Source organism: Bradyrhizobium sp. AUGA SZCCT0105, assembly GCF_018129565.1.
GTDB lineage: Bacteria > Pseudomonadota > Alphaproteobacteria > Rhizobiales > Xanthobacteraceae > Bradyrhizobium.
Map to the genome: position 1 here is coordinate 1,249,509 of NZ_JAFCMK010000001.1, position 115,343 is coordinate 1,364,851.

General features: G+C 65.0%; 96 protein-coding genes (2 of these 96 cut by a window edge). 58 read left to right on the forward strand and 38 right to left on the reverse strand.

The genetic code is table 11. The annotated features are described in order from the left end of the window. Positions 1-221 carry the beginning of an IclR family transcriptional regulator gene (locus JQ573_RS05775; protein WP_212311318.1) on the reverse strand. Its footprint begins 568 nt before the window's first position, so only the first 221 of its 789 coding nucleotides appear in the window; it begins with the start codon at positions 219-221; the stop codon falls past the left edge of the window. Positions 222-324: 103 nt separating this feature from the next. Here JQ573_RS05775 and JQ573_RS05780 point away from each other — a divergent pair, with 103 nt between their 5' ends. From JQ573_RS05780 to JQ573_RS05790, 3 genes are read left to right on the forward strand one after another with little or no spacing between them, the layout of a single operon-like run. Beyond that, on the forward strand, positions 325-1,569 hold the full coding sequence (locus JQ573_RS05780) for an acyl-CoA dehydrogenase family protein (protein WP_212311317.1): 1,245 nt from the start codon (positions 325-327) through the stop codon (positions 1,567-1,569). A gap of 49 nt (positions 1,570-1,618) precedes the next feature. Further along, on the forward strand, positions 1,619-3,439 hold the full coding sequence (locus tag JQ573_RS05785) for an NAD(P)/FAD-dependent oxidoreductase (RefSeq protein ID WP_212311316.1): 1,821 nt from the start codon (positions 1,619-1,621) through the stop codon (positions 3,437-3,439). Between the two features lie 50 nt (positions 3,440-3,489). Next, positions 3,490-5,433, forward strand: coding sequence for an alkyl/aryl-sulfatase (locus tag JQ573_RS05790; protein WP_212311315.1), 1,944 nt, complete (start codon positions 3,490-3,492; stop codon positions 5,431-5,433). A gap of 353 nt (positions 5,434-5,786) precedes the next feature. Here the strand turns inward: JQ573_RS05790 and JQ573_RS05795 are convergent, their stop codons facing one another. From JQ573_RS05795 to JQ573_RS05820, 6 genes are all read right to left on the reverse strand, one after another. Then, positions 5,787-6,491: an ABC transporter ATP-binding protein gene (locus JQ573_RS05795; RefSeq protein ID WP_212311314.1), complete on the reverse strand. Its 705-nt coding sequence runs from the start codon at positions 6,489-6,491 to the stop codon at positions 5,787-5,789. Then, entirely contained in the window at positions 6,484-7,233 is a 750-nt protein-coding gene (locus JQ573_RS05800) for an ABC transporter ATP-binding protein (protein ID WP_212311313.1), read from the reverse strand. The genes JQ573_RS05795 and JQ573_RS05800 overlap by 8 nt, the downstream gene beginning before the upstream one ends. Positions 7,234-7,244: 11 nt before the next feature. Beyond that, complete coding sequence (locus tag JQ573_RS05805) at positions 7,245-8,231, reverse strand: branched-chain amino acid ABC transporter permease (protein ID WP_212311312.1); 987 nt, start codon at positions 8,229-8,231, stop codon at positions 7,245-7,247. Next, entirely contained in the window at positions 8,231-9,088 is an 858-nt protein-coding gene (locus tag JQ573_RS05810) for a branched-chain amino acid ABC transporter permease (RefSeq protein WP_249131229.1), read from the reverse strand. The genes JQ573_RS05805 and JQ573_RS05810 overlap by 1 nt, the downstream gene beginning before the upstream one ends. 28 nt (positions 9,089-9,116) lie before the next feature. Next, positions 9,117-10,370, reverse strand: a complete 1,254-nt coding sequence (locus JQ573_RS05815) for an ABC transporter substrate-binding protein (protein ID WP_212311311.1) — start codon at positions 10,368-10,370, stop codon at positions 9,117-9,119. Between the two features lie 304 nt (positions 10,371-10,674). Beyond that, positions 10,675-11,742, reverse strand: a complete 1,068-nt coding sequence (locus JQ573_RS05820) for a glycosyltransferase family 4 protein (RefSeq protein WP_212311310.1) — start codon at positions 11,740-11,742, stop codon at positions 10,675-10,677. 310 nt (positions 11,743-12,052) lie between these two features. Here JQ573_RS05820 and JQ573_RS05825 point away from each other — a divergent pair, with 310 nt between their 5' ends. The 5 genes from JQ573_RS05825 to JQ573_RS05845 all read left to right on the forward strand — a co-directional run bounded on the left by JQ573_RS05825 (position 12,053) and on the right by JQ573_RS05845 (position 19,804). Further along, entirely contained in the window at positions 12,053-13,816 is a 1,764-nt protein-coding gene (locus tag JQ573_RS05825) for an ABC transporter ATP-binding protein (protein WP_212311309.1), read from the forward strand. Positions 13,817-13,924: 108 nt separating this feature from the next. Next, the gene (locus JQ573_RS05830) at positions 13,925-16,126 is read left to right on the forward strand and encodes an amylo-alpha-1,6-glucosidase (RefSeq protein WP_212311308.1); all 2,202 of its coding nucleotides are present in this window, start codon (positions 13,925-13,927) and stop codon (positions 16,124-16,126) included. Between the two features lie 45 nt (positions 16,127-16,171). After that, positions 16,172-16,687 (forward strand): PRC-barrel domain-containing protein, encoded by a 516-nt coding sequence (locus tag JQ573_RS05835; RefSeq protein WP_249131230.1) that lies wholly within the window; start codon positions 16,172-16,174, stop codon positions 16,685-16,687. Between the two features lie 130 nt (positions 16,688-16,817). Further along, entirely contained in the window at positions 16,818-18,014 is a 1,197-nt protein-coding gene (locus tag JQ573_RS05840) for an MFS transporter (RefSeq protein WP_249131231.1), read from the forward strand. A 245-nt stretch (positions 18,015-18,259) separates the two neighbouring features. Then, positions 18,260-19,804, forward strand: a complete 1,545-nt coding sequence (locus JQ573_RS05845; RefSeq protein ID WP_312011397.1) for a L,D-transpeptidase — start codon at positions 18,260-18,262, stop codon at positions 19,802-19,804. A 77-nt stretch (positions 19,805-19,881) separates the two neighbouring features. Here JQ573_RS05845 and JQ573_RS05850 read toward each other — a convergent pair whose 3' ends face one another. Then, positions 19,882-20,940, reverse strand: coding sequence for a class I SAM-dependent methyltransferase (locus JQ573_RS05850; RefSeq protein ID WP_212311305.1), 1,059 nt, complete (start codon positions 20,938-20,940; stop codon positions 19,882-19,884). Positions 20,941-21,132: 192 nt separating this feature from the next. Beyond that, on the reverse strand, positions 21,133-22,560 hold the full coding sequence (gene glgA, locus JQ573_RS05855; RefSeq protein ID WP_212311304.1) for a glycogen synthase GlgA: 1,428 nt from the start codon (positions 22,558-22,560) through the stop codon (positions 21,133-21,135). 213 nt (positions 22,561-22,773) lie between these two features. On the opposite strand from glgA, the gene JQ573_RS05860 reads away from it, so the two are divergent. From JQ573_RS05860 to JQ573_RS05895, 8 genes are all read left to right on the forward strand, one after another. After that, positions 22,774-23,949 (forward strand): CaiB/BaiF CoA-transferase family protein, encoded by a 1,176-nt coding sequence (locus JQ573_RS05860; RefSeq protein WP_212311303.1) that lies wholly within the window; start codon positions 22,774-22,776, stop codon positions 23,947-23,949. Positions 23,950-24,185: 236 nt separating this feature from the next. After that, positions 24,186-25,727, forward strand: coding sequence for an ABC transporter substrate-binding protein (locus tag JQ573_RS05865; RefSeq protein ID WP_212311302.1), 1,542 nt, complete (start codon positions 24,186-24,188; stop codon positions 25,725-25,727). A gap of 6 nt (positions 25,728-25,733) precedes the next feature. Continuing rightward, on the forward strand, positions 25,734-26,684 hold the full coding sequence (locus JQ573_RS05870; protein WP_212311301.1) for an ABC transporter permease: 951 nt from the start codon (positions 25,734-25,736) through the stop codon (positions 26,682-26,684). After that, positions 26,671-27,540 carry an ABC transporter permease gene (locus tag JQ573_RS05875; RefSeq protein WP_212311300.1) on the forward strand — a complete coding sequence of 290 codons (870 nt, stop codon included), beginning with the start codon at positions 26,671-26,673 and terminating at the stop codon, positions 27,538-27,540. The genes JQ573_RS05870 and JQ573_RS05875 overlap by 14 nt, the downstream gene beginning before the upstream one ends. Further along, entirely contained in the window at positions 27,537-28,523 is a 987-nt protein-coding gene (locus JQ573_RS05880) for an ABC transporter ATP-binding protein (RefSeq protein WP_212311299.1), read from the forward strand. Before JQ573_RS05875 ends, JQ573_RS05880 begins: the two co-directional genes overlap by 4 nt. Next, positions 28,520-29,488 carry an ABC transporter ATP-binding protein gene (locus JQ573_RS05885; protein ID WP_212311298.1) on the forward strand — a complete coding sequence of 323 codons (969 nt, stop codon included), beginning with the start codon at positions 28,520-28,522 and terminating at the stop codon, positions 29,486-29,488. The genes JQ573_RS05880 and JQ573_RS05885 overlap by 4 nt, the downstream gene beginning before the upstream one ends. Positions 29,489-29,630: 142 nt before the next feature. Continuing rightward, positions 29,631-30,701 (forward strand): alcohol dehydrogenase, encoded by a 1,071-nt coding sequence (locus JQ573_RS05890; protein ID WP_212311297.1) that lies wholly within the window; start codon positions 29,631-29,633, stop codon positions 30,699-30,701. 111 nt (positions 30,702-30,812) lie between these two features. Continuing rightward, on the forward strand, positions 30,813-31,895 hold the full coding sequence (locus JQ573_RS05895) for an isocitrate/isopropylmalate dehydrogenase family protein (RefSeq protein ID WP_212311296.1): 1,083 nt from the start codon (positions 30,813-30,815) through the stop codon (positions 31,893-31,895). 52 nt (positions 31,896-31,947) lie between these two features. On the opposite strand, the gene JQ573_RS05900 is transcribed toward JQ573_RS05895, so the two are convergent. The 4 genes from JQ573_RS05900 to JQ573_RS05915 are packed head-to-tail and all read right to left on the reverse strand — an operon-like array spanning position 31,948 to position 36,214. Continuing rightward, the gene (locus JQ573_RS05900) at positions 31,948-33,195 is read right to left on the reverse strand and encodes a hypothetical protein (RefSeq protein WP_212311295.1); all 1,248 of its coding nucleotides are present in this window, start codon (positions 33,193-33,195) and stop codon (positions 31,948-31,950) included. Positions 33,196-33,205: 10 nt separating this feature from the next. Then, the gene (locus JQ573_RS05905; protein WP_212311294.1) at positions 33,206-33,523 is read right to left on the reverse strand and encodes an acyl carrier protein; all 318 of its coding nucleotides are present in this window, start codon (positions 33,521-33,523) and stop codon (positions 33,206-33,208) included. After that, positions 33,520-35,130: an amino acid adenylation domain-containing protein gene (locus tag JQ573_RS05910; RefSeq protein WP_212311293.1), complete on the reverse strand. Its 1,611-nt coding sequence runs from the start codon at positions 35,128-35,130 to the stop codon at positions 33,520-33,522. Before JQ573_RS05910 ends, JQ573_RS05905 begins: the two co-directional genes overlap by 4 nt. 16 nt (positions 35,131-35,146) lie before the next feature. Further along, positions 35,147-36,214: an LLM class flavin-dependent oxidoreductase gene (locus tag JQ573_RS05915; RefSeq protein WP_212311292.1), complete on the reverse strand. Its 1,068-nt coding sequence runs from the start codon at positions 36,212-36,214 to the stop codon at positions 35,147-35,149. Between the two features lie 253 nt (positions 36,215-36,467). Here JQ573_RS05915 and JQ573_RS05920 point away from each other — a divergent pair, with 253 nt between their 5' ends. Further along, positions 36,468-38,234: a carbamoyltransferase C-terminal domain-containing protein gene (locus JQ573_RS05920; RefSeq protein ID WP_212311291.1), complete on the forward strand. Its 1,767-nt coding sequence runs from the start codon at positions 36,468-36,470 to the stop codon at positions 38,232-38,234. A 49-nt stretch (positions 38,235-38,283) separates the two neighbouring features. Here JQ573_RS05920 and JQ573_RS05925 read toward each other — a convergent pair whose 3' ends face one another. The 3 genes from JQ573_RS05925 to JQ573_RS05935 form a co-directional block, all read right to left on the reverse strand. After that, a complete protein-coding gene (locus JQ573_RS05925; protein ID WP_212311290.1) occupies positions 38,284-38,625 on the reverse strand; it encodes a hypothetical protein in 342 nt (113 codons plus the stop codon). 223 nt (positions 38,626-38,848) lie between these two features. Beyond that, positions 38,849-40,177 carry a murein L,D-transpeptidase gene (locus JQ573_RS05930; protein ID WP_212311289.1) on the reverse strand — a complete coding sequence of 443 codons (1,329 nt, stop codon included), beginning with the start codon at positions 40,175-40,177 and terminating at the stop codon, positions 38,849-38,851. A 441-nt stretch (positions 40,178-40,618) separates the two neighbouring features. Then, positions 40,619-41,014: a helix-turn-helix domain-containing protein gene (locus tag JQ573_RS05935; RefSeq protein WP_016844123.1), complete on the reverse strand. Its 396-nt coding sequence runs from the start codon at positions 41,012-41,014 to the stop codon at positions 40,619-40,621. A 569-nt stretch (positions 41,015-41,583) separates the two neighbouring features. Here JQ573_RS05935 and JQ573_RS05940 point away from each other — a divergent pair. Next, a complete protein-coding gene (locus JQ573_RS05940; RefSeq protein ID WP_212311288.1) occupies positions 41,584-41,895 on the forward strand; it encodes a hypothetical protein in 312 nt (103 codons plus the stop codon). Positions 41,896-41,946: 51 nt separating this feature from the next. On the opposite strand, the gene JQ573_RS05945 is transcribed toward JQ573_RS05940, so the two are convergent. The 3 genes from JQ573_RS05945 to JQ573_RS05955 all read right to left on the reverse strand — a co-directional run bounded on the left by JQ573_RS05945 (position 41,947) and on the right by JQ573_RS05955 (position 46,337). Further along, on the reverse strand, positions 41,947-43,266 hold the full coding sequence (locus JQ573_RS05945; RefSeq protein ID WP_212311287.1) for a dicarboxylate/amino acid:cation symporter: 1,320 nt from the start codon (positions 43,264-43,266) through the stop codon (positions 41,947-41,949). Positions 43,267-43,367: 101 nt separating this feature from the next. After that, complete coding sequence (locus JQ573_RS05950) at positions 43,368-44,879, reverse strand: sensor histidine kinase (protein WP_212311286.1); 1,512 nt, start codon at positions 44,877-44,879, stop codon at positions 43,368-43,370. 183 nt (positions 44,880-45,062) lie between these two features. After that, positions 45,063-46,337: a serine hydrolase gene (locus tag JQ573_RS05955; protein WP_212311285.1), complete on the reverse strand. Its 1,275-nt coding sequence runs from the start codon at positions 46,335-46,337 to the stop codon at positions 45,063-45,065. 148 nt (positions 46,338-46,485) lie between these two features. Here JQ573_RS05955 and JQ573_RS05960 point away from each other — a divergent pair, with 148 nt between their 5' ends. The 6 genes from JQ573_RS05960 to JQ573_RS05985 all read left to right on the forward strand — a co-directional run bounded on the left by JQ573_RS05960 (position 46,486) and on the right by JQ573_RS05985 (position 52,438). Further along, positions 46,486-47,400 carry an intradiol ring-cleavage dioxygenase gene (locus JQ573_RS05960; protein ID WP_212311284.1) on the forward strand — a complete coding sequence of 305 codons (915 nt, stop codon included), beginning with the start codon at positions 46,486-46,488 and terminating at the stop codon, positions 47,398-47,400. A gap of 346 nt (positions 47,401-47,746) precedes the next feature. Further along, positions 47,747-49,063, forward strand: a complete 1,317-nt coding sequence (locus tag JQ573_RS05965) for a CmpA/NrtA family ABC transporter substrate-binding protein (RefSeq protein WP_212311283.1) — start codon at positions 47,747-47,749, stop codon at positions 49,061-49,063. Between the two features lie 59 nt (positions 49,064-49,122). Continuing rightward, positions 49,123-50,025 carry a nitrate ABC transporter permease gene (ntrB, locus tag JQ573_RS05970; RefSeq protein ID WP_212311282.1) on the forward strand — a complete coding sequence of 301 codons (903 nt, stop codon included), beginning with the start codon at positions 49,123-49,125 and terminating at the stop codon, positions 50,023-50,025. A 12-nt stretch (positions 50,026-50,037) separates the two neighbouring features. Beyond that, complete coding sequence (locus JQ573_RS05975) at positions 50,038-50,832, forward strand: ABC transporter ATP-binding protein (protein ID WP_212311281.1); 795 nt, start codon at positions 50,038-50,040, stop codon at positions 50,830-50,832. A gap of 80 nt (positions 50,833-50,912) precedes the next feature. Then, complete coding sequence (locus tag JQ573_RS05980) at positions 50,913-51,338, forward strand: globin family protein (RefSeq protein WP_212311280.1); 426 nt, start codon at positions 50,913-50,915, stop codon at positions 51,336-51,338. 197 nt (positions 51,339-51,535) lie between these two features. Then, complete coding sequence (locus tag JQ573_RS05985) at positions 51,536-52,438, forward strand: SMP-30/gluconolactonase/LRE family protein (RefSeq protein ID WP_212311279.1); 903 nt, start codon at positions 51,536-51,538, stop codon at positions 52,436-52,438. Here the strand turns inward: JQ573_RS05985 and JQ573_RS05990 are convergent, their stop codons facing one another. Continuing rightward, a complete protein-coding gene (locus tag JQ573_RS05990) occupies positions 52,439-53,176 on the reverse strand; it encodes a glutamine amidotransferase (RefSeq protein ID WP_212311278.1) in 738 nt (245 codons plus the stop codon). It abuts the gene before it with no gap. An 84-nt stretch (positions 53,177-53,260) separates the two neighbouring features. Beyond that, entirely contained in the window at positions 53,261-54,346 is a 1,086-nt protein-coding gene (locus tag JQ573_RS05995) for a substrate-binding domain-containing protein (RefSeq protein WP_212311277.1), read from the reverse strand. Between the two features lie 117 nt (positions 54,347-54,463). On the opposite strand from JQ573_RS05995, the gene JQ573_RS06000 reads away from it, so the two are divergent. The 8 genes from JQ573_RS06000 to JQ573_RS06035 all read left to right on the forward strand — a co-directional run bounded on the left by JQ573_RS06000 (position 54,464) and on the right by JQ573_RS06035 (position 66,821). Further along, positions 54,464-55,948 carry an aldehyde dehydrogenase family protein gene (locus JQ573_RS06000; RefSeq protein ID WP_212311276.1) on the forward strand — a complete coding sequence of 495 codons (1,485 nt, stop codon included), beginning with the start codon at positions 54,464-54,466 and terminating at the stop codon, positions 55,946-55,948. 259 nt (positions 55,949-56,207) lie between these two features. Beyond that, the gene (locus JQ573_RS06005; RefSeq protein WP_212311275.1) at positions 56,208-57,047 is read left to right on the forward strand and encodes an aldo/keto reductase; all 840 of its coding nucleotides are present in this window, start codon (positions 56,208-56,210) and stop codon (positions 57,045-57,047) included. A gap of 194 nt (positions 57,048-57,241) precedes the next feature. Next, a complete protein-coding gene (locus JQ573_RS06010) occupies positions 57,242-58,231 on the forward strand; it encodes a DMT family transporter (RefSeq protein WP_312011372.1) in 990 nt (329 codons plus the stop codon). A 196-nt stretch (positions 58,232-58,427) separates the two neighbouring features. Continuing rightward, positions 58,428-62,693, forward strand: a complete 4,266-nt coding sequence (locus JQ573_RS06015; RefSeq protein WP_283815044.1) for an autotransporter domain-containing protein — start codon at positions 58,428-58,430, stop codon at positions 62,691-62,693. A 118-nt stretch (positions 62,694-62,811) separates the two neighbouring features. Beyond that, positions 62,812-63,894, forward strand: coding sequence for a zinc-binding dehydrogenase (locus JQ573_RS06020; protein WP_212311274.1), 1,083 nt, complete (start codon positions 62,812-62,814; stop codon positions 63,892-63,894). Positions 63,895-64,059: 165 nt separating this feature from the next. Continuing rightward, complete coding sequence (locus JQ573_RS06025) at positions 64,060-64,818, forward strand: SDR family NAD(P)-dependent oxidoreductase (RefSeq protein WP_212311273.1); 759 nt, start codon at positions 64,060-64,062, stop codon at positions 64,816-64,818. A 4-nt stretch (positions 64,819-64,822) separates the two neighbouring features. Beyond that, positions 64,823-66,082: an FAD-binding oxidoreductase gene (locus JQ573_RS06030; protein ID WP_212311272.1), complete on the forward strand. Its 1,260-nt coding sequence runs from the start codon at positions 64,823-64,825 to the stop codon at positions 66,080-66,082. A 70-nt stretch (positions 66,083-66,152) separates the two neighbouring features. After that, positions 66,153-66,821: an amino acid ABC transporter permease gene (locus JQ573_RS06035; RefSeq protein ID WP_097670409.1), complete on the forward strand. Its 669-nt coding sequence runs from the start codon at positions 66,153-66,155 to the stop codon at positions 66,819-66,821. Positions 66,822-67,037: 216 nt separating this feature from the next. Here JQ573_RS06035 and JQ573_RS06040 read toward each other — a convergent pair whose 3' ends face one another. Together JQ573_RS06040 and ppk2 are read right to left on the reverse strand one after the other, a co-directional pair. Then, a complete protein-coding gene (locus JQ573_RS06040; RefSeq protein ID WP_212311271.1) occupies positions 67,038-67,916 on the reverse strand; it encodes a transporter substrate-binding domain-containing protein in 879 nt (292 codons plus the stop codon). A 320-nt stretch (positions 67,917-68,236) separates the two neighbouring features. Beyond that, positions 68,237-69,184, reverse strand: coding sequence for a polyphosphate kinase 2 (ppk2, locus tag JQ573_RS06045; protein ID WP_212311270.1), 948 nt, complete (start codon positions 69,182-69,184; stop codon positions 68,237-68,239). 147 nt (positions 69,185-69,331) lie between these two features. Between ppk2 and JQ573_RS06050 the strand changes: the two genes are divergently transcribed. Then, positions 69,332-70,504 carry a fumarylacetoacetate hydrolase family protein gene (locus JQ573_RS06050; protein WP_212311269.1) on the forward strand — a complete coding sequence of 391 codons (1,173 nt, stop codon included), beginning with the start codon at positions 69,332-69,334 and terminating at the stop codon, positions 70,502-70,504. A gap of 121 nt (positions 70,505-70,625) precedes the next feature. Here the strand turns inward: JQ573_RS06050 and JQ573_RS40070 are convergent, their stop codons facing one another. The 4 genes from JQ573_RS40070 to JQ573_RS06065 all read right to left on the reverse strand — a co-directional run bounded on the left by JQ573_RS40070 (position 70,626) and on the right by JQ573_RS06065 (position 73,636). Continuing rightward, positions 70,626-70,820, reverse strand: coding sequence for a hypothetical protein (locus JQ573_RS40070; protein ID WP_249131232.1), 195 nt, complete (start codon positions 70,818-70,820; stop codon positions 70,626-70,628). Positions 70,821-71,040: 220 nt separating this feature from the next. Next, positions 71,041-72,153 (reverse strand): Spy/CpxP family protein refolding chaperone, encoded by a 1,113-nt coding sequence (locus JQ573_RS06060; protein WP_249131233.1) that lies wholly within the window; start codon positions 72,151-72,153, stop codon positions 71,041-71,043. A gap of 122 nt (positions 72,154-72,275) precedes the next feature. Then, on the reverse strand, positions 72,276-72,581 hold the full coding sequence (locus JQ573_RS40075; protein ID WP_249131525.1) for a hypothetical protein: 306 nt from the start codon (positions 72,579-72,581) through the stop codon (positions 72,276-72,278). Positions 72,582-73,174: 593 nt separating this feature from the next. Then, positions 73,175-73,636, reverse strand: coding sequence for an Lrp/AsnC family transcriptional regulator (locus tag JQ573_RS06065; protein ID WP_024579268.1), 462 nt, complete (start codon positions 73,634-73,636; stop codon positions 73,175-73,177). Positions 73,637-73,766: 130 nt separating this feature from the next. Between JQ573_RS06065 and JQ573_RS06070 the strand changes: the two genes are divergently transcribed. Together JQ573_RS06070 and JQ573_RS06075 are read left to right on the forward strand one after the other, a co-directional pair. Then, positions 73,767-76,133, forward strand: a complete 2,367-nt coding sequence (locus tag JQ573_RS06070) for a transketolase (protein ID WP_212311267.1) — start codon at positions 73,767-73,769, stop codon at positions 76,131-76,133. Between the two features lie 182 nt (positions 76,134-76,315). Beyond that, positions 76,316-77,749 (forward strand): aldehyde dehydrogenase family protein, encoded by a 1,434-nt coding sequence (locus JQ573_RS06075; RefSeq protein WP_092124960.1) that lies wholly within the window; start codon positions 76,316-76,318, stop codon positions 77,747-77,749. 212 nt (positions 77,750-77,961) lie between these two features. Here JQ573_RS06075 and JQ573_RS06080 read toward each other — a convergent pair whose 3' ends face one another. Beyond that, a complete protein-coding gene (locus JQ573_RS06080; protein ID WP_212311266.1) occupies positions 77,962-78,924 on the reverse strand; it encodes an SMP-30/gluconolactonase/LRE family protein in 963 nt (320 codons plus the stop codon). A 113-nt stretch (positions 78,925-79,037) separates the two neighbouring features. Here JQ573_RS06080 and JQ573_RS06085 point away from each other — a divergent pair, with 113 nt between their 5' ends. Next, complete coding sequence (locus tag JQ573_RS06085) at positions 79,038-79,859, forward strand: NAD(P)-dependent oxidoreductase (RefSeq protein ID WP_212311265.1); 822 nt, start codon at positions 79,038-79,040, stop codon at positions 79,857-79,859. On the opposite strand, the gene JQ573_RS06090 is transcribed toward JQ573_RS06085, so the two are convergent. Both JQ573_RS06090 and JQ573_RS06095 read right to left on the reverse strand, forming a co-directional pair. After that, positions 79,860-80,429 carry an invasion associated locus B family protein gene (locus JQ573_RS06090; protein ID WP_212311264.1) on the reverse strand — a complete coding sequence of 190 codons (570 nt, stop codon included), beginning with the start codon at positions 80,427-80,429 and terminating at the stop codon, positions 79,860-79,862. Between the two features lie 34 nt (positions 80,430-80,463). Next, positions 80,464-81,156, reverse strand: coding sequence for a GntR family transcriptional regulator (locus JQ573_RS06095; RefSeq protein ID WP_212311263.1), 693 nt, complete (start codon positions 81,154-81,156; stop codon positions 80,464-80,466). Positions 81,157-81,328: 172 nt separating this feature from the next. Between JQ573_RS06095 and JQ573_RS06100 the strand changes: the two genes are divergently transcribed. From JQ573_RS06100 to JQ573_RS06115, 4 genes are all read left to right on the forward strand, one after another. Continuing rightward, the gene (locus JQ573_RS06100) at positions 81,329-83,032 is read left to right on the forward strand and encodes an IlvD/Edd family dehydratase (RefSeq protein ID WP_212311262.1); all 1,704 of its coding nucleotides are present in this window, start codon (positions 81,329-81,331) and stop codon (positions 83,030-83,032) included. 153 nt (positions 83,033-83,185) lie between these two features. Continuing rightward, complete coding sequence (locus JQ573_RS06105; protein ID WP_212311261.1) at positions 83,186-84,187, forward strand: TRAP transporter substrate-binding protein; 1,002 nt, start codon at positions 83,186-83,188, stop codon at positions 84,185-84,187. Between the two features lie 27 nt (positions 84,188-84,214). Further along, complete coding sequence (locus tag JQ573_RS06110) at positions 84,215-84,799, forward strand: TRAP transporter small permease (RefSeq protein WP_212311260.1); 585 nt, start codon at positions 84,215-84,217, stop codon at positions 84,797-84,799. Then, positions 84,796-86,136, forward strand: coding sequence for a TRAP transporter large permease (locus tag JQ573_RS06115; RefSeq protein WP_212311259.1), 1,341 nt, complete (start codon positions 84,796-84,798; stop codon positions 86,134-86,136). The genes JQ573_RS06110 and JQ573_RS06115 overlap by 4 nt, the downstream gene beginning before the upstream one ends. Before the next feature lie 12 nt (positions 86,137-86,148). On the opposite strand, the gene JQ573_RS06120 is transcribed toward JQ573_RS06115, so the two are convergent. Continuing rightward, positions 86,149-86,940, reverse strand: coding sequence for an enoyl-CoA hydratase/isomerase family protein (locus tag JQ573_RS06120; protein WP_212311258.1), 792 nt, complete (start codon positions 86,938-86,940; stop codon positions 86,149-86,151). A gap of 259 nt (positions 86,941-87,199) precedes the next feature. Between JQ573_RS06120 and JQ573_RS06125 the strand changes: the two genes are divergently transcribed. After that, on the forward strand, positions 87,200-88,423 hold the full coding sequence (locus JQ573_RS06125; RefSeq protein WP_212311257.1) for an NAD(P)/FAD-dependent oxidoreductase: 1,224 nt from the start codon (positions 87,200-87,202) through the stop codon (positions 88,421-88,423). Positions 88,424-88,520: 97 nt separating this feature from the next. Here JQ573_RS06125 and JQ573_RS06130 read toward each other — a convergent pair whose 3' ends face one another. Together JQ573_RS06130 and JQ573_RS06135 are read right to left on the reverse strand one after the other, a co-directional pair. After that, positions 88,521-89,456 (reverse strand): ribokinase, encoded by a 936-nt coding sequence (locus tag JQ573_RS06130; protein ID WP_212311256.1) that lies wholly within the window; start codon positions 89,454-89,456, stop codon positions 88,521-88,523. A 21-nt stretch (positions 89,457-89,477) separates the two neighbouring features. Further along, positions 89,478-90,371 (reverse strand): sugar kinase, encoded by an 894-nt coding sequence (locus tag JQ573_RS06135; RefSeq protein ID WP_212311255.1) that lies wholly within the window; start codon positions 90,369-90,371, stop codon positions 89,478-89,480. Between the two features lie 222 nt (positions 90,372-90,593). Between JQ573_RS06135 and JQ573_RS06140 the strand changes: the two genes are divergently transcribed. The 10 genes from JQ573_RS06140 (at position 90,594) to JQ573_RS06185 (ending at position 101,580) form a co-directional block, all read left to right on the forward strand. Further along, entirely contained in the window at positions 90,594-91,454 is an 861-nt protein-coding gene (locus JQ573_RS06140; RefSeq protein WP_212311254.1) for a VOC family protein, read from the forward strand. Positions 91,455-91,784: 330 nt separating this feature from the next. Continuing rightward, a complete protein-coding gene (locus JQ573_RS06145; protein ID WP_249131234.1) occupies positions 91,785-92,435 on the forward strand; it encodes a TetR/AcrR family transcriptional regulator in 651 nt (216 codons plus the stop codon). Between the two features lie 271 nt (positions 92,436-92,706). After that, positions 92,707-93,516, forward strand: a complete 810-nt coding sequence (locus JQ573_RS06150; protein ID WP_212311252.1) for an ABC transporter permease — start codon at positions 92,707-92,709, stop codon at positions 93,514-93,516. A gap of 173 nt (positions 93,517-93,689) precedes the next feature. Continuing rightward, complete coding sequence (locus JQ573_RS06155) at positions 93,690-94,685, forward strand: ABC transporter substrate-binding protein (protein ID WP_212311251.1); 996 nt, start codon at positions 93,690-93,692, stop codon at positions 94,683-94,685. A gap of 151 nt (positions 94,686-94,836) precedes the next feature. Further along, complete coding sequence (locus JQ573_RS06160) at positions 94,837-95,685, forward strand: ABC transporter ATP-binding protein (RefSeq protein WP_212311250.1); 849 nt, start codon at positions 94,837-94,839, stop codon at positions 95,683-95,685. 14 nt (positions 95,686-95,699) lie between these two features. Next, a complete protein-coding gene (locus tag JQ573_RS06165) occupies positions 95,700-97,088 on the forward strand; it encodes a hypothetical protein (protein ID WP_212311249.1) in 1,389 nt (462 codons plus the stop codon). Between the two features lie 11 nt (positions 97,089-97,099). Beyond that, positions 97,100-98,251, forward strand: a complete 1,152-nt coding sequence (locus JQ573_RS06170; RefSeq protein WP_212311248.1) for a Gfo/Idh/MocA family protein — start codon at positions 97,100-97,102, stop codon at positions 98,249-98,251. 14 nt (positions 98,252-98,265) lie between these two features. Beyond that, positions 98,266-99,459, forward strand: coding sequence for a dihydrodipicolinate synthase family protein (locus JQ573_RS06175; protein ID WP_212311247.1), 1,194 nt, complete (start codon positions 98,266-98,268; stop codon positions 99,457-99,459). Further along, positions 99,459-100,322, forward strand: a complete 864-nt coding sequence (locus JQ573_RS06180) for a sugar phosphate isomerase/epimerase (protein WP_212311246.1) — start codon at positions 99,459-99,461, stop codon at positions 100,320-100,322. The genes JQ573_RS06175 and JQ573_RS06180 overlap by 1 nt, the downstream gene beginning before the upstream one ends. Positions 100,323-100,434: 112 nt before the next feature. Beyond that, positions 100,435-101,580, forward strand: a complete 1,146-nt coding sequence (locus JQ573_RS06185; protein WP_212311245.1) for an alpha-hydroxy acid oxidase — start codon at positions 100,435-100,437, stop codon at positions 101,578-101,580. 147 nt (positions 101,581-101,727) lie between these two features. Here the strand turns inward: JQ573_RS06185 and JQ573_RS06190 are convergent, their stop codons facing one another. Further along, entirely contained in the window at positions 101,728-102,405 is a 678-nt protein-coding gene (locus tag JQ573_RS06190; RefSeq protein WP_249131235.1) for a potassium channel family protein, read from the reverse strand. A gap of 141 nt (positions 102,406-102,546) precedes the next feature. Beyond that, on the reverse strand, positions 102,547-103,812 hold the full coding sequence (locus JQ573_RS06195) for a Spy/CpxP family protein refolding chaperone (RefSeq protein WP_312011373.1): 1,266 nt from the start codon (positions 103,810-103,812) through the stop codon (positions 102,547-102,549). Between JQ573_RS06195 and JQ573_RS40080 the strand changes: the two genes are divergently transcribed. Further along, a complete protein-coding gene (locus tag JQ573_RS40080) occupies positions 103,804-103,959 on the forward strand; it encodes a hypothetical protein (RefSeq protein ID WP_249131236.1) in 156 nt (51 codons plus the stop codon). The genes JQ573_RS06195 and JQ573_RS40080 overlap by 9 nt on opposite strands. Before the next feature lie 545 nt (positions 103,960-104,504). On the opposite strand, the gene rocD is transcribed toward JQ573_RS40080, so the two are convergent. Next, complete coding sequence (rocD, locus tag JQ573_RS06200) at positions 104,505-105,719, reverse strand: ornithine--oxo-acid transaminase (RefSeq protein WP_212311688.1); 1,215 nt, start codon at positions 105,717-105,719, stop codon at positions 104,505-104,507. A gap of 118 nt (positions 105,720-105,837) precedes the next feature. After that, positions 105,838-107,061: a cytochrome P450 gene (locus JQ573_RS06205; RefSeq protein WP_212311243.1), complete on the reverse strand. Its 1,224-nt coding sequence runs from the start codon at positions 107,059-107,061 to the stop codon at positions 105,838-105,840. Positions 107,062-107,262: 201 nt separating this feature from the next. Between JQ573_RS06205 and JQ573_RS06210 the strand changes: the two genes are divergently transcribed. From JQ573_RS06210 to JQ573_RS06235, 6 genes are all read left to right on the forward strand, one after another. Further along, positions 107,263-107,796 (forward strand): thiamine pyrophosphate-binding protein, encoded by a 534-nt coding sequence (locus JQ573_RS06210; RefSeq protein ID WP_212311242.1) that lies wholly within the window; start codon positions 107,263-107,265, stop codon positions 107,794-107,796. After that, positions 107,793-108,383 (forward strand): thiamine pyrophosphate-dependent enzyme, encoded by a 591-nt coding sequence (locus tag JQ573_RS06215; RefSeq protein WP_212311241.1) that lies wholly within the window; start codon positions 107,793-107,795, stop codon positions 108,381-108,383. Before JQ573_RS06210 ends, JQ573_RS06215 begins: the two co-directional genes overlap by 4 nt. 64 nt (positions 108,384-108,447) lie before the next feature. Then, positions 108,448-109,149 (forward strand): TetR/AcrR family transcriptional regulator, encoded by a 702-nt coding sequence (locus JQ573_RS06220; protein WP_212311240.1) that lies wholly within the window; start codon positions 108,448-108,450, stop codon positions 109,147-109,149. Position 109,150: 1 nt separating this feature from the next. Beyond that, on the forward strand, positions 109,151-110,344 hold the full coding sequence (locus tag JQ573_RS06225) for an efflux RND transporter periplasmic adaptor subunit (protein ID WP_212311239.1): 1,194 nt from the start codon (positions 109,151-109,153) through the stop codon (positions 110,342-110,344). Positions 110,345-110,427: 83 nt separating this feature from the next. Then, positions 110,428-113,529 (forward strand): multidrug efflux RND transporter permease subunit, encoded by a 3,102-nt coding sequence (locus JQ573_RS06230; RefSeq protein ID WP_212311238.1) that lies wholly within the window; start codon positions 110,428-110,430, stop codon positions 113,527-113,529. Between the two features lie 192 nt (positions 113,530-113,721). Continuing rightward, the gene (locus JQ573_RS06235; RefSeq protein WP_212311237.1) at positions 113,722-114,465 is read left to right on the forward strand and encodes a hypothetical protein; all 744 of its coding nucleotides are present in this window, start codon (positions 113,722-113,724) and stop codon (positions 114,463-114,465) included. A gap of 172 nt (positions 114,466-114,637) precedes the next feature. Here the strand turns inward: JQ573_RS06235 and JQ573_RS06240 are convergent, their stop codons facing one another. After that, positions 114,638-115,343, reverse strand: the 3' portion of a protein-coding gene (locus JQ573_RS06240; RefSeq protein WP_212311236.1) for an ABC transporter permease. The gene runs 185 nt beyond the window's last position; only the last 706 of its 891 coding nucleotides appear in the window; its start codon lies beyond the right edge, outside the window; it ends in the stop codon at positions 114,638-114,640.

Here is a 115,343-nt window from a genome sequence, read left to right on the forward strand (position 1 = left end):
ACGAAGCGGCCCTTGGCGTCGCGCCTGAGATAGCCGAGTTGCTCCAGCGTGTAGGTCAGGCGCGAAACGGTCGGCCGCGACAGGCCGGTGTGCTCGGCAAGCTCCGCATTCGAGAGCGGGCCGGTGTGGTTGCGGAAGGCGGCCAGCAGATCGAGCCCGTGCGCCAGGGTGGTCGCAAAGGAGGGATCCGCCTGGGATTCGAGAGAGGACAATGCCGTCATACGAAATAATGGTCCAAAGCAGATAGAGATGTCAATATATCGAAATGAATTTGCAAATCGTTTCGATATGGGTTTATCTCCCGGCCAAAAGACGGGAGGCGGCATGGATTTCGATCTGTCCAAACGGTCGGAACGCTGGCGGCAAGATCTGTTGGCCTTCTTCGAGAAGGCGGTGCTGCCGCGCCATCGCGCCTGGCTCGACCATGTCCGCGAGCACAGCGACACGCCGCCGTTCATGACCGAGCTGCAGCAACAGGCCCGTGCGGCGGGCCTGTGGAATCTCGGTCTGCCCGAATTGGCGGACGATGAACCGGGCACGCGCCTCTCCAATCTCGACTACGCGCCGCTGGCGGAGATCATGGGCCGGCTGTTCTGGGCGCCGGAGGTGTTCAACTGCCAGGCGCCCGACGTGCCGAACATGATCGCGTTGCAGGCCTGCGCGACGCCGGCGCAGAAGAAGCGTTGGCTGGCGCCGCTGCTCAGCGCCGAGACGCGCTCCGCCTTCGGCATGACCGAGCCCGATGTCGCCTCATCCGACGCCACCAACATCGCAACGCGGATGGTGCGCGACGGCGACCACTACACCATCAACGGCCGCAAATGGTTCATCACCGGTGCTGCGCATCCGCGCTGCAGCTTCCTGATCGTGATGGGCGTGACCGATGCCGGCGCCGAGCGCACCAGCCGGCATTCTTGCATCATCGTGCCGATGGATGCGCCCGGCGTGCGGCTGGTGCGGCGGCTGCGCTGGATGGGTTGCGAAGATCATACGGCGCCGATTGGCGAGCTGGTGTTCGACAATGTACGCGTGCCGGTCGAAAATCTGCTCGGCGCCGAGGGCGAGGGTTTCAAGGTCGCGCAGATCCGGCTCGGCCCGGCGCGCATCCACCATTGCATGCGCTCGATCGGGCTCTGCGAGCTGCTGATCGAGCTGATGATGGCGCGTGCCGCGGAGCGCAGTGCATTCGGGCGTACCGTGATCCAGTACGACACCGTCCAGCGCTGGATCGCTGAAGCCCGCGTCGAGCTGGAGCAGGCGCGGCTGCTCGCCTGGCGCTGCGCCTGGCGGCTCGATCAGGCCGGCCATCACGGCGCCTGGCGCGACGTCTCGCTGATCAAGGTTGCGGTGCCCGCGATGCTGCAAAAGATCGCCGACCGCGCGATGCAGGTGTTCGGGGCGATGGGCGGCTCAGACGATACGCCGATCCATCAGGCGCTGGCGTGGGGACGCCTGCTCCGGATCGGCGACGGGCCCGACGAGGTGCATTTGCGGCAGATCTTCCGGATGGAGCCGATGCCGGAATGGTCGATCGCCAATTCGCCCTATCTTGCTGCCCATCCCGCCTGAGCGGCGCTACAGTGTCCACCGAATGATCTTGAAACGAGGCGCCCTTCCGATGACGATGACCGAGCAAGCCCGAGACGCAAAGCCAGCCGCGATCGACAAGGAGCGGCTGCGCCTGAAATATCAGGAGGAGCGCAACAAGCGGCTGCGTCCCGACGGCAATGACCAGTATCTCCAGATCAAGGGCCAGCTCGCGCATTATCTCGAGGATCCCTACACGCCGGTGGTGGAGCGCGCGCCGAAGACCGATCACGTCACCTTCGCCTTCATCGGCGGTGGCTTTGCCGGGCTCGCCACTGCATCACGGCTGACCGAGGCCGGGGTCAAGGATGTCCGCATTGTCGAGAAGGGCGGCGATTTCGGCGGCACTTGGTACTGGAACCGGTATCCCGGCGCGCAATGCGACACGGCGTCGATGGTCTACATGCCGCTGCTCGAAGAGACCGGCCACATGCCGTCGGAGAAATACGCGCATGCGCCCGAAATCCTGGCGCATTGCCAGCGCATCGGCCGGCAGTTCAATCTCTACGACAATGCATTGTTTCACACCGAGGTGACGAGCCTCGACTGGGACGCGGCGCAATCGCGCTGGATCGTCCGCACCACCAGGGGCGACGCCTTCACCGCGCAATATGTCGGTATCGGCACCGGCCCGCTGCATGTGCCGAAGCTGCCCGGCATTCCCGGCATCGAGCGCTTCAAGGGCCACTCGTTCCACACCAGCCGCTGGGATTACGACTACACCGGCGGCGATCCCCGGGGCGCGCTGATGGACAAGCTTGCCGACAAGTGCGTCGGCATCATCGGCACCGGCGCAACCTCGGTGCAATGCATTCCGTACCTCGCGCGCGCCTGCAAGGAGCTCTACGTGTTCCAGCGCACGCCATCGTCGGTCGACGTGCGCGGCAATGGCCCGATCGATCCTGACTGGTTCGCCGATATCGCAACCCCAGGCTGGCAACAGCGCTGGCTGGAGAATTTCACCGCCAACCAGGCCGGCGGATCGGCTGAGGAAGACCTGGTGCAGGACGGCTGGACCGACCTGTCGAAGCGGATCCGCGCCAAGGTGATGCTGCTGCCGCGCGAGCAGCGGACTGTGGAAAACATGCGAGCGGTTTTCGAGGATTCTGACTTCGAAAAAATGGAGGAAATCCGCAACCGGGTCGACAGCATCGTCGGCGACCCCGAGACGGCCAGAAACCTCAAGGCCTGGTATGGCCAGCTCTGCAAGCGGCCATGCTTCCACGACGCCTATCTTCAGGCCTTCAACACGCCCGGCACGCATCTGGTGGATACCGACGGCAAGGGTGTCGAAGAGATTACCGAGAATGGGATTGTCGTCGCGGGCAAGGAATACAAGCTCGACTGCATCATCTATGCGTCGGGCTTCGAGGTGGGGACCGAATATCGACGCCGCGCGGGCTTCGATCTGACCGGCCGCGACGGCCTCAAGCTGTCGGAGCATTGGGCCAAGGGCATGCGCACCAAGCACGGCATTCACGTGCATGGCTTCCCCAACGTGTTCTTCGTGCAGCCGACGCAGGGCGCCAACCTCATTTCCAACGTGCCGCACAACCTGACGGAAGCGGCGCGGACCATCGCCCTGATGGTCGCTCATGCGCAGGACAATGGCTTCAAGGAAATCGAAGTCAGCAAGGAAGCCGAGGATCGCTGGGTCGAGCTGCTGCTGACGGCGGTCGGCCGAATGATCGGCGGGCCCGACTGCACGCCCGGCTATTACAACAACGAGGGACGCGAGCCCGGGCCTGCCGCCAAGCTCAATGTCGGCTATCCGGCGGGCGCGTTGGCCTACTTCAAATACATCGACGGCTGGCGCCGCAGCGGCCAGTTCGAAGGCGTGCAATTCCGCTGAGGGATGCGCGATCGGGACTGATTTTCTGCCAGATGAGGGAGTGCCTGAGTATGACCCAGACAACCGCAGGTGAGACGTCGCACGAAGTTCCGAAGGCGGCATCCGCGCCGGTCATCGCGCAGCATGAAGCAACGCTGAAAGCGCTGCCGTTCGCCGATACCAGGGATTTCGACGATGCCGCGCGCGGCTTCCTCGGCACCATCGAGAACGCGCGCGTCACCTCGGCCCAGGGCAGGGTGGTCTGGAGCCTCGAGCCTTACGGCTTCCTCTCCGACGAGAAGGCGCCTGCGACCGTCGATCCGAGCCTGTGGCGGCAATCGCGGCTCAACATGCATCACGGCCTGTTCGAGGTGGTGCCGGGCGTCTACCAGGTGCGCGGGCTCGACATCGCCAACATGACGCTGATCGAGGGCGAGAAGGGCGTCATCGTGGTCGACACCCTGACCTCGATCGAGGGCGCACGCGCCGCGATGGAGCTGTATTTCCAGCATCGCGGCAAGCGGCCGGTCGCCGCCTTGATCTTCACCCATACCCACACCGACCATTGGGGCGGCGCGCGCGGCGTGCTCGACGACGCCATGCTGGCGGCCGGCGTGCCGATCATCGCGCCGAACTTCTTCATGGAGCACGCGGTCTCCGAGAACATCATCGCAGGGCCGGCGATGCTGCGCCGCGCGCAATACCAGTTCGGACCGTTCCTTGCCAAGGGCGTGCGCGGCCAGGTCGATTGCGGCTTGGGCAAGACAATGGCGGCGGGCGGTGTGGCGCTGCTGCGGCCGACCGATCTGATCATCGCGACCGGCGACAAGCGCGTGATCGACGGCGTCGAGTTCGAATTCCAGATGGCGCCGAACAGCGAAGCGCCGGCCGAGATGCACTTCTTCATTCCGCGCTACAAACTCTTGAACCTCGCGGAGAACTGCACGCACAACTTCCACAACCTGCTGCCGTTCCGCGGCGCCGATGTACGCGATGCGCTGGCTTGGTCGAAATATCTCGGCGAGGCGTTGCAGATGTGGGGCGGCAAGGCCGAGGCGATGTGCGGCCAGCATCATTGGCCGGTGTGGGGGCGGGAGCGGATCGACACCATGATCCGCCAGCAGCGCGATCTCTATAAATACGCGCATGACCAGACCATCCGGCTGATGAACCACGGCCTCAATGCGGCCGAGATTGCCGAGACGATCCGGCTGCCCTCGAGCCTCGAAGGCGCCTGGCACGGCCGCGGCTATTACGGCCACATCAGGCACAATGTGAAGGCGATCTACCAGAAGTATCTCGGCTGGTACGACGCCAATCCGGTCAACCTCGATTCCTTGCCGCCGGTCGATGCCGGCAAGAAGTATGTCGAGTATATGGGCGGCGCCGACGCGATCCTGAAACGCGCCACCGCCGATTTCGCCAAGGGTGAATTCCGTTTTGTGGCGCAGGCGGTCAGCCACCTCGTGTTCGCCGAGCCTGATAATCAGGCGGCGCGCGCGTTGCTGGCCGACACGTTCGAGCAGCTCGGCTATGCCGCCGAGAGCTCGACCTGGCGCAACGCCTATCTGTTCGGCGCCCAGGAGCTGCGGCAGGGCATGCCGAAGACGCCGCCGCGCTCGCCGATGCCGCGCGAGACGCTGGCTGCACTCCGCACCGAGCAGCTCTGGGACGTGCTCGGCGTCCGCCTCAACGGCCCCAAGGCCGAAGGCAAGCGCATCGTGCTGAACTGGAATTTTACCGATACGGGCGAGAGCTTCGTGCTCAACCTCGAGAACTCGGCCCTGACCTACGTCAAGGGCGCGCAGGCCGCCGATGCGCACGCCAGCTTCACGCTGGCGCGCAGCGTGCTGGACGAGGTGATCGCCAAGCTGACCACGTTCCCGGACGCCGTCGGCGCCGGCAAGGTCAAGGTATCAGGCGAGCCGCTGCGGCTCGGCGAATTGATGATGCTGATGGACGAATTCCCGCGGATGTTCGAGATCGTCGAGCCGAAGCGGACAGTGGTGACGTAGTGCCGCGCGCAGAATTGCAACCGTCACCCTGAGGAGCGCGGAACGCGCGTCTCGAAGGGTCGACGGCCCGGCTGGTGGCCGTGCATCCTTCGAGGCTCGCTCCGCTCACACCTCAGGATGACGGGACATTCAGATGTGGCCACGTCATTGCGAGGTGCAAAGCGACGAAGCAATCCATCCGTCGCGGGATCGAGCAACTCCGCCACCGTCACCCTGAGGAGCGCGTAGCGCGTCTCGAAGGGTCGACGGCCCGGCTGGTGGCCGATTCATCCTTCGAGGCTCGCTCCGCTCGCACCTCCAGCGACAAAAGGCGAAGCCTTTGCGCGGGGATGACGGTTCGATAGTTGGGCCTGTCAAATCCCGAGATACGCCGCCTGCACCTGCTTGTTGTTGGCGAGTTCAGCGCTTGTTCCCTGCATGATCACGTTGCCGCTTTCCAGCACATAGGCGCGCTGCACCAGCGACAGCGCGCGGCTGACATTCTGCTCGACCAAGAGGATCGCGGTGCCCATCTTGTGGATCTCGGCGATCTTCTCGAAGGTGACGTCGGTCATGACAGGCGCAAGGCCCAGCGAAGGCTCGTCCAGCATCAACAGGCGGGGCTTCAGCATCAGCCCGCGGCCGACCGCGACCATCTGCTGCTCGCCGCCGCTCATGGTGCCGGCGAGCTGTTTCCTGCGGTCGGCGAGCCGCGGGAAGATGCTGTAGACGAGCTCCATCGTGCGCCCGCGATCCGCCTTGGCCTTCGGCGTGTAGGCGCCGATCTCAAGATTTTCCTGTACCGTCATTTCCGGGAACACCTGGCGGCCTTCCGGGACATGCGCGATGCCGAGCTCGGGGATGCGGTAGGGCGGCAGCGTCGCGAGGTCGACGCCGTCGAAGGTGACCTTGCCGGCGAACAGTTTCACGAGGCCGGAGACGGCGCGCAGCGTCGTGCTCTTGCCAGCGCCGTTGGCCCCCAGCAGGCCGACGGCTTCGCCCTCGCCGATGGAGATGCTGACGTCGGTGATGGCGGGGACCGAGCCGTAGCTGGCGCTGACGCGGGAGAGCTCAAGCATGGGCGTCTCCCTGCGCCGGCGGATGCACGTAGGAGCCGAGATAGGCGCGGATCACTTCCGGATTCTCCACTATCTCCTTTGGCGTACCCTCGGCGATCTTCTGGCCGTGGTCGAGCACCACGATGTGACGGGCCACCGCCATGATCGCGCGCATCACGTGCTCGACGATCACGATTGTCAGGCCGCGCGCCGAGAGTTTCTTCACCAGCGCCACCGCCTGGTCGATCTCGGCCGGGTTGAGCCCGGCCATCACCTCGTCGAGCAGCAGGATCCGTGGCTGGGTCGCCAGCGCGCGGGCCATCTCCAGCCGGCGCTGGTCGATGGTGGTGAGATCCTTGGCCGGCGTCTGCTCCTTGGCGCCGAGGCCGACGAACTCGATCGCCTCAAGCGCCTTGTTGCGTGCGGCGGCGACATGGCGGTCACGCAGGAAGGCGCCGGTCATCACATTGGCGAGCACCGTCATCGCGCCGAACGGCTTCGCCACCTGGAAGGTGCGGGCGAGGCCGAGCGCGCAGACGTCGTGTGGCCGTAAGCCCACGACTTCGTGGCCGAAGGCGAGCACCGATCCGAAGTCCGGCCGATGAAATCCCGTGATCAAATGAAAGCTCGTGGTCTTGCCGGCGCCGTTCGGCCCGATCAGCGCGACCGTCTCGTTCTCCTGCACTGTGAAGCTGACGTCCTGCACCGCGCGCAGGCCGCCGAAGCGCTTGCTGAGACCCTTGATGACCAGTGCTTCCGCCATCGCAACGGCCCTCAGGCGCGCGCCGGCTTGCGCCGGACATAGCGGTGATAGATATCGGTCGCAAATCCGATCAGCCCGGTCGGCCGCCACAGGATCACCGCCATCAGGATCAGGCTGTAGACGGTGAGCTGGATGCCGCCGACCGAGCTGCCGAGCCAGCTTTGCAGCAGCGCGGAAGTTGTCTCCAGCAGCACGGTGCCGATCACCGGGCCCCACAACGTGCCGATGCCGCCGACGATCGAGACCAGCGCGGCCTCGATCGAGACGCTGAAGCTGAACGCGGTCGCGGGATCGATGAAGTAGATGTACTGGGTGTAGAAGGTGCCAGCGAGCGCGGTCAGGAACGCGCTGATCATGTAGATGTCGCGCTTGACCTTCGGTGCGTTGACGCCGATCGCCTCGGCCGCATCCTCATCCTCGCCGATCGCAACGAGGTAGTAGCCGATCCAGGATTTCTCGATTTGGTGTGTGATCCACAGGCCGACCACGAGCAGGCCAAGCACGACGTAGTAGTACGACGACTTCTCCTCGAACTGCATCATCAGCGGCGCGCTGCCGAGGTTCGGGATCGTGGTGCCTTCGGCGCCCCAGGCGAAGTCGCGGAACTTGAGGAAGATCAGCATCAGCACCTGGGCGGTCGCGATGGTGGCGATGGTGAAATAGGGGCCGCGCAGACGGAAGCAGAGCCAGCCGATCGGCAGGCTCGCCAGCATCGCGACCACGCCGCCCGCGATCATCCCGATCCAGGGCGAGATGCCGTAGTTCACCTGCATGATGGTCGAGGTGTAGGCGCCGAGCCCGAAATAGGCTGCGTGACCGAGCGACAGCTGCTTGGCATAGCCGCCCATCAGGTTCCAGGCGACGCCGATGAAGGAGAACAGCAGGATGCGGATGAAGATGTCGATCGCAAAAGACGAGGTGACGAGCTGGGGCAGGACGAGCATGACGGCGGCCCCGATAGCGAGCCACAGCCATTTCATGTTGCCGGAGGTCAGCATCAGCGGCCCCTCCTGGCGCCGAGCCCGCTCGGCCTGAAGGCAAGTGTCAACAGCAGCAGCGCGAACACCACGATCAGGCCTGAATCGGCGCCGACGAACTGGATACCGAGCGATTCCGCCACGCCCATCATCAGGCTCGCGACCAGCGCGCCCATCACATTGCCGAGCGTGCCCATCACGACGGCGACGAACGCCATCAGCACGAACACCTGGCCGACGAATGGATAGGCCGAATAGAACGGCATCAAGAGCGAGCCGGCGGCACCAGCGAGCGCCAGTGCAGTGCCGAACGCGACCGCGAACACACGGTTGGGATTGATCCCCATCAGCATCGCGACGTCGCGGTTCTGCGACGCCGCGCGCATGGCGCGGCCGAGATCGGTGGTGTGCAGGAACACCCAGAGCAGCCCGCTGAGCGCCATCGCGACCGCGAAGGCGATCAGTTTCGCCACCGGAATGTACAGCCCGCCGATGTGCCACGCTTCATCCGAATAGGAGGTATGGACGGTGCGGTAATTGGCGCTGAACAGCATCAGCGAGAGATTGAGTAGCAATAGCGACAGCGCAAAGGTCAGGAAGATCTGCGGCATGTCGTTCGGCCCGAGCACCCTGCGGATCAGGAAGTGCTGGATCAGGACGCCGGCGAGGAACAGCACCGGCATCGAGACCACCAGCGAGACCAGCGGATCGATGCCGAACTGAGTGGCGAGGAAGAACGAGATATACATCCCGATCATCACGAATTCGCCTTGGGCGAAGTTGACGATCTTGACCACGCCGAAGATCAGCGTGACGCCGATGCTGACCAGCGCGTAGATGCCGCCGATGAGCAGGCCGTTGATGACAGCCTGGGCCAATGTCTCCCACATGCGATGCGACCGCGGTTCAGGTCTTCATCAGCGGGGCGCGGGCGTCTTCCTTGGGGAAGATGCTGGCGAGATCGGCGTTCTGCCACTGCACGCCGACCGGACGGCCATAGACGTTCTTGCCGTCGGGGCCGAACTTCACCTTGCCGCCCGGGGCCATCGCCGCGTAACCCGAGGAGACGTCGAGTGTCGAGAGTGCCTCGCGCACCTTCTTCGGATCGGCGGAGGCGGCGCGCTCCAGCGCGTCGGCCAGCATGAAGGTCTGCGCGACCAGGCCGCCGGCATATTCGAACGCGAACTCGCCGGTGCGCTTCTTGAACTCGGCGTTGACCTTCTGCGCATCGTCGTTGACGTCGTGGTTCCAGTGCGCGACGCCCTGCAGGCCTTCGGCGGCCTTGCCGACATTCTTGTAGAAGTCCGGCATCACGAAGCCGCCCGAGCCGCCATTGATCGCGATGTTGAGCCCGACCTGCTTCACCGTGCGCACGATCAGGATGAGGTCGTTGAGATAGGACAGCGAGAACAGCGTGTTGGCGCCGGAGGCCTTGACCTTGTTGATCAGCGGGCTCGCATCGGTGAAGCCGGCCGAGTAGGGCTCGAACATCACGATCTCGACGCCTTCGCCGGGCGCCAGCTCCTTCAGCCCGTTCGAGGTCGAGGTGCCGAATGCGGTGTTCTCGAAGATGACGGCGACTTTGGCCTGGTCGCTGACGAGCTTGGCCATCTGCAACTGCGCCTTGGCGAATTGCGAGGCGCGCGCGAACGGCGTGAAGGTGTAGGTGCGTCCCTTGTTGAGCTGGTCGGAGCTCGATCCGGTGATGATCGGAACCCTGGCGCGCTCGCAGACTTCGCTTGCGATCAGGGTCAGCGCGCTGGCGTAGCAGCCATGGATCGCCGACAGCTTGTTGCCGGTGATGAGCCGGTCGGTCTCGGTGCGTGTCACCGTGGTGTCGCTCTGCACGTCGGAGACGATGAGGTTGAGCTTGGCGCCGCCGAGCGACTTGATGCCGCCGTCTTCGTTGACCATGTCGACCGCGAGCTTGGCTGCTGCGACGCAGCCGACGCCGATCTGCGCCATGCTGCCGGTGCTCGGATAGAGCGCGCCGATATTGATCGGGTCGGCGGCCCAGCCGCGCAGCGGGACGGCGCCGAATGCGCCGGCCGCGAGCACGCCGCCGGTTTTGACCAGGAACTTGCGGCGGTTCAGCTTTGTCCGTGAGGCCTTGGTCGGCGCGGCATTATTAATGGCCGACGGCTTGCGGTCCCCTGTCATGGCGTTCCCCCTGTGCGACGGCGGCACAGTTGCTCCGTCCCGCGCGCTTATTATTTTTTGCTCAAGCGGGGCGCATAAGAGCACGTAATTCGGCAATCGCAAAGGCGATATCGGCCGGGTTCACGGGGGAAAGGCGTTGCGGCTGGTGCGTCGCAGCAATCGCGCGACGCGCGCATGTGAGCCGCTTCGCTGCATGAGAGTTCCCGCCGGATGCGATGGTATTATTGACAATCGAATGACCGACCGACCGGCACAGAGGGGTGCCGGCCGGTCCGCCGGATCATTCGATCGGCCGCTGCAACGGCTATTCCGCGCTCGACACCAGCTTGAAGCGCGGCTTGGCTTCCATCAGGCTGCGATAAGCGGCGAGATAGTCGAGCGCCATCCGGCGCGCGGTGAAGCGGGTCTCGAACTGCTTGCGGATGGCGTCGCGGTTGAGCGTCGAAAGCCGGCCGACCGAGGAGATCGCGCTGATCTCGTCCTCGACGATGAAGCCGGTCAGGCCATCCTCGATGATCTCGGGCACCGAGCCGCGGTTATAGGCGATGACGGGCGTGCCGCAGGCCATCGCTTCGATCATCACGAGGCCGAACGGCTCGGGCCAGTCGATTGGAACCAGCAGCCCGATCGCGCCGCTGAGAAAATGCGGCTTCTCGCGGTCGCTGATCTCGCCGATGAACTCGATCAGCGGATTGTTGGTGATCAGCGGCTTGATCAACTCGTCGTAATATTCCTGGTCGGCGCGATCGACCTTGGCTGCGATCTTCAGCGGAATGCCGCAGCGGGTCGCGATCTTGATCGCGCGATCGACGCCTTTCTCCGGCGCGATGCGCCCGAGCACGGCGAGATAGGATTGCTTGGTCGGTTGCGGCGTCAGCAAATTCTCCGGCAGGCCGTGATGGATGGTGCGCACCCAGTGCGCCTGCGGTACCGGCCGCCGCTGGGCATTGGAGATCGAGATCACCGGGATCTTGGAGAAGGTGTTGAAGACGGGCTGGTGCTCCGGCAGGTCGAGCCGTCCGTGCAGCGTGGTCACGAACGGCGTCGGCTGCCGCGAGAACGCCGACCACGGATAGTAGTCGAGATGGAAATGCAGGAAGTCGAACTCGTCGTCGTCGGCTTTCTGCCGGACGCGCTCCAGCATCACCATGTGCAGCGCATTGGGGTCGCGGACGGAACCGTCGAGCCGCAGTGCCTTCGGCCAGGTCGCATCGAGCTTCGCGGAGGTCTGTGAGTCGCCGCTGGCGAACAACGTCACGTCATGTCCAAGTGTTACAAGTTCTTCGGTCAGCCAGTGCACGACCCGTTCGGTGCCGCCGTAGAGCTTGGGGGGAACAGCCTCCGTCAGCGGGGCAACCTGCGCGATGCGCATTTCTCCGTCTCCTGTTTTGTGGTGTGGATGGCCCTCAGCCCTCTGATGGCAGCGACATGCCAATGACGGGAACGTTCTCGCACGTGCGAGGTTCCTTAGGTGGGGGAGATCTGCCGCTTCTTTCTTCCATCACACTGTGGTCTTGCTGATGCCATCTCGCTCCAACACGTTTTTGCCGACGCCAGCGTTGCAAAAATGCCGTGCAGTGATGGCTGCATCAAGGAATCCCAACGCCGCCCTTCACGTCATCGTGCACGAGAGCTTCGACTAAAATTTTCTCGTTCACCTTCAACAGCTTTTGCAGGACGTCATGGACCATCTGTCAGGATACGCGCATCGCCCGTTCCCCTTTGTGCTGCGCTATCTGCGCCGGCGGCTTCCGTCGCATGTTGTGATTTTGTCGGCCGTCGTCGCGGCGGTTGCCTGCTCGGTAGGCACGCAATACGGCGTGAAGAATCTGGTCGATGCGTTGTCGGCAGGGCCGTCGGCCGCGAATGGCGTATGGCTGGCATTCGCTCTGCTCATGTCGCTGATCGCAGCCGACAATTTTTTGTGGCGGATCGCGAGCTGGACCGCGAGCTATACCTTCGTCAGCGTCAGCGGCGACCTTCGCCGCGACATGTTCCGACATCTCACCGGCCACGCGCCGAGCTACTTCACGGACCGGCTGCCGGGCATGCTGACCAGCCGGATCACGGCGACGTCGAACGCGGTCTACACCGTCCAGAACATGTTCGTATGGAACGTGTTGCCGCCTTGCATCGCGACCGTGGCGGCGATCACCCTGGTTGGAACCGTCAGCGTGACAATGTCAGCAGTGCTGATCCTGATTGCGGGAACCATGGTGGTAGCCATGTTCCGCATGGCGGCCGCCGGCAGACCGCTGCATGACGATTTCGCCAACAGGGCGGCGGCGGTGGACGGCGAAATGGTCGACGTCATCAACAACCTGCCGCTGGTGCGCGCGTTCTGTGGCCTCGGCTATGAGCACGACCGCTTCGATGCGACCGTCAATCGGGAACTTGTGGCGCGCGGCCGTTCCCTGCGCTATCTCGAAAAGCTTCGCCTCGTTCACGCTGCCGTGACCGTCATTCTGACGATCGCGATGCTGGCCTGGGCTCTCAATCTCTGGCAGCAGGGCGCAGCGACCACCGGCGACGTCGTGCTGGTCTGCACGCTCGGCATCTCGATCCTCAGCGCCACCCGCGATCTCGCCGTTGCGCTGGTCGACGTCACCCAGCATGTCGCCCGGCTTACCGAGGCGCTGGCGACGCTGTTGCAGCCGCATGAGCTGAAGGACCATCCCGAAGCCGAGGTACTGGTGAAGAGCGGCGCGGCGATCGCCTTCAACAATGTCTCGTTCCGCTATCCCGGCGGTTTGCAGGTGTTCGAGCGTTTCAGCCTGCGCATCCAACCCGGACAGCGGGTCGGCCTGGTTGGCCAATCCGGCGGCGGCAAGTCAACACTGTTTACCCTTCTGCAGCGCTTCTACGACGTCGAGCAGGGCAACATCACGGTCGACGGCCAGGACATCTCGCGCGTCACCCAGCTGAGCCTGCGCGCGGCGATCTCGGTCGTGCCGCAGGACATCTCGCTGTTCCACCGGTCGATCCTGGAGAACATCCGTTACGGCCGGCCGGATGCCACCGACGACGAGGTGCGGCGGGCGGCGATCGCCGCGCGCTGCGACTTCATCGAGAGCTTGCCGGAGGGCATGAACACCATCGTCGGCGACCGCGGCGTCAAGGTCTCCGGCGGCCAGCGCCAGCGGATCGCGATCGCGCGCGCCTTCCTGAAGGACGCGCCGATCCTGCTGCTCGACGAGGCCACCGCGGCGCTCGACGCCGACTCCGAGGAGGCGATCCGCGAGGCGTTGTCGCGGCTGATGCGCGGGCGTACGGTGGTGGCGATCGCGCACCGCCTCGCGACGCTGCGTAGCTTCGACCGCGTGCTCGTGCTGCAGGGCGGCCGGATCGTCGAGGACGGTCCGCCCGACATCCTCGTGAAGGGACGGGGTCCGTACCGCGACCTGGTCGCGCGCGAGATGGGCCGCCTCTCCACCAGCGCGGCCTGACCCCGCGTCATCAAGCGCGGTCTTGCGTTCCGGTGGGTTCGTTCGAGCCAGGATACGAGCCAAGAGTCAGGTCAAGAGTCGGGCCAAGCAAAGTCGCCAGAGGTTCAGATGGCAGCTGACGTCGTTACGCAGATCATCACTGCTCGCATCACTGAGCACGTCGCCGAATCGCCGTTCTACATTCCGATGACCGGGCCCGCGGCGCGGCCGCGGCGCTCGCTCAAGCATGACGACACCTTCATCGTGCTCGACAGCCATGGCGATATCGGCGCCTCGGCCGGCGGGCCGGACGGCTTGTTCAACGCCGATACGCGCTACCTCGCGCGGCTGGAAATGGTGCTTGAGGACGTGCAGCCGCTCCTGCTCGGCTCCAACATGCGCGACGACAATTCGGCGCTGACGGTCGATCTCACCAATTCCGACGTCTATCGCGACGGCCGTCTGACCCTGCAGAAGGATACGCTGCACATCGTGCGCTCGATCTTCCTGTGGCGCGGCACCGCCTATCAGCGGATCGGCCTGCAGAACCACGGCGAACACATCGCGAGCTTCGATCTGACGCTGCTGTTCGACAATGATTTTGCCGACCTGTTCGAGGTGCGCGGCGAGCGGCGGCCGCGGCGTGGCATCGGCTCGAGCAAGCTGCTCGGCCCGACCGACGTTGTGCTGGAATATTGCGGCCTCGACGAGCAGACGCGGATCACCGCGCTGCATTTCGATCCGCGGCCGACCCGGCTGTCGGTCAACACTGCGACCTATCATTTCGACCTCGAGCCGGGGCATGTGACGTCGCTGTTCGTCGCGGTGTCCTGCAACAAGCCGATCATGCACAAGCCGGTGCCGTTCTTCCGCGGGCTCCTGGCGCATCGTCGGGAGATGCGGAGCTCGACGGCCGGTGCGGCCAGCATCGAGACCTCGAACAACATCTTCAATGAGGTGCTGTGCCAGGCGATGGCCGACCTCAACATGCTGATGACGGAGACGCCGCAGGGACGCTATCCGTATGCCGGCATTCCCTGGTATTCGACGACGTTCGGCCGGGACGGGCTGATCACCGCGCTGCAGATGCTGTGGGTCGATCCGCGGATCGCCAAGGGCGTGTTGAAGCGGCTCGCGCTGTTCCAGGCCAAAGTGGTCGATCCCTTGTCCGATGCCGCGCCGGGCAAGATCCTGCACGAGATGCGCGGTGGCGAGATGGCCGCGCTGCGCGAGGTGCCGTTCGCGCATTACTACGGCAGCGTCGATTCGACCCCGCTGTTCGTGCTGCTCGCCGGGCTCTATCTGGAGCGCACCGGCGATTTGGAGACGTTGCGCGAGCTGTGGCCGGCGGTCGAGGCCGGCTTGCAATGGATCGACGGTCCGGGCGATCCCGACCGCGATGGATTCGTCGAGTATCAGCGCGCCACCGAGGAGGGGCTGCGGAACCAGGGCTGGAAGGATTCCTTCGACGCCATCTTCCACGCCGACGGCTCGCTTGCCGAGGGCAATATCGCGCTGGCGGAAGTGCAGGGCTACGTGTTCGCGGGCAAGCAGCTTGCCGCGCGGGCGGCGCGTAAGCTCGGCTTCGCGGACCAAGCCGCTAGGCTTGATGCCGAGGCCGAGCGGCTGCGCGAGCGGTTCGAGGCGGCGTTCTGGTGCGAGGAGCTCGGCACCTATGCGCTCGCGCTCGACGGCGCCAAGCGGCCGTGCAAGGTGCGCACGTCGAATGCCGGACAGACCTTGTTTTCCGGCATGGTGCGCGAAGACCGCGCGCGGCGGGTTGCCGCCGACCTGATGAGCCAGAGATTCTTCTCGGGCTGGGGCATCCGCACCGTCGCCGTGGGCGAGGCGCGCTACAACCCGATGTCCTATCATGACGGCTCGATCTGGCCGCATGACAATGCGCTGATCGCACTCGGATTTGCCCGCTACGGCCTGAAGCATTCGGTCGCCCATCTGTTCAAGGGCCTGTTCGACGCCGCGAGCTATATGGAGCTGCGGCGGCTGCCCGAGCTGTTCTGCGGCTTCCGCCGCGAGCGCCGCCGCGGCCCGGTGCTTTATCCGGTGGCCTGCGTACCGCAGGCCTGGGCGAGCGCGACGCCGTTCACGCTGCTGGAGGCCGCACTCGGGCTGGAGTTCGACACCACGCGCGGCGAGATACGCTTGCGCGATCCGCGGCTGCCGGAATTCCTCAACGACGTGGTGCTGCGCGACCTCCGGCTCGGCGCGTCCAGCGTCGATTTGCGGCTGCGGCGACACGACGGCGAGGTGTCACTCGAAGTGTTGCGCACGCGCGGCCAGATCCAGGTGTCGATCGTGCTGACGCATTGATCGTCGTCGCACGGCACGCGCGCGCGAAATCGTGGGGAGAGGTATATGCGTCCGAGGATCATGGTGATGCTGGTTGGAGCGGTCCTGCTGACATGCGCGGGTGTCCGCGCCGCCGACGACGAAGGCAAGACGCCGCCGGCAACACCGGCGCCGCCAGCAGCCGCTGCACCGAAGGAGCAGGCCAAGGAACCCTCCAAGGAGCCGTCGCCGCCGCCTTCGGTGACCGTGATCGGTGCGCGCGATGCGCACGGCATTCTCGGGCGCGACGTGCGCAGTTCCGCCAATGAGGATATGGGCCGCATTGTCGACGTCATCGTCGACCGCGACGGCAAAGTCCGCGCCGCCGTGATCGATTTCGGCGGCTTTCTCGGCGTCGGCAGCCGCAAGATCGTGGTCGATTGGAACGCACTGCGCTTCGCCGGCGTTTCCAGCAAGAGCGACAGCATCACGCTGGACCTCAACAAGCAGCAGGTGAGCGCTGCGCCCGAATACAAGGAAGATACGCCGCTGATCGTGCTTGGCGCGGCCGGCAGTCTTCATCCATGGGATTACGAACATTAGGGGGCTAAAGCTGGTCGCGCGCCCGGACTCTGCTTTCGAGACGGTTGGCGACGATCGTGGCGGGCGATCAGCCGGCGACACCAATATTGTGCCGCTTGTTCCCGGTCAGCCCAGTCCCGATGAACCGCGCATGCCGTCGCGCGAAAGCCAGCGCGGGCTCGACTGGTTCATCTTCTTCCTGGCCGACGTGCAAACCGGCTTCGGCCCGTTCATCGCGGTCTACCTGACGACGCAGAAATGGACCCAGGTCGAGATCGGCTTCGTGCTCTCGATCGGCGGCATTATCGGCCTGCTGGGCCAGGTGCCCGGCGGCGCGATCGTCGATGCGGCACGCTCGGAGCGGGTCGTCGCGGGCTGGGCGGTGGCCGCCATCGGCGCCGCCGCGCTGGCCTACGCGCTCTGGCCGATCTTTCCGGTGGTGACGCTCGCCGCGACACTGCACGCGCTCGCAAGCTGTGTGCTGGGTCCGGCGATCGCCGCGATCAGCCTCGGCCTGGTCGGGCCGTTGGCGATCGGCGAGCGGCTCGGCCGCAATGCGCGCTTCGCGTCGCTCGGCAGCGGCTCGGCCGCGGCGCTGATGGGCGCCTGCGGCTATTTCTTGTCGAGCCGCTCGGTGTTCCTCGTGACCTTCATCCTTGCGATCCCGACGTTGCTGTCGCTGGCGCGGATCCGCGAGCGCGAGATCGATATCGCGCAGGCCCATGGCGAGGTGAAGCGTGAGGTTCCCGACAAACGAGCGACCAGTATCGTCGGTCTGGTGCGACGGCGGTCGCTCTTGATCTTTGCCGGCGCGATGATGCTGTTCCAGCTCGCCAATGCCGCGATGCTGCCGCTGATGGCGGGCGTCGTCACGACACGGTCGAGCCAGTGGGCGCCGGTCCTGATCGCCGCCTGCATCATCGTGCCGCAGGCGATCGTCGCGCTGTGCTCGCCGTCGGTCGGCCGCAAGGCCCAGGCTTGGGGGCGGCGGCCGCTGCTGTTGCTTGCATTCGCCTCGCTGGCGATCCGCGGCCTGTTGTTCGCAACGGTGCGGGATCCCTATCTGCTGGTCATGGTGCAGGTCTTCGACGGCATCACCGCGGCAATCTTCAGCGTAATGGTGCCGCTGATCGTGGCCGACGTGGCGTTCGGCAGCGGCCATTTCAACCTGGCGCAGGGCATTGTCGGAACCGCGGTCGGCATCGGCGCGTCGCTCAGCACGGTGCTCGCCGGCTATGTCAGCGACAAGCTCGGCAGCAGCACCGCCTTCATGGGCCTGGCCGGCGTCGCCTCGCTGGGGCTGTTCGTGATCTGGCTGGTGATGCCGGAGACGCGGCGGACGGCATGATGCAGGCAGGTTTGGCGCCCCGGCACCCTTCCTCATGCATGCGCCGTCATATATGAGTGATTTGCTGGCGGAACGAGCCGATAGTCCCGTGGATTAATCAATCCAAAATCGTGATCTGATAGGGATCGACGCAGCGCGGGCAGGCATTTCGACCGAGGAATCGCATGGTAAATCGAACGACGACGGCGCAAATCACCCGAGCGATGCGGCGTTGGGGACCTCCCGCCTTTGTGACTTTCGCGGCGATAGTCACACTTGCGTCACTGACCGGCGGCGTCGCTGCAAAGCAGCAGCGCCCTGCGGCAACGGTCGAGGCGACCGCGCCGCGCGCCGCGGGCGAGCCGATCATGGCGATCGTGTCGATCAAGGCCCAGAAGGTGACTTTCTACGACGCCGACGGCTGGATCTACCGCGCGCCGGTGTCGAGCGGCGTCAAGGGACGCGAGACGCCGGCCGGGGTCTTTGCGCTGATCGAGAAGGACAAGGACCACCACTCGACGCTTTATGACGATGCCTGGATGCCGAACATGCAGCGCATCACCTGGAACGGCATCGCGCTGCATGGCGGCCCGCTGCCCGGCTATGCGGCCTCGCACGGCTGCGTGCGGATGCCCTATGACTTTGCCGAGAAGCTGTTCGACAGGACGCGAATCGGGATGCGGGTGATCATCGCGCCGAACGATCCGGCGCCGGAGAATTTCACCCATCCGGCGCTGTTCGTGCCGAACGCCCAGGCCATCGCGGCTGCTCCGGCGCGTGCCGAGACGCTGTCCCGCGAAGCTGCGGATGCCGCCAAGCTGGCCGACGAGGCCAAGAAGGCTTCCGTGGCCGCGACCAAGGAAGCTGCACTGTTCACGCCGGCATCATTGCGCAAGCTGGAAAAGGCCAAGACCCGTGCCGACGCCGAGCTCGCGTTCGCCGACAAAACGCTCGCCAATGCCAAGACCGACCAGGCCAAGGCGCGCGCCGAGGATCTGAAGCAGAAGGCCGCCGCCAGGGCCGCCGAAGCGACGACGCAGTTCGAGGCGGCCCAGGGCGACGCCAAGCCGAAGCTCGACGCCGCTGCCGCGGCGAAGGAGGCGGCCAAGGCGGCCGAGACCAAGAAGGCCGACACCCAGAAGGCGGCGACCGAAGCGAAGCTCGCGCTCGAGCCGGTCTCTGTCTACATCAGCCGCGCGACGCAGAAACTTTACGTCCGGCGCAACACCCATAAGCCATGGGCTGACGGTGGCGAGGTGTTCGATTCAAGCATCGAGGTTCCCGTTACCATTCGCGATCCGGATCAGCCGATCGGCACGCATATCTTCACGGCGATGGCGCGCAACGACACCGGCCTGCGCTGGACCGAGGTGACGATCGACGACGGCGACAACGCCAAGGACGCGCTCGACCGCGTCACCATCCCGCAGGATGTGCTGGATCGCATCGCGCCGACCGCCGTGCCGCGCTCGTCGATCATCATCTCGGACGAGCCGCTGAGCGCCGAGACCAACTACCGCACCGAGTTCGTTGCCGTGCTGAGCAACCAGCCCCAGGGCGGTTTCATCACACGCAAGCCGACCAGGCCGATGGAAACCGACGACATGGTTGCGAGCGGGGACGGGGACGGTTTCGGCTTCTTCTCTCAGCGCAGCTGGAATCCCCAGTCCGGCACCCAATACGGCTATCCCCAATACGGCAATCCTCAGGCGCCGACCCAGTACGGCTCCCCGTATTATGGCAATCCTCAATCCGCCAATCCGCGCCGGCGCGGCGGCCAGTATTACTGGCAATCGCAACAGGACTGGTAGGGCGCTGCCGCGGGATCAGACAGCACTGTGAGCGTTGGACGGCGGCGTGACACCGCCGTCCGATCGCGTGAGCATTGTTACGGGCGAGCTTCCAGGATCAGGTTGAACGGCGTTTCCGCCGCGCGGCGGAAGCGCGAGAAGCCACCCTGGCGCGCCACCTCGCGCAGCCTGGTCTCGCCGGCCTGCGCGCCGAGTGCAAGTCCGACCTCCTGGTCAAGCGATGCCGGCGTGCAGATCATCGTCGACGCGGCGTAGTAGACGCGCCCGATTGGATTGAGGTTGTCCTCCAGCCGATCGTTGGCGAACGGCTCGATCAGCAGGCAGGTGCCGTCGTCGGCGAGGGTGGAGCGGGTGTGCTTGAGCGCGCCGACCGGGTCGCCCATGTCGTGCAGGCAATCGAAGAAGCACACCAGGTCGTAGCGATTGGCAGGGAAGTCCTTGGCCGAATGCGTCTGGAAATGAACGCGGTCCGACAATCCCGCCTCCTTCGCAGCCATCCGCGCCGCCTGGATCGAGCCGTCATGATAGTCGAAGCCGTAGAAGGTTGACTTCGGGAACGCCTCCGCCATCAACCGGGTCGAGACGCCGTGGCCGCAGCCGACGTCAGCGACGACAGCACCCTTCTTCAGCTTGTCGACGACGCCCTCGAGTGCCGGCAGCCATTCCTGCACCAGATAGTGCTTGTAGCTGGTGCGGAAGAACCGGGCCGTGCCGCAGAACAGGCACTCGCTGCGCTTGTTCCAGCCGACGCCCTTGCCGGTCTTGAACGCGTCGGTAATTTTCGGCTCGTCGAGAAATGTCGCGCCGACAAGGCTTCCCACGGCGCCGAGGAAGACCGGGCTGTCCTCGTCGGCAAGCGCGAGCGCCTGCTCGGGCAGCATCGAGAACTTTCCGGTTGCGCTGTCGTACTCGACGTAACCGGAAGCGGCCTGCGCGGAGAGCCACTCCTGAACGTAACGTCCGGCCGTTCCTGTTGCCTTGGCCAGCGCCGCCGCATTCATCGGTCCTTGCTGCGCGAGCGCCTTGTAGAGCCCGAGCTTATCGCCCAGCAGCATCAGCGAGGCGTTCATCGCCGCGCCGACATCGCCAATCATCTTTCCCATGAATGAATTTAGACGCTCCTCGTTGACGTCCATGATGTTCCTCCATCGCAATTGGGTTTTGCAAAAAGTCCAACATTGCCAATTTCATGTGTGCGCGATCGTCCAGGCAGAAGGCCATGGGCGCGGACATGATCGCACGAAATGGGCTTGGCGGCGCAGGCTGAATGTCACGAAGCGGCTGGGATGCCAGTACGACCGACTTCACAAGCCGGCGAGGCGGGCGCCTTACGCCGCTGCCCGCGGCATGATGAGCCTCCTGTACAGCGCGCCGTAGCAGGCGGCCGACAGGTCCCAGCTGTAGGACTTGGCCATCGCGCTGGCGCGCATGGCGTTGAGGCGATCCTTGGCGCGGTAGGCGTCGAACGCGCGCCTGACGCCGCCGAGGAAGGATTCCGCCGATGGCTGCGAGAACAGGAAGCCGGTCTCGCCGTCGGCGATGGTCTCCGCAAGCCCGCCGGTCTGGTGGCCGATCGGCAACGAGCCGAAGCGCTGCGCATACATCTGGCTGAGGCCGCAGGGCTCGAAGCGCGACGGCATCAGGGTGAAATCGCTGCCGGCGAAGATCCGGCGCGCCTGCGCGTCGTTGAAGCCGATGATCACGCCGATCGCGTCGGGACGGCGCCGATGCGCGGCCACCAGTGCGTCCTCGATCGCCGGCTCGCCGCTGCCGGTGACGACGATCTGTCCGCCGTCCCTGATGATCTCGTCGGCCGCCGACAGCACGAGGTCGACGCCCTTCTGATGCACGAGCCGCGCAACCAGGCCGAAGATCGGCCCGCGCGAGACCGCAAGGCCGAATTGCCGGCGGACATAGTCGGCGTTGGCCTGCTTGCCCTTCCAGTCGCCGGCGCCGAACGGCTGCGCGAGCTGCGCGCAGTGGCGCGGGTCCCAGCTCTCGTCGATGCCGTTGAGGATGCCGGTCAGCTGGTCCGCGTCGGAGCGCACGCGCAGCAGGCCCTCCAGCCCGCAGCCGAGCTCGGCGGTGGTGATCTCCCTCGCATAGGTCGCGCTGACCGTGGTCAGATGCGAAGCGTAGACGAGGCCGCCCTTGAGGAAGGACAGCTTGTCGTAGAACTCCAGCCCATCGATGTGGAATGAGCTTTCCGGTGCGCCGATCCGCCGCAGCGAGTCCCGCGGAAACAGGCCCTGATAGGCGAGATTGTGGATGGTCAGGATCGATGGAATCCGCGCCTCGCGCCATGCGAGGTAGGCGGGTGTGAGCGCGGCCTGCCAGTCGTTGGCGTGAACGAGGTCCGCTGCCCAATTCTTGTCCAGCGTTCCGGCTGCAAGTTCGGCAGCGGCGGAGGCAAAGCGGCCGAAGCGGATGTCGTTGTCGGGCCAGTCGCGGCCGGACTCGTCGCCATAGGGATTGCCCGGCCGGTCGTAGAGCTGCGGACACAACAGCACGTAGACCGGCAGCCCGTCTTTGGTCGACGCGCGCCCGAGCGTGCAGGCCGGCATCTCGGCGAGGGCCTCGCATTGTCCAACGATTTCAATATGAGTGAACTGTTCGACGACATCCCGATAGCCGGGAAGCATGATCCTGACGTCGCTCCAGGAGCGGAGCGCCCGGGGAAGTGCAGCGGAAACGGCGCCGAGGCCGCCCACGCGGACGAAATCGTCCATCTCGGTCGTGACGAATAAGACCTTCAACAAGCGCCCTCGTTCCAGCCCGTGACAGGGCTCATGCAAGATCGGGTCCAATCTGCCTTTGAGTAAAATGCACGACGGCCCGCGGTCCCGGTCTGGACGAGACGCTTTCCTGTCAGGGCGGCTCACTTTAGGGTCGCGCGACGCCGAACAACGGAAACGACGAAGCTGGAGGAAGCCTTGGCCACGACAATAGCCGCTGACGATGAGGGGAATTTGACACGGAGCTTTGACGGCCTTCGCGTGCTCGATTTTTCGACCACGATCGCCGGACCTCATTGCACGCGGATGCTCGCCGACATGGGCGCGGAGGTGATCAAGATCGAGCCCGTCGAAGGCGAGACGATGCGGACGCGGCCGCCGGTGCGCAACCATTGCTCGACGGCGTTCGGCCAGCTCAATATCGGCAAGAACAGCCTCGTGCTCGACCTGAAGTCGCCGGCCGGCGTCGAAGCCGTGCGCCGGCTGATCGCGACCGCCGACGTGCTGGTGGAGAATTTCCGCCCCGGCGTGATGCGCCGGCTCAAGCTCGACTATGCCTCGATCCGCGACATCAATCCGAAGCTGATCTTCTGCTCGATCTCCGGCTACGGCCAGACCGGCCCGTCGGCGGAATTGCCGGCCTATGCGCCGGTGATCCATGCCGCCTCAGGTTACGAGATGGCACATCTCGCCTACCAGCCGGGCCGCAGCCGGCCCGATTATTGCGGCATCTATCACGCCGACGTGCTGACCGGGGTCTATGCCTTCGGCGCGATCTCGGCGGCGCTCTATCAGCGCGGTGCCAGCGGCAAGGGCCAGCATATCGACGTCTCGATGCTGGAATCGATGCTGAGCCTGACCCTGAACGAGCTGCAGTGGTCGCAATTCGAGGTGAAGCAAACCCAGCGGCCGATGTTCGGCCCGATCGAAACCAGCGACGGTTACGTGATGGTGGCGATCGCCAGCGAGAAAACCTTCCAGAACCTGATGCAGGTGATCGGCCGGCCCGAATGGGTGTCCGATTCGCGCTTCGCCAAATATTCCGATCGGCGGGAGAATTGGGCGGGCCTGATGGAGGGCGTCGAGGCGTGGTCGCGGGCGGTCAGCACGCAGGCCTGTCTCGCCGCGCTCAATGAATGTGGCGTGCCGTCGTCGGCCTATCGCACCGTGCGCGAGGCGCTCGCCGATCCGCAAATCGCCCATCGCGGTGCGCTGGCCGAGGTTGAGGACGGCGGTGGCAGCTTCAAGGTGCTCAATCTGCCGTTCCGGATGTCCGGCGCTGCGGTCGGTGCGGCCAAGCGGATGTCGACGCTCGGCGGGCACACACTGTCCTATCTGAAGGAGATCGGGCTCTCCGACGATCAGATTGCCGGCTTCGCATCGCAACCGGCAAAAACCGTGCGCAGCTAGAGCATGATCCGGACCCGGAGGGCCGCATTGGCGCAACGGGGATGCCGGTTTCCCGAAGGATCGTGCTCAAAGAGCTAGACGAGATCATGATGCAGGTCCACGTGATCGCATCGTGATCTGCCTGCGGCTTTTCATCCGTTTTACGGTCTTGTCGCGCGCGGCGATTCCGGACAAGCTGCCTCCCAACGTACGACGATCCGGAACACCGGACGTCGCCCATTCGGGAGGGAGCATCGATGAAGCTGGCCGGGCGCGCGCACGCAGTTGCGCGCATATTTCTTGTGGCGGGATTAGGTGTAGCGGCGTTCGCTGCACCGGCCCATGCGCAGAAGCAGGGCGGCACGCTCACCGTCGGCCAGGAGCTGGACATTCCGGGCTTCGACCCGCTCAAGGTCGGCGTTTACGATACATCGGCCAACACCGCGGCAGCCTCGATCTTCGACACGCTGATGACGCTCGACGAGAAGGGCGAGCCGAAGCCGAAGCTCGCGCTGTCCTGGGAGCATTCCGAGGACTTCAAGACCTGGACCATCAAGCTGCGGCCCGGCGTCAAATTCCACGACGGCACGCCGTTCAATGCGCAGGCGGTGAAGGAGAATTTCGACCGCCAGAAGGATCCGGCCAACAAGTGCCGCTGCGCGTTCTACATTACCAGCATCAAGAGCGTGGACGTCGTCGATGACCTCACGGTGCGCTACAATTTCAGCGACCCGGCGGTGAACTTCCCGGCGACGCAATCGATCCAGAGTTCCAACAATGTGATGCAATCGCCGACCGCGTGGAAGACCAAGGGCGACGATTACAATCGCAACCCGGTTGGCACCGGTCCCTACATCCTGAAATCCTGGAACGCCGGCGATCGCATGGTGCTGGAGAAGAACCCGGACTATTGGGACAAGGGCAAGCCCTATCTCGATCGCATCATCCTGAAGCCGCTGCCGGACGCGCAATCGCGCTTCGCCTCGCTGCAATCGGGCGAGGCCGACATCGTCTGGGACGACGAGGCCGACGCCGACAACATTATCAAGGCACGCAAGGACACCAGTCTAACCGTGCATACGTATGAAGGCTCGGGGGCTGCAGTCGCAGCCTTCAACACCAAGGTCCCGCCGTTCGACGATGTGCGCGTGCGCCAGGCGCTGGTGATGGCGCTCGACCGCAACAAGATGTCGCAAGCGATTACCAATGGCCTGGCGCGACCGGCCAGCAATCCCTACGGCGACGGTTCCTGGGTGAAGTGCAAGGATGACGGCGCGTTGCCCTACGATGTCGAAAAGGCCAAGGCGCTGCTCAAGGATTACGGCAAGCCGGTCGAGTTCAAGATGCTGGTCACGGCGACGCCGCGCGGCCGCACCGGCGGTCAGGTCCTGCAGCAATTCTGGAAGCGCATCGGCGCCAATATGGAGATCGAGCAGGTCGATCAGGCGACCATTCCGCCGCGCGCCTTCATGCGCCAGTTCCAGCTCACACCGTGGCGCATCGTCGATCTCGCCGATCCCGATCCGCAGATGTACGCCAATTTCCACACGGGCAGCCCGGTCGCGCTGGCGAATTACTCCAATCCGGAACTCGACCGGCTGCTTGAGCATGCGCGAACTACCGCCGATGTCGCCCAGCGTACCGAGGACTATTGCGCGATCAGCCGCCTGATCAACAAGGAGGCGATCTGGTTCTGGACCTTCCAGAACACCTACTACGCGATCTCGAGCGTGAAGGTGAAGGGCGTGCCGAAAATGTTCAACGGAGTGCTCGACGTCTCCTACGCCTGGAAGGAATAGCCTTTTATGCTGTTCTTTGTCGCGCGCAGGCTCCTGTACCTGGTGCCGGTGCTGATCGCGGTCTCGGTCCTGACCTTCGTGATCGCGTCGCTGCTGCCCGGCGATCTGGCCTACGTGATCCTCGGCGACCAGGCGACGCCTGAGAATGTCGCGGCCCTGCGTCACGACTTGGGGCTCGATCAGCCGATCTGGCTGCGCTATCTCAGCTGGCTGTGGCACATCCTGCAGGGTGATTTCGGACGATCGTTCCGCACCGGGCAGACCGTGTGGCAGGCGGTCAGCGAGCGCGTCCCGGTGTCGTTCGAACTGATGATCCTCGCCGAGCTGATCGGGCTTGCGATCGGCGTGCCGCTGGCAATCGCCTGTGCCGCCAAGGCGGGCTCCGCGTTCGACCGTTTCATGACCGGCTCGGCCTTCGGCATGCTGTCGGTGCCGACCTTCCTGTCCGCGATCCTCCTGATCTATTTGTTCGCGGTCGAGCTGCGGCTGTTGCCGGCGACCGGCTACGTGCCGTTCACCGAGGACCCCGTCGCCAATCTGCGCTTCATGGTGCTGCCGGCGCTGACGCTCGGGCTTGCGGAATGGCCGGGCATCATGCGCGTGCTGCGCTCCGACATGATCGCAGCGCTGCAGGAGGATTATATCGCGCTCGCCAAGGCGAAGGGCCTGAAGCCGTCGCGCATCCTGTTCGTGCATGCACTTAAGCCGTCGTCGCTGACGCTCGTCACCATCACCGGCATCAATATCGGCCGTCTGATCGGCGGCGCCGTGATCGTCGAATCGATCTTCGCATTGCCGGGGATCGGCCGTCTCCTGGTCGGCGCGATCTATACCCGCGACCTCATCATCCTGCAGGGCGTGGTGCTGCTGGTCGCCGCGGGCTTCGTGATCATGAACTTCATCGTCGACTTGCTTTACGCCGTGCTCGACCCGAGGATCCGCCATGGCCACGCTTGAGCTCAGCCTCGACGAGGCCGGTGCGACGACGGCGCGGCGCCGCCGCCGGCTCGGCATGCTGTTCTGGTTGGCGATCGGCTGGATGGTGCTGGTGTTCGCGGTCGCGATCTTCGCCGACCTGCTGCCGCTGTCGAGCCCGACCGACATGGACATGCTGGATCGGCGGGCGCCGGTTTCGGCCGAGCATTGGTTCGGCACCGACGGCCTCGGCCGGGATGAATTGTCGCGGCTTATCTATGGCGCCCGCATTTCGCTGATCGTCGGCCTCTGCGCACCCATGATCGGTGTCACCATCGGCGGCGCGCTCGGCATCCTCGCCGGCTATTTCCGCGGCCGATTCGAATCCGTCGTGGTCGGCGGCATGGATGTGCTGCTGGCATTCCCGCCGCTGATCCTGGCGCTTGCGGTCACCGCCTATCTCGGCCAGTCGATCTTCAACCTGACCTGCATCCTCGGCGTGCTCGGCATTCCGGCCTTCATGCGGGTGGCGCGGGCGGCGACGCTGACGCTGGCACGGCGTGAATTCGTCATCGCAGCGCAGGCGCTCGGCGCTACCCATGCGCGCATCCTGCTGCGCGAGCTGCTGCCCAACGTACTGTTGCCGCTCATCGCCTTCTTCCTGCTCGGCGTCGCCGTCACCATCGTGGTCGAGGGCTCGCTGTCCTTCCTCGGCCTCGGCGTGCCGCCGCCGATCTCGAGCTGGGGCAGCATGATCGGGGAGGGGCGCGAAAGCCTCGAGGTGGCGCCGCAGCTCGCCTTCATCCCGGCGATCGCGATGTTCCTGACGGTGCTCTCGTTCAACCTGATCGGCGACACCATGCGCGCGCTGACCGACCCCCGGCAGGGTGCGCTATGAGCGGTGCGCTGCTTTCGGTCGAGGACGCAGTGGTCGACCTGCCGACGCCGCGGGGCAATCTGCGGGCGGTCGATCATGTCGATCTCGCCGTTGGCGCCGGCAAGACGCTCGGCATTGTCGGCGAATCCGGCTGCGGCAAGACCATGCTGTCGCGAGCCGTCCTGCAGCTGCTGCCCAAGAAGGCCAAGCTGTCCGGTCGCGTGACGTTCGACGGGCAGGATCTCACGACGCTGTCGGCGGAGAAATTGCGCAAGCTGCGCGGCCGTTCGCTCGCCGTCGTGTTCCAGGATCCCATGACCTCGCTCAATCCGGTGCTGACCATCGGCACCCAGCTGATCGAGACCATCCAGGAACATCTCGAGCTCGATCTGGCCCAGGCCAGGCAGCGCAGCATCGAACTGCTTACGGCGGTCGGCATTCCCGCGCCCGAGCAACGGCTGACGCAATATCCGCACCAGCTCTCCGGCGGCATGCGCCAGCGCGTCGCGATCGCGGTGGCGCTGTCCTGCGAGCCGAAGCTCCTGATCGCGGACGAGCCGACCACCGCGCTCGACGTCACGATCCAGGCGCAGATCCTCGATCTCTTGGCACGCGAGCAGCAGCGCCGTCATATGGCGATGATCATCATCACGCATGACCTCGGCGTGGTCGCCGGCCGTACCGACGAGGTCGCGGTGATGTATGCGGGGCGCGTCGTCGAGCGCGCGCCGACGCCGGCCTTGTTCAAGCAGATGCGGATGCCCTACACCGAAGCGCTGCTCGCCGCACTGCCGAGGCTCGACGTGCCGCCGCATACGCCGTTGCCGGCGATTTCGGGACGGCCGCCCGATCCGACCCGGCCGCTGAAGGGCTGCTCGTTTTCGCCGCGCTGCCGCTATTCCACCGGGCGCTGCAGCACGGAGAAGCCGCGGCTCAGTCCGGCAGAGACGCCAGAGCATCTCTATGCCTGCTTCCATCCGATCACGGCGAGGCGCGTCGCATGATGTTGCAGGCCGCATCCAATCCGCTGATGAAAGTGGAAAACCTCGTCGTCGAGTATTCGGTGGGGGGCAAGACCATCCATGCCGTCTCCGATGTCAGCCTCGAGATCGCGCGTGGCGAGACGCTGGGGCTGGTCGGCGAATCCGGCTGCGGCAAGTCCACGCTCGGCCGCGCCGTGCTGCAATTGCGCCAAGCGGTCTCCGGCAAGGTGCTGTTCGACGGCCACGATCTCACCATCCTGAAGGGCGAGGCGCTGCGCAAGATGCGCCGGCGCGTGCAGCTGATCTTCCAGGACCCGATTGCTTCGCTCAATCCGCGGCGGCGGATCGGCGACATCGTCGCCGAGCCGCTGGTGATCGCGGGCGTCAAGGATCCCGAGGAACGCCGGCGGCGCGTCAGCGAGGCGCTGTCGGCGGTCGGGCTCGACCCCGCGCTGGTGAGCGGGCGCCTGCCGCACGAATTCTCCGGCGGACAATGCCAGCGCATCTGCATCGCCCGCTCGCTGGTGCTCAATCCGGAATTCGTGATCTGCGACGAGCCGGTGTCCGCGCTCGACGTCTCGATCCGTGCGCAGATCCTCAATCTGCTGGAGGAGATGAAGGCACGTTACGGCCTGACCCTGCTGTTCATCGCCCACGACCTCGCGGTGGTGAAGGCGGTCTCGGATCGCGTCGCGGTGATGTATCTTGGGCGGCTCTGCGAGGTCGGCCCGTCGGAGCAGCTGTTTGCACAGCCGGCGCATCCTTATACCGCGCTTCTCATCGAAGCGATCCCGGTGCCCGATCCGGATGTCCGGCCGACCCAGAGCGTGCCGGTCGGCGAGCCGCCGTCGCCGATCGCGCCGCCGTCGGGCTGTCGCTTCCGCACCCGCTGCCCGCGGGCTGATGCACGCTGTGCCAGCGAGGTGCCGGAACTGCGCGTGGTTGCGCCCGGCCAGTTCGCGGCTTGCCATCATCCGCTGATCTGAATAGTCACGCCTCTGAATAGTGGCGCGTTGGCATTCGAGCGAGCTGCATGGCGGCTTGCTCGAAAATGGGGTCTTGAGCGTTTGTCCCGGGCGGGCAGGCGTGGCAAGGTCCGCCTCAAGAACAAGTTTCGGGAGAACAGCGATGAAGAGTTTCCAGGTCGTCGATTTCAACGCCCCCTTGAAAGAGGTCGATCAGCCGACGCCGCAGCCGTCGGGCACGCAGGTGCTGATCAAGGTCAAGGCCGCCGGCGTCTGCCACAGCGACCTGCATATCTGGGAGGGCGGTTATGATCTCGGCCATGGCCGCAAGCCGCTGTCGCTGAAGGACCGCGGCGTCTCGCTGCCGCGCACGATGGGCCATGAGACGGTCGGCGAGATCATAGCCTTCGGGCCGGATGTGAAGGACGCTGACAAGGGCGGCCTCAAGGTCGGCGATGTCACGCTGGCCTATCCGTGGCTCGGCTGCGGCAAATGCCCGACCTGCCTCGGCGGCGACGAGAACATGTGCGCGATCAAGCCGAATGCGCTCGGCGTCTATTGCGACGGCGGCTATGCTGATCACATGACGGTGCCGCATCCGAAATACCTGCTCAACCTCGACGGGCTCGATCCGGTCACGGCCGCGCCTTATGCCTGCTCTGGAGTCACGACCTACAGCGCGCTGAAGAAGGTCGAGAAGGATCTCGACACGCCGATCGTGATCTTCGGCGCCGGCGGTCTCGGCCTGATGGCGCTCTCGCTGTTGAAGGCGATGGGCGGCAAGGGCGCGATCGTGGTCGACATCGACGCCAGGAAGCGCGAGGCGGCCGAGGCCGCCGGTGCACTCGCGACCGTCGACGGCAAGGCGCCCGACGCGCTGGAGCAGCTCATCAAGAAGGCCGGTCAGCCGATCCGCGCCGCGATCGACCTGGTCGGCAATGCCCAGACTTCGCAGCTCGGCTTCGACTGCCTGACCAAGGGCGGCAAGCTCGTGATCGTCGGCCTGTTCGGCGGTGGCGCGACCTGGGCGCTGCCGCTGATCCCGATCAAGGCGGTCACCATCCAGGGTAGCTATGTCGGCAATCTGCGCGAGACGCAGGAGCTGCTCGACCTCGTCCGGACCAAGAAGATCCCGGCGATCCCGGTCACGCCGATGCCGCTGGCAAAGGCGAACGAGGCGCTGACCAATCTGCAGAAGGGCCAGCTCGTCGGCCGCGCCGTGCTGACGCCGTAGACCAGTCACCGTCATTCCGGGATGGTGCGCCAGCACCAGACCGGAATCTCGAGATTCCGGGTTCGATGCTGCGCATCGCCCCGGAATGACGATCATCTTTCGGGAGCCCTCATGTCCACCAACGACGCACTCCACATCGCAGTTCTCGGTGGCGATGGCATCGGTCCCGAGGTAATGGCGCCGGCGCTCGAAGTGCTGCGCAGGATCGAGGCGTCGTCCGGCCTCAAATTCCGCTTCACCGAGGCGCCGGCCGGCGCTGGCCATTACAAGGAGACCGGCAAGTCGATGCCGGAGAGCACGGTCCGGCTGTGCGAGGAGGCCGACGCGATCCTGCTCGGGGCCTGCGGTCTGCCGTCGGTGCGCTACCCTGACAACACCGAGATCGCGCCGCAGATCGAGTTGCGGATGATCTTCGATCTCTATGCCGGCGTGCGGCCCGCGCGGTTGATCCCTGGCGTGCCGAGCACGATCGTCGGTGCCGATCAGAAGGGCATCGACCTCGTCGTGATCAGGGAATCGACTGAGGGCCTGTTCGCCTCGATGGGCAAGGGCGTCGTCACCGACAGCGAGGCGCGCGAGACCATGGTGATCACGCGCCGAACATCGGAGCGGCTGTTCGAGTTCTCGTTCCGGCTTGCCGAACGCCGCAAGGCGCGCGGCCGCGTCGGCGGCGGGCTGACCTGCGTCGACAAGGCAAACGTGTTCAAGGCGTTCGCGTTCTTCCGCAGCATCTTCGACGAGGCCGCGCAGCGTCACCCCGACGTCAGGGCTGACCATCTCTACATCGACGCGGCGGCGGCTGCGCTGGTGAAGCGTCCCTGGGACTTCGACGTCATGGTGACCGAGAACATGTTCGGCGACATCCTGTCCGACCTCACCGCAGGCTTGATCGGCGGCATGGGCATGGCGCCGTCGGCTGACATCGGCGACCGCTACGCGGTGTTTCAGCCGTGTCACGGCACGGCGCCCGACATCATGGGGCAGGGCAAGGCCAACCCGACTGCGATGATCCTGTCGGCTGCGATGATGCTGGACTGGCTCGCCGACAAGCACTCTCTCGAGAGCGCTGCGGAAGCTGCCGAAAGCATCGAGCGGGCCGTCGACAAGATCTATGCCGGCGGCATCAAGCCGTTCGAATTTGGCGGCAGCAACGGTACCGCTGATGTCGCGAAGGCCGTGCTGGCGGCGCTTTGACGGCGACGAGACCGAGCCCGCCTCGTTCCGCCGCGCTGGCTGACCGGAGCCGTTACGGCAGCAGCGTTGCGTCGCCGTCGAACGGGCCGGCGTACCAGGCGCTCTCGTCTTCGAGGGCGCGAGCCAGGCCCTCGTCCGTCGTCTTGTAGACGAGCGGATCGGTCGGGTAAGTCCTGACGTAGGGATTCCATCTCATCAAGATCTGCCGGATATGTCCGGGCACGCCGACCAGCTCGAAGAGATGACCGCCCGAAGCGACCGCGTTCGCATAGGCCGCCTCGAGCAGCGCCTCGGTCACGTCTGTGTCATCCTGCTCAACCAGGATGTCGGCGAGCATCGACCGTCGCAAACCTGTCTGGCGGTCGACCGCATGCAGAACGACGGCATACCCCGCCAAGCGCTGGAATCGATGGCAGCAAAGCACGGCAACCGTCGAAGAGCTCCCAGGGAGCGTGAAGTGCCACCTGAGAGAGGCGGGACTTCGGTCGGCCAGCAACCGAGGGGCCTCGCCCAATTTGCGTCGCCACAGCGCTTCGAATTCGTCCCCGATGTCCTTCACATCGATTTCCGTTACTTTGCAGGTCAGACGGCCCCGTGGTCCGCGGCGGAGCGAATCCAAACGCATGGCCGACGAGGCAAGGAAAGCTCCGACAGACTCCATTCCGCTCCCGACGTCGAACTTCGCTGCGAGCACCTGCGCGAACTGACGGACATCCAGGATCCAGAACAAGATCTTGTCGTAGTCGGGGTCAGGCAACGGCCTCGCATGAAGGGCTTTTGATTGATTGACCACCGATGCTGTCGAGTGCGTGATGACAAGGAGATCGATATCTCGCTGCCGAAAGAACGAAGCCAGCAGGCCGATGCAGCGCGTGCGGTACGCCGGCTCGATCACGAGGCCAGCTGCTGTCGCGGCGAATATCGTTCGGCTTTCGAGCTGGTAGAGCACGGGAATGTTTCCCTGGTACCCGACAATCCCCTGCGTGGTCTCGAGCACCCACCCCATGCTGGGTTGCGATTTGGCGGCGACCATCGCGGGATTTTGTCGCCAGAGCCGATCCCAGTTCTCCGGGCTGTCTTTCGCAAGTCCCCCGCGTTCCTTTAGCCTCGCGACGCTTTCGAAATCCGCGAACCGGACCTCCCGCTGCTTCGCCGGCGCCAACGCGATTCCGGAGAGCGGCGCCGCTTCGGCTGGAGCGGACGCAGGACGGCGCCGGCTTTTCAGGAGTCGGAGCAGGATATCGGCGGCGTGATATTTGGAGCGTGCCTGATTTTGCGCCGGCGCACGGGTCCCCGCCATCAATCCCTCCCTAGCCGAATGGCGGCGACGACCCGGTGGCGCCATTTCGCCACCGAGGCTGCGTCAATTGCTCGGACACGAACAGGCACAGGGGGCCGATCAGCGTCATCTGTTCTGGATCGAGGTTCTCGAAATCGATCTCCCCGTCGAAGTACTCGCCCGCCGCCATCATCATCTCGACGAAGGCGAGCGAGTCGAGCGCCCCCGACAGCAGCAGGTCGTAGTCGTCGGGGAGATCGCGTAAAGGACGTCGTCCGCGGTCCTCCAGCTTCCGGTTGAGGAAGGCTCCGAAGAACGCGCGGACGTCATCCGTGGTCGGACCGCTCATTGGCTGTCTCCCAAAACCGCCGGCATGGCCTTGCGGTCGTATTTTCCGTTGACGTTGCGTGGCAACCGGTTGCGGACGTGCCATCGTCTCGGGACCATGTAGTCTGGCAGCCGGGCGGCGACCGCCGCGCGAAGCCGGTTGAGATCAACCGGCCCGCCTTCGATGAGCACTTCGATGCCGCCATAGCCGCTCGACGTGACAGGCCAGCCGATCGCCACGACGCCGTCGACGCCCGAGGCCTCGCGCACCACGGCTTCGACCTCGCCGAGCTCCACCCTGTGGCCAAGGATCTTCACCTGCGAGTCCATGCGGCCGAGATGGGTCAGGGGGCCATCGCCGGCGGGCCGGCGCACGCGGTCGCCGGTGCGGTAGAACATCTCCTGCCGTCCGGGCGGGACGACGAAGACTGCGGCGGTCTTCTCGGGATCCTTCCAGTAGCCGAGCGACATCTGCGGACCGCTCATCAGCAGTTCGCCGTCCGCGCCCGGCCCGACCTCGTTCAGATGCTCGTCGACGACGAGCACGTTCATTCCCGGGAATGGCGCGCCGATCGGCACGATGCCCATCTCCGCTTCGAGTGGCGCGCGCTTCGGATCCCACCGGTAGCCGGTGCACGCGATGGTCAGCTCCGTCGGCCCGTAGAGGTTCTCTACGACGCTGTTCGGCGCGGCCATCGCCCAGGCCGCGACGCTAGCGACGGGCAGCGGCTCGCCGCAGAACAGGCTCAGCCTGAGCGAGGGAAACCCTCCCGGCTTCAGCAGGCCGGACTGCTTCATCAGCGCGACCATCGAGGGCACGGAGAACCAGACCGTCAGCCCCTGGTCGCGGATGAACCGCCCAGGATTGATCAGCGTCTTCTGCGGGGGGCAGCACACGCAGGCGCCGCGTTCCCACGCCACGAACATGTCGGATGCCGACAGGTCGAACGTCATGTCGAACGTCTGCGAGACAATGTCCAGCTCCGTGACGGCGAAGCGCTCCGCAGCATGGTCGACATAGGCTGCGACGTTGCGGTGCGCGACCATTACTCCCTTCGGCACGCCGGTGCTGCCGGAGGTGAACAGCAGATAGGCGATCGCGTCCTCGCGCGCGTCCGGCTCGCGCCAGTCGGCGCACTCTTCGAGATCGGCAGCTCCGACGATGATGTGCAAGGGCCATCGTTCGCGATAGGGGCGGGGATTCTCGAGACCGGGCGCGATCACGAGCAGCGGTTCGTTCACGCCCGCCATGAGCGCGTCAATTTGCGGCAAGGATTCCGCATCGACGATGATTGATCGGCACTCCGAGCGGACGAGCATCGACCTGGTCCGCTCGACCGGGAAGGTGCGGTTCAGCGGCACGTAGCCGTTTCCGGCCAGAAGCGATCCGAGCACGCCGGCGAACGCCGTCGCGCTGCGATGCGCGAATACGGCGGTGAGAGGCGTCGACGACCCTTCGCGATGCGCCTGGATGCAGGCTGCGATGCGGACGGCGACCTCGCGCAGCTGCCGATACGACAGCGACGTGCCCTGCGCGACGACGACGGCAGGACGGTCGGGAAACAGTTTCGCCGAGCGCAGGAAGCCCGTCCACAATCCCGGCCGTGATCCGTCCGCGCGCAACTCCATCGAACGATTGCCTAGCCTAGCCTGGGAGGCCCTGACGCGTCGGATCGCGAAGCGCTGACGACTTCAGACGCCGGGCCTTCGTCAGCGCCTGTCCGAAGACCTCGCCCGTATGGACCAGTTCCTCGCGGGTGGGTGGAATGTCCAGGATGAACGTCCCGTAGCCGGCCGCGGCGTAGCGCGCGAGTTCGTCGGAGACGACCCCGTAGTCGCCGACCAAATACGGGCAGAAGGTCTTGTAGTTTTCGAACGGCACCAGCCAATAGGGCGTGTCCTGGGCGGCCGTTTCGGCTGCGAGATCGGACATCTGCTTGTGCCACGCCGAATCCGAGACCTTCATGGCCAGCTTGTGCGCCAGTTGCCCCTTCTTGTCGGTCGGGAAGCGTTCGTGCGCGACGCGCCAGGCCTCTTCGGCGTTCGCGCGGGCGATGATGCCGACGCGCACGCCCGAGCCGACGCAGTCATCGTCGGCCTGCCCGTACTCTGCGGCCGGCTTGGGATACTTCACCGGCGTCGCGCCCAGGGCCTTGGCGGCCGCGAGCCCCGCTTCCGAGGAGCCCGACACGAATATGCCGGGCAGCAATTCCCGCGGCAGCGGTGGGGTCATCCGCAGATTGCGGACGGCATGGAATTGCCCTTCGAGGGTCACCGGTTCGGCGTTCTCCAGTAGCAGCTTGATGATGCCGGTGTATTCGACGAGCCTCGCGTACCGCTTGTCGTGCGCCGTCGCATCGCCGAGCGCCGCAAGCTCGGTCGTGTAGCCGCCCGCGACCATGTTCAGATAGAGCCGGCGTCCGTACATATGCGCGAACGAACTCACCATCTTGGCGATGCTGTACGGGTGCATGTAGACCGGCTGCACCGCCACCAGCGGACAGAGCTCCCGGGTGCTCTGCAAGATGACCTGCGAGACGAGCCAGGGATCGACCAGGGAATTCTCCGTGTAGACCAGGATCCCCTTGCAGCCCGCCTCTTCGCTCCAGCGGGCGACGGCCTGCACCCGTTCGACATAGTCCGCCGCCTGCACCGCGCCGGATTGCGGGCACGTGCTGAAGACGTCGAACCGAATGTCGGAAAACGTATCCATCATCCACCTCCGTCCAAACGGCGTCGAAACGCCTTGGCTGGTGGAGAACGGGGGCATGGTAGCAGATGCGTTCGTGAGCTCCCCCGACGCAAAGGTGGTACTCCGTCAAGCGATGGGAACGGATGCCCGGTCGACTATTCGGGGGCGGCGCACTGCACTTTTGCGGACCTTGATTTCCGCGGCCTCTCTGCAACGATGCTGCGGCACCTGCTCGATTTTCCCTTGAGCGTGATCCGTCCAGGGGGTGTTGAATATGACGAAAGTCATCGGCATCAGTGGATTCGAGAGCTCGATCCCCTTCAAGCGGAAGCACTGGCCGGGCCTGGAGGAGCGCGAATATCGGATCTCACAGGGCCACGATTCCGCCGCAGTGCTGGTGGTCGACGGCAGGATCGTCGCCGGTGCCGCCGAAGAGCGCTTCAACCGCAAGAAACACACCGGTGATTTCCCGATCGGCGCTGTCAGCTACTGCCTGGAGACCGCTGGCCTGAAGCCATCCGACATCGACGTGATCTCTCACGGCTTCGACTACGCGCCCTACAAGGCCGCATTCATGCTGGATCCGACCTCCGCCCAGCAATACAGGGAGGTCTTCTCGCGCGAAAAACTGCTCTCGCAAGTGGATGAGCACCTGCCCGGATTTCCGGCCCGCAAGGTCCACCACGTCAACCATCATCTGTCCCACGCCGCCAGCGCCTACTACACCTCCGGCTGGAACGAATGCCTGGTGGTGATCCTCGACGGCATGGGCGAGGTCCACGCCGTCACCGTCTATCACGCGCACGACAACGCGATCGACAAGCTCGCGGAAATCACCGCCCAGGATTCGATCGGCATCCTCTATTCCACGCTGACGCTGCATCTCGGCTTCGATTTCAACTCCGACGAATACAAGATCATGGGCCTCGCTCCCTACGGCGATCCCGCCCGCCACCGTCGCTTTTTCGAGCGGACCGTCGAGCTGCGCGACGACGGCCTGATCAGGATTCCGCTGCTCCGCCTCAATACCGAACGCCATGATCGCGAAACCTACGGCGCGACGCGACGCCATCTCGGTGAGTATCTGATCCCGGCACGCGCGCCCGACGGCGACGTCACCGACGACCATCGCGACGTCGCCGCAGCGCTGCAGGAATGCCTCGACAGCGTCATGCTCCACATCTGCGGTCATTTCGGCCGCAGCACCGGCCTGCGCAGGCTCGCGATGGCGGGCGGCGTCGCGCTCAACTGCACCGCCAACGGCCGCCTGCTGCAGTCCGGCCTGTTCGACGAGATCTACGTTCAGCCGGCCGCCGGCGACGATGGCTCCGCGCTCGGCGCGGCGCTCTGGTCGGCATCGCGCGACAGCGGCGTGAAGAACGTCCGGATGCCGGTCCCCTTCCTCGGCCCCGCACCCACGCAAACCGAGATTTACAGGGCGCTGGCCGACACCGTCGGCCGCATCGAGGTCACGCGCTTTCCTGATCTCGACGAGACCTGCGCAGCGGCGGCCAGGCTGATCGCCGCCGGACGCGTGCTCGGCTGGTACCGCGGACGCATGGAGTTCGGCCCCCGCGCCCTGGGACACCGCAGCATCCTGGCCGATCCCGGTCATCCTGACATGCGTGACCGCATCAACGCGATGGTCAAGATGCGCGAAGCCTTCCGCCCGTTCGCGCCGGCGGTCAGCCTCGAGCAGGTGCATGACTGGTTCGAGGTGCCGAAGGGGCTCGAGCTTCCCTACATGATCATGACCGCCGACGTGTGTCCCGAGCACCGCGCCGCGCTGCCGGCGATCACGCATGTCAACGGCTCGGCCCGGGTGCAGACGGTTAGCGTCAGGGACAATCCGGAATTCCACGCGTTGCTGCGAGCGGTCGGCCGGGCGACCGGCCGCGAAATGGTGCTGAACACGAGCTTCAACGTGAAGGGGCAGCCGATCGTCAACACGCCGCGCGAGGCCATCGACACTTTCCTCGGCACCGGCATCGAGTATCTCTTCCTCGAGAACATGCTCGTCCGCCGCGCGGGACAGACGTAGCCGGCACTGGCGCGAAAAGGTGAGGGGGCCGAAGCCCCCTCGCTGACGACTAGCGCCGGTGTCCGCCGTGATGTCCGCCGCCGTGATGTCCGCCGCCATGGTGGCCGCCGCCATGGTGGCCGCCGTGATGACGGTGCCCGTGATGATGATGACGGGGGTAGAAGTGCGGACGATGATGCCATCCGTGATGGCGCGGTCCGTAGCCGTAGCCCGGTTGCCAATAGCAGCGGCCCCAGCGATCGCAGACCTGGCGCACCTTGTCGACATTGGACGTTTCGCCTGCGATGTGGCTGGCCTGCGGAAGCCCGTTCGGCATCGCCGATGCCGCACCGGACATCAACGCTGCGCTTCCGAGCGCGGCCAGTCCAATAATTGCAAGCTTGATATTCATTGAGATCTCCTTGGTTGAAGCCTGAAAACGTCCATGCGGCCGCTTCGTTGCTGCGACAAAAAAGCCAGACAGGTGCACTCGGGTTCTGGCGATGCCGGTTCAACGCAGCAAATGCGGGAGTTGTGAGGTCGCTCCGCGCGCTGGCGACAATTGGCCGCGCGACAGAATGGCGAGGCGCAAACAATACGTGATGACCTTTGGTGGCGCTTCGCGGAAAAGTGCTCTACTGCGCGGTCGGCGGATGTTCGGCGGCCTTGTTGAAGAAGGCAGCTTCCTCGGCGGTGGCTTCGAGGAGTTGCTGGTCCTGGTCGTAGACGTCGTTGCGGAACTGGACGGTCCGGTCCTTCGTCATCCACGCCGTGAGGTAGATCCAGGCCACCGGCACCTTCTTCAGCATGCGGACATCCTGGCGCTGTCCGGTGGCGATCGCGGCATCGATGGCAGTGCGGGTCCACTGCGGCTGGTCTTTCAGCAGCCATGCCGCGAGATCGCGGACATTGTCGACGCGCGAGCAGCCATGCGAATCGAAGCGATAGTCGTCGTTGAACAGGCTGTGCTGATTGGTGTCGTGCATGTAGACCGAATAGGAATTCGGCATGTCGATCTTGACCGCGCCGAGCGCATTCCATGCGCCGCTCTGCTGACGCACCGTGATATTCGGCGTGTGATCGCCCGACCAGTCGACCGAACGCGGATCGATCGGGTTGTCGTGGGCGTCGAGCACGTCCATGTGCATGCGCGACAGGTAGGCCGGATCCTTGCGCATATGCGCCGCGATCTCCGTCCTCGTGATCGATGACGGCACCGTCCAGGTCGGATTGAGAATGACGTCGGTGATCTCGGACGTCAGCGTCGGCGAGGGTTTCTCGGTCTTGCCGACGATCACGCGGTAGCGCCGCACGACCTTGTCGTCCTCGACGGCCTCGGCGAAGGTGGCGGGAATGTTGACGACGACATAGCGCTGCCCGAACTGGAAATCCATCTGGTCAAGCCGCTCTAGCGAGGCCTCGAGCTGCTTGATCCGCTTCTGCACGGGAACGTTGAGTGCAGCCAGCGTCCGCGGCGTCACCGAGCCGGTCGCCGCGAGCCCGTGGCGTGTCTGGAAGCGCTTCACCGCGCCGGCCACGACTTCATCATAGGAGCCGGTGGCCTTGTCGGCGGCAAGGTCGCCGGTGATGATCAGACGGTTGCGCAGCAGATCGTCATGGGCGCCCTGGACGCCCAACGCAAATCTCGCGTCCGTGGGGATCGTGGGCCAACCGCCGCGGGCGGCGAGATCGGAATAGCTCTTCACCACGTCGCGAATGCGCTGTGCGCTGCCCTGGTCGTAGGTCGGCTCGCGCGACAGCGCGAGCGCGGCAGCCGATCGCGTTTCCGCGACCGAGGTCGACGCGGCCGGCTTGGCCTGGCCTGGCTGGGTGGCCGCCGGTGCCGCAGCCGGCAAGGCATGATGAGGCGGGACTGCCGCAGTCGGGCCGGGCGCGCCGGTGGTTTGGGTGAATGCCGGTAGGGCCGCAAGCATCGTGGCTACGACGAGTGTCACTCTCTGCATATCTCGATTCTCCGGACTGCGTCGCTTGCGCGAAAAATCGGAAGGCACGGCCCCGGCCGCATGAATGGAGGGGGGGCGGCGCGTTCGTACGAAGGTGATGATCTATCCCGAGACCGTTGCGTCTTGATTAAGTTTTGGTTGCGATCGGAACATTACCGTGACCGTCGTGCCGGCCCAGGGCGGGCGCCATCGTCCGCATCGCGGCCGCTCGACCTTGTGGCGTACATTAACGCGGAGATCGCTCGCTCGCTGTGCCGAAGCCGAGGGCACGGACCTAGCGGCGCCGAACGGCAAAAGAAAAAGCGCTGCCATCGCCGATGGCAGCGCTTCGATATCTTCCCGGTCCGACCGGCGCGTGGCGATCCCAATGACCGGTCGCGGCCGATCCGCTCGCCCTGGTCGATCGCGTTCGCGGTGTCGCGATCGTACCTGTGCTGCCGTTCAGTCTTCGTTGGCGGCGATCGATTCCATCAGCGACACCAGTTGGCGCTGCACGGTCTGATCCTTGATCTTGCTGTAGGCGCGCAGCAACCGGAGGCTGAACGCGCTGTCGAGGAACAGCAGGCTCTCGACTTCGCGGGCCTTGTTGTCGCCGTCGTAGAAGAAGGTCACCGGCACGTCCAGCGCGGTCGCGATCTGCTGAAGGCGGGCGGCGCCAACGCGGTTCACGCCCTTCTCGTACTTCTGAACCTGCTGGAAGCTGACGCCCAGCTTGTCGCCGAGTTCCGCCTGCGAGATCTTCTGCTCGACACGGCGCAGACGAATCCGCTTGCCCAACTCAATGTCCGGCTTGCCGGCGCTGCGCTGCTTCATCTTCTTTGCTGCTGATCTGTTCATTCTTGTGACCCGTCCTTCAAATCGAGAATCCCTGGCCCGGTCGGGTCAGGGACACGTTCATGATGTACCGCGTTAAGCTCGAGTGGATCGTCAGTTCGTCCGAACGACGAAATCCAAGAAGATCGCGGGATGGTATCCAAACGCACTCGCGCATTGGAAGCACCCAAGTACCGAATCGGTCGACTACCTGTAGTCGACCGCACCAAGGTGTCTGTCGACACCCCGCCCTCTACATTTGGCAAAATATTGACCAAACCACAACTAGCGCGAGTTTGATCGACACAGATTTTGCGCGCATGCTTACTGGGCGGCAATGCACTGCGCCCGTAGTTCTACGGGCAGCCAATATTGTACGAGCGTCCTAGTATGGATGCAACCCCAGCTAGTGCATCCTGAGGTCGCGGCGACGGTCCGCGGTTGCTTGACTGAATCGCCGCCGATGCGAAAAGTTTGACGTAAGTCCAAGTCAGGCTTTCGGAATGTTGCTGGACAATTGCCCAAAAGTTCTGAATCATCGGGAACAATTGTGCGCCTACGGAAAGCCGGCGAACTCTGGCAGGAGAGGCCAAATGAAGCGGAAGAGGGGAACACCTCGACTCTACCTCGCAGCTTCGGGAGTGGAAGATATGCCGGTCGCAAATACGGAAGAACGGTTGCTGGCGCTGCTGGCAACCCTGGAAGAATGTCAGGCATTTCTGACTGACCGGGCGAACACGGAGACGGCGCGGCTGTTGTCCCTTGCCATCCTCGAGCTTCGGATGGAGCTGCACAAGGTGACGGATTCCGAGTTGAAGGCGCTGTGTGACATGATCGCGTCGGACGAGCCGGTGCAGGAACCGGCGTCCAGGCAGTTGCCGCCGTATCTGCGGCTGATCAAGTAAGCCCGCGCCCCGCGCCATGCGCGGGACGCTGCCGGCCCTGTGTCGCGTGGCTCAGCCCGCGGTCACGTCGACCGCCTCTGTGCCTTCGAGCACGCGCCGGGCCTTGTCCCGGTCCAGGTCACCTTCCCAAGCCGCGACCACGACGGTGGCGACGCAGTTGCCGATCAGATTGCCGACGGCGCGCGCCATGCCGATGAACCAGTCAACCGAGAGCACCAGCACGAGGCCGATCGCCGGGATGCTTGGCACCGCATTGAGCGTCGCCGCCAGGATAACGATCGCCGAGCCCGGCACGCCGTGCGCGCCCTTCGATGTGATCAGCGACACGCCGAGCACCAGCAGCAGGTCGCCGAACGACAGCGGTGTGTTGGTTGCCTGCGCGATGAAGACGACCGCCAGCGTCAGATAGATCGAGAACGCATCGAGGTTGAACGAATAGCCGGTCGGAATCACGAGGCCGACCACCGAATCCTTGACGCCGAAATGCTCCAGCTTGCGCATCACCTGCGGCAGCACCGCGTCGGAGGATGCCGTGGCGACCACGATCATCAGCTCCTCGCGCAGGTAGCCGAGGAACTTGAGGATATTGATGCCGGCCAGCGCCATCACCCCGCCGAGCACGCCGAGCACGAAGATCGCGACCGACACGTAGAACAGCGCCACCAGCGACAGCAGCTGCTTCAGCGAGCCGACACCGTATTTGCCGACCGTGTAGGCGACGGCGCCGAGCACGCCGATCGGCGCGAAGCGCACGATCAGGCCCATGGCGCGGAACAGCACAGTCGAGACCGCGTCGATGAACGAGGTGATCTTCTCGCCCTTCTCGCCGCCGACCAGCGCCAGGCTGACGCCGAAGATGATGGCGAAGAACAGCACCTGCAGCACGTCGTTGCGCGACAGCGCGTCGAACGAGGTGGTCGGGATGATGTTGAGAAGGAAGCTGCCGATGCCTTCGCCCTTCAGCTTCTGCGCGTTGCTGGCATAGTTGCCGAGCGCCTTGGCATCCAGCGTCGAGGTATCGATGTTCATGCCGTGACCGGGCCCGAACAGGTAGGCCAGGATCAAGCCGACCACGAGTGCGACCGTCGTCATCGCCTCGAAATACACCAGCGCCTTGACGCCGACGCGGCCGACCTTCTTGAGGTCGCCGGCGCCCGCGATGCCGTGCACCACCACGCAGAACACGATCGGCGCCACGATCATCGAGATCAGCTTCAGGAAGGCATCGCTGAAGATCTTCAACCCGATCGCGAAATCGGGTGCGGCCATGCCGATGATGATGCCGAGCAGCAGCGCAACGAGCACCTGCACGAACAGCGATGTGTAGAGCGGCTTGCGTGCAACCGTGGCTTCCGCTGCGATGGTCGACATGAACTCCCCCTGTTTTTGGCCGGTGTTCTTGCCGGCCGATCCCACCCCATCTTAGCAACTTGCGTGCCAAGATGTCGCAGGATTGGGAGCCATTTACCCAGTCATTCGCCGGTTTCGAGGGTGCTGGTCACCGTGTAGACGACGCCGTGGGGCAGGAAATCCACCGTGGCCTCGCCGCCGAGCTGGTCGCGGGCGCTGCGCTCGATCAGCCGGGAGCCGAAGCCGCGCTGCACCGGCGCCGCGACCGGTGGTCCGCCGGCCTCTGTCCAGATCATCCGGAGCTTCGGCCCGGGACTCTCGTCAAGGATCTCCCAGTCCAGCGTCACCGTGCCGGTGTCATTGGACAACGCGCCGTATTTAGCGGCGTTGGTCGCCATCTCGTGCAGGAGCATCGACAGCACCAGAGCAAGCCGGGGCGACAGCGGCACGCGCGGCCCGAACATCTTGACCCGCTCGGCGGTGTTGTTCAGCAGATAGGGCCGCAGCACGCGGCTGACTACGTCCTGCAGGTCGGAGCCCTGCCATTTGTCGGTCGAGAGCAAATTGTGCGCCTCGGCCAGCGCGCCGAGCCGTCCCTCGAATTTCTCGCGCTCGGCGCGGCTCGCGCTGCGGAAGGTCTGCGTGGCGATCGATTGCAGGATCGCCAGCGTGTTCTTGACGCGGTGGTTGAGCTCCTCGATCAGGAGGTCGTGCAGCATCTCGCCGCGCGCGATCGTGGTCGCCATCCGCACCGCAAAGCCGAGGCCGACCAAGAGCAGGACGCCGCCGATCACGCTGGTGATCGCGAGCGAGCGCCACAGCGGCGCCACCAGCGAGTTCTCGGCGATGCCCGCCGCGACGGTCCACCCGGTGACGCGCGATCGGGTAAAGCCCGTGATCAGCGCGACGCCTTCGAGCGAGACGGTCGGCAGTGTCGCCTCGCTGCGGCGGAACATCTCGGCAAACAACGTTGGCGAGGCGCGCTGCCCGATGGTCGCCTGCGGATTCGGCACGCGGGCGAGGTTGACGCCGTCGCCGTCGAAGATCGAGATGGTCCAGTCCTGGTTCAGGCGCTGCCGCTCGATCATGGCCTGGAACACCTCGATCGGCGGGCTGAAGGAGATGTCGTAGAGCACTTCGCGGTCGCGTATCACCGGCACCTCGACGGTGATGATCAGCTGCTGCTTCACCTCGCCGAAGAACAGGTTGGAGTATTGCGGCTGCCGCGTCGCAAACACCTTCTCGACGATCTCGAGATTGTTGCGCGGCGGCAGGCTCGCGGTGTCCGGCGTCAGCGAGGAGAACGCCTGGCGTCCCCTGCGGTCGGCCACCAGCACCACGCCGTCCTTGCCGTATTGGTCGAGAAAGCCGGCCGCGACGCGGCGAAAGTTGTCGAAGTCGCTGTTGCGCAGCGAGTTGGTCAGCGCCAGCACCTGCAGTCCGCCGGTCATGCGCTGCATTTCCGCATCGAGCAGCAGGCGGATGCTGCGCGCCGTCTCCAGCACGCGCTGCGTGGCGGCCTGACGATCCCGTTGGTAATTGTGGAAGACGATCCCGACCGCGAAAACGATCAGCGGCAACATCGTCCCCGCGACCAGAAGCGCGAGACGCACTGGCAATGTCAGTTTCGGCACGATGTCCCCGGGTCGGTGCCCGTTTGCGGTGAGCTTAGGGGAAGCGGGAAAAGTCCGCCAAAGGAAATGACTGGCAATCGGAGGAATTTCGCGGCGCACAGAGCATGATCCGGAAAAGTGTGAAGCGGTTTTCCGGAAGGATCATGCTCAAACGAGGTTTGTGCGCCGCGGAATGGCGTTGTGTCAGAGATTGCTCTCGGTGATCGCGGCGTAGACCATGGTGCGCAGTTCGCGCCGCAGCGGATAGGCGCTCGACGGCAGCACCTGGGTCATGAAGATCGTGATCAGCTCCTCGGCTGGATCGATGAAGAACGATGTCGTCGCGGCGCCGCCCCAGTTGAATTCACCTGGGCTGCCCGCGATCAGGGTCTGCGCCGGGTGCATGGTGACCGCGAAGCCGAGGCCGAAGCCGATGCCGTTATAGGCAGCCTCGGCGAACATCGAGCGCGACATCGCCGGCAGATCGACGCCGCCGGGCAGATGGTTGGTGGCCATCAGCTTCAGCGTCTTCGGGCCGAGCAGCCGGACGCCGCCGAGCTCGCCGCCGTTGAGCAGCGCCCGGCAGAAGGTCAGATAGTCGGCCGCGGTCGAGCACAGCCCGCCGCCGCCGGAGACCAGCGAGGGCGGCGACAGGAACGAGCTGGTGGCCGGATCGTCCTGCAGCGTCAGCGTGCCCTTGCGCTCGGCGGCGAGCGGGTTGAAGCCGCCCTGCGGGTCGGCGGAATAGCAGGCGGCAAACCGGTGCGCCTTGTCGGCCGGCACGAAGAAGTCGGTGTCGTTCATGCCGAGCGGCTTGAAGATTCGCTCCTTCAGGAACTGCTCGAACGGCATCCCTGAAATCTTGCCGACGAGATAGCCGAGCACGTCGGTGGAGACCGAGTAATTCCAGGCTTCACCCGGCGAGAACTCCAGCGGGATCTTCGCCAGGTCCTCGATCATGCTGTCGAGCGTGCCGGCCTTGATGACCTCGCCGATCTTCTTTTCGCGATAGGCGGCGTCGACATTGGAGCGCTGCTGGAAGCCGTAGGTGAGACCCGAGGTGTGGCGGAGCAGATCGACGATAAGCATCGGCCGGCTCGGTGGGCGGGTCAGGAAGGCGGGCGCGGTGCCGGCGACGAACACGCCGAGGTTCTTCCATTCCGGAATGTATTTGGTGACCGGCTCGTCGAGCGCGACCTTGCCTTCCTCGACCAGCATCATGAAGGCGACCGAGGTGATCGGCTTGGTCATCGAATAGATGCGGAAGATGGTGTCGTCCTTCACCGGCACCTTGCGCTCGAGATCGGCAAAGCCCTGGACGGTGGAATGCACGATCTTGCCGCGGCGATAGATCAGGAGCTGGGTGCCGGGAAAGCGGCCGGAATCGATGTAGCGGCTCTTCAGATGCGCTTCGAGGCGGTTGAGGGCGGTGGTCGACATTCCCGCGGATTCGGGCGAGGCAGGCGTGGGAGCTAACATCGGGCATTTTCTCCGGCTGGCGAGGCAGCCTTGATAGCCGAAAAGTGTCCGTTGCAGCAATCGGCCGCCGCTTACCGGCACCGGGCCGGTCGTGTACGGTCGGGGCCGCAATCGTGCCCTCAAGGGATACGTCAAGGGAAACGCCGAGATGACCCAGTTCAACGAAACCGAGCTCACCACAGCCGTCATCCGCAGCTTCGACCAGACGCCCGATCCGCGGGCCAAGTTCCTGCTGCAGGAACTGGTGAAGTCGCTGCACGACTATGTGCGCAAGACCGATCTCACCTTCGAGGAATGGGACCACGCCATCGGCTTCCTGACCCGCACCGGGCAGAAGTGCACGGACATCCGCCAGGAATTCATCCTGCTGTCCGACGTGCTCGGCGTGTCGATGCTGGTCGATGCGGTCAACCACCGGGATCGTGACGGCGCGACCGAGACCACCGTGCTCGGCCCGTTCTATGTCGGCGAGCACAAGGTGACGCCGCACGGCACCGATATCTCGGCAAGCCTGCCCGGCGAGCGCATGTTCGTGCAAAGCCGCGTCACCGACCTCGACGGCAAGCCGCTGGCCAATGTGCCGGTCGATATCTGGCACGCGGATGACGACGGGTTCTATGACTCGCAGAAGCCGAGCTATGCCACCGAAGGCCCGTCCTCGCGGGCGCGCTTCATCACCGATGCCGACGGCCGCTTCTTCTTCCGCACCATCGTGCCGTGCAGCTATCCGATCCCGACCGACGGTCCCGTCGGGCAGATGATCACGCAGACCAACCGGCATCCGATGCGGCCGGCGCATGTGCACTTCCTGGTCAATGCCAAGGGCTATGAGCCGCTGATCACGCATGTGTTCGTCGAAGGCGACAAGTACATCGACTCCGATGTCGTGTTCGGTGTGAAGGACGAACTGATCGCCAAGGTCGAGCGGCGCACCGATCCGGTGATGCCCGACGGCCAGCGCTCGGATCGCCCGTGGAGCCTGATGACCTACGAATTCCACGTGAAGCCCGGCGGCGGAATGGCGCCCGCGCCGCTCGGCACCAAGGTCGCCGAAGACGCCTGATCACTGCCGTCCACGCGCTCTGCTCAATTCATGTGCGGCGCACAATAATTGGGCGAATCGCATTTTTTGGCAGCGCGCGGGGACTTCCGCGCGCGCTGCGACAAGTTGCGCAAAACATTGCAATAAAATCAGTTTTTGCACTGCGGTAGCTTGGCACAAGGCTTGAATAGTCAGCTGCCGACGCCATTGAAGCCGTCCCTCGAGGCCACCCCATCGGATTTCTGACGCCGCCAGACCGGGGCCGCCCCGGTGCATGCCCTTTTGCGCCCTGCGCGCGTCGCCGCCCGATGAACGGTGCTCGACGCAAAGACGCAACACCGTGACGCAACGACGCAAAGGACGACCGATGACCAAGCCCAGCAACACGCCCCGAGGCCGCGCGATCAGCCGTCGCCAGCTCCTGAAGGCAACCGGCGGCGCCGCCGCGCTGCTCGCCGCAGCCAAGCTCAACTTTCCCGCTGGTGCATTCGCGCAAGGCGCGGGTCCGGAAGTGAAGGGCGCCAAGCTCGGCTTCATCGCGCTCACCGACGCCTCGCCGCTGTTCGTCGCCAAGGAGAAGGGCATCTTCGCCAAATACGGCATGCCCGATGTCGAGGTGCAGAAGCAGGCTTCGTGGGGCACCACGCGCGACAACCTCGTGCTCGGCTCCGAAGGCAACGGCATCGACGGCGCGCATATCCTGACTCCGATGCCGTATCTGATCTCGGCCGGCAAGGTGACGCAGAACAATCAGCCGACGCCGATGTACATCATGGCGCGGCTCAATCTGAACGGTCAGTGCATCTCGGTCGCCAAGGAATATGCCGATCTCAAGGTCGGCATCGACACCACGCCCTTCAAGGCGGCGCTGGAGAAGAAGAAGGCCTCCGGCAAGGCGGTGAAGGCCGCGATGACCTTCCCGGGCGGCACGCATGATCTGTGGATTCGTTACTGGCTCGCTGCGGGCGGCATCGATCCCGACAAGGACATCGAGACCATCGTGGTGCCGCCGCCGCAGATGGTGGCCAACATGAAGGTCGGCACCATGGATTGCTTCTGCGTCTGCGAGCCATGGAATCTGCAGCTCATCCATCAGGACATCGGCTACACCGCGATCACGACAGGCGAGCTCTGGGACAAGCATCCGGAGAAATCGTTCGGCCTGCGCGCCGCCTGGGTCGACAAGAACCCGAAGGCTGCGAAGGCACTGCTGATGGCCGTGATGGAAGCCCAGCAGTGGTGCGAAAAGGCGGAGAACCGCGAGGAGACCGCGGCGATCTGCGCCAAGCGGCAATGGATCAACTGCCCGGTCGAGGACATCACCGATCGCATGAAAGGCAAGTTCGACTACGGCACCGGTCGGGTGGTCGAGAACTCGCCGCAGCAGATGCGGTTCTGGAAGGACAACGCATCCTATCCCTATCAGAGCCACGACCTCTGGTTCCTCACCGAGGATATCCGCTGGGGCAAGTATGAGGTGGGTTTCGACACCAAGGCGCTGATCGCCAAGGTCAATCGCGAGGATCTCTGGAAGGAGGCCGCCAAGGAGCTCGGCGTGCCGGCATCGGAAATTCCAACTTCGACCTCGCGCGGCAAGGAGACCTTCTTCGACGGCAAGGTGTTCGATCCCGCCGATCCCGCCGCTTACCTGAAGTCGCTGTCCATCAAGCGTGTCGATGTCTGATGTGAGTGGAGCCGCGCGCATCGCGCGGCTCTCCCTTTGACCACGGAGATTGTCTGTCAATGTCGATGCCTGCCATGAAGACCGAAGTGTCAGCGGTGGCGATCCCGCAGGCCGCTGCCGCGGCGCCGGTCGTGACCATGACGCCGAAGCGCGCGTCGCGCGCCGAAGCCTACGCCAAGATGGCGAAGGAGACCGCGGCGCGCGTCGTGCCGCCGTTGATCGTGGTCGCGCTGCTGCTGGTGGTGTGGGAGCTGATCTGCCGGCGCGCCGGCTCCAGCCTGCCGCCGCCTTCAAAAGTGTTCAAGGACACCAGGGAGCTGATCCTCGATCCGTTCTTCGACAATGGCGGCATCGACAAGGGCCTGTTCTGGCACCTCTCCGCCAGCCTTCAGCGCGTTGCCTACGGCTATTCGCTGGCGGCGATCGCGGGCATCGCACTCGGCACGCTGGTCGGCCAGTCGGTCTGGGCGATGCGCGGGCTCGATCCGCTGTTCCAGGTGCTGCGCACCATCCCGCCGCTCGCCTGGCTGCCGCTGTCGCTCGCAGCATTCCGCGACGGCCAGCCCTCGGCGATCTTCGTGATCTTCATCACCTCGGTATGGCCGATCATCATCAACACCGCGGTCGGCATCCGCAACATCCCGCAGGATTACCGCAACGTCGCCGCCGTGGTGCAGCTCAATCCGCTGGAGTTCTTCACCAAGATCATGATCCCGGCGGCCGCGCCCTACATATTCACCGGCCTGCGCATCGGCATCGGACTGTCCTGGCTCGCGATCGTCGCCGCGGAAATGCTGATCGGCGGCGTCGGCATCGGCTTCTTCATCTGGGATGCGTGGAATTCCTCGCACATCAGCGAAATCATCCTGGCGCTGTTCTATGTCGGCATCATCGGCTTCGTGCTCGACCGGCTCATTGCGGGCCTCGGCAAAGTCGTGACCCGCGGCACGGCTGCGAACTGAGGAGGACCAGTCATGCAGGCCTATCTGAAGCTCGATCACATCGACAAGATTTTCACCCGCGGCAGCGCTACCACCGAGGTGTTGAAGGACATCAACCTGACCATCGAGAAGGGCGAATATGTCTCGATCATCGGCCATTCCGGCTGCGGCAAGTCGACCCTGCTCAATATCGTGGCCGGCCTCACCGGCGCCACCAATGGCGGCGTGCTGCTGGAGAACCGTGAGGTCAACGCGCCGGGGCCGGATCGCGCCGTGGTGTTCCAGAACCACAGCCTGTTGCCGTGGCTGACCGTCTACGAGAACGTCAAGCTCGGCGTCGACAAGGTGTTTGCCAGGACCAAGAGCAGGGCCGAGCGCGACGCCTGGGTGATGCACAATCTCAGCCTGGTGCAGATGGCGCATGCCAAGGACAAGCGGCCGAGCGAGATCTCGGGTGGCATGAAGCAGCGCGTCGGCATCGCGCGCGCACTCGCGATGGAGCCGAAGGTGCTGCTGCTCGACGAGCCGTTCGGCGCGCTCGACGCGCTGACCCGTGCGCATCTGCAGGATTCGGTGATGGCGCTGCATCAGAAGCTCGGCAACACCATCCTGATGATCACCCACGACGTCGACGAGGCCGTGCTGCTGTCGGACCGCATCGTCATGATGACCAACGGCCCGAGCGCACGGATCGGCGAGGTGCTCGAGGTGCCCTTGGCGCGCCAGCGCAAGCGGCTCGAGCTCGCGACCAACCCCGGCTACCTGAAATGCCGGCAGCGCGTGCTCGAATTCCTCTATGAGCGCCACAGCTTCGTCGAGGCGGCATGAGCAGCGCCTCGCTCACGTGAGAGCTTTTTTCGGCCTCGCCGCAATGGCGCGGCGAGGAAGCAGCATGCACGGAGGCACACATGACGGAAGACCAGGTCAAGCTCGTCCAGGAGACCTTCGCCAAGGTCGCACCGATCTCGGAGCAGGCGGCGGTCATCTTCTATGACCGCCTGTTCGAGGTCGCGCCCGCCGTCAAGGCGATGTTTCCCTCTGATATGACCGAGCAGCGCAAGAAGCTGATGGGGACGCTCGCCGTCGTCGTCAATGGATTGAGTAACCTGTCGTCGGTGCTTCCCGCCGCGAGTGCGCTCGCCAAGCGCCATGTCGACTATGGCGCCAGGCCTGAGCATTATCCGGTGGTCGGCGGCGCATTGCTGTGGACCTTGGAGAAGGGCCTCGGCGAAGCCTGGACGCCTGATGTCGCCGCCGCATGGACCGCAGCCTACGGCACGCTGTCCGGCTACATGATTTCGGAAGCCTATGACAGCGCGCAGGCGGCGGAGTAGGGCGACGATCATCGGCCCACGCCGCGCGAAATCAGTTCCGCTAGGAACTGAACGTCCATCCGCGTCATTGCGAGCGTAGCGAAGCAATCGATACCTCCGCTAGCCGAGAGATGGATTGCTTCGTCGCTATCGCTCCTCGCAATGACGAAAGGATCGATCTAAGGTCCACCCGCTCCGCCAACGGGTGAACCAATAAAATGATGTTCCTGGAAACGCCGCCGAAACTGATCCCGACCGAGGTCTTCTCCGCGGTGCCGGCCGAATTCCGCCGCAAGGTGGCGAGCGAATGGGCCGATGCCAACCGGCCGGGCGCGGTGACCGACTGCTTCATCGAGGGGCCGTCGTTCGATGCCGACGGCAACCTCTACATCGTCGACATTCCGTTCGGCCGCATCTTCAGGATTGCGCCGGACAAATCATGGACGCAGGTCGCCGAATATGACGGCTGGCCGAATGGGCTGAAGATCGACGCCAAAGGCCGCATCCTGATCGCCGACTACCGGCACGGGCTGATGGAGCTCGATGCCAAATCGGGCGAGGTCACGCCGCTGCTGCGCTCGCGCAATTCGGAATCATTCCGCGGCTGCAACGATCTGCACATCGCCACGAACGGCGACATCTACTTCACCGACCAGGGCCAGACCGGGCTGCACGATCCGACCGGCCGGGTCTATCGCTTGAAAACCAGCGGGCAGCTCGACTGCCTGATCGACACCGGCGTCAGCCCGAACGGCTTGGTGCTCGATCCGCATGAGGCGGTGCTGTTCGTCGCCATGACACGCGACAATGCGGTGTGGCGCGCGCCGTTCATGAAGGACGGCAGCGTGTCCAAGGTCGGCCGGTTCTGCTCGCTGTTCGGCCCGAGCGGACCGGACGGCATGACGATGGACAGGGCGGGGCGGTTGTTCGTCGCGCACGCCTCGCTCGGCCACGTCTTCGTGTTCGCTCCGAACGGCGAGTGCATCGCGCGGATCAAGTCCCGCGCCGGCCAGAGCTGCACCAATGTCGCGATCGGCGGCGCCAACCGCGACCGGCTCTACATCACGGAATCGGTGACGGGCACGGTGCTGGTCGCCGATATCAGCGGGCTCGACGGATAGTCACGCACCTGCGCTGGAACGAAGCACGCTGTCGCTTGGTGCGATGGACAACAGCCAGTCGCCGAACACCTGCTCGGCTTGCGCGGCGACCGGCCTCGCGAGCGCCTGCGTCGTCGCGCGCAGTTCGGGGATTGAGACTTTCGCGGCCGACAGTTCGACGGCGTGGCCGACATACCATTCCTCGAGCTGCCGCGGATCGGCCTCGAGGTGGAATTGCAGCGCGAGTGCGTTGCGGCCGTAAGCGAAGGCCTGGTTCTCGTAATTGGCATTCGAGGCCAGCCGCACGGCATCCTTGGGCAGGTCGAACGTGTCGCCGTGCCAGTGCAGCACTTTGCTGTGCAGATTGCGCAGGCAGGATGACTTGCCGTCAGCCGTCAGTTCGACCGGGCCCCAGCCGATTTCCTTGACCTTGCCCGGGAACACGCGGCCGCCCAGCGCCTGCGCCATCAGTTGCGCGCCGAGGCAGATGCCGAGCGTCGGCAGTCCGCGGCGGAGCCGGTGTTCCAAGAGCGCAAGCTCGGTCGAGAGGAGCGGATAGGTGTCGGTCTCGTAGACCCCGATCGGGCCGCCCAGCACGATCAGGAGGTCCGCGTCGCTGACCGCGCGATCGGAGAGGTCGTCGACCGGCGCATCGCAGAACGACACGCTCCAGCCCGCACGCTCCATGATCGGGGCCAGCAGCCCGAGGTCCTCGAACGCAACATGGCGGATGGCAATGGCGGAGCGGGGTGGTCGCATCGGCAACGTCCAGTGTGTCGCTATATAATATAAAATATAGCGCAGCGGATCGCGGCGAGTCCAGCCGCCACGGCACAGGGCTGATCAGCGGTCGGAATGCATCTTCTCGAGAAAATCCTTCACGCCGCTGACGGCGCCGGTATTCGAGGCGACATAGCCGGGGAGCGCGCCCACGGCCTTGTGAAACTCGCTGCTCTTCATGATATCGAGCACGCGCTGCATCGGCTCGGTCTCGAGGAACGCGCGCTTGCAGACGAAGAAGTAGTCCTCCGTGAGCAGCCGGATGAAGTCGAGGCCGAACTGCCGTGCGGCGGCCTCGACGCCAAAACTCGCATCCGCCATGCCGCTTGCGACATAGGCGGCGACCGCGGCATGGGTGAACTCCATGTGCTGGGCGCCATTGATCCGGCTTTGCGGGATCTTGTGCAGCGTCAGCAATTGATCGAACAGCAGCCGCGTGCCGGAATCATGGTCGCGGTTGACGAAGCGGGCCTTGCGCTCGACCAGATCCTTCAGCGAGGTGATCTTCAGCGGGTTGCCGCGCTTGACCATCAGGCCCATCTCGCGCGTGACGAAGTTGATCACACGGTCCTCGCGCGGGTCGAGCCATTCCCGGCAGGCCTTGATGCCCCGCGCGCGCAGTTCGCCGTGCGGCAGATGCACGCCGGAGAGATCGCAGGCGCCCTGCGCCAGCGAGACCAGCGAGTTCTGGTTGCTGACGTAACGGAGATCGACGCCCACGCCGCCTTCGCGATCGAGGAACTCGCGCAGCTTGGACACGGCAAAGCCGTGGCTGGCATGGACACGGATGACCTGCGGCCGCTGCGCGAGGAACGGCTTGATCTCGGTCACCAGTTCCTGCGCGAGGTTCTCGAGCTGCAATCCGAGCCGCGCCTGCATGCGCTCGCCGGCCCACACCAGCTTCTCGCCGAACGGCGTCAGCTTCGAGCCCTTGCCGCGCTGCGTCTCCACCAGCGGCACGCCGAAGAAGCCGGACCATTGCTCGATCAGATTCCAGACATGGCGATAGGACAGCTGCGCATCGGTGGCGGCGCTGGTGATCTTCCCGGTCTTCCTGATCTCGTTGAGGATGCCGAGCATCACGACCGCGGTCTGCGGGCTGTTCTCTTTCCGAAAGCGCCAGACGGTCTCGATCTCGATCTGCAGCATCGTGGTCACCACCTATGAAGTTGACTTCATATCCTGGTATACCAATAGGCACAAGATATCATATTTACTGCGATCAAAAGCTTCCTACGTTGAGTCACAGTACCAGGAGGAAATATGATGTCGGTTGCATATGACTATGAGCGCGACGCCCACCACGCCCCGACCGTCCGGGACGAGCTGTTGGTGATCGACGGCACCCGTGTCCGCTCGCTGTCCGGAAAGACCTTCAAGTCCCTCAATCCCGCCACCGAGCAGGTGATCGCGACCATTGCCGAAGGCAATGAGCTCGACGTCGACCGCGCGGTCGCCGCCGCCCGCCGCGCCTTCGAAGGCCCGTGGCGCACCATGCGCGCCGCCAAGCGCGGCCACATCCTCTTGAAATGGGCCGAGCTGCTCAAGCAGCACGCCGACGAGATCGCAGCCCTGGAAAGCCTCGATGCCGGCAAGCCGATATCGGCGGTGCTGCGCCAGGATTTTCCCGCCGCGATCGATACGTTGACCTATTACGCCGGCTGGGCCGACAAGATCAGCGGCGATGTCGTCTCGACGCGTGACGATGCGCTGACCTACACGGTGCGCGAGCCGGTCGGCGTGGTCGCCGCGATCGTGCCGTGGAATTTCCCGCTGATGATCGGCATGTGGAAGCTCGCACCGGCACTGGCCTGCGGCTGCACGGTCGTGATGAAGCCGGCCGAGCTGACCTCGCTGTCGGCGCTGCGGATCGGCGAGGTCGCGCTCGAGGCCGGACTGCCGAAGGGCGTGCTCAACATCGTGACCGGACCCGGCCGCGTCGTCGGCGACGCGCTGGTCAATCATCCCGATGTCGACAAGGTGACGTTCACCGGCTCGCCCGGCGTCGGCCGCGGCATCATGAAGGGCGCCGCCGGCAACTTCAAACGGGTCTCGCTCGAATTGGGCGGCAAGTCCGCCAATGTGATCTTCGACGACGCCAATCTTGAGGCCGCCGCAAAGGCGGCCGCGGCCGGCATTTTCTTCAACGCCGGTCAAGTTTGCTCGGCCGGCTCACGCGTGCTGGTGCAGGAAAACGCCTATGACGAAGTGGTCGAGCGCCTGGTCGCCCGCGCAGAAGCCTTGCGCATCGGCGATCCCGCGGATCGCGCTACTGTGCTCGGACCTGTCATCTCCGAGAAGCAGATGCGCTCGATCCTCGACTATGTCGAGATCGGCAAAAACGAGGGCGCGCATCTCGCCACCGGCGGCGCACGTGTCGGCGACCGCGGCTATTTCATCAGCCCCGCGGTGTTCGCCAATGTCGCACACGAGATGCGCATCTCGCAGGAGGAGATCTTCGGTCCCGTCGTCAGCGTGATCAAGTTCAAGGACGAGGCCGATGCGCTGCGCATCGCCAACGGCACCGCCTACAGCCTCGCCGCCGGCGTCTGGAGCGCCGATATGGGCCGCGTGCAGCGCTTCGCCAAGAAGGCCCGCGCCGGCACGGTGTGGATCAACACCTATGGCTATACCGACGTGCGGTTGCCATGGGGCGGCGAACGCGACTCCGGCCTCGGCCGCGAGCACGGCACCGCCGCGCTCGACAATTTCACGGAGCCGAAGGCGGTGTGGATGAATCTCAACGTGTGACCGCGCGTAACGCGAGCGCGGATCGGAGGATCCGCGCTGTTGGGATTGGTGAGAGCGCGCAACATATTCGCCGTCGTCCCGGCGAAGGCCGGGACCCATAACCCCAAATCTACGTTGTTGGACCACGCTGGGGCCGCAGCAACCTTCACAACTGACTTTTGTGGTAATGGGTCCCGGCCTTCGCCGGGACGACGATGAAGAGACAGTGTCACTCGTTTGCACTATCGTTCGGCGTGGGGCGAGCTGGAACGAGGCGATCGTGCAGACAAGAAAATTCGGCAACAACGGCCCGCGGGTCTCGGTGATCGGGCAGGGCACCTGGTATCTCGATCGCGGTGACCGCAAGGCGGCGATCGCTGCGCTGAAGCGCGGCATCGACGCCGGCATGACGCATATCGACACGGCCGAGATGTATGGCGACGCCGAGCTCGTGATTGCGGACGCGATCACCGGCCGCCGCGACGAACTGTTCCTGGTCTCGAAGGTGCTGCCGAGCAACGCCTCGCGCCGTGGGACCATTACCGCCTGCGAGCGCTCGCTGAAGCGGCTGAAGACCGATCGCCTCGATTGCTATCTGCTGCATTGGCGCGGAACCTATCCGCTCGCCGAGACGGTCGCGGCGTTCGACGAATTGATCGCGGCCGGCAAGATCCGCTCCTGGGGCGTCAGCAATTTCGACGCAGACGATCTCGATGAACTGCTCGATGTGGCGGGCGAGGGCAAGATCGCCTGCAACCAGGTGCTCTACCATCTGCGCGAGCGCGCCATCGAGCACGCCGTGATCCCGTGGTGCGAGCGGCATGGCGTGGCCGTGGTCGCCTACTCGCCGTTTGGCCACAATGATTTTCCCGCGCTATCGAGCAAATCAGGCGCGGTGCTGCAATCGATCGCGCAGGCGCACCAGGCGACGCCGCGCCAGGTCGCGCTGAGCTTCCTCACGCGGCTGCCGTCGGTGCTCGCGATCCCGAAAGCGTCGAACGCGGACCACGCGGCGGAGAATGCCGCGGCGGGAACGCTCAAGCTCGGCGGCGACGAGATCGCCGCGCTCGACGCGGCGTTCCCGCGCGGGCCGAAGCCGCGCTCGCTGCCGATGCTGTAATTCGCGGGATTCACTGGAAGCCCGGCTCCACACAGTTCTTAACAAACTGTTGCAGTTGCGGCCGCGCGCAGGCTGCGGCGGGCGGTCGCGCACGCTGGTGCATATCGGAGTCCCGTTTTCGGGCATTGTTCTTGCGGCGGAATTGGCGTTCTGTACGAACAGCAGATTCCCCTTATTTCGCGTTCGAGATTGCCGTGACACCGCCCCCCGCCGTAGCCGCCAGGCTGGACAGCGTTCCTCTTGCATTGCCCGCGAAGACATCTGTTGCACGCAAGGCGCCGGCCCGCACCGACCGGCCGTTCAAAGGCATTGCGCTGATCCTGCTGTCGACGGTGTTCTTGGGCACCTCCGACGTCACCGCGAAATATCTGTCGTCCTCGCTGCCTTCGATTGAGATCGCCTGGATCCGCTTCCTGGTGTTCGCGCTGATCATGACGCCGGCGATGCTGCCGGGCACGCCGCTGTTTGCGCTGCGCAGCAGCCGTCCCGGCCTGCATGTGCTGCGCGGCGCCGCGCTGCTCGGCTCCTCCCTGATCTTCATCACGGGGCTGGGCTTCCTGCCGATCGCTGAGGCCTCGGCCACCAGTTTCGTCTCGCCGCTGTTCGTCACCGCGCTGTCGATCGCTTTCCTAGGCGAGAAGGTCGGCATGCGACGCTGGATTGCAACCGCGGTCGGCCTCGCCGGTGTGTTCATCATCCTGCGACCGGGCACCAGCGCCTTCCATCCAGCGGCTGTCTTCCCGCTCGTCTCGGCGCTGGCCTGGGCCGCCACGCTGATCCTGACGCGCATGATGAGCGGCAGCGAACGTCCGATCACGGTGATGACCTATTCGTCGATCGTCGGCGTCGCCATCGTCAGCGCGCTGGTGCCGTTCGTCTGGGTCACGCCGACCTGGCACGACATCATGTTCGGCATCCTGATTGGCGTCGCGTCCACCGTCGGACAGTGGATCGTCGTGCTGGCGTTCCGCTATGGCGATGCCTCGGTGCTGGCGCCGTTCTCCTACACGCAGCTGCTGTGGGTCAGCATCCTCGGCTTCCTGATCTTCGGTGAGGTGCCGGATTACTGGACCATCCTCGGCGCCGGCTTCATCGTCGCCTCCGGCCTCTACACCGCGCATCGCGAGCGCATGCGCCGCTCGCAAGTGTTGGCGGTGGCCAGCGAGCCGTCGCCGAACGCCTGACCACGCGTATCCATTTTACAACAGATGCCCTGAATCCGACCTGATGCGCTGACCGTGCACGGCTTGAGAAGACGCGCCTCCCGCGAGTTGCAAGATAGCCCATTCGGGTCAAGCCGCGTCCGCGCGGCGCTATCGATTTGGGGCTGGGGCAATGCGGGAGTGGGGCTGCGCGCGAATCCGTCTGCGAGGCTGGTTGATGGTCGCGATCATCCTTTCAACCGCTCTGCTCGCCGGGCCGGTTGTCGCACAAAACGGCGGCGTCGGCGGCGAGGGTAATTATCAGTCGACAGGACAACATGGCGGCGCCGGCGGCATTCCCGGTGTGAGCGGTGGCGTCGGCGGCGACGGCGGCGCTCCGAATCGCCCGTGCCAATGCACCGGTGGTGGTGGTGGCGGCGGCGCTGAGGGCGCCGCCGGAGGTGCCGGCGGCCCTGGCGGCAATAACGCCTCTCCCGACGGCGGTGCCGGTGGCGCGGCCGGACAGGATGGCGTTGCTGGAACGATCGGTCCAGTTACCGCGAGCGGTGGTGGCGGTGGCGGCGGCGGTCTCAGCGGCACGTCCGGTGCGACGCTGAACAATAACGGGATATTGACGGGCGGCAATGGCGGCAAGGGTGGCGACGGTGGCGTCAACGCCTCGAACCCTTCAGCCCAAATCGCTGGCGGCGGCGGTGGTGGTGGTGCGGGCGGCAGTGCATTCACCATCACCGGCGCAGGAATTCACTCGAACAGCGGCAGCATCACAGGCGGCAATGGGGGCGCGGGCGGCGCCGGCGATGTCGGTGGCGGCGGCGGTGACGGCGGCACCGGCATCGTCGTCAGTGCGCCAGGCGCAACGATCAGGAATTCCGGCTCGATCTCGGGTGGCGCGGGCGCTGGTGGCGGCGCGCAGGTGTCCGATATCGACGCGAATCAAGGCGAGCCGTCCACCGGCGGCACGCGGGGGAAGCCCGGTGCAGCAGGCACGGGCGGTTCCGGAATCGTCGGTAGCGGCTTGACCATCATCAACAGCGGGACGATCACCGGCGGCGGCGGCCCGGGTGCGCAGGGCAACGCGATCGGCTTCACCGGCGGAACCAATACGCTGACGTCGATCGGTGGAATGCTCAGGGGCAATCTTGCGATTGCAAATGGCGTCGGTGCCAGCCTGACGTTCCTGCAAACCAGCGCGGCCGGCGCGTCGGGCGATGTCACCATCTCCGGCATCACGGGCCTCGATGGCTTGGCCACCGACGCCTCGGTTGCCGTCAAGCTGGATGGTGGGCGCTCGCTGATCGTCACCGGCGCCAGCACCTACACCGGCGGCACCTCGGTGAGCGACGGATCGACGCTCGTCATCCGCAACAGCAACGCACTCGGCAGCGGCACGCTGAAGATGGGCGAGACGCTTGCCGGTCTTACCAAGCTGGTGCTGGACGGCAACGGCCTCAACATCGCCAACACCATCGTCATCAACAGCGATCCCATCATCACCGTCGCCGCCGGTACCACAAGCGCGATGTCGGGGCCTATCAGCGGTGCCGGCGATATCGTGCTCAACGGGGGCGGCAGGCTGGTGCTGTCCGGCGCGAATACATATACCGGCGGCACCACGATCTGCGGCACTGCGTGCGGCGTTGCCGGCGGCAGCAGCGTGCTGCTAGTCGGCGTCGACACCGTGGGTACGCCGGGCGCGATCGTCTCGTCGGCAATCGGCACCGGCCTGCTGACCTTCGACGGCGGGACGCTGCAGGCCGGCGGCAATTACACGATCGCGAACAACGCACAGATCAACGCCACCGGCGGCAGCATCGACGGCAACGGATCCACCTTCACTTACTCGGGCAACATTGGCGGCGCCGGTGGACTGTCAGTGCTGGGCGCTTCGGCCTTCGTCGGCCGCGTGGTGTTGACAGGCTCCAACACCTATGCCGGCGGCACCACGATCTGCAATTGCGCAACGCTGCAACTCGGCGACGCCAGCCACACCGCCTCGATCGTCGGCGAAGTCACTGTCAACGGCAGGTTCGAGATCGTCAACGCCAACACGGCGGGCATCACCAAGATCGTCAACGACGGCTTCAACGGGTTCGCCAGCACGACGTTCCACAATTCCACCACGGCGTCGACGGCCGTGATCGTCAACCGGAATTTCGGCGCCACGGTGTTTGGCGACAGCAGCACCGCGGGCAATTCCACCATTACCAATGGTGACAACACCAATGGTAACAACGTCGGCTCGACGTATTTCCTCGGATTTTCGTCGGCGGCGTCGGCGAAGATGACGACGTCCGCCACCGGCTATATCAGTTTCTTCCAGAGCAGCACCGCGGCGAACGCGACCATCGACAACAGCGGCTTGACCTATTTCGGCCCGATCGGCGACGCGACCGAGGCGCCGACCGCAGGCAACGCGACGATCACCAACCGGTCCGGCGGCGCGCTGGTCTTTGCCGCATATGCGACGGCCGGAAACGCCGTGATCACGACCGAGAGCGGCGCGAGCGTCAAGTTCGTCGACAACGCGACCGGCGGTGCCGCGCAGTTCATCACCCAGGGAACCGGCTATGTCGACTTCGGCGGCAGCCTTGGGCCGAACGGTGATGGTCGCATCACGGCAGGTTCGATCGCGGGCTCGGGCACCTACTACATCGGTAGCGGCAATACGCTCGCGGTCGGTGGCAACAATCTCTCGACAGTCGTCAGCGGCGTGATCGCGGATTCCAATTCCTGCGGTTGCGGCCCGGCCGGGCCTGGCAATCTGGAAAAGACCGGCAGCGGCACGCTGACTCTCTCGGGTGTCAACACCTATACCGGAGCTACCGTTGTCAATGGCGGCGTCCTGCAAGTCGATGGTTCGATCGTGTCGTCGAGTTCAGTCACGGTGAATTCAGGCGGCGCGCTCTCCGGTATCGGCACCGTCGGCAATACGACGATTGCGAGCGGTGGCATTTTGCTGCCAGGCAATGCGACACCGGGCACATTCCTCAACGTGGCGGGCAATCTCGCTTTCCAGTCTGGCGCGCTGTATCTGGTCGGGCTCAATGCGACCGCCGCCACATCAGCCAAGGTGACCGGCACCGCGGCGCTTGCCGGATCGGTGGGTGTAAGCATCGCTGCCGGCAGCACGATCGCCAGGCAATACACCATCCTGTCGGCGGCCGGCGGTCGCAACGGCGTGTTCGCCGGTGTCGCTTCAACCGGGCTGCCGTCGGGTCTGGTTGCAACGCTCGGCTACGACGCAAACAATGCCTATCTCAATTTCGCGCTCGATTACGCCGTGAAATCGAAGCTCAACGTCAACCAGATCAATGTTGCCGCGACGCTGCAGAACTTCTTTAATGCCAATGGCGGCATCAACGTGGCTTATGCGGGACTCTCGCCGAACGGCCTGACCCAGGCCTCGGGCGAGAGCGCGACCGGCTCGCAGCAGGCGACGTTCAACGCGATGAACCAGTTCCTCGGTCTGCTGACCGATCCGTTCGTCGCCGGGCGCGATGGCGGTTTTGGTGGCGGCGCGAGCGCTACGCCGTTTGCCGAGGAGAGCGCGTCGCTGGCGTATGCGGCGCGCACGACCGAGCCACGCGATGCGCTGGCCGCGATTTACTCCAAGGCACCGCCGCCGCAGCAGCCCGACTTCGAGCAGCGCTGGAGCATCTGGACAGCGGGCTATGGCGGTTCGCAGACCACCAGCGGCAATGCGGTGCTGGGCTCGAACAACACCAGCAGCAGCGTCTACGGCACCGCAGTCGGCGCCGACTACCGTTTCTCGCCGAACACCATTGCAGGCTTTGCGCTCGCCGGCGGCGCCACCAGCTTCAGCACCAACGGTCTCGGCTGGGGCCGCTCCGACCTGTTCCAGGCCGGCGCGTTCGTTCGCCACACCGTCGGCGCGGCGTATCTGAGCGCCGGGCTCGCCTATGGTTGGCAGGACATCACCACCGACCGCATCGTCACCGCGGCGGGCGTCGACCATCTGCGGGCGAACTTCAACGCCAATGCGTGGTCGGGCCGGCTCGAAGGCGGCTATCGCGCCGCCACGCCCTGGATCGGGCTGACACCTTACGCGGCGGCGCAATTCACCAGCTTCGAGCTGCCAGGCTATGCGGAAAGCGTGGTTTCCGGTGGCGGTGCCTTCGCGCTGAACTATGCGGCGAAGAGCGTCACCGACACGCGCAGCGAGCTCGGCCTGCGCTCGGACAAATCCTTCGCGGTCGATGGCGGCATCGTGACGTTGCGCGGCCGCGTCGCCTGGGCGCACGACTTCAACCCGAACCGCAGCGCCGCGGCCGTGTTCCAGGCGCTGCCGGGGGCGGCCTTCGTGGTCAACGGTGCGGCGCAGGCCAGCGAGTCCGCGCTGGCCACCGCCTCGGCGGAGATCAAGTGGCGCAACGGCTGGTCGGCGGCTGCGACCTTCGAGGGTGAATTCTCCAACGTCACCCAGTCCTACGCCGGCAAAGGCGTTATGCGCTATACGTGGTGACCCTCCGTGCTATAGCCTGCCGCAGCGAAAGCCTGTCCCGGACTTGTCCGCGACAGTGTATTTCGCGAGACGAAATACGCATCAAAATGAGTGGGAAGAAACCCACGCGGGAGGGAACATGCGCGCAGCGATCTTCAGAGATGGCGAGATTGTCGTCGACCAGATGCCGGAACCGAAGCCGGGCGCCGGCCAGGTGCTGGTCAAATCGCTCGCCTGCGGCATCTGCGGTTCCGATCTGCACGCGCGCAAGCACGCCCACCGCATGGTGGAGCTGAGCAAGTTTCTCCCTGGCCGCACGCCGATGGACCTGTCGCGCGACGTCGTGTTCGGCCACGAGTTTTGCTGCGAGATCCTGGATTACGGTCCGGGCACCACGCGCAAGCTGAAGCCCGGCACGCGCGTGTGCTCGTTGCCGGCGCTGCTGACGCCGGAGGGCCCGAAGGGCATCGGCTATTCCAACGACTATCTCGGCGCCTATGCCGAGCAGATGCTGCTCAGCGAGCCGCTGCTGCTCGAGGTGCCGAACGGGCTCGCGGCAGAGCATGCCGCGCTCACCGAGCCGCTTGCGGTCGGCGTCCACGCGGTGGCGATGGCCAACATCAGGGGCGGCGAGGTGCCGCTGGTGATCGGTTGCGGGCCGGTCGGCCTTGCGGTAATCGCGGCGCTGAAGATCAAGGGGCTCGGCCCGATCGTCGCCGCCGACTACTCGCCGGCGCGGCGGCTGCTCGCCGAGAAGATGGGCGCCGATGTCGTGGTCGATCCCGCCAAGACGCAGCCTTATGCGAGCTGGGCCGAGCACGCCCAGATGACCGACGCCGAGAAGGCGGCGCGGCCGCCGATGCAGGCGCTGCTGCCGCCGCTGAAGCCCGCGCTGATCTTCGAATGCGTCGGCGTGCCCGGCGTGTTGCAGCAGGTGTTCGAGGGCGCCCCGCGCAGCGCCCGTGTCGTCGTGGTCGGGGTCTGCATGGAGACCGACAAGTCCGAGCCGATGCTCGGCATCATCAAGGAGCTCAACGTCCAGTACGTGCTCGGCTACACGCCGGAGGAGTTCGCCTATTCGCTGCGTCTGATCGCGGAAGGCCAGGTCGATGCGGCATCACTCGTGACCGGCCGCGTCGGCATCAACGGCGTCGCGCAGGCCTTTGCCGATCTCGCCAATCCCGAGGCGCACACCAAGATCCTGGTTGAGCCGTGGCGTTGAGCACGGTTTTGTAGGGTGGGTTAGCCGAAGGCGTAACCCACCATCTTTTTCAAGACACGAAGTCGGTGGGTTACGCTGCGCTAACCCACCCTACAGATCGGCCGCGCGGTTTGCATTTCGTGACACCGAATCTATAGTTCGCTGTCGTCTGGAAGCATCTACCTCATGCGCGTTTCAATCATCACGGGAGGCGGCTCCGGCATCGGCGCCGCGGTTGCGCGCCGGCTCGCCGGCCCCGATCAGGGGCTGATGCTGCATGGCCAGGGTGCCGAGGCCAGCGGGCTCGCGCGGCTGAATTCGGTTGCGGAGGAATGCCGCAGCAAGGGCGCCAAGGTCGCGGTCTCTACCGGCGATCTGGCCGGGGCCGGCGCGGGTACGTCGCTGGTCGCGGCTGCGCGCGCCGCTTTCGGGCCGATCGATGCCATTGTGCACGCCGCGGGCTTTGCCGATCGCCGCGATTTCGCCAGCCTGCCGCGCGACGCGCTGGAGCGCGCCTTTGCCGTGATGGCGGCGGCATTCCACGAGATCGCGGCGGCCGCGCTGCCCGATCTCGCGCGCAGCGCGCAGGGCCGCGTTGTCGCGGTCTCCAGTTTCGGACCGCATCGCTTCGTGCCGGGCGCGACCTATCCGGGATCGGCCGCCGCCAAGGCCGCGCTCGAAGTGCTGGTGAAGTCGCTCGCGATCGAGCTCGCAGCATCGGGCGCCACCTCAAATGCCGTGATGCCCGGCTACACGCGCAAGGATCCCGGCCTGTTCGGCGCGCTGGATTACTCGACCTGGGAGCGGGTGGCGAAAGCCAATCCGATGCAGCGGCTGGCCGAGCCCGACGAGGTTGCCGCGGTCGTGGCTTTCCTGCTGTCGCCGGAAGCGGGCCACATCACCGGCGCCACGCTGCCGGTCGATGGTGGCCTGACCTTGATGTGACGGCATGAGCGAGGGTGCGATAGCGCAGCAGGCTGACGTCGTCGTGCTTGGCGCAGGCATGGTCGGCGTCTCGGCCGGCCTTGCTGCACGGCAGCGCGGTCTCTCCGTCGTCATCGTCGACCGCCGCGAGCCCGGCAGCGAGACCTCCTACGGCAATGCCGGCATCATCTCTTCCGGCTCGATCCTGCCGCTCAACACGCCACAGCTTTTGAAGAACCTGCCGAAATATCTCACCAACACGCATCCGGCGCTGCGCTGGAATCTTCCGTGGGCGCTCGCCAATGCCGGCTGGGTGATCCGCTTCCTCGCCGCGGCGACACCGTCGCAGACCAGGCCGCGCGCCGCCGCGTTGCACGGCCTGATCGGGACATCGCTGGCGCTGCATCGCGACTGGATCGTGCAGGCGGGCGCCGGCCATCGCATCAGAGAGACCGGCTGGCTCAAGGCCTGGCGCGGCGACGGGCTTGCATCCGCCAAAGCCGAGCAGGCGGCACTCGCCGAATTCGGCATCAAAAGCGAGGTGCTCGATCGCCAGGCGATCTCCGCGCTCGAGCCGAACATCATCCCCGCCTACAGCACGGGCCTGCTGCACACCCAGACGGCATCGGTCGATTCACCGGGCGCGGTGGTCAAGGCCTATGCGCAGATGCTCGCCGCCGGCGGCGGCACCGTGCGGCGATCCGAGATCCGACGGATCGAACAACAAGACGACGGCTGGCGCGTGCAGCTGGCCGACGGCGCGATCGCCGCGCGCCACGTCGTGGTCGCGCTCGGGCCGTGGTCGGCCGAATTGTTGCGGCCGCTCGGCTATCGCGTGCCCCTGGCGTTCGAGCGCGGCTATCACCAGCATTTCGTGCCGAACCCGGCACGCAAATTGCTGCGGCCGATCCATGATGCGGAGGGGGCATTTCTGATGACGCCGATGGAGCAGGGCGTTCGCGTCACCAGCGGCGTCGAGCTGACCGCGCGCGATGCGCCGTCGAACTATGCGCAGCTCGAGGCGGTGGTGCCGATGGCGCGCAGCGTGGTCGAATTCGGCGAAGCGGTCGGCGAGCGCTGGCGCGGCGCGCGGCCGACGCTGCCGGACAGCCTGCCGATGATCGGCGAAACGCCGCGGCATCACGGTCTCTGGCTCGCCTTCGGCAACCAGCATATCGGCTTCACCACCGGTCCGGGAACGGGCGCCGCGGTCGCGGCAATGATCGCAGGCGCCGCGCCGCCATTCGACGTGAAGGCCTTTTCGCCGGGCCGGTATATCGCGTGACTCGCGCGAGGCCGCCTGCGATGCTGGGAACGCAAGGCGAGCGCAAGACGCGCGGCAACCGAGGGGCAGGATGAACTACGTCTGGGATTTCGGGATCCTCGCCAAGTACAGCCATCTGTTCTGGCTCGGGCTCGGTTGGACCATGGCCTACACAATCGGCACCATCATTCTGGGGACTCTGATCGGCCTGATCGTCGGCATGCTGCGGCTGCGGCGCATTCCGGTGATCGACTGGCTCCTGATCGCCTATATCGAGCTGTTCCGCTGCACGCCGCTGCTGGTGCAGATCATCTGGTTCTACTACGCGTTTCCGGTCGTGATCGGCGTCAACATCCCGGCGCATGTAGCAGCGGTCAGTGTGCTGTCGCTCTATGGCGGCGCGTTCTATGCCGAGATCGTACGCGGCTCGATCGAGAGCGTGCCGGTCGGGCAGTGGGACGCGGCGAAGGCGCTCGGCTTCCGCGGCTGGCGCCTGATGCGGCTCGTGATCCTGCCGCAGGCGCTGAAGCCGATGATGGCGCCCTATGTCAACCAGTCGGTGACGCAGCTGAAGAACACCTCGCTGGTCTCGATCATCGCGGTGCCCGATCTCGTCTACAACGCCACCCTGATCAACGCCGACACCTATCGGCCGCTCGAGGTCTACACCATCGTGGCGCTGATCTATTTCGCGATCCTGTTTCCCTCGACGCTGGTGGCAAGGCGGCTGGAGCGCGGGCTGACCTACGACAAGGTGTGATCGTTCTTCTCCCTCTCCCCGTTCTTACGGGGAGAGGGTCGGGGTGAGGGGTTGCTTCCACGAGTCTGGATCGCGGTGAGACCTGTACCCCCCACCCGGATCGCATCTGGCGATGCGACATAGCCGAAGCTCCGCTTCGGCGTTCTTGAGAGACGGCCGCCAAAGGCGGTCTTCGCCTCTCCCCGCAAGCGGGGCGAGGTGAAGACGAGCGCGCGGCTAGATACTCAGCTCCACCGGCACGTCCTCCGGCTTGACGCCGGCGAGGCCGAGGCCCTTGACGAACCATTCGCGCATCTGGCCGATGCCGCGGTTATAGTCGACCCACACGGACAGGAAATCGCGCCAGCGCTTGTCTTGCTCGCGCCGCACCGCCATGCCGCTCGCGATCGTCACCGAGGGCGAGGCCAGGATCTTGTAGGTGCCGAGGTTCGGGTTCTTGGCGATCGCGGTCAGCCCGAGCACCAGCGCGTTGACCACGCAATCGACGCGGCCCGACGACATTTCCAGCATCACCTCGTCGCGCGACTTCAGTGACTTGATGGTGGCGTTCGGCGCAAAGCGCCGCGCCACCGCCTCATTGGCCGATCCGACGTCAACCGCGATCTTGACCTCGGGCTTGTTGATGTCGGCCCAGGTCTTGGCCTCCAGGCCCTTTTTCAGCATCGCGCCGAACGGATGCGGAAACACCAGGTTGGTGAAATCCACCACCAGCGCCCGCTGCGGGGTCGGGTTGAGCGCAAAGCCGAGGTCGATCTTGTTGGCCTGCAGATCAAGAATCGAATTGCCGTAGGTCGACTCGACATACTCGAGCTTGACGTCGAGCAGCTTGGCGAGGTCGTTCGCCATCTCGATCGAGAAACCGGACCAGGTGCCGGTGGCGAGATCCTTGTTGAAATAGGGCAGCTCGCCCGGCAGCACCGCGATCCGCAGCACCTTGTTGGCCCTGATGCGATCCAGGGTGTTGTCGGCTTGGGTCTGCGCCGAGGCCGGGGTTGCCATGGCGGCCGCCAGCGCCGCGCCGCTGCCGATCCCGAGCGCATAGCGCAGCGCGTCGCGGCGATCTTCGGAAATTGTGATGTCGTCGGATTGAGTCAAGCGGGCCTCCCTGCACCAGATCGGAGGAAGCCTAGCGTCGGTATCCGGTGCCAGCAAGTGCGCGCGCCTGCGCCATTGGTAGGCGAGGGGTGGCTATTTCTTCACCTCGCCCCGCGTGTGGGGAGAGGCGAAGGCCGCCTTTTGCGGCCGTCTCTCAAGAACGCCGAAGCGGAGCTTCGGCTATGTCGCATCGCAGATGCAATCCGGGTGAGGGGGAGTCTCCGCGGGCTCGTCTGTCGTCGTACTTGCGGAGGCAGCCCCTCACCCCAACCCTCTCCCCGTAAGAACGAGGCGAGGGAGCGCAGTCTCGCCCGGTCCGATCAATACGTTCCCGGCACGTACATCTCCGGCGGGATCGGGCCGCGGTGGTAGTCGGGGTTGCGGACCCGCGGCGGCAGCACCACCGGTTGGTGCGTGACCTGCTGATACGGGATCTGGGTCAACAGGTGCGAGATGCAGTTCAGCCGGGCGCGCTTCTTGTCGACGGCATCGACGATCCACCACGGCGAGTCCTGCAGGTGCGTGCGCTCCAGCATCGTTTCCTTGGCCTTGGTGTAGAGCTCCCAGCGGGTCCGCGCCTCGACATCCATCGGGCTCAGCTTCCACTGCTTCAGCGGATCGTGAATCCGCATCGAGAAGCGGAACGCCTGTTCCTCGTCGGTGATCGAGAACCAGTATTTCAGCAGGATGATGCCGGAGCGGATCAGCATGCGCTCGAATTCCGGCACCGACCTGAAGAACTCCTCATACTGGTCGTCGTTGCAGAACCCCATCACCTTCTCGACGCCGGCGCGGTTGTACCAGCTGCGGTCGAACAGCACGATCTCGCCGCCGGCCGGCAGATGCGAGACATAGCGCTGGAAATACCATTGCGTGCGTTCGCGCTCGTTCGGCGCCGGCAGCGCCGCGACACGGCAGATGCGCGGGTTGAGCCGCTGGGTGATGCGCTTGATGACACCGCCCTTGCCGGCGGAATCGCGGCCCTCGAACAGCACGACGACCTTCTTCTTCTCGTGCTGCACCCAGTCCTGCAACTTGACCAGCTCGCCCTGCAACCGCAGCAATTCGCGGAAGTAGACCTTGCGATCGATCGACGGGCTTCCGGCGGCCCCGTCGTGGTCGAACTCGTCGAGCCTCACGTCGTCGAGCTCCAGCTCGAGTTCCTCGTCGAGGCTGTCGGCCATCTCCTGGTGGATGCGGGCGCGCAAGGCTTCGTCGCGCAAGGCTTCATCTCGGGTGGCTTCGTCGGTGAGGTCGGAGGCGGTCATGAAGGTCCGTCTTTCAGTATGTTAGATGGATCGACGGAAGCATTGACGGGCGATGTTACCCCTCTATGACATTGGCATGACCTCTGTTTCACGCAGCGGGCGGGACTGTGCTAACAAGCGATGACAAGATCAAAAAAGGAGACGCCGATGATTTCGCTCACGCCAAAAGACGTCCTGCCCGAGGACGGCACCGCCGGCACGCTGGTCGGACGGGTCTGGCTGCCGCAGGCGGGCGGACCCGCCGTGGTCGCGGTGCGGGGTGACGGCGTGTTCGACGTCACCGCGCGCTTCCCCACCGTGAGCGCGCTGTGCGAGGAAGCCGATCCTGCGGCCGCGTTGCGTGCCACGCGCGGCGAGCGCATCGGCGATTTTGACGCCATCCTCGCCAACACGCCGCCCGATGGTCGCGACGCGACAAGACCGCATCTGCTCGCGCCGGTCGACCTGCAGGTGCTGAAGGCCGCCGGCGTCACCTTCGCGATCTCGATGCTGGAGCGCGTGATCGAGGAGCGGGCGCGCGGCAACCCGTCGTCGGCGGAGGCTATCCGCAAGGAGGTGGTGCGCCTGGTCGGCGACGATCTCTCCAAGCTGAAGCCGGGCTCCGAGCAGGCGATGCGGTTGAAGCAGGTGCTGATCGACCAGAACGCCTGGAGCCAGTATCTCGAGGTCGGCATCGGTCCCGACGCCGAAGTGTTCACCAAGGCGCCGACGCTGTCCTCGGTCGGGTCAGGCATGGATGCCGGCCTGCATCCGAAATCGACCTGGAACAATCCGGAGCCGGAGGTCGTGCTTGTCGTCTCCGGCGCCGGCAAGATCGTCGGCGCTGCGCTCGGTAACGACGTCAACCTGCGCGATTTCGAGGGCCGCTCGGCGCTCCTGCTGTCGAAGGCCAAGGACAACAACGCCTCCTGCGCGATCGGCCCGCTGCTGCGGCTGTTCGACGCGACCTTCTCGCTCGACGACGTCAGGAAGATGGATGTCGGCCTCACCGTGAAGGGCGCCGACGGCTTCGTGCTCGAGGGCCATTCTTCGATCTCCAAAATCAGCCGCGACCCGACCGATCTGGTTGCCCAGACCATCGGGCCCGTGCATCAATATCCCGACGGCTTTGCGCTGTTCCTCGGCACGATGTTCGCACCGGTCAAGGACCGCGACGCCAAGGGCGAAGGCTTCACCCACAAGCGCGACGACATCGTCACCATCGAAGCGCCCCAGCTCGGCAAGCTCGTCAACCGCATGCGGGGCAGCGACGAATGCGAGCCCTGGACCTTCGGCGTTGGCGCGCTGATGAAGAATCTCGCGCAGCGCAAGGTGCTGTGAGGATGAGCGCTACGCGTAGGGTGGACGGGTCCGCCCCAAGGGCGGCCCGATGATAAACTCCCTGTAACCCACCGTGTCGCCTGCAGCAAAGATGGTGGGTTACGCCTTCGGCTAACCCACCCTACGCGCTGCGCGCTGACGTGCTATCTTGCTTGCTGTCGCCGCCGGCGTTGTCGAACATGTTCAGAAACCTGCGCGGCAGATCAATCGCGTGCTGCAACTTGAGGGCGCGCGGATGCATGATATTCGGAGCGACCGCTTGTCGCGCCCATGTGTGATCCAGTTCATCCTCGTTCACGCTGTTTCGCTTCAGCATACGGGCTCGACGCGAACAGAAGGAGTCGCGGACATGAGCGAGCAGCCATCGAATGGAATGCCTGATTGGCTCACGACCGACATGCTCGTGATTGCCGTCGCACTGGCCATCATCGTGGTTGGCATGTGGATCGCGCCGTAGCCTGGTGGCTCCGGCTGGTTGTCCCGCTGAGACATTGCGGGATGATGTCACCACCCTAGGCGCGAGGCGATGGCGAGCCTTACAAGCCGATCATCCGGAAGATCATGCCGCCGACATTTGGGCCATGATGGTGATGGCGGCGATGACGGCTTCGCGGCGGTTCGTCACCGCCTGCGGCGGCCATCGCGCTCCTGCCGCCGTCCCGCTCGGGGCCGACAGCGTCGAACGCGGCCTTCTGCTCGTCGCTGAGCGCGCTGTAGAAAGTGTCCACGGCCGGACGTACCGTTCCGATCGCCTGAAGCATGGAATCTAATCTGGCTCCGACCGCCGCAAGGCGTGCCGGTGGCGTGCGCGCATCGGTGGGCGGACAGGACGATTTCAGGGTGTCCTCGGCCTTTGTCGCAGCGTCCCGCAAGGCATCGAGGCTCGCCCGCTGTGCATCGGTTGGCTTGACGTTGCGTTCGATGATGTCGCCGGGCCATGCGATGGCGGCGGGCTGCGCCGTATTGCAGTTGCCGTTGTCCGCCGTCGCCTCATGCTGGCCGCGGTGCTGATCTGCCACCAGCGCGGTCACCTTCGCTTTCTGATCGTCGCTGAGCAGCCCATAGAACCTCTCCAGCGCCGGCTGAAGAATCCCGACTGCGTCGCGCATGGCCTGGAGGCGTTGCTGCATCGCGGCGAGGCGGCTCGGCGCGGTCAACGGCACGTCCTTGGGACATGAATTGAGAATGGTCGCGGACGCCTTCTGCGATGCGCTGGCGAGGTCGTCGAGCGCGGTGCTCTGCTCCGCATTGGGCTGGATGGCGCTGCGGAATTGCTCGATCGGGAAGCCCGCGATATCGCTTCTGTCGCTGCCGCACATGTCGGCAAGGGTTGTGGTCTGAGCGGTCGCGCGCGATCGACCCGTGGCCGGCGGCCGAGGACCGGCATAGCCGGGCAGGTAGTAGGCATAGCCGCTCAAGGCATCGTAGTCATAGGGACCGAACAGGCCGGCATACAGATCGCCATAGCCGTAATCCCAGAAGTACGGGTCATAGCCCCCGCCCCACCAGGCGTAGTCATAAAGATCGTAATAGGCATACGGCCAGAAGATCGGGCCGACCCAGCCATAGCCGCCATTCGGATGGCGCCACCACCCAACGCCACCCATGGCGGCTCCGGCGGCAGCCGTCGTGATCGCGGCGCGCGCCATCGGGTTGCGCAGGCCGCCCGGTCTCTGCATCGCGGCGCGGACCTGGTGCGAGGCCAACGCGTGCCCCACGGCGCTCGCATTGTGCCGCATCGCGGCGGGCGAGGCGGCATGGCGGCCGGCGGCTACGCTTGGCGCGACGCGCGCGGCATGAGCAGCAGGCCGGAATTGGTTATGACGCGCGCCGGAGCCGCCACCGAGCCGCGTGCCGGCTCGTGCAGCGGGATGAATGGTGTGAAAGCCGCCGCCACGCGCTCCGCTGGCGTGGAATCCGCCGCCGTGGAAACCACCACCGTGGAAGCCGCCTCCGCCTCCATGAAAGCCACCGCCGCCACCATGAAATCCGCCCCCGCCGCCATGAAAGCCGCCACCGCCATGACCTCCACCGCCGTGGCCGCCACCGCCACCGCCACCGCCACCGCGAGCAGCATCGGCGCTGCCTGCGAGCAGCGCAGCCGATGCCGCGACCGCGAGGATCGTGGCGAGTGCCAGCACGGTGTGTCTGCAGCGGGCAGCCCTCAGCATCTTTCCTCACCCTTCGGATACTCAGTGATGCCTGACATCAACATCGAAGGCCGCCGCCGGGTTCCCGCGACGATCTGGTCGCGGCGATCTAATTTGCCGGATGGAACCTGGGCGAGGGCAACATCCGGCTTGGTTCACCGCGGCTGAGGTGCCAATCACTGAGTTGCCCGGCGTACGGATGCGCAACTGCTTCTCCATCCGCATCTGTCATCGCCCGGCTGATCCAGTACGCCGCGGCTTCTCGGCTCAAGCACGGACGTCTCTGGAATACTGGATCACCCGCATGCGCGGGTGATGACACCGCGTGGTGTGACAACTTGAATTGCGACTTGCTCATCGTCGTCCTGACGAAAGCCAGGACCCATTACCCCAATTGTTCGTCGTTGCATGACGCTGGGGCCAGATTCCCTTCACAACCAAATGCGGTGGTTATGGGTCCTGGCTTTCGCCAGGACGACACTGTGGTGTTGGCACGGCTGGAGTTATTAACCCAGCGCCCTCACACCGGCAACGCGGTCGAATACTTCACCTGGCTCAGCGCAAAGCTCGACTCGATCGAGGCGATGCCGTCGAGCCGGGTCAGCTTGTTCTTGAGGAACGCTTCATAGGAGGAGAGGTCGGCGGCGACGACGCGCAGTAGGTAGTCGCGGTTGCCGGTCATCAGATAGCACTCGAGCACCTCGTCCCATTTCGAGATCGCGCGCGCGAAACGGTTGAGGTCTTCTTCCTTCTGGCGCGCCAGCTTGATCGAGATGAAGACCGAGACATGCAGCCCGAGCGATTTCTGATCGACGGTCGCGATGTAGCGAGAGATCACGCCGCGCTCCTCGAGCAGCTTGACCCGGCGGTGGCAGGGCGACACCGACAGCCCGACCTTGTCGGCGAGCTCCTGCATGGTCATGCGGCTGTCGGTCTGGAGCAGACTCAGGATCTTGCGGTCGATGGCGTCGAGGGCAGGCATTGGGATGAACTCGCAGGTGAGGGCCGGATTGTGGGAATTTATCCCAATTTTTCCTGTGCTGTCGCGTGGAATTGAGATTTTCGGCGGCCGCCGCCGCAGTAACATCGGCATATTCGCTGGGAGCATTGCCATGGGAATCGCGCCTGAACGCCTCGACATGCTCACAGCCCTGGCCCGCAAGGTGCTGTGGCTGTCGTCGTGGACCATCCACCACGCCAACCATGTGCGGCCCTCGGCCGACGGGCTGAAAGTCGGCGGCCATCAGGCCTCGTCAGCCTCGCTCGCCAACATCATGTCGGCGCTTTATTTCTCCGTGCTGCGCCCGCAGGACCGCGTCGCGGTGAAGCCGCATGCGAGCCCGGTGTTCCATGCGATCCAGTATCTGTTCGGCCACCAGTCCCGCGACAAGCTGGAGAATTTCCGCGGCTACAAGGGCGCGCAGTCCTATCCGTCGCGCACCAAGGACACCGACGACGTCGACTTCTCGACCGGCTCGGTCGGTCTCGGCGTGGCGCAGACGCTGTTCGCTTCGCTGGTGCAGGACTACGTCAAGGCGCATGGCTGGCTGAAGGACCGGCCCGAGGGCCGCATGATTGCGCTGGTCGGCGACGCCGAGATGGACGAGGGCAACATCTTCGAGGCGCTGCTCGAGGGCTGGAAGCACGGCCTGCGCAACACCTGGTGGGTGGTCGACTACAACAGGCAGTCGCTCGACGCCGTGGTGCGCGAGGGGCTGTGGGCCAAGTTCGAGACCATGTTCCGCAACTTCGGCTGGGACGTGGTGATCGTGAAATACGGCAAGCTGATGCTCGAGGCGTTTGCCGAGCCGGGCGGCGAGGCCTTGCGGCGCTGGATCGACAATTGCCCGAACCAGATGTACGCGGCGCTCTGCTTCCAGGGCGGCGCGGCGTTCCGCAAGCATCTGCAGGACGATATCGGCGACCAGGGCGACGTGTCGGCGCTGATCGATCGCCGCAGCGACGACGAGCTGCTGGCGCTGATGTCGAACCTCGGCGGCCACGACATGGCGAGCATGATCGAGGCCTTCGAGGCGATCGACCATGATCGTCCGGTCTGCTTCATCGCCTACACCATCAAGGGCGTCGGCCTGCCGATGCAGGGCCACAAGGACAACCACGCCGGCCTGATGACGGTGGCGCAAATGGAGAAGTGGCGCGCCGCGCAGAACATCCGCACCGGCCACGAGTGGGACAAGTTCGAGGGCCTGTCGCAGGAGCCCGCGAAGCTCGAGGCGTTCCTGGCCGAGGCGCCGTTCAACCGCGAGGGACGCCGCCGGCTCTCGGCGCCTGAAATCGAGGTGCCAGAGCGGCTGGCCTTCAAGGCCTCCGCGCAGATGTCGACGCAGCAGGGCTTTGGCCTGGTGCTGCATGAGCTCGCACGCGGCGACAGCGAGCTTGCGTCGCGCATCGTCACCGTTTCGCCCGACGTCACGGTGTCGACCAACCTCGGCGCCTGGGTCAACCGCCGCGGCCTGTTTGCGAAGGCGGAGAACCACGACCTGTTCCGGCAGGAGAAGATCCCGTCAGCCTACACCTGGGAATATTCGCCGAAGGGCCAGCACCTCGAGCTCGGCATCGCCGAGATGAATCTGTTCATCATGCTGTCGGCGCTCGGCCTGTCGCAGCAGATCAACGGCGCGCGGCTGCTGCCGGTCGGAACGCTGTACGATCCCTTCATCGAGCGCGGCCTCGATGCGTTGAACTATGCCTGCTACCAGGACGCCCGCTTCATGGTGGCGGCGACGCCGTCAGGCATCTCGTTGGCGCCGGAAGGCGGCGCGCATCAGTCGATCAAGACGCCGCTGATCGGGATCGGGCAGGACGGGCTCGCCTCGTTCGATCCGGCCTTCGTCGATGAACTTGCCGTGATCATGGGCTGGGGCTTTGGCCATATGCAGCGCGAGGGCGCCGAGGGCGGTTCGGTTTACTTGCGACTCTCGACCCGGACGCTGGAGCAACCGCAGCGGATCATGACACCGGACCTGCAGCGCGACATCACCGATGGCGCCTACTGGATGCGCAAGCCGGGCCCGAACTGCGACATCGTTGTTGCGTATGCCGGCACCGTCGCGCCGGAGGCGATCGAGGCGGTCGGCCTGATCGGCGAGAGCCACCGCGATGTTGGTCTCCTGGCGGTAACCTCTGCCGACCGGCTCTATGCGGGTTGGTCCGCCGCGCGGAATTTGCGTCGCGATCGCCGTGGCACGCAGCATTTGAGTCATATCGAGCGCATGCTGGCGCCGCTTGGCCGCGACTGCGGCATCGTGACCGTGATCGACGGCCATCCGGCCTCGCTCGGCTGGCTCGGCAGCGTGCGCGGCCACCGCCTCGAGGCGCTCGGCGTCGAGCATTTCGGCCAGACCGGGACGATCGGAGACCTCTACCGGCACTATGGCATCGACGCCAACGCCATCATCGATGCGGCGGAGAGCGTGTCGGTCGGCGCCCCGGTTCGGCACCGCAAGATGGCGGTGTGAGGCGATAGATAAGGGACAGGTGGCATGCCTTGCCACCGGTGCGGCAGCAACATTATATGCCGTGGGCGTGCACGAGCCGCGCCCCGCATATGGCGGGTTCAATTCGCCCTGCTTTCGTGCAAGGATGCCTGCCGAACGCTTTCCGTTCCCCTTATCCATACGCCCCCTACAAGAGGTTTCCGATGGTCAATCGTATGCAATTCTACATCGATGGCGCCTGGGTCGATCCCGTCGTCAAAGGCAAGTCCACCCCCGTCGTCAATCCGGCGACCGAAGAAGCGATGTATGAGGTTGCGCTCGGCTCCAAGGCCGATGTCGACAAGGCAGTCGCCGCCGCCAAGCGTGCGTTCGAGACCTATTCCCGGACCAGCCGCGAGGAGCGCATCGCACTGCTCACCAAGGTCGTCGAGGTCTACAAGGGCCGCATGAAGGAGATCGGCGCTGCCGTCTCCGACGAGATGGGCGCTCCGCTGCCGATGGCCGAGAAGCTGCAGGCCGGTGCCGGCCTTGGCCACCTCATGAACACCCTCGAAGTGCTCAAGAAGTACGAGTTCGAGGAGACCATGGGCACCGCCGTGATCGTGCGCGAGCCGGTCGGCGTCGTCGGCATGATCACCCCCTGGAACTGGCCGCTCAACCAGATCGCCTGCAAGGTCGCGCCCGCGCTCGCCGCCGGCTGCACCATGATCCTGAAGCCCTCCGAGTTCACCCCGACCTCGGCGCTGATCTTCGCGGAAATCCTCCATGAAGCGGGCGTGCCGAAGGGCGTGTTCAACCTCCTCAACGGCCTCGGCCCGGAGGTGGGGGCCGCGATGAGCGAGCACCCGGACATCGACATGATCTCGTTCACCGGCTCCACCCGCGCCGGCGTCGATGTCGCCAAGCGCGCGGCGCCGACCGTGAAGCGCGTCAGCCAGGAGCTCGGCGGCAAGTCGCCGAACGTGATCCTCGAGGGTGCCGACCTCGCCAAGGCGGTGACCGGCGGCGTGATGCACATGTTCAACAACTCGGGCCAGTCCTGCAACGCGCCGTCGCGCATGATCGTGCCGCTCTCCAAGATGAAGGAAGTGGCCGCGATCGCGAAGGGCGTCGCAGACAAGACCAAGGCCGGCGATCCGCGCGCCGACGGCACCACGATCGGCCCGGTGGTCAACCGCGGTCAGTGGGACAAGATCCAGGCGCTGATCCAGAAGGGCATCGACGAGGGCGCAACGCTCGTCGCCGGTGGCCCGGGCCTGCCCGAGGGCGTCAACAAGGGCTTCTATGTCCGTCCGACCATCTTCGCCGACGTCACCAACGACATGACGATCGCCCGCGAGGAAATCTTCGGGCCGGTGCTGACCATCCTCGGCGCCAAGGACGAGGCTGAGGCGGTGAAGATCGCCAACGACACGCCCTATGGTCTCGCCGGTTACGTCTCGGCCGACAGCGTGGAAACCGCGCGCCGCGTCGGCCGCCAGATCCGCGCCGGCAACGTCAACCTGCAGGGCGTGCCGAACGAGCGCTCCGCGCCGTTCGGCGGCTACAAGCAGTCCGGCAACGGCCGCGAGTGGGGCCGTTACGGTCTGGAAGAATATCTCGAGGCCAAGGCGGTCGCCGGCTACAACGCCGCGTAAGCTCGATCCACGAGAGAGAACATTTTGGCGCCGGGGCGGATCACCGCTCCGGCGTCAGACGTTTTAGGATGCAAGGTTTTGAGAGTTCGAGTCTAGCGACGATTACGACTGCAGGTTCTTCGTCATTGCGAGCGAAGCGAAGCAATCCATCTCTCCTCACGCGCGGAAAGATGGATTGCTTCGTCGCTTCGCTCCTCGCAATGACGTTTCAGCTAACCGCCGAGCGCGCCTTGGGTGTTGACGTAGAGCGCATAGATCGACTGGCTTGCCGCCATGAACAGGCGGTTGCGCTTCAGTCCGCCGAAGCAGAGGTTGGCGCAGCGCTCCGGCAGTGCGATGCGGCCGATCATGACGCCGTCGGGCGCGAACACCACGACGCCGTCGAGCTCGGGATCGCCCATGCCCCAGCCGCACCACAGATTGCCGTCGATGTCGCAGCGCATGCCGTCGGGCGTGCCGGGGCCGGCATCGATGAACACGCGCTTGTTCGCGATTGTCTTGCCGTCGGCGGAAACGTCATAGGCCAGGATCTTGCGGTTCGGCTCGCCGCGGGATTCCACGACATAGAGGATCTTCTCGTCCGGCGAGAAGCACAGCCCGTTCGGGCCGAGCACGCCCTCGGCGACGATGCCGGCCTTGCCGGTTTCGGGATCGAGCCGGTAGACGTTGGGCTCGATCTCCGGATCGGCCTTGTAGCCCTCGTAATTGCCGAGCAGGCCGAAGATCGGATCGGTGAACCAGATCGCGCCGTCGGATTTCACCACGACGTCGTTCGGCGAGTTCAGCCGCTTGCCGCCGAAGGAATCGATCAGCACCGTAATCGATCCGTCATATTCGGTGCGCACCACGCGGCGGCCGCCATGCTCGCAGGTGATCAGCCGGCCCTGGCGGTCGCGGGTATTGCCGTTGGCGAAGTTCGACGGCTTGCGGAAGATGCTGACTGCGCCGGTCTCTTCCTCCCATTTGAGGATGCGCTGGTTCGGGATGTCGCTGCACAACAGATAGCGGCCGTCGCCGAACCATACCGGGCCTTCGGCCCAGCGCAGGCCGGTGGCGATGCGCTCCACGGCGGAGAGCTTCAGCCAGTATTTCTCGAAGCGCGGGTCGAGCGCGTGGATCGCGGGATCGGGATAACAGGTCGCGGGACGCCAGCCGGCGGAATGAACATCGGACATTTGCTGTTCTCGTTGTTGTGTTTCGATGGTGTTTCCTTGAGCGCATGGTTTGCTATCATTGTCGGTCTGCGACCGCAATTCGGTCGCGGCAAACAGGAAAGACGAGGGACGGCATGCCACGCATATTGATGACCGGCGCATCGGGGGGAATCGGCACGAGCCTGCGCAAGCTGCTGCCGCCGATCTATCCGGATCTCCTGCTGAGCGACATCAAGAAGCCTTCCGATCTCGGCAGCAATGAACAATTCAAGGCGGCCGATCTCGCCGATCTCGCTGAGGTCGAGGCGATCTGCGAGGGCGTCGACGGCATCCTGCATTTCGGCGGCTATTCGGTCGAAGGCTCCTGGGATGCGATCCTGCAGGCCAACATCATCGGCTGCTACAATCTGTTCGAGGCGGCGCGCAAGAAGGGCGTCAAGCGCGTGATCTTCGCCTCATCCAATCACGCGGTCGGCTTCTACCCGCGCCATCACCGCATCGGTACCGATGTCACCGCGCGGCCGGACAGCCGTTATGGGGTGAGCAAGGTGTTCGGCGAGGGCGTCGGCGCGCTCTATGCCGACAAGCACGGCATCAAGGTGACCTGTATCCGGATCGGCAATTTCGGCGAGGTACCGCTCGATCACCGCAGGCTCTCGATCTGGCTCAAACCCGAGGATCTGGTGCAGCTCTGCCGCATCGGGCTCGAACATCCCGATATTCATTTCGAGGTGCTGTATGGCGCGTCCTACAACGAGCGCTCGTGGTGGGACAATCACCGCGCCTACGATCTTGGCTATCGTCCGAGCGGTCGTGGCGAAGACTTCCGCGAGCACGCGATGGCCGAGCAGGCCAAGCTGCCGCCGGACCCGGTCGGCGACTTCTACCAGGGCGGTGCGTTCTGCAGCATGGAGTTCGACGGCGACAAGACGAGGGTGATCGACTGGAAGAAATGATCAGTCGTCGCACTGCGGCAGTTGCTTCACGGCCTCGGTGTGCTGGCGCTGCGGCTCATTCGAGCCTTGTCCGGATGCCTTGGGCGCGCTGCCGGGCCCGTCATAGGTCTGGGAGAAGTGGGCGAGCGGGAAGTTGAGGCTGATCTTCTGTCCGGTCAGGTTCTTCGCTTCCACCACGATCGTTTGCGCGTGCTTCAGCCGATCGATCAACTCGCCATTGGCCTCCAGCGTGCCGCCGCAGCCGAGGGTGTAGCAGTGCGTTCTGGCGACCTGCATCGGCTCGTCCTGATCGATCCGCAGGCTGATCGTGCCTTCCAGCATGGTCCGCGTTCCGACATTGGCGGTGAGCAGCGCGCGCGTGCTGGTCTGCGGCGAGACGCTGATGGAGCCGCCCGACGGCGCGCACTGGCCGCGCGCGGCGGCGGCGACGAAGCAGCTCGCCTCGGTCAGGCAGGTCTTGGTCCAGGGCTCATAGGTGAGCTCGGTCGCACGCGGATCGGCCGCGTTGGCAATTCCGCCAAGCGCGAGCTGCACGGCGATCGATCCCATCAACAAAGCCACGTAACGCATCGCCGTCTCCTTCGCGAGGAGGCCGCGTATCGCGCTATTGCGGCTTTTTGTCGTTGGAGATGCGGACGAGATAATCCGCCTTGCTGTACTGCATGTGATCGACGCAGAGCTGCGCCAGCGCCCAGCTGTCACGGCCCTTCAGCAGTTCAATCATCAATTCGTGCTGGCGGCGCGACAATGCGAGGCCCTCGCTGTCGGCGAGGTTCTTGGCGCGCATCGGCAGCGTCAGGTTCATGTAGTCCTGCAGCGAGCGGACCAGATAGGGATTGCCGCAGGCGGAGAACAGCGCGAGGTGGAACGCATCGTTGGTCTCATGGATTCCGCGCATGTCCTGCGCGTCGGCCTTGATGCAGTAATGCCGTTGCAGCTCGCCTAGTTGCTCGACCAGGCTGTCAGGCGCGGGCAGGGCGATCATCAGCGCGGCCTGGCGCGTCAGCATCTCGCGCACCTCGTAGATCTGCCGCACTTCCTCGGCCGAATAGAACCGCACCGTGGCGCCGACATTCTTCTCGCGCAGCACGATGCCCTGGCGTTCGAGCTGGAACAGCGCCTGGCGCACGAAGTGCCGGCTCGCGCCGTAGCGCTGCATCAGGGTATCCTCGACCAGCCGCAGGCCGGGCGCGAAGCGGCCGAAGATGATGTCCTCCTCCAGCCGGCGGATCACTTCCGCCTGTTCCTCCTCCCGCGAGGGGGCCTGGATATCGGGCAAGGTGGGCTCGGCTGTCATGCGCGCTCGGCTTCGGGTCGATGCCGGAGGTCAGCATGACGCTATGGCTATTGTCAATAATGGGGGCGATTTTGCCGCAGACAAGTCGCGATCCGCCGCTAGATTATCTCATATTGACAATAATTCCCGCTGCTCCTTAAGTGCGGCCGAACAACCACGGGAAGAGAAGAAAATGGCCGACGGACTTCGCAAGGGACTGACCAGCTATGGTGACGCCGGCTTCTCGCTGTTCCTGCGCAAGGCCTTCATCAAGGCGATGGGCTATTCGGATGACGCGCTCAACCGCCCGATCGTCGGCATCACCAACACCTACAGCGATTACAATCCCTGCCACGGCAACGTCCCGCAGATTATCGAAGCGGTGAAGCGCGGCGTGATGCTGTCGGGCGCGATGCCGTTCGTGTTCCCGACGATCTCGATCGCCGAGAGCTTTGCGCATCCGACCTCGATGTACCTGCGCAATCTGATGGCGATGGATACCGAGGAGATGATCCGCGCCCAGCCGATGGATTCCGTGATCGTGATCGGCGGCTGCGACAAGACTTTGCCGGCGCAGCTCATGGCCGCCATCAGCGCCGATCTGCCGACCGTTGTGATCCCGGTCGGGCCGATGGTGGTCGGTCATCACAAGGGCGAGGTGCTCGGCGCCTGCACCGATTGCCGGAGGTTGTGGGGCAAGTACCGCGCCGGCGAGATCGACGATGTCGAGATCGAGGCCGTGAACGGTCGCCTCGCGCCGTCGGTCGGCACCTGCATGGTGATGGGCACGGCCTCCACCATGGCCTGCATCACCGAGGCGCTCGGCCTCACGCTGCCGATGAGCGCGACGATCCCGGCACCGCATGCCGAACGCTTCCGCTCCGCGGAGGCAAGCGGCCGCGTCGCCGCCGAAATGGCGAAGACCAAGGGACCGAAGCCGAGCGAGATCCTGACACCGTCGTCGTTCCGCAACGCCCAGGTCGTGATGCAGGCGATCGGCGGCTCGACCAACGGGCTCATTCATCTGACCGCCATCGCCAACCGCTCGCCGCACAAGATCGACCTCGAGGCGTTCGACAAGCTTGGCCGCGAGGTGCCCGTGCTGGTCGACCTCAAACCGTCGGGCGAACACTATATGGAGCATTTCCATCATGCCGGCGGCGTGCCGAAGCTGATGGCGCAGCTCGGCGACCTCATCGACCTCGATGCCAGAACCATCACCGGCCAGACCTTGCGTGAGGTTGTGGCCGGCGCGGAGGATGTGCCGGGGCAGGATGCGATCCGCTCCAAGGCGAACCCGATCAAGGCCGAAGGCGCGATGGCGATCCTGCACGGCAATCTCGCGCCGCGCGGTGCCGTCATCAAGCAGTCGGCGGCGAGCGAGAGGCTCCTGCAGCACACCGGCCGTGCCGTGGTGTTCGAGTCGGTCGAGGACATGACGCTGCGGGTCGACGACCCCGCGCTCGATGTGACCGCCGACGACGTGCTGGTGCTGCGCAACGCCGGCCCGAAGGGCGCCCCCGGCATGCCGGAGGCGGGCTACCTCCCGATCCCGAAGAAGCTCGCGCGCGCCGGCGTGAAGGACATGGTCCGCATCTCGGATGCGCGGATGAGCGGCACCGCGTTCGGCACCATCGTGCTGCACATCACGCCGGAGTCCGCCGTCGGCGGTCCGCTCGGTCTGGTGTGGAACGGCGACATGATCCGGCTCGATGTCGCCAAGCGCAGCATCGATCTCCTGGTCGACGAGGCCGAGTTGCAGAAGCGTCGCGCGGCGCTGGCCCCCGCCGGCGCGCCGGATTGGGCCAAGCGCGGTTACGCGCATCTCTTCAACGAGACCATCCTGCAGGCCGACGAGGGCTGCGATTTCGACTTCATGCGCGCCAAGGGGAAGTAACCGGCGTCGTTCGGCGTGGTAGCTGAATTGTCGATAATTTCGGTGACGGAGCGCTCGATCGCGCCAGTGATGGTCTAATTCCTTCTGTTTTATTGACAATCCCGCGGGGCTGATGGGATGATCGCGTCAATCAAAAACAGGGGGAACGTCGCGATGGGCTATTCAGCCAGGATCGTCGGGATCGCCATGGCCGCGGCAGCGCTGCTGCTGACGGCGCGCGCCGGCGCGCAGGAGGTCAAGCACTTCCGCTTCGCCTATGACCAGCCGCGCAACACCGGCTATTCGGTCGCCGGCGATCTGTTCGCCGAGAAGCTCAAGGAATTGAGCAAGGGGACGATGATCGTCGACCAATATCCCGGCGCGCAGCTCGGCCAGGAGCCGCAGCTGCTGCAGCTCGTGAAATCAGGCGATATCGAGTTCGCGATCGTCTCTTCCGCCAACACGGCGACAATCTCGCCGCAGGCCGGCGTGATGTCGCTGCACTTCCTGTTCCGCAACGACGCCCATGTGATCAAGGCGCTGGCGGACCCGCAGGTGTTCGACGCCATCAGGACGATGATCGACGAGACCGCGCAGGGCCTGCATGTGATCGGCACCGGTTCGCAGGGCGTGCGCCACATCTACAGCAAGAAGGAAATCCACAACGTCGGCGACCTCAAGGGCGTGAAGGTGCGGGTGCAGGCGACCGCGACCGAGGACACCATGTTCCCGGCCTATGGCGCGCAGACGGTGCACATGCCGTTCGGCAGCGTCTACACCTCGCTGCAGACCGGCGTGGTCGACGCCGCCGAGAACAGCATCAACGTCTATCTCGTCAACAAGCACTATGAGGTCGCGCCCGTGCTGTCGATCACCGAGCACGAGGCCAACAATGCCCTGCTGTTCGTCTCCGACAAGCTCTGGCAGAGCCTGTCCGCCGAGCAGAAGCAATGGGTGCAGGCCGCCGCCAACGAGGTCAGCGCCAAGGAGCCGCAGAAGGCCTTCGAGCTGGAGCGGAATGCGCTGACCAAGCTGAAGTCGTTCGGCGTCAAGGTGGTCGATGACGTGGACAAGAAGAGCTTCACCGCGATCGCCGATCCCTATCTCGACAAGCTCGCCAAGGAGCTCGGCCCGCATGCGGAGAAGATCAAGAACCTGATCCGCGCCATCAATTAAAGCCCGGGTCGACGGGGAGCGCGAGCCATGGCCATCGCCGACAGACTGGTGCTGCAACGGCAGCGGCATCTGAAATGGCGGGCGCTGGATCGGCTCGAGCTGATCCTGATGATGCTGTGCGGCCTGTTGTGCTTCGGCTTCTCGCTCTCGGTCACCGCCGACATCGTCACCCGCACCATCGGTCATCCCTGGCTGTGGCTGCAGGAGGTGACCTCGACGCTGTTCATCTACGCGATCTTCGTTGGCGCTGCGGTCGCGACCAGGCGCAACGACCATCTCTATCTAACCGCGCTTTCGGAGGCGATGCACGGCAGGTCGCGGCTGGTCGTCGAGATCGTCATCCGCCTGGTGGTGCTGGGCGTCGCCTTTTGCCTGGTCCGGTACGGCTATCAAAATTACCTTCGCGGCTTCGGTAGCTTCCGGCTGCCGTCCGGAACGCCGATCGCATCGCTCTATGCGGTGATTCCACTGTCCGGCATCTTGATCTGCCTGTTCACGGTCGAGCAGCTCGTCAACGGCATCCGCAACGGATTTGAGCATCCGGAGCCGCCGGACGAGGATCTTGCGATTCCCGCGATCAACACCAGTGCGACCACGGGAGTGCAGCCGTGAGTGCACCGGTCGTGCTGGTGTTGATGTCGTCCTGCTTCCTGTTCTTCGGTTATCTCGGTGTGCCGGTGCCGTTCTCGCTGATGGCGGGCGTGTTCATCGGCGCGGCGCTGTCGGATGTGTCGCTGGCCGCGATCATCCAGAAGATCTTTGACGGCATCGATTCCGAGGCGCTGCTGGCGATCCCGTTCTTCCTGCTGGTCGGCGAGCTCATGAGCTCGGCGAATGTCGTGGTCCGCATTGCCAACCTGTCGGTCTCGCTGGTCGGTCACATCAGGGGCGGGCTGTCGCAGGTCGTCGTCGTGTTCAGCATGTTCTTCTCGGAAATGTCGGGCTCGACCACGGCCGATGTCGCCGTGATGAGCCGGGCACTCGGCGGGCCGATGCGGCGGGAGGGCTATGAGCCGGCCTTCATCGCCGCGATCATCGCCTCGGCCTCGACGATCGCGGCGCTGGTGCCGCCGAGCATCACGGCCGTGGTCTATGGCGCGGTCGGCAATGTCTCGATCGCCGGCCTGTTCATGGCCGGCGTCGTGCCCGGCCTGATGATCGGCTTCGGGCTGATGATCTATTGCTATTTCTTCGGGCCGTCGGGCCTGCGCAAGCCGCGGGCGCCGCTGCGCCAGATCGCGTTCGCCGCCGGCGACGCCGCGCTGCCGCTGATGATCCCGGTGATCCTGCTCGGCGGCATCCTGACCGGCTGGTTCACGCCGACCGAGGCCGGCGTGGTCGCGGTCGCCTACATCATCCTCGTCGTGATCCCGGCGCTCAACCGCGGGCATCTGAAAAAGATCCCGTATGACTTCTGCCTGGCCGGCCTGATCTTCTCGCTGCCGCTGATCACGATCGGCGCCGCGAACGCATTCGGCTGGATGCTGGCCTATCTGCGCGGCGCCATCTACATCGCCGACTGGATCACCTCGATCGCCGGCAACGATCCGCACCTCATCATGCTGCTGATGGTGCTGCTGTTCACCGTGGTCGGCGACTTCATCGAGCCGGTGCCGACCATCATCATCTTCATGCCGCTGGTGAACGCGCTGACCCAGGCAGGCGACATCAATGGCGTGCATATGGGCGTCGTGCTGATCGCGACGCTGGCCTTCGGCCTGATCACGCCGCCCTATGGGCTCGTGCTGCTGATGGCATCGAAATTCGTCGGCATCAGCTTCGCAAAAGCGCTGCGGGCGGCGCTGCCGATCTACGTCGTTTTCCTGGTCACGATCTGCTTCACGATCTATTTTCCGAAGGTCGTGCTGTGGCTGCCGAAGCAGGTGATCCCGGAATCGGTCGGTTGCTTCAAGGCACCCGGCGGCACCGGATACATCTGCCCGAATTAGCGAGCCCGGTTCCTACTTCGTCTTGCTGGTGAACTTCTTCACGGCGACGCGGAAATCCTCGGTATGCATCGACGTGATGATCTTGTGCTCCTCGGCATCGAGCTGCTGCTTGGTCGGCGTGGTGGCCGCCTGATAGACCAGCGACTTGGTTCCCGCGATCGCGGCGGGCGGATTTTTCGCCAGGCGCTCGGCGAGCTGTCGGGTGGCGGCCTTCAGCTCGGTCGCGGGGACGGTCTTGACGACCAGTCCCCATTCATAGGCCTGCTGCGCGGTGAAGCCATCCTCCGCAAGGAAAATCTGCAGCGCGCGACGGGTCCCGACCGTGCCGACGATGCCGACCGTGCTGCCGCCGTCGGGCGATACGCCAATCTTGGCATAGGCGGGCGTGAAGCGGGCATCCTCCGCGGCGATACACAGGTCGGTCACGAAGGCGAGGCCCATGCCGGCGCCGGCCGCCGAACCGTGCACGCTGGACAGCACGATCTTCGGCATCCGCCGAACCGTCTCGATGAAGGCATGGTAGTGATGAAGCATCTCGCCGACCACGGGCGCGACGTTGTTGGCTTCGGTCGCAGCACCGATGGTTTGCAGATCGCCGCCGGCGCAGAAGGCGCGGCCTTCGCCCTCGATGACCAGCACGCGGACGTCCTTGTTGGCTTCGACCTCGGCGCCGAGCTGTTCGAGCCTTTTTGCGATCGTCATGTCGATGGCGTTGAACGCGGCCGGCCGGTTCAGCGTGATGGTCGCGATGGCGCCGTCGATGCGGAGCAAGGCGGGGTCGTTGGGGGAGGCGGGATCGGGCATTTTTGAGGACCTTGGGCTTGTTATTTCCGGACATTTAAGGCCTTGGCGGGAGCCGTGGCAATCCGGCAGGGGCCTGGAGGCGGCTTTCGGGTGCCCAGATTTGCCCGGGACCCCCTTGCATCAGCGCGAGCCATGGGGCCAAATAGCGCGCGCCTTCGGTACGCAGACACGAGCGCTGTGGTGACGGGGCACGCAAGCTAACATCGACAAGAGGAAACGGGATGGGTCACTCCTGCTCGCGCGTATTTGGGTTGTTCCGATGACAGGCTCGGTCATCATCGTCGGCGCCGGACATGCCGGCTTCCAGCTCGCGGCGTCGCTGCGCCAGGCCGGCTTTGCCGAGCGCATCGCCCTGCTCAATGACGAGGGCCATTTGCCGTACCAGCGGCCGCCTTTGTCGAAGGCCTATCTGAAGGGGACCGGCGGGCCCGAGACCCTGATGTTCCGGCCCGACAAGTTCTACCAGGACAACAAGATCGAGCTGATCACCGATCGCGCCCATGCGGTCGACCGCAACGCGCGGAAAGTGGCGCTGGCCTCCGGCACCTCGCTCGACTACGGCCACCTGGTGTTCGCGACCGGCGCGCGGAACCGCCTGCTCGATATTCCCAACGCGAAGCTCGACGCGGTGCGCTACCTGCGCATCCTCGACGAGAGCCAGGCGCTGCGCGACCTGCTCGCACCCGGCATGCGCGTCGTGGTGATCGGCGCGGGCTTCATCGGGCTCGAATTCGCGGCCACCGCGCGAGCCAAGGGCCTCGAGGTCGACGTGGTCGAGCTCGCCTCGCGCGTGATGGCGCGGGCGGTGACCGCGGAGATCTCCGAGTTCTCGCAGGCGCGCCACGGCGCGGCCGGCATCCGGATCCACCTCGGTGTGCAGGTCACGGCGATCGAGGCCGATGGCGCCAAGGTCACCGGCGTCAGCCTGAGCAACGGCACGCATATCCCGGCCGATCTCGTCGTGGTCGGCGTCGGCGTGCTGCCGAATGTCGAGCTCGCCGCGGAGGCCGGGCTGCCGGTCGCATCGGGCATCATCGTCGACGAGCATCTTTTGACCGCGGATCCGAATATTTCCGCGATCGGCGATTGCGCGCTCTACACCAGCAAGCGCTTCGGCGGATCGCTGCGGCTGGAGTCGGTGCAGAACGCGACCGACCATGCGCGCTGCGTGGCGGCGCGGCTGACTGGCAAGACCGAGGTCTATGATGGCCTGCCGTGGTTCTGGAGCGACCAGGGCCCCGACAAGCTGCAGATGGCGGGTCTTACCACCGGCTACGACCGCGTCGTGGTGCGCGGCGACCGCGCGCAGGGCGCGTTCTCAGCGTTCTGCTATCGCGGCGACAGGCTGCTCGGCATCGAGTCGGTCAATCGCGCCGGCGATCACATGTTCGGCCGCCGGCTGCTCGGCGCCGGAGGCTCGATCACGCCGGAGCAGGCGGCTGATGCGAGCTTTGATTTGAAGAGTGCGCTGGCGCAATTGTAGGCGTCGTCCCGGCGAAAGCCGGGACCCATACTCCGCGGCGGTCATTGGCGGAGATGAACGCAGTCACTATGCGCGTGTCTGTTTCTACGGCCGGCGGTTATGGGTCCCGGCCTTCGCCGGGACGACTCGGGGAGAGAATAGCGGCCACCTCCTGCGCCGTCGGCATCGACGGCGCGGCGCCCATCCGTTGCACGCAAATCGAGGCGGCAATGTTGGCGTAGGCCAGGGCGTCGCCGAGCGGCTTGCCGATGGCGAGCTGCGAGGCGAGGGCGCCGACGAAGCAATCGCCGGCGCCTGTGGTGTCGACGGCCTTGACCTCGCGTCCAGGCACGAGCAGCGGTTGGTCCTCGACCAGCGCCAGCACGCCGCGCTTGCCGAGCGTGACGCAGACGGTCTTGCCACGCCCCAGGGTCAGTGCCGCCTCGGCGAAGCGGGATGGGTCGTCGCTGTCGCGCAGCTCCGCTCCGGTGAGCAGGCCAAGCTCGGTCTCGTTGAGGATCAGGACATCGACGAGATCGAGCAGCGCCTTGTCGGCCGGTTTGGCCGGTGCCGGATTGAGGATCGTGGTGGCGCCGGCGGCGTGGGCGCGGCTGAAAAATGCGGCGATCGTCGGCAGCGGAATCTCGAACTGGCTGACCGCGACGTCACCCTTCGCAAGCACGGGTGCTGCGACATCATCGGCATCGACCAGTCCGTTGGCGCCCGGCACGACGACGATCGTGTTGTCGGCATTGGCAAGCGTGATGATCGCTGTGCCCGAATGGATGCCGCCGGTGTCCTTGACGAAGCTGAGATCGACACCTTGCGCGGCAAGGAAGGCTCGAAGCTCCCTCCCGAACGCATCGGTGCCGAGCCGGCCGACCAGTGTCGTCGGCACGCCCTGCTTGGCCGAGGATACCGCCTGGTTGGCGCCCTTGCCGCCGGGAAAATACAGCACGGCCTCGCCGGCGACGGTCTCGCCGACCTTCGGATGGCGCTCGGCGGTCGCCACCACGTCCATATTGATGCTGCCGGCGACGAAGACGCGCCCCATGCCCAATCCCACTCCGTCCTGTCAGACCGCGGCGCCAAATTCCTGCTTGACCGCGGCGATGTCGGCGAGCGTCGGCAGGCCGGCCTCGTTGCCGAGCTTCTGGATCTTGTAGGTCGACGCTGCGCGCGCGAACTCGAAATGCTCACGCCAGGCTTTGCCGGGATTGGCGAGATAGGAATAGATGTAGGCGCCGTGGAAGACATCGCCGGCGCCGTTGGTGTCGATCACGCGCTTGCGCGGAATCGGCAGTGCCGGCAGCGTTTGCACCGTGCCCGCCTCGTCGTACCAGAGCAGGCCGCGCTCACCCATGGTGATGCCGCCGACCCGGCAGCCGCGGCTCTTGAGATAGTCGAGCATCTGCTCCGGCGTCTTGTCCATCTGCTCGCACAGCCGTTCGGCGACGATCGCGACGTCGATGAAGGCAAGCAGCTCGTGGGTGTTGGTGCGCAGGCCGCCGCCGTCGAGCGAGGTCAGGATGCCGTCCTCACGGCACAGCTTCGCGTAATGGATCGCGGCGTCCGGCTGGTGGCCGTCGATGTGCAGCGCGCGGCAGCCCTTGATGTTCAGCAGCGGAAAGGGATGGATGTGCTGGTCGTCGCGGCAGCGGACGATGGCGCGCTTGCCGTCGTTGGGCATGATGAAGGACAGCGAGGAGGAGTTCACCTTGCGGGGATGGAACGAGATGCCGTACCTGTCGGCCATGTCCCAAAACATCCGTCCCAGCCAGTCATTGGCCATGGTGGCGATCAGGTCCGGCTCGACGCCGAGCTTGGCGCAGCAGAACGCCGCGGTCACCGCGTTGCCGCCGAACGACACGGCATAGGCGTCTGCAACGTGCTTCTCGTCGCCGACAGGCATGTGATCCGTGATGAAGGTGACGTCGATATAGGTCTGTCCAATGAAGAGAGCCTGCATTCGCTTCCCGTGATCGCTTGGTGTGGTCCCGGCCGACGATCAGACTAGCACCGCTGATCGGCCGATATCGCTGAAATTATTCGCAACCCTGCTTGGTTTACAGGTAGAGATGATGGATGTGCCGGCCTGTTCTGGTATGCGGCATAACGGCCGGTGGCAGGCCGCGGTTCCGGGATTCGTAAGGAGAAGCACAATGACGGCAGATTCGGGGAGGCCAAAGCCATGATCACCGGTCTCGATCATGTCGTCGTCCTCACCGGCGACATTGCTGCCGCCAGCGCCGCCTACGAGACGCTGTTCGCGCGGGCGCCGGCCTGGCGCAACAGCGGCGACGGCGCCGACCGCGTGCTGTTCACGCTCGACAACACGACGCTGGAATTGATGGCGCCGCGCGGCGATGACGATGCCGCCCAGCGCGTCCGCAGCGCGCTCGTCACGCAAGGCGAGGGGCTCGCGAGCCTCTGCTTCCGCACCAGCGATATCGCCAGGACACACCGCAGGCTCGAGCGGCTGACCCTGAAGCCCGAGCCCGTCGCCGAGGTCGAGAGCCGCGACGAGACCAGCGGCGCCACGCTGTCGTGGAAGCGGACGCGCGCGGCGACCGACGCGACACGCGGCGTGCGCATGTTCTTCCTGGAGCGGGAGCAGGAGCGGCCTCTGTCGGTGCGCACCACGCCGGCCTCGATCACCGCGATGGATCATGTGGTGGTCTCGACCGCCGACCCGGAACGAGCGGCCGCACTTTATGGCGCGCGGCTCGGGCTCGACATGGCGCTCGACCGGTCGCATCCCGAGTGGGGCCGGCTGATGTTCTTCCGCTGCGGTGATCTCGTGGTCGAGGTCACGCACCGGCCGGGCAAGGAAAACACCAAGGCGGAGACGGACGCGCCGGACCGGCTGCGCGGCATCTGCTGGCGCGTCGCCGATATCGAGGCCACCCGCGCGCGGCTAGTTGCCGCCGGCGTCGACGTCTCGGAGATTCGCACCGGCCGCAAGCCCGGCACGCGCGTGATGGCGGTGCGCAACGGCACGTGCGGCGTGCCGACGCTTCTGGTGCAGCCCTCACAGGGAAAGCCAGACTAGGCCGTGGTTCATGCGCGCGTTGTCACGACAGCGTGCACCGCGGGCAGATGAGTCTTATTCGTCATTCCGGGGCTCGCGAAGCGAGAGCCCGGAATCCATTCATCACCGGTACATGCGGGTCGATGGATTCCGGGTTCGTGCTGCGCACGCCCCGGAATGACAGAGATACTTGTCGCAGCTGCGAGAAATATTCCCGCATGGCTGTCACGACAACATTCGTTCTCAAACGCCGCGCGTCATGCTACATTCATTAATCCAGCATCACGGGCGATCGATTTGGCCAAAGCAAAGCGGATACAGAGATGGCAGCGTGACCCCCAGGGGATGCGGATGCGGATTCTCGAGGCGGCCAAGCAGGAATTCGCCGCCCATGGCCTCGCCGGCGCGCGGGTCGACCGCATCGCGGCCAATGCCGACGCCAACAAGCGCATGCTGTACTACCACGTCGGCAATAAGGAGGATCTCTATCTCGAGGTGCTGGAAGGCGCCTACGAGAAGATCCGCGCCGAGGAGCGCACGCTCGACCTCGAGCATCTCGACCCGCCCGAGGCGATCGGGCGCCTGATCGACTTCACGTGGAACTATTTTCTGCGCAATCCCGAGTTCCTGGCGCTGCTGAACACGGAAAACCTCGCCAAGGCAAAGCACCTGAAGCGCTCGACCAAGGTCAAGTCGATGCACTCGCCCTTTGTCGAGATGATCCGCACCGTGGTAACGCGCGGGGTCGAGAGCGGCGATTTCCGCGACGCGGTCGATCCGGTGCAGCTCTATATCTCGATCGCCGGGCTGGCGTTCTTCTATCTCTCCAACAGCGCCACGCTGAGCGTGATCTTCGGCCGCGACCTGCTCAAGAAGGACGCCCGCGACCAGCGCCTCGAGCACATGACTGCGCTGGTGCTGGCGGCGCTGACCGGCAAGTCCACCGCCGCGTTTGGCAGCGCGATGCCGCCGCGGCGCGCGGCGGAACACCGGGTGGTGTGAACGCCGGTGGCCCGCACGCGCGGTCGTTCCGGAAAAGCGATGGCCCGTAGCCCGGATGAAGCGAAGCGCAATCCGGGAAACTGTATCCGCGGATCATGCGGCCCCGGATTTCGCTGCGCCGCATCCGGGCTACGCATCGTTCGTCCATAAAAATCTCGCCTGACGAAAGTAGGGGATTTTGGCGCGATTTTGCCACGTGTGAGGGGCTGGACAGTATTTATCCAACGGGTTAATTTCTGGACGAACAACAGAGACTGCAAGGGAGCGTGACGTGGCGGAGGCAAAGAGCCCTTCGGGCGTGTCGAAGGTGCTGAATGCGGCGTGGGTGCGTCCGTTCCTGTTCCTGGTGGTCATCGTGGTGGCTTGGGACCTCGCGATCCGCCTGTTCCACATCCCGGCCTATCAGATCCCGTCGCCCGGCGACGTCGTCGCGGTGCTGTGGAGCGACTGGCCGGAGCTGCTGCGGCAGTCCTGGCCGACCACCTATGCGACGATCTGCGGTTTCCTGCTCTCGGCGCTGTTCGGCATTCCCACAGCGATGCTGATCGCGGGCTCGAAGACGGTCGAGAGCTACGTCTATCCGCTCTTGGTGTTCTCCCAATCGGTGCCGAAGATCGCGATCGCGCCGCTGTTCGTGGTGTGGTTCGGCTTCGGCATCATCCCCAAGGTGATTTCCGCGTTCCTGCTCGGCTTCTTCCCCGTCGTGGTCTCGGCGGTGCAGGGCTTCAAGTCGGTCGATCCCGACATGGTCGACCTCGCACGCGCGATGCAGGGCAGCCGCTTCAAGGTGTTCTGCGCGGTCAACCTGCCGCACGCGATGCCCGCGATCTTCTCCGGCTTGAAGGTCTCCGTGACGCTCGCCGTGGTCGGCGCGGTGGTCGGCGAGTTCGTCGGCTCCAATTCCGGCATCGGCTATGTGATGCAGCGCTCGATCGGCTCCTTCGACCTGCCGACGATGTTCGCCGCGCTGGTGATCCTGGCGCTGCTCGGCGTCATCCTGTTCTGGATCGTCGACCGCATCGAGCGGCTGGTGATCCCCTGGCACGTCAGCCAGCGCGACGACATCATCTTCGCTTCCTAGGATTTGTGCACAGAAACAACAGCAAGCGTCATTGCGAGGAGCGATAGCGACGAAGCAATCCATTTCTCCACTTGCTGCACGATGGATTACTTCGCGGAGCCTGTCATCCGGCGGCGCTTCGCGCCGACCGGGTGGCTCGCAATGACGAAAAAGAACAACGGGAGGATTATCTGATGCGATTGCTCACTGCCGTTATTGCCGCGCTGGCCTGGACCGCGCTTGCGGTGGCTCCTGCGTCTGCGGCCGACAAGGTCGTGCTGATGCTGAACTGGTACGTCTATGGCGAGCACGCGCCGTTCTATTACGGCAAGGCCAAGGGCATCTATGCCGCAGAAGGCATCGACCTCGAGATCCAGGAAGGCCGCGGCTCGGCCGCGACCACGCAGGCGGTGGCGGCCAAGACCGCCGATTTCGGCTATGTCGACGTGCCCACGATGATGCGCGCCGCGGTGAAGGGCGCGCCGGTCATCGCCACCGGCGTGCTGCTGCAGACCAGCCCGATGTCGGCGATGGGCTTCGTCGACAAGAACATCAGGAAGCCGGACGACATCAAGGGCAAGACGGTCGCGATCACCCCGGCGGATTCGATGACGCAGATCTGGCCGCTGTTCCTGAAGAAGACCGGCCTCAAGGAAAGCGACTTCCAGACCGTCGCCGGCGACGGCCAGACCAAGCTCAACGCCGTCATTAACGGCCAGGCCGATCTGCTGCTCGGCTACGTCATGGACCAGTCGATGAAGATCAAGGACGCCACCGGCAAAGACGTCTATCCGATCAAGTTCGCCGACTACGGCATCAACATGGTTTCGTCGGGCATCATCGCGAACTCCGACTACGTGAAGGCCAATGCCGACCTGGTCCGCCGCTTCATGTCGGCGACCACCAAGGCGGTGGAAGCTGCGGAGAAACAGCCGAAGGCGGCCGCGCAGTCGATCCTCGACGCCAACCCGAAGGGCGGCAAGATCGACACGCTGACGCAGGGTTTTGAGCTGACGATCCCGCTCTATCGCACACCCGAAACCAAGGCCAAGCGACCGTTCCAGGTCACCGATCAGAACATGACGGAGTCGGTCAATCTGATGGTCGAATATGGCGGCCTCGACGCCAAGGCCAAGGCCAATCCGAAGGCGTTCTACACCAACGACTATCTGCCGAAGGGCGATTCGTGAGCCACAAATATCCCCTGTCGTCCCTGCGCAAGCAGGGACCCATAACCACCAACCTTAATTGTCACGGAAGGTCTCAGCCCGTGTGCCCGAACGAGAGGGCACGGCGTAAGGATCCCTGCTTTCGCAGAGGCGACGGGTGGAGAGGATTGCGATGAATCCTGCGACCAAACCAGCCGAAGTCAACCAGCCCGCCGCGCATCTGCGCCTGGTGTCCGACCGCGCCGCCGGCGCCACGCCAGGCATCAAGCTGTCCGGCGTGTCGAAGACCTACCGGTCGCGCGATGGCGACGTGCCGTCGCTGCGGCCGCTCGACTTCACCATCAATGACGGCGAGTTCTTTGTCGTGGTCGGGCCCTCCGGCTGCGGCAAGTCCACGCTGCTCAAGATGATCTCGGGCCTGCTGCCGCCGACGACCGGCGAGGTGCTGGTCGACGGCGAGCCGGTGACCAGGCCGCACGGCAATGTCGGCATCGTGTTCCAGAACGCGCTGCTGCTGCCGTGGCGCAACATCCTGTCCAACGTGATGCTGCCGATCGACATGAAGCAGCTGCCGCGGGACAAATATCTCGCCCGCGCCAAGGCGCTGTTGAAGCTGGTCGGGCTCGAGGGTTTCGAGAAGAAGCTGCCCTGGCAACTGTCCGGCGGCATGCAGCAGCGCGCCTCGATCTGCCGCGCGCTGGTGCATGATCCCAAGATCATGCTGATGGACGAGCCGTTCGGCGCGCTCGACGCCATGACGCGCGAGCGGATGAATGTCGAGCTGATGCGGATCCAGCGCGAGACCGGCAAGACGGTGCTGCTGATCACGCACTCGATCCCGGAAGCCGTGTTCCTCGCTGACCGCGTGCTCGTCATGACCGAGCGTCCCGGCGCGATCGCCGCGATCTACGACGTGCCGATGCCACGGCCGCGCTCGCTGGAGACGATGTCCGATCCCGTCTTCACCGAGCTGGTGCAACGGATCCGGAAACATTTCTTCACGCAGGGGTCGCTGGACTAACACCCGAGCCTTCAATGCCGCTTCGCCTCAAAGTCAACGCTATCGCCTTCTTTGAACGACCGCTGGTGTTCGCCCGGCCGTTCCGTTTCGGCGCGGTGACGATCACCGCGTCGACGCAGCTGTTCGTGCGGGTCGAGATCGAGGTGGAGGGCAAGGGCCGGGCGACCGGCGCCAGCGCCGAGATGCTGGCGCCAAAATGGTTCGACAAGCGGCCGCATCTGACGGAGGCGCAGTCGCTCGACGGCCTGCGCCGCTCGCTTGCGGTTGCACGCGAGCTCTATCTGACGAACCGGACTTTTGAGACCGCGTTCGCCTTGCACACCGCGTGCATCGGTCCGCAGGTCGCGACCTGCGCTGCGCAGGACATTCCGCCACTCGCAGCGAGCTTCGGCCCGGCCGAGATCGACAAGGCGATCCTGGATGCGCTGCTGCGCGTGGCCGGCGCGAATTTCTTTGACGGCATGACCGGCAATATCGCCGGCATCGACGCGCGGCTGACGCCGGATCTCGACGATGCGGCCATCGCGCGGTTCCTCTCAACACGCAAGCGGATCGACCGTGTCGCCGTCCGGCATACCGTCGGGATGGACGATAAGGTTGAAGGCGAGGGCGGTGTCGCCGACGCAGGCGAGAATGCCGGTGCGCGCTATTTCAAGCTCAAGCTGAACGGCGATCCCGCCCATGACGCGGCGCGGCTGGCGCGGATCGGCAGCGAGCTCGCAAGGCTGCCTTACGCCACCAAGGTCACGCTCGACGCCAACGAGCAATATGCTGACCTTGCCGCACTGAGCGCGCTGGTCGACCGGCTCGACCACGACGCGGCGCTTGAACCGATCGCGGCAAACCTGCTCTACATCGAGCAGCCGATGCCGCGCGATATCACCAAGGCTTCGCCGCTCGAGGGACTGGCCGCGCGCAACTTCATCATCGACGAGGCCGACGATTGCTACGATGCATTCCCGCAGGCGCGGGCGCTCGGCTATCGCGGCATCTCCTCGAAATCGTGCAAGGGCATCTACAAGTCGATCATCAATGCGACGCGTGCGGCAGCATGGAGCGCGGATAGCCGGTATTTCATCAGCGGCGAGGACCTGACCTGCCAGGCCGGGCTCGGCGTGCAGCAGGATCTCGCGCTCGGGGCACTGATCGGCGTCACCCATGCCGAGCGCAACGGGCATCATTACGTCGACGGCTTTGCCGAAACCCCGGCCGACGAGGCCGACGCCTTCCTCATCGCGCATCCCGATCTCTACACGCGCGCCGGCGGCAAGGTCCGCCTCGCGATCCATGACGGCGATCTGCTGACAGGGTCGATCGCCGCCGCACCGGGCTTTGCCAGTTCGATCCATCCGGACTGGTCCACCATGCAGCCGCTCAGGCGGCCCACACCACGCGTTTCGTAGGAGCAGACAGCATGACGACCAAACGCCTCGGCCTGATCATGAACGGCATTACCGGCCGGATGGGTCTCAACCAGCATCTGATCCGCTCGATCGTTGCAATCCGCGAGCAGGGCGGCGTACAGCTCGGGAACGGCGACCGCATCATGCCCGATCCGATCCTGGTCGGCCGCGACGCCGAGAAGGTCGCTAGCCTGGCCAGGCGCTTCAACATCGAGCGGCACACCACCGATCTCGATCGCGCGCTGGCCGACAAAGGCGACACCGTGTTCTTCGACGCCGCCACCACGCAGGCGCGGCCCTCGCTGCTGACCAAGGCGATCAACGCCGGCAAGCATGTCTATTGCGAGAAGCCGATCGCGACCAATCTCGAAGAAGCCGTTGCAGTCGTGAAGCTCGCCAATGCCAAGGGGCTCAAGCACGGCACGGTGCAGGACAAGCTGTTCCTGCCCGGCCTGAAGAAGCTCGCCTTCCTGCGCGACTCCGGCTTCTTCGGCCGCATGCTCTCGGTGCGCGGCGAGTTCGGGTATTGGGTGTTCGAGGGCGGCTGGCAGGAGGCACAACGGCCGTCCTGGAACTACCGCGCCGAGGATGGCGGCGGCATCATTCTGGATATGGTCTGCCACTGGCGCTACGTGCTCGACAACCTGTTCGGCGAGGTCGAGAGCGTGGTCTGCATCGGGACGACCGATATCCCCGAACGCTATGACGAGAGGGGCAACCAGTACCAGGCGACGGCCGACGATTCCGCTTACGCCACCTTCAAGCTGAAGGGCGGCGTGATCGCGCATATCAACATGAGCTGGGTGACGCGGGTTTACCGTGACGATCTTGTCACCTTCCAGGTCGACGGCACCCACGGCTCGGCGGTGGCGGGCCTGACCGACTGCGTGATCCAGGCGCGACAGGCGACGCCTCGGCCGGTGTGGAATCCGGACGAGAAGCGGCTGCATGATTTCTACGCCGACTGGCAGAAGCTCCCTGAGAACGTCGTCTACGACAACGGCTTCAAGGAGCAGTGGGAGATGTTCATCCGCCATGTCTGCGAGGATGTGCCCTACAAATACACCCTGCTCGAGGGCGCCAAGGGCGTGCAGCTCGCCGAATGTGCGCTGAAGAGCTGGAAGGAACGGCGCTGGATCGACGTTGCCCCGATATCAGTCTGAGAGAGGACGTTGTCATGAACAAGCCGATCTTGCCGATGTCATCGTTGTCGCTGAAGCTGCCGACCGCCGATGGCGGCCTCGAGACCTATCGCGTGGCGGCGTCGCGGACTTTTCCGGCGAAGCTTGAGGGCACGCTCAATCGTATCGCGTTCTCTGCCGCCCATGTGGTCGCCGATCCGCGCGCCGACGTCGATCCCTGGCTGACGGCCGCGATCGACTGGGACAAGACGATCGCGTTCCGCGAACACGTCTGGGACCTCCGCCTTGGTGTGGCCGAGGCGATGGACACCGCGCAGCGCGGCATGGGCCTCGATTGGGCGACCTCGCTCGAACTGATCCAGCGCTCGGTCAAGGCAGCCAAAGCCAAGGGAAACGCGCTGGTGTTCTCGGGCGCCGGCACCGATCATCTTGCGGCGGAAGACGCGAAGTCGATCGATGACGTGATCCGCGCCTATGAGGAGCAGATCGAAGCTGTGGAGAAGGCCGGCGGCCGCATCATCCTGATGGCCTCGCGCGCGCTGGCAAAGCTCGGCAGGAATGCGGACGACTACGCGAAGGTCTATGACCGCGTGCTGTCGCAAGTCCGTGAGCCCGTGATCATCCACTGGCTCGGCGACATGTTCGATCCGGCTCTGTCAGGCTACTGGGGCACGGCCGATCTCGACCAGGCAATGGATACGGCGGTTGCGATCATCAACGCCAATGCCGCCAAGGTGGATGGCGTCAAGGTTTCGCTGCTCGACAAGCAGCGCGAGATCGACATGCGGCGGCGACTCGATCCGCGCGTGAAAATGTACACCGGCGACGACTTCAACTATGCGGAGCTGATCGCCGGCGACGCCAAGGGCTTCTCCCACGCGCTGCTCGGCATCTTCGATGCGATTGCGCCAGCCGCGTCCTACGCGCTGTCGCGGCTGGCCGTCGGTGACGAGGCCGGCTTCCACGACGTGCTGGGACCAACCGTTCCGCTGTCGCGCCACATCTTCAAGGCGCCGACGCGCTTCTACAAGACCGGCATCGTGTTCATGGCGTACCTCAACGGTCATCAGGATCACTTCACGATGGTCGGTGGACAGGAGAGCGCGCGTTCGACCCTGCATCTCGCCGAGCTGTTCCGGCTCGCCGACCAGGCGGGGCTGCTCGCCAATCCGGAGCTCGCGACGCGCCGGATGGCGGCGATCATGGCGACGCGAGGCATCGACGGCTGATGCGTGACTTCTCCGAGGACCACCGCTGGCTGTCGCTGAACACGGCGACGGTCCGCAAGCAGGGCGATCTCATCGCCATCATCGAGGCCTGCGCGCGCCACGGCATCCGGGCTATCGATCCATGGCGCGACCAGGTCGCTGGCGTCGGGCTCGATCGCGCGGTGCGCGCGGTGAAGGACGCCGGGCTCGATCTGTCAGGCTATTGCCGCGGCGGCATGTTCACGGCTGACAGCGCGCATCGCAGCGAGGCGCGCGACGACAACCGCCGCGCGATCGACGAGGCGGCCGCGCTCGGCGCCTCCTGCATCGTGCTCGTGGCAGGCGGTCTGCCGCAATATTCGCGGCCGGGCAGCGCTGCATCCAAGGATATCGCGGCGTCGCGTAACCAGGTGCATGACGGCATCGCCGAGATGCTGGAGTATGCAAAACAGGCAAAGCTGCCGCTCGCGATCGAACCGCTGCATCCGGCCTATGCCGCCGACCGCGCCTGTGTGAATACCACGAAACATGCGCTCGACATCTGCGATGCGCTCGATCCTAGCCGCACCGGCGCGATCGGCGTCGCGCTCGACGTCTATCACATCTGGTGGGATCCCGAACTCAAGAGCCAGATCGCGCGCGCCGGCAAGGACCGGCTGCTCGCGTTCCACGTCTGCGACTGGCTGGTGCCGACGAAAGACATCCTCAACGATCGCGGCATGATGGGCGACGGCGTCATCGACATCAGATCGGTGCGCGCAATGGTCGAAGCGGAGGGCTTTGCCGGCTATTCGGAGATCGAGATCTTCTCGAATGACTGGTGGAGCCGGCCCTTGGACGACGTGCTGCGGACCTGCATCGAGCGGCATCGGACGGTGGTCTGACCCAACGACCGGTTCGGTGGACAAGGCGAGGCGTGCCGGTTATTCCGAATGCTGTGGTGTGAACGGCACTGGCGGCCGTTGAACTCCGCGGTCCGGACCTTCGGAGCACGACATGCGTTTGAGCGATTGCCACAATTTCCATGACTTCCGCGAACTGGCAAGGCGCCGACTTCCGGGGCCGATCTTCGACTACATCGACGGTGGAGCGGACGATGAGGCGACGCTTCGGCAGAACACCGCGAGCTTCGAGCGTTGCGATCTGGTGCCCAATGTCCTGCGCGGTGTGGAGAACGTCGATCTCTCGGTCACCGTGATGGGCCAGAAGCTGGCAACGCCGTTCTATTGTTCGCCGACCGCGCTGCAGCGTCTGTTTCATCATGAGGGCGAACGGGCCGTCGCCGCTGCGGCGGCGAAATACGGAACGATGTTCGGCGTGTCCTCGCTCGGGACCGTGAGTCTGGAGGAATTGCGCAAGGCTTACGCTACGCCGCAGGTCTATCAGTTCTATTTCCACCGGGATCGAGGCCTGAACACGGCGATGATGCAGCGCGCCAAGCAGGCCGGCGTCAACGTGATGATGTTGACTGTCGACAGCATCACCGGGGGCAACCGCGAGCGCGACCTGCGGACCGGGTTTTCGATTCCGTTCAGGCTCACGCTCGGCGGCATGCTGCAATTCGCCATCAAGCCTGCCTGGGCCATCAACTACGTCACGCATGAGAGCTTCAAGCTGCCGCAGCTCGACGAGCATGTCGATATGAGCGGCGGTGCGATGTCGATCGGGCGCTATTTCACGGAAATGCTCGATCCGGCCATGACATGGGACGACGTCGCGCAAATGGTCCGGCAGTGGAACGGCCAGTTCTGCCTGAAGGGCGTCATGTCGGTTGACGATGCGAAGCGCGCGGTTGAGATCGGCTGCACCGGCATCATCCTGTCCAACCATGGCGGCCGGCAGCTCGATGGCTCGCGGGCGGCGTTCGATCAACTGGCCGAGATCGTCGATGCCGTGGGCGACCGGATCGACGTGATGATGGACGGCGGCATCAAGCGGGGCAGCCATGTCTTGAAGGCGCTGTCGCTCGGCGCGAAGGCCGTCGGCCTAGGACGCTTCTATCTCTATCCGCTGGCGTCGGCCGGCCAGGCCGGAGTCGAGCGGGCGCTTGGTCTGCTGCAGGCGGAGCTGGTGCGGGACATGCGGCTGATGGGGTGTTCCTCGATCAGCCAGCTCTCCCGCGCAAACTTGCGGTTCAGATAGCCGCCCGATCGCTCAGAGGTCCTGCGTCAACGCGGCGCCGATCTGCTCCAGTGCCCAATCGATCTGATTGCGTGTGGGTTATCGGCCCGCCCGGCTTAAAGGATGCCACGCACCAAATTGGGTCGATCCTGTCAGCGCCGCTGCGCTCTAGGAATCCTGATCGCTGTGCGTGATCTCCAGCGTCACGAGCCGCGCCAGCAGGGTTGCGGGATAGAGCTGGCCGAAGATCGCCTCGAGATTGCATAGGCTGCGTGCGATCGGATGCAGCGGAGCGACGTCGCCGTAGCCCGTGGTCGTCAGCGTCATGAAGCTGAAATAAATCAGCTCGTTCGCCAGCGCGGGGCTGTCCTCCATCTTCATCCCGGAAAAGGCCTTCGGCAGCAGCGTGCCGATGAAGGTGTAGAGTGCCGAGAAGATCACGGCAACGGAGAGATAGAGCAAGACGGCGCCGACCACGCGGTGATAGGTCACGCGGCCCGGCGCAAATGTCGCACGAGCCACCGTCACGGCCAGGGTGATGCCGACGATCAGCCACGAGCCCGCGAACAGATTGAGGTCGAGGATCGAGGGCGAGCGCAGCCGCAAGATCCCGCCCGTGACGATCATGGCGAGTGCAACCAGCATCGCGGTGACCGCAATTGCGCTGCCCGACATCAGGAATACGCCGCCGACCAGGAACAGCGCGAGAAACAGCTCGAAGATCTGGAATTCGAACAGGCCGAGCGCCTGCAGGGGTGCCACCACGAACATCATCACAAGGATCAGGATGGTGAGCACGGTCAGCAAGGAATCGCCCCAGCGCTCGCGCAGCTCGCCAGTCCTCATCCAACCGCGCTTCATTCCCGCCCCGTCATTCGGCATCGCATCAGCATGCTGGTGCCAGACATTGCTGCGCGGCGGCCGCAAAGGCAAGATGGAGGACCGACATCCGGCGCGCCCGGCGATCCAGATCGCCGGACGGCCGTCTCAGGGGCTCGCGACTTGCTGCAGGGTGTTGAAGCGAGCTTTCTGCTCGCTGCTCAGCATGGCATAGAACTTGTCCAGTGCAGGCTCGATCAACTTCGCGGCCTTCTGCATGGCCTCGAGCCGGTGCTGCATCGCCTCCAGGCGGCCGACTGGCGTCAGCGGCACGTCGTTCGGGCAGGCTGCCTGCAGGTCCGCTATGGCTGTTTTGGTCGCATCGCTCAGGCGGTCGAGCGCTTCCTTCTGCTTGCCCGCCGGATGAAGCGAGGCCTCGATCCTGTTGATCGGCAGCTGGGCCAAGTCGGATTTCGAATCGCCGCAATTCGCGGATTGCGCGGTCGTTTGCTGTTGCGGCGAACGCTCGCCGACATGTGGACCGAGCGCATTGAAGCGGGCCTGTTGCTCGTCGCTGAGCGAGCTGTAGAAATTCTCCAGGGCCGGCCGCACGATCCTGATCGCCTCGAGCGTCGCGCTGATGCGATTTTGCATCGACCGCAAGCGGCCGGTTGGCGTCATGGCATAGCTGTCCGCGCAGGAATCCTTGAAGATATCGGCTGCCTTCGCCGCTGATGTCTTCAACTCGTCGAGGAGCGCGCGCTGCTGCTGGCTCGGCCGTACCGCCCGCGTGATGTCGGCAAGTGGCCAGGCTGTGACGCCCTTGTCCGGCTCTCCGCATAACTGCTTGATTGCCTGCGGACTCGTATCGGCGCGTTGACGGGACCGATCGCGGCCTGCGGTGGCCGGATAGTCGCCAGGGTTGATGCTGGCATAGGCGGAGTAGGGACTGTTGGTGTCCCAGAACACGGTGTCCACGAAGTCGTCATAGGCGTAGGCCCAATAGCCGGGCTCGTAGGCATAGGACCAGAACGTGTAGTCAAAGATGTCCGAATAGGCGTAAGGCAGGAACACCGGGCCAAGCCACGCCACGAACGCCGCGCGGTGGCCGTGTCGCCAGGCATTCCGGGGCGCCCAGCCGCCTTGACGCACCGCAAGCGCCGCCTGGCTTTGCGCACCTGCCTGGTCGCGGAAGCGTGCGGCAAATCGCTCGCGCTGGGCCGCCTGCGTCGCGGCCGTGGTCGCGGCGGCCGCCCCAACCGTTGTTGCGGCGGCCCCAACCGTTGTTGCCGGCGCCAATCGCTGCTGACGGGCAACGTCCGCCTGTTGCGCACGCTGCTCGCGCTGTAAAAGGCGGCTCTGCGCCTGCAGCGCACGGTCATGGACGCGTTGCGCGCGTGCGCCTTCGACCTTTTGCGACTGCAATTGCTGCACGCGTTGCTGCAGACGATCGATCCGGGTCTGCCGCTCCGCGGTCTGGTGCGAGAGCGCATCACGCTGCCGCTGCTGCGCCGCCTGCTGGCGTTGCTGGATCAATTGCTGATGCTGCTGGGCGCGCTGTTGAAATCGCTCCGTCGGTGACGGTCGCTCGCTCAAGCGCGACGGTGAGCTCGCGCGTGATGGCGCGGCAATATGCGGAGCCTGACGCTGCAGCGGGGCCCCACGACGGAATTCGGGTCGATGCGTTGCGATCCGCGGCGCAGCGATATGGGGGGCTTGGCGCACCGACGGGGCGGCGAAATGCGGTGCCGGGCGCGGCGCCATCGCCGGTCGCTGCGGGGCATGGAACGCGGGTGCTGCCGGCCGTGCCATCGCGGGTGGCCGAGCCATTGCAGGCGGTCTCGCCATTGCGGGCGGGGCGGCGTGGACCATCGGCGCGGGACGCGCCATTGCTGGTGGCGCGGCTGGACGTGCGCCGCCGGGCGGTCCACCCTTGTGTGGCTGGGCGGCAGCGCCGCTCGCCGCCAGCATCGAGGCACCAACCAAAAGCACAGCAAAACAAATACCGCGGGGAGGCATGAGCATGGCTCTCTGTCCATCCCTGCCCACAAGGCTTCAACGCGCAGGCGTCGAAATCGTTCTTGTTGGCCGCGGCCGGCGCTGCGGTCTTCCGACGCAGGGAACCGTCAGGAGACATCCTGCGTGAGGACAGACGCGATCCGCTCCAACGCCCAGTCGACCTGATCGGCCGTGATCACCAGCGGCGGGGCGATGCGAATGGTGTGCTCGTGGGTGTCCTTGGCGAGGATGCCACGCGCCTGCAGCGCCGAGCAGTAGCGGCGGGCACCGCCGGCTTCCGGGTGTAATTCGATCGCCAGCATCAGCCCGCGCCCGCGCACCTCGCGGATTACGTTGGCGCGGATGTCCTGCAATCCGGCGAGAAAGCGCGCGCCCTGTTGTGCCGCGTTCTCGATCATCCCTTCCTCGACGAGCACGCGCAGCGCTGCGCGTGCCACCGCACATGCAAGCGGGTTGCCGCCGAAGGTCGAGCCGTGCTGGCCCGGCCGCAGCGTGCCGAGCACGGCGTTGTTGGAGAGCACCGCCGACACCGGATAGAAGCCGCCCGACAGCGCCTTGCCGAGCAGCGTCACGTCGGCCTCTATGCCCTCGTGCTGCTCGGCGAGCAGCTTGCCGGTGCGGCCGAGTCCGGTCTGGATCTCGTCGAGCACGAGCATCACGTTGCGCGCCGTGCACAGCTCGCGCACGCGGGCGAAATAGCCGGGCGGGGGAATGATGACGCCCGCCTCGCCCTGGACCGGCTCGACCAGGAAAGCCGCGGTGTTCGCCGTGATCGCCTGCTCGAGCGCCGCGGCATCGCCGAACGGGATGATTTTGAAGCCCGGCGCGAACGGGCCGAAATGGTCGCGGGATCCGGGGTCGGTCGAGAAGCCGACGATGCCGAGCGTGCGTCCGTGAAAATTATTTGCGCAGACGATGATCTCGGCCTGCCCGTCCGGCACGCCCTTGACCTCATAGGCCCATTTGCGCACCGACTTGATCGCGCTCTCCACCGCTTCGGCACCGCTGTTCATCGGCAGCACCTTGTGCGAGCCGGTCAGCTCCGCGAGCTCGCGATAGAAGGGGGCGAGCTGGTCGTTGTGGAAGGCACGCGAGGTCAGCGTCAGCCGATGCGCCTGCTCGATCATTGCTGCCAGGATCTTCGGATGACAGTGGCCCTGGCTCACAGCCGAATAGGCGGAGAGACAGTCGAGGTACCGGTTGCCATCGGTGTCCCAGACCCAGACGCCTTCGCCGCGGGACAGCACCACCCCGATCGGCTCGTAATTGTGGGTGCCGAACTGCGCTTCGGTTGCGAGGAAATCAGTGACCGATGCATTCATCATGCGTCACTCCCGCTGCAGCGCACGAGAGCTTACATCAATCCGTGCCTGCAGTTGATTTGGGTATCAGTTCCTCCACAGGGAAGTGGACTTGCCAACCAAATTCGCAGGGGACAATTCATGCGCTGATGCTGCACGGCACGCTGAGGAAGCCGCGGAAGCGCACCCGGCCGCCGCGGACCGGGGCGCCGTCGAGCGCGTAGTTCGGGAAGCGCGCCAGGAAGCGCGAGATCGCGATGGCGCCTTCGAGGCGCGCCAGCGCCATGCCCGCGCATTGATGCGCGCCGGTGCCGAAGGCGAGGTGGCGGTTCGGCGTGCGTGCGACGTCGAAGCCTTCAGGGTTGGGGAACTGCGCGGGGTCGCGGTTGGCCGCGCCGATGCATAAAGTGACCAGCGTGCCGGCCGGCATCTTGATGCCGCCGAGCTCGGTCTCTTCCACGATCATCCGGTTGCCGAGCTGGTTCGAACTCTCGTAGCGCAGCATCTCCTCGACCGCGATCTTGATCAGCTCGGGCTGCGCGATCAGCCGCTGCTTCTCCTCGGGATATTGGGTGAGCGTCACCAGCCCGTTGCCGATCAGATTGGTCGTGGTCTCGTGGCCGGCATTGAGCAGGAAGATGCAATTGTGCAGCAATTCCTTCGCGGTCAGCCGCTCGCCATTGTCCTCGCCCTGGATCAATCGCGTCAGCACGTCGCGCTCGGGATTGCCCGGCTTGGCGCGACGCCTTTCGACCAGGGTTTCGAGATAGGCGAGGAAATCCTTCACTGCATCGTTGCCGCGGTCGAACGCGTCCTTGCCGATCACGGGCTCCAGCGCGCCCAAAATCGCCAGCGACCAGTCGCGCAGCGGCTCGCGCTCGTCGTGCGGCACGTCGAGCAAATTGCCGATCACCTGGACCGGGATTGCGGAAGCAAAGTCGCCGATCAGCTCGAAGCGGTCTTTCGTGGCGATCCGGTCGAGCAGGCTGTCGACGAGCGCAATCAGGTCCGGCTCCATGCCGGCAATCGCCCGCGGCGACAATGCGCCCATGATCAACCGCCGCACGCGGGTGTGCGCCGGCGGGTCGTTGAAGACGAGGCTGGTCGTGTGGTGCTCGTAGAGCAGCGAGTTGCCGTATTTTGGCAAGAACTCCTTCTTCTTGTCGGAGGAGAACGTCTTGGTGTTCTTGTAGGCGGCGATCAGGTCGTCGTAGCGGGTGAGAAAATAGCAGCCGTTCGGCAGCCGCTTGACCGGCGCGTGCTCGCGCAGCGCGCGATAGGTCGGGTAGGGATCCGCGTAGAAGTCAGCCGTCAGCTTTTCCAGGTCGAAGCCGTCAGCCAGCTCTCGCGCGTGCCCGTTCATGGCGATCCAGCCCAATTGGTTTCATTTGCAACTATCGTAAGCCGCGCGCGGCGGCCACGCAACAGAATTTGCGTACCGGGAATAGCGCGGCGCACGCCGCACGATGCGAGTAAATCGCAGAGCCATATGCGCTATTGCGCTTTGATGAAGCGCGCGTGCCCCTCTACAGTCGCGGCCAAACAACAGAGACCGGAAACGCCGATGCATGCCCGAGCCGAGTCCGCGGCCTCCTGGCCCGAGGAGATTTTCTCGATCTTGCAGCGCTTCGAGGTGCGTCAGGTGCCTTACGTGCCGGACGCCGGGCATTCCGAGCTGATCGAGCGCGTGCTGGGATCGTCCTCGATGCGCGGCATTGCGCTGACCACCGAGGAGGAAGGCGTGGCGCTGCTCGCTGGCGCCTGGGCCGGCGGCCAGCGCGGCGTGCTGCTGATGCAGTCGAGCGGCGTCGGCAATTGCATCAACATGCTGTCGCTGGTGCAGATCTTCCGCTTGCCGTTCCTTACGCTGGTGACGATGCGCGGCGAATGGGGCGAGTTCAATCCCTGGCAGGTGCCGATGGGCTCGAACACCCAAGGCATTCTCGAATTGGCAGGGATCAAGGTGCTGCGCGCCTCGCATCCGGACGAGGTGCGCGAAGTCGTCGAAGCCGGCGCGGCGCAAGCCTACAACGCCTGCACGCCAACCGCCGTGCTGCTGTCGCAGCGCCTAATCGGGGCAAAGGTCTTCACCAAATGAGCAAAGCCAATCTCCTCGACCGCCGCGCCGTGGTTGCCGAACTGCTGAGGGATCGCAAGGGCGCCTTCGCCATCGGCGGCCTTGGCGCCTCGACCTATGACATCGCCGCCGCCGGCGACCACGACCGCAATTTCTATCTCTGGGGCGGCATGGGCGGCGCGGTGATGATCGGGCTCGGCCTCGCGCTGGCCCAGCCGACCCTGCCGGTCGTCGTGATCACCGGCGATGGCGAAATGCTGATGGGGATCGGGAGCCTCGCGACCGTCGCGCTGCAGCAGCCGAAAAACCTCTCGATCATCGTTCTCGACAACGAGGCCTATGGCGAGACCGGCGGCCAGGCCAGCCATACCGGCGGCCCCGCCGACCTCGTCGGTGTTGCCAAAGCCTGCGGAATCGGAGATAGCCGCTCGATCAGCACGATGGCTGAGGTCGAGGCTTTTGCTTCGTCTTTGCAAGATGTTGCGGCGGGACCACGGTTCGCCAGCGCGAAGATCGACGGGGCCAATCTGGAACGCGTGCTGTCGAGCCGCGACGGCACCTACATCGTCAACCGCATCAGAGGGTCGATCGGACACACTCCGATATAAAGTGACTTTCGCGGTGCAATAGAACCTTGACTTTTGGTAAAGTGAGTGATTACTCACGACCCAAATGTCTACCTTACGCATGACGAGTGACTTGCGGCGTCAGTTGATCCTGAGCGCTGCCAAGCGGTGTTTCTCCCGCAACGGCTTTGCCGGCACCACGACAAAGAGCGTGGCGGCCGCGGCTGCCATTTCGGAAGGGCTGCTGTTCAAGCACTTCCCGTCGAAGGCTGCGCTCTACGCCGAAATCCTTGCCGAAGAGTGCGAGGCGGATCCCGATCTCGCGCATCTGCTCGGCCAAGAGCCCTCCACAGCGACGCTGATCGAACTGGTGCAGGGCATGGTCGGCCACTTCATGCAGCTGCGCGATGCGCCCGACCAGGAAGAGGCGCAGCGGATGCGGCTGATGGTGACGAGCCATCTCGACGACGGCGAGTTTGCGCGCCTGCTCTACGACAAGGTCGGCAAGCTGATCGGTCCGACCTTCGCTGCCTCGCTTGAGCGTGCGATCGCCGCCGGCGAAGCGACGCGGATCGGTGACGAGCCGCTCAACCTGTTCTGGTTTGCGCACCATACCGTGCTTATGGGCGCACTGACGCAGCTGCCTGCGACACCTTGTCTCCCCTATGGGGATGCCGCTGCGGCCGAGCGGCAGCTTTGCCAGTTCATTCTTCGCGGCATCGGACTTACCGAAGCCGCAATTTCAACTCATTTGGGCCGCCAGCCGTCGCCGAGCGCAGGACCGTCGGTAACTGCAGAAAGTGCATGACATGAATATCCAGACCGAAAGCCACATCTCGGGGCAACCGCTCAAGGAGAAGCAAGCCAAGCGTCCCGTCCGCCTGGTGCGTTGGTTCATCATCGTGGGATTGTTGCTGGCCCTGCTGGTCGGCGCGCTGGTCGGCTTCAACGCCTTCCGCAGCCACATGATCGCGCAGTTCTTCGCCAACAATAAGCCGCCGCCGTCGAACGTCTCGATCGCCGAGGCGAAGACCGAGGTGATTCCGAACCTGCTGACCGCCGTCGGCGATCTCGTCGCCGTGCACCAGGTCAATGTCACGACCGACGTGCCGGGCCGCATCACCGAGATCCATTTCACCGCCGGCAGCCATGTGAAGGCGGGCACGCCGCTGGTGCAGTTGTTCGACGCGCCGGAGCAGGGCGACCTCGCCAGCTTCAAGGCGCAGGCGACCGTGGGCGAGCAGCAGCTCGACCGCGCCAAGCAGCTCGCGTCACGCCAGTTCGGGCCGCAGTCGACCGTCGATACGGCGCAGGCGACCTACGACCAGGCCAAGGCGGGCATTGCCAAGACCGAAGCGCTGATCTCGCAGAAGCTGGTGCGCGCGCCGTTCGAAGGTGATCTCGGCGTTCGCCAGGTCGAAGTCGGCCAGTATCTGACGGCGGGCACGCAGATCGTGTCGCTCACCGATCTGTCGGTGCTGTACGCCAACCTGACCGTGACCGAGAAGCAGAGCTCGCAGATCAAGGTCGGCCAGGCCGTGCGGGTCGCGGTCGATGCCTATCCGGGCCGCACCTTCGAGGGCAAGATCACCACCATCGAGCCGCAGATCGCGACCGAGACCCGCAACATCCGGGTGCAGGCGACGATCCAGAATCCGGAAAGCATCCTCAAGCCCGGCATGTTCGCGACCACCACGATCGTGCTGCCCGAGAAGCCGCCGGTCGTGACCATTCCCGAAACCGCGGTCGACTACACGCTGTACGGCGACTCGGTGTTCCTGATCACCGAGAAGAAGGGTGAGGACGGCAAGACCAGCCTGACCGCGGACCGCACCTTCGTGAAGACGGGCAACCGCGTCGAAGGCCGCGTCCAAATCCTCAAGGGCCTGAAGGCCGGGGACAGGGTCGTCGCCGTCGGCCAGATCAAGCTGCAATCGGGCATGGCTGTTGCGATCTCGAACGATCCGCAGCCGCCGGTTCCGGCCGAGCCGCCGCGCTACTAATCCCGACCATCTGAACCCGGAGGGCCGGTTGGCCCTCCGCCACATGTTGCCGCAACCGGCAGACAACACGAATCGAGTTGGCGATGGCCTTCACTGATATTTTCATCAAGCGCCCGGTGCTGTCGGTCGTCGTCAGCCTGCTGATCCTCTTGATCGGCTTGCGCGCGGCGATGGTGCTGCCGATCCGGCAATATCCGAACCTGTCGAACACCGTCGTGACGATCACGACGTCATATCCCGGCGCGTCGCCCGAGCTGATCAACGGCTTCATCACCACGCCGATCGAGCAGGCCGTCGCTTCGGCCGAAGGCGTCGACTACATGACGTCGAACTCGGTGCTCGGCACTTCGACGATCCAGGTCTACGTCAAGCTCAATCACGATCCGAACCAGGCGCTAACCGAAGTGCTCGCCAAGGTCAATTCGGTCAAATATCTGATCCCGAAGGAAGCCTTCGATCCGGTCGTGAGCAAGGCGACCGGCGACACCATCGCCGTGATGTATCTCGGCTTCTCCAGCGAAGAGCTGACCGGATCGGCGATCTCGGACTATCTGACCCGCGTCGTGCAGCCGGTGCTCTCGACGGTCGACGGCGTCGCTTCGGCCGACATCCTGGGCGGCCAGACCTTTGCGATGCGTGTCTGGCTCGATCCGAACCGGATGGCTGGACGCGGCGTGTCGCCCAACGACGTCGCCGCTGCGATCGCCGCCAACAACTTCCAGGCGGCCGCCGGCCAGACCAAGGGCTTCTTCATCGTCTCGAACGTCTCGGCCAATACCGACCTTCAGAACATCGATCAGTTCAAGCGGATGATCGTGAAGGCGAAGGACGGCGGCTTCGTGCGCATCGAGGACATCGCGACCGTGGAGCTCGCGGCGCAGTCGACCGACGCCAGCGTCGCCTTCAACGGCGAGCATGCGATCTTCATCGGCATCAAGGCGACGCCGCAAGGCAACCCGCTGACCCTGGTGAAGGGCGTGCGCGCGCTGTTCCCCGACCTCGAGCGCAACCTGCCGCCGTCGATGAAGATGAAGGTGGCCTACGACTCCACCAAGTTCATCCAATCGTCGATCGACGAGGTCGAGAAGACGCTGACTGAAGCGGTTCTGATCGTCGTCGTCGTCATCTTCCTGTTCCTGGCGTCGCTGCGCTCGGTGATCATCCCCGTCGTCACCATTCCGCTGTCGCTGATCGGCGTCTGCATCCTGATGCTGGCCGCAGGCTTCAGCTTCAACCTGCTGACGCTGCTGGCGATGGTGCTGGCGATCGGTCTCGTGGTCGACGACGCCATTGTGGTGGTGGAGAACATCCATCGACATCTCGAGGAGGGCCTGCCACCAGTGCAGGCATCGCTCAAAGGTGCGCGCGAGATCGTGGGCCCGGTCGTCTCGATGACGATCACGCTCGCGGCGGTGTATGCGCCGATCGGCTTCCTCGGCGGCGTCACCGGCACGCTGTTCCGCGAATTCGCCTTCACGCTGGCGGGCTCCGTGATCGTGTCGGGCGTGATCGCGCTGACGCTGTCGCCGATGATGTGCTCGGTGTTCCTGAAGAGCGCGGAAGAGGGGCGTTTCGCCAGGCTGGTCAATCGCGTGTTCGGCGCGTTGACGCGCGCCTATGGCCGCCAGCTCGACCGTTCGCTCGATTACCGCCCGATCACGGCCCTTTTTGCCGTGACCATCCTCGGTCTGGTCGGCTTCCTCTACATGCACATCCAGAAGGAGCTGGCGCCGCAGGAAGACCAGGGCATCGTGTTCGCGGTGACCAAGGCGCCGAAATACGCCAACATCGACTACATCGATTTCTACGGCGACAAGATGGACAAGGAGTTCAAGAAGTTCCCGGAGACCGACCTGCGGTTCATCCTGAACGGCATCACCGGTCCGCAGGGCGGCTTCGCCGGCATGCTGCTCAAGCCGTGGGATGAGCGCAAGCGCTCGGCTCAGGCGCTGCAGCCGCTGGTGCAGGCCGAGCTGTCGAAGATCGAGGGCGTCAGCGCGTTCGCGTTCAGCCTGCCGCCGTTGCCCGGCGGTCCCGGCGGTCTGCCGGTGCAGATGGTGATCTCATCGACGGCCGGATTCCAGCAGGTGTTCGACCAGATGAGCAAGCTGAAGGATGCCGCGCGCAAGAGCGGCCTGTTCATCGTCACCGACAGTGACCTCGACTTCAACCAGCCGGTGGTCCGGGTGAAGGTCGATCGCTCCAAGGCGAGCGACCTCGGCATCACCATGCAGTCGATCGGCGGTGCGCTGGCGACGCTGCTCGGCGGCAACTACGTCAACCGCTTCAACCTCGAAGGGCGCTCCTATCAGGTGATCCCGCAGGTGCCGCGCGTCAGCCGGCTCGCGCCGGAATCGTTCGACAACTTCTACGTCCCGACCGCGACCGGGCAGCTGGTGCGGCTGTCGACCGTGGTTACGGTCGAGACCGGCGTCGATCCGAACGCGCTGACCCACTACAACCAGCTCAACTCGTCGACCTTCCAGGCGGTGCCGATGCCCGGCGTTTCGATGGGGCAGGCGGTCGAGTTCCTGCAGGGTGAAGCCAAGAAGCTGCCGTCCGGCTTCAGCTACGACTTCCTGGCCGACTCCCGCCAGTACGTCCACGAAGGCAACCAGCTGCTGGTCACCTTCGCGTTCGCCATCATCATCATCTTCCTGGTGCTGGCGGCGCAGTTCGAGAGCCTGCGCGATCCCTTCGTGATCATGATCAGCGTGCCGATGGCGATCGTCGGCGCCCTGATCCCGCTGTTCTTTGGTGTCGCCACCATGAACATCTACACCCAGGTGGGCCTGCTGACGCTGGTCGGACTGATCACCAAGCACGGCATCCTGATGGTGGAGTTCGCCAACGAGCTGCAGCTCAAGGAGGGACTGGACCGCCGTTCGGCGATCGAGATGTCGGCCCGGATTCGTTTGCGTCCGATCCTGATGACGACGGCGGCCATGGTCACCGGCCTGTTGCCGCTGCTCACCGCCTCGGGCGCCGGCGCTGCCAGCCGCTTCTCGATCGGGCTCGTGGTCGTCGCCGGCATGACGATCGGCACGCTGTTCACCCTGTTCGTGCTGCCGGCCGTCTACATGACGATTGCGACCGACCACCAGGCCGCGGCCCGGTCCGAGCGCGCCAAGCAGATCGCCGACTACGAACTCGACGGCCGCGAGGGCGCACTGAAACCGACCTGAGCTCTCCAAGCTCATGCTCGCAGGAAAGGCGGCACTGGCGAAAGCCACTGCCGCCTTTTCTTTGTCTCGTGATAGCCTTGCCGATGGGCGGGCCGAAGACCCTTTGGTTTGACGCGTTTTCTTCACGCGAACCGGAAGACCACTTCGCTCGAAACCGCTATGCTCGCCTCACAAGATCTGGAGGAAACAGGCATGGCGAGCGAATTTGCGGCGGGCAGTTACCGGTTCATTCCGGCCGTGTTCCAATATTCAAGCGGTGCGCAGGCGAACGCCGGCTATGAGATCGAGCGGGTGCGCTTCGATCGCCTGGTGCCGCTTGCAGAAGGTTTTGCGCGCATTGCGGCCTACATCAAGGACGCCGGCCGGCCGCTGACCTCGTTCTGCGCCTGCGAACTGCGTTCGCCGGCCGCCTTTACCGAGGACGGCTTCCGCGCCTTCAACCAGCACTACGTCAAGACGCTTGCCGAATGGGGCCTGTTCGACGGCACCATCAATCCGGTGGCGCGCAGCAATGTCTGTCCCGAGATCGATCCGCCGGCCGAGCCGTCGTTCCATGCGTTCTCGTTCACACGGCCGAGTACGAGCACGTCGCCGTCCTTCGTGATCGCGGGTGGCGCCGAAGCACGCAGTGGTACTGCCAGCTATCCCGACCGCATCGTCTGCTACCGCGATCTCAGCCCCGGCGCGTGGCGGGAGAAGGTCCGCTTCACCACCGGCGAGATGGAGCGCCGTCTTGCGGAGTTCAGCTTCGGCTGGCAGGAGACGACAACCGTGCAGGCCTACACCGTGCACGACATCCATCCCGTGATCGTCGACGAGCTGGTCCGCCGCGGCGCCACGCGCTCCGGCCTGACCTGGCACTTCTGCCGCCCGCCGGTCGTCGATCTCGAATACGAGATGGATTGCAGGAGGGTGCTGCGCGAGGTGGTGATTTAGGTCGAACAGTTTCGCTAGCCGCACGTTGCTTGTCCCGTCATCCTGAGGTGCGAGCGGAGCGAGCCTCGAAGGATGCACGGCCCGGCTGGTGGCCGTCGACCCTTCGAGACGCGCGTTCCGCGCTCCTCAGGATGACGGGGAAGAATGGCGCCCGCTGCGACGGAGGCCAACATCACCGCGCCTTCGGATCGAGCGCGTCGCGCAGGCCGTCGCCGACCAGGTTGAACGACAGCACGACCAGGAAGATCGCAAGCCCCGGCCAGATCGCCATCCACGGCGCGCTGGTCAGGAAGCGTTGCGCGGCGTTGAGCATGCTGCCCCAGGACGGGGCCGGCGGCTGCTGGCCGAGGCCGAGGAAGGACAGTGCGGCCTCGGCGATGATCGCGGCCGCGATCGACAGCGTTGCCTGCACCAAGAGAGCCGGCAGGATGTTGGGCAGGATGTGGACCAGCGCGATGCGCCAGCGCGGATTGCCCATGGCGCGCGCCGCCTCGACGTAGTCCTCGACCTTGACGCTCATCACCTGGCCGCGGGTCAGGCGAATGAAGATCGGGGTCGCCGAGACGCCGATCGCGATCATCGCATTGCCGAGGCTCGGGCCGAGGAACGCTGCGAGCGCGATCGCCAGGATCAGGAACGGGCAGGCCAGCATCGCATCGGTGATGCGGCTGATCAGTGCGTCGATGAAGCCGCCGCGATAGCCCGCGAGCAATCCGAGCGGCACGCCGATCGCAACCGCGATGCTGACCGAGATGACGCCGGCAAGCAGCGAGGCGCGGGCGCCGAACACGACGCGGGCGAGCACGTCGCGGCCGAGCTCGTCGGTGCCGAACCAGTGCTGCAGCGACGGCGCCTTGCGGACCAGCGACCAGCTGGTC

Coding starts and splice junctions, on each gene's coding strand:
- JQ573_RS05815 (WP_212311311.1), bottom strand. CDS start 10,370: ATGACAGGGGACCGCAAGCCGTCGGCCATTAATAATGCCGCGCCGACC.
- JQ573_RS06145 (WP_249131234.1), top strand. CDS start 91,785: ATGCGGATTCTCGAGGCGGCCAAGCAGGAATTCGCCGCCCATGGCCTC.
- JQ573_RS06180 (WP_212311246.1), top strand. CDS start 99,459: ATGCGTGACTTCTCCGAGGACCACCGCTGGCTGTCGCTGAACACGGCG.
- JQ573_RS06015 (WP_283815044.1), top strand. CDS start 58,428: ATGGTCGCGATCATCCTTTCAACCGCTCTGCTCGCCGGGCCGGTTGTC.
- JQ573_RS05890 (WP_212311297.1), top strand. CDS start 29,631: ATGAAGAGTTTCCAGGTCGTCGATTTCAACGCCCCCTTGAAAGAGGTC.
- JQ573_RS06185 (WP_212311245.1), top strand. CDS start 100,435: ATGCGTTTGAGCGATTGCCACAATTTCCATGACTTCCGCGAACTGGCA.
- JQ573_RS05900 (WP_212311295.1), bottom strand. CDS start 33,195: ATGGCGGGGACCCGTGCGCCGGCGCAAAATCAGGCACGCTCCAAATAT.
- JQ573_RS06160 (WP_212311250.1), top strand. CDS start 94,837: ATGAATCCTGCGACCAAACCAGCCGAAGTCAACCAGCCCGCCGCGCAT.
- JQ573_RS06190 (WP_249131235.1), bottom strand. CDS start 102,405: ATGAGGACTGGCGAGCTGCGCGAGCGCTGGGGCGATTCCTTGCTGACC.
- JQ573_RS05865 (WP_212311302.1), top strand. CDS start 24,186: ATGAAGCTGGCCGGGCGCGCGCACGCAGTTGCGCGCATATTTCTTGTG.
- JQ573_RS05830 (WP_212311308.1), top strand. CDS start 13,925: ATGGCAGCTGACGTCGTTACGCAGATCATCACTGCTCGCATCACTGAG.
- rocD (WP_212311688.1), bottom strand. CDS start 105,719: ATGAATGCATCGGTCACTGATTTCCTCGCAACCGAAGCGCAGTTCGGC.
- JQ573_RS06000 (WP_212311276.1), top strand. CDS start 54,464: ATGTCGGTTGCATATGACTATGAGCGCGACGCCCACCACGCCCCGACC.
- JQ573_RS05940 (WP_212311288.1), top strand. CDS start 41,584: ATGAAGCGGAAGAGGGGAACACCTCGACTCTACCTCGCAGCTTCGGGA.
- JQ573_RS06030 (WP_212311272.1), top strand. CDS start 64,823: ATGAGCGAGGGTGCGATAGCGCAGCAGGCTGACGTCGTCGTGCTTGGC.
- JQ573_RS40070 (WP_249131232.1), bottom strand. CDS start 70,820: ATGCTGAAGCGAAACAGCGTGAACGAGGATGAACTGGATCACACATGG.
- JQ573_RS06095 (WP_212311263.1), bottom strand. CDS start 81,156: ATGACAGCCGAGCCCACCTTGCCCGATATCCAGGCCCCCTCGCGGGAG.
- JQ573_RS06035 (WP_097670409.1), top strand. CDS start 66,153: ATGAACTACGTCTGGGATTTCGGGATCCTCGCCAAGTACAGCCATCTG.
- JQ573_RS05930 (WP_212311289.1), bottom strand. CDS start 40,177: ATGCAGAGAGTGACACTCGTCGTAGCCACGATGCTTGCGGCCCTACCG.
- JQ573_RS06165 (WP_212311249.1), top strand. CDS start 95,700: ATGCCGCTTCGCCTCAAAGTCAACGCTATCGCCTTCTTTGAACGACCG.
- JQ573_RS06105 (WP_212311261.1), top strand. CDS start 83,186: ATGGGCTATTCAGCCAGGATCGTCGGGATCGCCATGGCCGCGGCAGCG.
- JQ573_RS06215 (WP_212311241.1), top strand. CDS start 107,793: ATGAGCAAAGCCAATCTCCTCGACCGCCGCGCCGTGGTTGCCGAACTG.
- JQ573_RS06210 (WP_212311242.1), top strand. CDS start 107,263: ATGCATGCCCGAGCCGAGTCCGCGGCCTCCTGGCCCGAGGAGATTTTC.
- JQ573_RS05805 (WP_212311312.1), bottom strand. CDS start 8,231: ATGCTGACCTCCGGCAACATGAAATGGCTGTGGCTCGCTATCGGGGCC.
- JQ573_RS05935 (WP_016844123.1), bottom strand. CDS start 41,014: ATGAACAGATCAGCAGCAAAGAAGATGAAGCAGCGCAGCGCCGGCAAG.
- JQ573_RS06100 (WP_212311262.1), top strand. CDS start 81,329: ATGGCCGACGGACTTCGCAAGGGACTGACCAGCTATGGTGACGCCGGC.
- JQ573_RS05985 (WP_212311279.1), top strand. CDS start 51,536: ATGATGTTCCTGGAAACGCCGCCGAAACTGATCCCGACCGAGGTCTTC.
- JQ573_RS05945 (WP_212311287.1), bottom strand. CDS start 43,266: ATGTCGACCATCGCAGCGGAAGCCACGGTTGCACGCAAGCCGCTCTAC.
- JQ573_RS05800 (WP_212311313.1), bottom strand. CDS start 7,233: ATGGCGGAAGCACTGGTCATCAAGGGTCTCAGCAAGCGCTTCGGCGGC.
- JQ573_RS06110 (WP_212311260.1), top strand. CDS start 84,215: ATGGCCATCGCCGACAGACTGGTGCTGCAACGGCAGCGGCATCTGAAA.
- JQ573_RS06125 (WP_212311257.1), top strand. CDS start 87,200: ATGACAGGCTCGGTCATCATCGTCGGCGCCGGACATGCCGGCTTCCAG.
- JQ573_RS05990 (WP_212311278.1), bottom strand. CDS start 53,176: ATGCGACCACCCCGCTCCGCCATTGCCATCCGCCATGTTGCGTTCGAG.
- JQ573_RS05995 (WP_212311277.1), bottom strand. CDS start 54,346: ATGCTGCAGATCGAGATCGAGACCGTCTGGCGCTTTCGGAAAGAGAAC.
- ppk2 (WP_212311270.1), bottom strand. CDS start 69,184: ATGACCGCCTCCGACCTCACCGACGAAGCCACCCGAGATGAAGCCTTG.
- JQ573_RS06020 (WP_212311274.1), top strand. CDS start 62,812: ATGCGCGCAGCGATCTTCAGAGATGGCGAGATTGTCGTCGACCAGATG.
- JQ573_RS06175 (WP_212311247.1), top strand. CDS start 98,266: ATGAACAAGCCGATCTTGCCGATGTCATCGTTGTCGCTGAAGCTGCCG.
- JQ573_RS05925 (WP_212311290.1), bottom strand. CDS start 38,625: ATGAATATCAAGCTTGCAATTATTGGACTGGCCGCGCTCGGAAGCGCA.
- JQ573_RS06060 (WP_249131233.1), bottom strand. CDS start 72,153: ATGGCGCGCGCCGCGATCACGACGGCTGCCGCCGGAGCCGCCATGGGT.
- JQ573_RS05795 (WP_212311314.1), bottom strand. CDS start 6,491: ATGCTTGAGCTCTCCCGCGTCAGCGCCAGCTACGGCTCGGTCCCCGCC.
- JQ573_RS06225 (WP_212311239.1), top strand. CDS start 109,151: ATGAATATCCAGACCGAAAGCCACATCTCGGGGCAACCGCTCAAGGAG.
- JQ573_RS05960 (WP_212311284.1), top strand. CDS start 46,486: ATGACCCAGTTCAACGAAACCGAGCTCACCACAGCCGTCATCCGCAGC.
- JQ573_RS05875 (WP_212311300.1), top strand. CDS start 26,671: ATGGCCACGCTTGAGCTCAGCCTCGACGAGGCCGGTGCGACGACGGCG.
- JQ573_RS05915 (WP_212311292.1), bottom strand. CDS start 36,214: ATGGATACGTTTTCCGACATTCGGTTCGACGTCTTCAGCACGTGCCCG.
- JQ573_RS06155 (WP_212311251.1), top strand. CDS start 93,690: ATGCGATTGCTCACTGCCGTTATTGCCGCGCTGGCCTGGACCGCGCTT.
- JQ573_RS06130 (WP_212311256.1), bottom strand. CDS start 89,456: ATGGGGCGCGTCTTCGTCGCCGGCAGCATCAATATGGACGTGGTGGCG.
- JQ573_RS06075 (WP_092124960.1), top strand. CDS start 76,316: ATGGTCAATCGTATGCAATTCTACATCGATGGCGCCTGGGTCGATCCC.
- JQ573_RS05910 (WP_212311293.1), bottom strand. CDS start 35,130: ATGGAGTTGCGCGCGGACGGATCACGGCCGGGATTGTGGACGGGCTTC.
- JQ573_RS06230 (WP_212311238.1), top strand. CDS start 110,428: ATGGCCTTCACTGATATTTTCATCAAGCGCCCGGTGCTGTCGGTCGTC.
- JQ573_RS05780 (WP_212311317.1), top strand. CDS start 325: ATGGATTTCGATCTGTCCAAACGGTCGGAACGCTGGCGGCAAGATCTG.
- JQ573_RS05785 (WP_212311316.1), top strand. CDS start 1,619: ATGACGATGACCGAGCAAGCCCGAGACGCAAAGCCAGCCGCGATCGAC.
- JQ573_RS06135 (WP_212311255.1), bottom strand. CDS start 90,371: ATGCAGGCTCTCTTCATTGGACAGACCTATATCGACGTCACCTTCATC.
- JQ573_RS05870 (WP_212311301.1), top strand. CDS start 25,734: ATGCTGTTCTTTGTCGCGCGCAGGCTCCTGTACCTGGTGCCGGTGCTG.
- JQ573_RS40075 (WP_249131525.1), bottom strand. CDS start 72,581: ATGCTGCTCGCGGTGGCGGTGGCGGTGGCGGTGGCGGCCACGGCGGTG.
- JQ573_RS05920 (WP_212311291.1), top strand. CDS start 36,468: ATGACGAAAGTCATCGGCATCAGTGGATTCGAGAGCTCGATCCCCTTC.
- JQ573_RS06205 (WP_212311243.1), bottom strand. CDS start 107,061: ATGAACGGGCACGCGCGAGAGCTGGCTGACGGCTTCGACCTGGAAAAG.
- JQ573_RS05885 (WP_212311298.1), top strand. CDS start 28,520: ATGATGTTGCAGGCCGCATCCAATCCGCTGATGAAAGTGGAAAACCTC.
- JQ573_RS06140 (WP_212311254.1), top strand. CDS start 90,594: ATGATCACCGGTCTCGATCATGTCGTCGTCCTCACCGGCGACATTGCT.
- JQ573_RS06065 (WP_024579268.1), bottom strand. CDS start 73,636: ATGCCTGCCCTCGACGCCATCGACCGCAAGATCCTGAGTCTGCTCCAG.
- JQ573_RS06080 (WP_212311266.1), bottom strand. CDS start 78,924: ATGTCCGATGTTCATTCCGCCGGCTGGCGTCCCGCGACCTGTTATCCC.
- JQ573_RS05825 (WP_212311309.1), top strand. CDS start 12,053: ATGGACCATCTGTCAGGATACGCGCATCGCCCGTTCCCCTTTGTGCTG.
- JQ573_RS06070 (WP_212311267.1), top strand. CDS start 73,767: ATGGGAATCGCGCCTGAACGCCTCGACATGCTCACAGCCCTGGCCCGC.
- JQ573_RS06025 (WP_212311273.1), top strand. CDS start 64,060: ATGCGCGTTTCAATCATCACGGGAGGCGGCTCCGGCATCGGCGCCGCG.
- JQ573_RS05835 (WP_249131230.1), top strand. CDS start 16,172: ATGCGTCCGAGGATCATGGTGATGCTGGTTGGAGCGGTCCTGCTGACA.
- JQ573_RS06120 (WP_212311258.1), bottom strand. CDS start 86,940: ATGCCCGATCCCGCCTCCCCCAACGACCCCGCCTTGCTCCGCATCGAC.
- JQ573_RS05850 (WP_212311305.1), bottom strand. CDS start 20,940: ATGGACGTCAACGAGGAGCGTCTAAATTCATTCATGGGAAAGATGATT.
- JQ573_RS05840 (WP_249131231.1), top strand. CDS start 16,818: ATGCCGTCGCGCGAAAGCCAGCGCGGGCTCGACTGGTTCATCTTCTTC.
- JQ573_RS06235 (WP_212311237.1), top strand. CDS start 113,722: ATGGCGAGCGAATTTGCGGCGGGCAGTTACCGGTTCATTCCGGCCGTG.
- JQ573_RS05790 (WP_212311315.1), top strand. CDS start 3,490: ATGACCCAGACAACCGCAGGTGAGACGTCGCACGAAGTTCCGAAGGCG.
- ntrB (WP_212311282.1), top strand. CDS start 49,123: ATGTCGATGCCTGCCATGAAGACCGAAGTGTCAGCGGTGGCGATCCCG.
- JQ573_RS05820 (WP_212311310.1), bottom strand. CDS start 11,742: ATGCGCATCGCGCAGGTTGCCCCGCTGACGGAGGCTGTTCCCCCCAAG.
- JQ573_RS05980 (WP_212311280.1), top strand. CDS start 50,913: ATGACGGAAGACCAGGTCAAGCTCGTCCAGGAGACCTTCGCCAAGGTC.
- JQ573_RS06050 (WP_212311269.1), top strand. CDS start 69,332: ATGATTTCGCTCACGCCAAAAGACGTCCTGCCCGAGGACGGCACCGCC.
- JQ573_RS06170 (WP_212311248.1), top strand. CDS start 97,100: ATGACGACCAAACGCCTCGGCCTGATCATGAACGGCATTACCGGCCGG.
- JQ573_RS05975 (WP_212311281.1), top strand. CDS start 50,038: ATGCAGGCCTATCTGAAGCTCGATCACATCGACAAGATTTTCACCCGC.
- JQ573_RS05955 (WP_212311285.1), bottom strand. CDS start 46,337: ATGTTAGCTCCCACGCCTGCCTCGCCCGAATCCGCGGGAATGTCGACC.
- JQ573_RS06090 (WP_212311264.1), bottom strand. CDS start 80,429: ATGCGTTACGTGGCTTTGTTGATGGGATCGATCGCCGTGCAGCTCGCG.
- JQ573_RS06220 (WP_212311240.1), top strand. CDS start 108,448: ATGTCTACCTTACGCATGACGAGTGACTTGCGGCGTCAGTTGATCCTG.
- JQ573_RS05895 (WP_212311296.1), top strand. CDS start 30,813: ATGTCCACCAACGACGCACTCCACATCGCAGTTCTCGGTGGCGATGGC.
- JQ573_RS06085 (WP_212311265.1), top strand. CDS start 79,038: ATGCCACGCATATTGATGACCGGCGCATCGGGGGGAATCGGCACGAGC.
- JQ573_RS05880 (WP_212311299.1), top strand. CDS start 27,537: ATGAGCGGTGCGCTGCTTTCGGTCGAGGACGCAGTGGTCGACCTGCCG.
- JQ573_RS05965 (WP_212311283.1), top strand. CDS start 47,747: ATGACCAAGCCCAGCAACACGCCCCGAGGCCGCGCGATCAGCCGTCGC.
- JQ573_RS05905 (WP_212311294.1), bottom strand. CDS start 33,523: ATGAGCGGTCCGACCACGGATGACGTCCGCGCGTTCTTCGGAGCCTTC.